100 protein-coding genes, 1 other RNA gene and 1 pseudogene (1 of these 102 cut by a window edge) are annotated in these 112,918 nt (G+C 72.0%); 51 read left to right on the top strand and 51 right to left on the bottom strand.

Features of this window, described 5'->3' with window-relative positions:
* The 4 genes from AB0O28_RS10660 to AB0O28_RS10645 all read right to left on the bottom strand — a co-directional run.
* Positions 1 to 414: the start of an ABC transporter permease gene (locus tag AB0O28_RS10660; RefSeq protein ID WP_363638599.1), read on the bottom strand. It extends 834 nt beyond the left edge of the window; only the first 414 of its 1,248 coding nucleotides appear in the window; its start codon is at positions 412 to 414; its stop codon lies beyond the left edge, outside the window.
* Positions 411 to 1,187, bottom strand: a complete 777-nt coding sequence (locus tag AB0O28_RS10655; RefSeq protein WP_363638597.1) for an ATP-binding cassette domain-containing protein — start codon at positions 1,185 to 1,187, stop codon at positions 411 to 413. The genes AB0O28_RS10660 and AB0O28_RS10655 overlap by 4 nt, the downstream gene beginning before the upstream one ends.
* Positions 1,188 to 1,375: 188 nt before the next feature.
* Entirely contained in the window at positions 1,376 to 2,497 is a 1,122-nt protein-coding gene (locus AB0O28_RS10650) for a sugar ABC transporter substrate-binding protein (RefSeq protein WP_363638595.1), read from the bottom strand.
* 302 nt (positions 2,498 to 2,799) lie between these two features.
* Positions 2,800 to 3,525, bottom strand: a complete 726-nt coding sequence (locus tag AB0O28_RS10645; protein ID WP_363638593.1) for a sulfite exporter TauE/SafE family protein — start codon at positions 3,523 to 3,525, stop codon at positions 2,800 to 2,802.
* Between the two features lie 176 nt (positions 3,526 to 3,701).
* On the opposite strand from AB0O28_RS10645, the gene AB0O28_RS10640 reads away from it, so the two are divergent.
* Both AB0O28_RS10640 and AB0O28_RS10635 read left to right on the top strand, forming a co-directional pair.
* Positions 3,702 to 4,028, top strand: a complete 327-nt coding sequence (locus AB0O28_RS10640; RefSeq protein WP_363638591.1) for a ribbon-helix-helix protein, CopG family — start codon at positions 3,702 to 3,704, stop codon at positions 4,026 to 4,028.
* A complete protein-coding gene (locus tag AB0O28_RS10635; protein WP_363638589.1) occupies positions 4,018 to 4,350 on the top strand; it encodes a type II toxin-antitoxin system PemK/MazF family toxin in 333 nt (110 codons plus the stop codon). Before AB0O28_RS10640 ends, AB0O28_RS10635 begins: the two co-directional genes overlap by 11 nt.
* A gap of 88 nt (positions 4,351 to 4,438) precedes the next feature.
* Here the strand turns inward: AB0O28_RS10635 and AB0O28_RS10630 are convergent, their stop codons facing one another.
* Positions 4,439 to 7,213, bottom strand: coding sequence for an aconitate hydratase (locus tag AB0O28_RS10630; RefSeq protein WP_363638587.1), 2,775 nt, complete (start codon positions 7,211 to 7,213; stop codon positions 4,439 to 4,441).
* A 250-nt stretch (positions 7,214 to 7,463) separates the two neighbouring features.
* On the bottom strand, positions 7,464 to 8,186 hold the full coding sequence (locus AB0O28_RS10625) for a metal-dependent hydrolase (RefSeq protein WP_363638585.1): 723 nt from the start codon (positions 8,184 to 8,186) through the stop codon (positions 7,464 to 7,466).
* A gap of 400 nt (positions 8,187 to 8,586) precedes the next feature.
* On the opposite strand from AB0O28_RS10625, the gene AB0O28_RS10620 reads away from it, so the two are divergent.
* The 8 genes from AB0O28_RS10620 to AB0O28_RS10585 all read left to right on the top strand — a co-directional run bounded on the left by AB0O28_RS10620 (position 8,587) and on the right by AB0O28_RS10585 (position 14,565).
* A complete protein-coding gene (locus tag AB0O28_RS10620; RefSeq protein ID WP_363638583.1) occupies positions 8,587 to 9,375 on the top strand; it encodes a PadR family transcriptional regulator in 789 nt (262 codons plus the stop codon).
* A gap of 2 nt (positions 9,376 to 9,377) precedes the next feature.
* Positions 9,378 to 10,058 carry a DUF1707 domain-containing protein gene (locus tag AB0O28_RS10615; RefSeq protein ID WP_363638581.1) on the top strand — a complete coding sequence of 227 codons (681 nt, stop codon included), beginning with the start codon at positions 9,378 to 9,380 and terminating at the stop codon, positions 10,056 to 10,058.
* A 98-nt stretch (positions 10,059 to 10,156) separates the two neighbouring features.
* Positions 10,157 to 11,266: a ThiF family adenylyltransferase gene (locus AB0O28_RS10610; RefSeq protein WP_363638580.1), complete on the top strand. Its 1,110-nt coding sequence runs from the start codon at positions 10,157 to 10,159 to the stop codon at positions 11,264 to 11,266.
* 82 nt (positions 11,267 to 11,348) lie between these two features.
* Positions 11,349 to 11,474 carry a hypothetical protein gene (locus AB0O28_RS10605; protein ID WP_363638578.1) on the top strand — a complete coding sequence of 42 codons (126 nt, stop codon included), beginning with the start codon at positions 11,349 to 11,351 and terminating at the stop codon, positions 11,472 to 11,474.
* 317 nt (positions 11,475 to 11,791) lie between these two features.
* Positions 11,792 to 13,006, top strand: coding sequence for a hypothetical protein (locus AB0O28_RS10600; RefSeq protein ID WP_363638576.1), 1,215 nt, complete (start codon positions 11,792 to 11,794; stop codon positions 13,004 to 13,006).
* Positions 12,981 to 13,619, top strand: a complete 639-nt coding sequence (locus AB0O28_RS10595) for a DUF6879 family protein (RefSeq protein WP_363638574.1) — start codon at positions 12,981 to 12,983, stop codon at positions 13,617 to 13,619. The genes AB0O28_RS10600 and AB0O28_RS10595 overlap by 26 nt, the downstream gene beginning before the upstream one ends.
* An 80-nt stretch (positions 13,620 to 13,699) precedes the next feature.
* Positions 13,700 to 13,828, top strand: a complete 129-nt coding sequence (locus AB0O28_RS10590) for a hypothetical protein (protein WP_363638572.1) — start codon at positions 13,700 to 13,702, stop codon at positions 13,826 to 13,828.
* 107 nt (positions 13,829 to 13,935) lie between these two features.
* The gene (locus tag AB0O28_RS10585) at positions 13,936 to 14,565 is read left to right on the top strand and encodes a DUF6879 family protein (protein ID WP_363638570.1); all 630 of its coding nucleotides are present in this window, start codon (positions 13,936 to 13,938) and stop codon (positions 14,563 to 14,565) included.
* Positions 14,566 to 14,597: 32 nt separating this feature from the next.
* Here the strand turns inward: AB0O28_RS10585 and AB0O28_RS10580 are convergent, their stop codons facing one another.
* A complete protein-coding gene (locus tag AB0O28_RS10580; RefSeq protein WP_363638568.1) occupies positions 14,598 to 15,041 on the bottom strand; it encodes a MarR family transcriptional regulator in 444 nt (147 codons plus the stop codon).
* Positions 15,042 to 15,150: 109 nt separating this feature from the next.
* Between AB0O28_RS10580 and AB0O28_RS10575 the strand changes: the two genes are divergently transcribed.
* The gene (locus AB0O28_RS10575) at positions 15,151 to 16,071 is read left to right on the top strand and encodes an alpha/beta hydrolase (RefSeq protein ID WP_363638566.1); all 921 of its coding nucleotides are present in this window, start codon (positions 15,151 to 15,153) and stop codon (positions 16,069 to 16,071) included.
* Positions 16,072 to 16,175: 104 nt separating this feature from the next.
* On the opposite strand, the gene mug is transcribed toward AB0O28_RS10575, so the two are convergent.
* From mug to AB0O28_RS10560, 3 genes are read right to left on the bottom strand one after another with little or no spacing between them, the layout of a single operon-like run.
* Positions 16,176 to 16,715 (bottom strand): G/U mismatch-specific DNA glycosylase, encoded by a 540-nt coding sequence (gene mug, locus AB0O28_RS10570; protein WP_363638564.1) that lies wholly within the window; start codon positions 16,713 to 16,715, stop codon positions 16,176 to 16,178.
* A 9-nt stretch (positions 16,716 to 16,724) separates the two neighbouring features.
* Positions 16,725 to 17,231, bottom strand: a complete 507-nt coding sequence (locus AB0O28_RS10565) for a cupin domain-containing protein (protein ID WP_363638562.1) — start codon at positions 17,229 to 17,231, stop codon at positions 16,725 to 16,727.
* A gap of 36 nt (positions 17,232 to 17,267) precedes the next feature.
* Entirely contained in the window at positions 17,268 to 17,639 is a 372-nt protein-coding gene (locus AB0O28_RS10560; RefSeq protein ID WP_363638560.1) for a DUF4267 domain-containing protein, read from the bottom strand.
* Positions 17,640 to 17,727: 88 nt separating this feature from the next.
* Between AB0O28_RS10560 and AB0O28_RS10555 the strand changes: the two genes are divergently transcribed.
* Positions 17,728 to 18,300, top strand: a complete 573-nt coding sequence (locus AB0O28_RS10555) for a TetR/AcrR family transcriptional regulator (protein WP_363638558.1) — start codon at positions 17,728 to 17,730, stop codon at positions 18,298 to 18,300.
* A gap of 106 nt (positions 18,301 to 18,406) precedes the next feature.
* On the opposite strand, the gene AB0O28_RS10550 is transcribed toward AB0O28_RS10555, so the two are convergent.
* Positions 18,407 to 19,015 carry a TetR/AcrR family transcriptional regulator gene (locus tag AB0O28_RS10550; RefSeq protein ID WP_363638556.1) on the bottom strand — a complete coding sequence of 203 codons (609 nt, stop codon included), beginning with the start codon at positions 19,013 to 19,015 and terminating at the stop codon, positions 18,407 to 18,409.
* Positions 19,016 to 19,121: 106 nt separating this feature from the next.
* Here AB0O28_RS10550 and AB0O28_RS10545 point away from each other — a divergent pair, with 106 nt between their 5' ends.
* Positions 19,122 to 20,717 carry an MDR family MFS transporter gene (locus AB0O28_RS10545; RefSeq protein ID WP_363638554.1) on the top strand — a complete coding sequence of 532 codons (1,596 nt, stop codon included), beginning with the start codon at positions 19,122 to 19,124 and terminating at the stop codon, positions 20,715 to 20,717.
* A 103-nt stretch (positions 20,718 to 20,820) separates the two neighbouring features.
* On the opposite strand, the gene AB0O28_RS10540 is transcribed toward AB0O28_RS10545, so the two are convergent.
* Genes AB0O28_RS10540 through AB0O28_RS10530 form a run of 3 tightly spaced genes read right to left on the bottom strand, consistent with a single transcriptional unit; the run spans position 20,821 to position 25,886 of the window.
* Complete coding sequence (locus AB0O28_RS10540; RefSeq protein WP_363638552.1) at positions 20,821 to 23,307, bottom strand: polynucleotide kinase-phosphatase; 2,487 nt, start codon at positions 23,305 to 23,307, stop codon at positions 20,821 to 20,823.
* The gene (locus AB0O28_RS10535; RefSeq protein ID WP_363638549.1) at positions 23,304 to 24,923 is read right to left on the bottom strand and encodes a 3' terminal RNA ribose 2'-O-methyltransferase Hen1; all 1,620 of its coding nucleotides are present in this window, start codon (positions 24,921 to 24,923) and stop codon (positions 23,304 to 23,306) included. The genes AB0O28_RS10540 and AB0O28_RS10535 overlap by 4 nt, the downstream gene beginning before the upstream one ends.
* 45 nt (positions 24,924 to 24,968) lie before the next feature.
* Positions 24,969 to 25,886, bottom strand: coding sequence for an LLM class F420-dependent oxidoreductase (locus AB0O28_RS10530; RefSeq protein ID WP_363638546.1), 918 nt, complete (start codon positions 25,884 to 25,886; stop codon positions 24,969 to 24,971).
* Between the two features lie 92 nt (positions 25,887 to 25,978).
* Between AB0O28_RS10530 and AB0O28_RS10525 the strand changes: the two genes are divergently transcribed.
* On the top strand, positions 25,979 to 27,199 hold the full coding sequence (locus AB0O28_RS10525; protein ID WP_363638544.1) for a hypothetical protein: 1,221 nt from the start codon (positions 25,979 to 25,981) through the stop codon (positions 27,197 to 27,199).
* 294 nt (positions 27,200 to 27,493) lie between these two features.
* Here AB0O28_RS10525 and AB0O28_RS10520 read toward each other — a convergent pair whose 3' ends face one another.
* A complete protein-coding gene (locus AB0O28_RS10520; protein ID WP_363638542.1) occupies positions 27,494 to 28,762 on the bottom strand; it encodes a class I SAM-dependent RNA methyltransferase in 1,269 nt (422 codons plus the stop codon).
* Positions 28,759 to 30,798, bottom strand: coding sequence for an APC family permease (locus AB0O28_RS10515; RefSeq protein WP_363638539.1), 2,040 nt, complete (start codon positions 30,796 to 30,798; stop codon positions 28,759 to 28,761). Before AB0O28_RS10515 ends, AB0O28_RS10520 begins: the two co-directional genes overlap by 4 nt.
* A 106-nt stretch (positions 30,799 to 30,904) precedes the next feature.
* On the opposite strand from AB0O28_RS10515, the gene AB0O28_RS10510 reads away from it, so the two are divergent.
* Together AB0O28_RS10510 and AB0O28_RS10505 are read left to right on the top strand one after the other, a co-directional pair.
* Positions 30,905 to 31,573, top strand: a complete 669-nt coding sequence (locus AB0O28_RS10510) for a TrkA family potassium uptake protein (RefSeq protein ID WP_363638537.1) — start codon at positions 30,905 to 30,907, stop codon at positions 31,571 to 31,573.
* Entirely contained in the window at positions 31,573 to 32,241 is a 669-nt protein-coding gene (locus AB0O28_RS10505) for a TrkA family potassium uptake protein (protein WP_363638535.1), read from the top strand. The genes AB0O28_RS10510 and AB0O28_RS10505 overlap by 1 nt, the downstream gene beginning before the upstream one ends.
* A 65-nt stretch (positions 32,242 to 32,306) precedes the next feature.
* Here AB0O28_RS10505 and AB0O28_RS10500 read toward each other — a convergent pair whose 3' ends face one another.
* The 6 genes from AB0O28_RS10500 to valS all read right to left on the bottom strand — a co-directional run bounded on the left by AB0O28_RS10500 (position 32,307) and on the right by valS (position 38,736).
* Positions 32,307 to 32,987: a DUF3159 domain-containing protein gene (locus AB0O28_RS10500; protein ID WP_363638533.1), complete on the bottom strand. Its 681-nt coding sequence runs from the start codon at positions 32,985 to 32,987 to the stop codon at positions 32,307 to 32,309.
* A gap of 16 nt (positions 32,988 to 33,003) precedes the next feature.
* A complete protein-coding gene (locus AB0O28_RS10495) occupies positions 33,004 to 33,396 on the bottom strand; it encodes an OB-fold nucleic acid binding domain-containing protein (RefSeq protein ID WP_030505482.1) in 393 nt (130 codons plus the stop codon).
* A 177-nt stretch (positions 33,397 to 33,573) separates the two neighbouring features.
* A complete protein-coding gene (locus AB0O28_RS10490) occupies positions 33,574 to 34,248 on the bottom strand; it encodes a DUF3710 domain-containing protein (protein WP_363638530.1) in 675 nt (224 codons plus the stop codon).
* A gap of 48 nt (positions 34,249 to 34,296) precedes the next feature.
* Complete coding sequence (dut, locus tag AB0O28_RS10485) at positions 34,297 to 34,734, bottom strand: dUTP diphosphatase (RefSeq protein WP_363638528.1); 438 nt, start codon at positions 34,732 to 34,734, stop codon at positions 34,297 to 34,299.
* A gap of 11 nt (positions 34,735 to 34,745) precedes the next feature.
* Positions 34,746 to 35,957, bottom strand: a complete 1,212-nt coding sequence (locus AB0O28_RS10480; RefSeq protein WP_363638526.1) for an AI-2E family transporter — start codon at positions 35,955 to 35,957, stop codon at positions 34,746 to 34,748.
* A gap of 244 nt (positions 35,958 to 36,201) precedes the next feature.
* Positions 36,202 to 38,736, bottom strand: a complete 2,535-nt coding sequence (gene valS / locus AB0O28_RS10475; protein ID WP_363638524.1) for a valine--tRNA ligase — start codon at positions 38,734 to 38,736, stop codon at positions 36,202 to 36,204.
* Positions 38,737 to 38,805: 69 nt separating this feature from the next.
* Between valS and AB0O28_RS10470 the strand changes: the two genes are divergently transcribed.
* The gene (locus tag AB0O28_RS10470) at positions 38,806 to 39,123 is read left to right on the top strand and encodes a DUF4235 domain-containing protein (RefSeq protein ID WP_363638522.1); all 318 of its coding nucleotides are present in this window, start codon (positions 38,806 to 38,808) and stop codon (positions 39,121 to 39,123) included.
* On the opposite strand, the gene AB0O28_RS10465 is transcribed toward AB0O28_RS10470, so the two are convergent.
* From AB0O28_RS10465 to AB0O28_RS10445, 5 genes are all read right to left on the bottom strand, one after another.
* A complete protein-coding gene (locus AB0O28_RS10465) occupies positions 39,113 to 40,510 on the bottom strand; it encodes a trehalose-6-phosphate synthase (RefSeq protein WP_363638520.1) in 1,398 nt (465 codons plus the stop codon). The genes AB0O28_RS10470 and AB0O28_RS10465 overlap by 11 nt on opposite strands.
* Positions 40,511 to 40,855: 345 nt before the next feature.
* Positions 40,856 to 41,608, bottom strand: a complete 753-nt coding sequence (locus tag AB0O28_RS10460; RefSeq protein WP_363638518.1) for a hypothetical protein — start codon at positions 41,606 to 41,608, stop codon at positions 40,856 to 40,858.
* Positions 41,609 to 41,627: 19 nt separating this feature from the next.
* Positions 41,628 to 41,927, bottom strand: coding sequence for a DUF4193 domain-containing protein (locus AB0O28_RS10455; protein ID WP_030505490.1), 300 nt, complete (start codon positions 41,925 to 41,927; stop codon positions 41,628 to 41,630).
* Between the two features lie 259 nt (positions 41,928 to 42,186).
* Positions 42,187 to 43,680 carry a HAMP domain-containing sensor histidine kinase gene (locus tag AB0O28_RS10450; RefSeq protein ID WP_363638516.1) on the bottom strand — a complete coding sequence of 498 codons (1,494 nt, stop codon included), beginning with the start codon at positions 43,678 to 43,680 and terminating at the stop codon, positions 42,187 to 42,189.
* Positions 43,681 to 43,731: 51 nt separating this feature from the next.
* Positions 43,732 to 44,385 (bottom strand): response regulator transcription factor, encoded by a 654-nt coding sequence (locus tag AB0O28_RS10445; RefSeq protein WP_363638514.1) that lies wholly within the window; start codon positions 44,383 to 44,385, stop codon positions 43,732 to 43,734.
* A gap of 241 nt (positions 44,386 to 44,626) precedes the next feature.
* Here AB0O28_RS10445 and AB0O28_RS10440 point away from each other — a divergent pair, with 241 nt between their 5' ends.
* Positions 44,627 to 44,791, top strand: a complete 165-nt coding sequence (locus tag AB0O28_RS10440; protein WP_179155445.1) for a hypothetical protein — start codon at positions 44,627 to 44,629, stop codon at positions 44,789 to 44,791.
* 223 nt (positions 44,792 to 45,014) lie between these two features.
* Here the strand turns inward: AB0O28_RS10440 and AB0O28_RS10435 are convergent, their stop codons facing one another.
* Both AB0O28_RS10435 and AB0O28_RS10430 read right to left on the bottom strand, forming a co-directional pair.
* Positions 45,015 to 45,836: an inositol monophosphatase family protein gene (locus tag AB0O28_RS10435; protein ID WP_363638512.1), complete on the bottom strand. Its 822-nt coding sequence runs from the start codon at positions 45,834 to 45,836 to the stop codon at positions 45,015 to 45,017.
* 112 nt (positions 45,837 to 45,948) lie between these two features.
* On the bottom strand, positions 45,949 to 47,895 hold the full coding sequence (locus tag AB0O28_RS10430; RefSeq protein WP_363638510.1) for a S9 family peptidase: 1,947 nt from the start codon (positions 47,893 to 47,895) through the stop codon (positions 45,949 to 45,951).
* 117 nt (positions 47,896 to 48,012) lie between these two features.
* Between AB0O28_RS10430 and AB0O28_RS10425 the strand changes: the two genes are divergently transcribed.
* Both AB0O28_RS10425 and AB0O28_RS10420 read left to right on the top strand, forming a co-directional pair.
* Positions 48,013 to 49,011, top strand: a complete 999-nt coding sequence (locus tag AB0O28_RS10425; protein ID WP_363638508.1) for a ferrochelatase — start codon at positions 48,013 to 48,015, stop codon at positions 49,009 to 49,011.
* Positions 49,012 to 49,065: 54 nt separating this feature from the next.
* Positions 49,066 to 49,542 carry a cupin domain-containing protein gene (locus tag AB0O28_RS10420; protein ID WP_363639150.1) on the top strand — a complete coding sequence of 159 codons (477 nt, stop codon included), beginning with the start codon at positions 49,066 to 49,068 and terminating at the stop codon, positions 49,540 to 49,542.
* On the opposite strand, the gene AB0O28_RS10415 is transcribed toward AB0O28_RS10420, so the two are convergent.
* Positions 49,537 to 50,733 carry a lytic transglycosylase domain-containing protein gene (locus AB0O28_RS10415; RefSeq protein WP_363638506.1) on the bottom strand — a complete coding sequence of 399 codons (1,197 nt, stop codon included), beginning with the start codon at positions 50,731 to 50,733 and terminating at the stop codon, positions 49,537 to 49,539. The genes AB0O28_RS10420 and AB0O28_RS10415 overlap by 6 nt on opposite strands.
* A 204-nt stretch (positions 50,734 to 50,937) precedes the next feature.
* On the opposite strand from AB0O28_RS10415, the gene AB0O28_RS10410 reads away from it, so the two are divergent.
* From AB0O28_RS10410 to AB0O28_RS10385, 6 genes and pseudogenes are all read left to right on the top strand, one after another.
* Positions 50,938 to 52,128, top strand: a complete 1,191-nt coding sequence (locus tag AB0O28_RS10410; RefSeq protein WP_363638504.1) for an MFS transporter — start codon at positions 50,938 to 50,940, stop codon at positions 52,126 to 52,128.
* Between the two features lie 83 nt (positions 52,129 to 52,211).
* A complete protein-coding gene (locus tag AB0O28_RS10405) occupies positions 52,212 to 53,504 on the top strand; it encodes a D-arabinono-1,4-lactone oxidase (RefSeq protein ID WP_363638502.1) in 1,293 nt (430 codons plus the stop codon).
* A 499-nt stretch (positions 53,505 to 54,003) separates the two neighbouring features.
* Positions 54,004 to 56,286 (top strand): septation protein SepH, encoded by a 2,283-nt coding sequence (sepH, locus tag AB0O28_RS10400; protein ID WP_363638500.1) that lies wholly within the window; start codon positions 54,004 to 54,006, stop codon positions 56,284 to 56,286.
* 371 nt (positions 56,287 to 56,657) lie between these two features.
* Positions 56,658 to 57,479, top strand: a complete 822-nt coding sequence (locus AB0O28_RS10395) for an SAM-dependent methyltransferase (protein WP_363638498.1) — start codon at positions 56,658 to 56,660, stop codon at positions 57,477 to 57,479.
* A gap of 145 nt (positions 57,480 to 57,624) precedes the next feature.
* Positions 57,625 to 58,603, top strand: a pseudogene (locus AB0O28_RS10390) (ATP-binding cassette domain-containing protein).
* A 46-nt stretch (positions 58,604 to 58,649) separates the two neighbouring features.
* On the top strand, positions 58,650 to 59,456 hold the full coding sequence (locus AB0O28_RS10385; RefSeq protein WP_363638496.1) for an ABC transporter permease: 807 nt from the start codon (positions 58,650 to 58,652) through the stop codon (positions 59,454 to 59,456).
* Between the two features lie 19 nt (positions 59,457 to 59,475).
* Here the strand turns inward: AB0O28_RS10385 and AB0O28_RS10380 are convergent, their stop codons facing one another.
* Both AB0O28_RS10380 and AB0O28_RS10375 read right to left on the bottom strand, forming a co-directional pair.
* Positions 59,476 to 59,712, bottom strand: coding sequence for a hypothetical protein (locus tag AB0O28_RS10380; RefSeq protein ID WP_363638494.1), 237 nt, complete (start codon positions 59,710 to 59,712; stop codon positions 59,476 to 59,478).
* The gene (locus AB0O28_RS10375; RefSeq protein WP_363638492.1) at positions 59,672 to 61,849 is read right to left on the bottom strand and encodes a BTAD domain-containing putative transcriptional regulator; all 2,178 of its coding nucleotides are present in this window, start codon (positions 61,847 to 61,849) and stop codon (positions 59,672 to 59,674) included. The genes AB0O28_RS10380 and AB0O28_RS10375 overlap by 41 nt, the downstream gene beginning before the upstream one ends.
* Before the next feature lie 177 nt (positions 61,850 to 62,026).
* Between AB0O28_RS10375 and AB0O28_RS10370 the strand changes: the two genes are divergently transcribed.
* From AB0O28_RS10370 to AB0O28_RS10350, 5 genes are all read left to right on the top strand, one after another.
* Positions 62,027 to 62,572: a YbhB/YbcL family Raf kinase inhibitor-like protein gene (locus AB0O28_RS10370; protein ID WP_363638490.1), complete on the top strand. Its 546-nt coding sequence runs from the start codon at positions 62,027 to 62,029 to the stop codon at positions 62,570 to 62,572.
* Between the two features lie 183 nt (positions 62,573 to 62,755).
* On the top strand, positions 62,756 to 64,678 hold the full coding sequence (locus AB0O28_RS10365) for a hypothetical protein (RefSeq protein ID WP_363638488.1): 1,923 nt from the start codon (positions 62,756 to 62,758) through the stop codon (positions 64,676 to 64,678).
* Positions 64,679 to 64,731: 53 nt separating this feature from the next.
* Positions 64,732 to 67,047: a SulP family inorganic anion transporter gene (locus AB0O28_RS10360; RefSeq protein ID WP_363638486.1), complete on the top strand. Its 2,316-nt coding sequence runs from the start codon at positions 64,732 to 64,734 to the stop codon at positions 67,045 to 67,047.
* A 101-nt stretch (positions 67,048 to 67,148) separates the two neighbouring features.
* Positions 67,149 to 68,162: an NAD-dependent epimerase/dehydratase family protein gene (locus tag AB0O28_RS10355; RefSeq protein WP_363638484.1), complete on the top strand. Its 1,014-nt coding sequence runs from the start codon at positions 67,149 to 67,151 to the stop codon at positions 68,160 to 68,162.
* A gap of 166 nt (positions 68,163 to 68,328) precedes the next feature.
* Positions 68,329 to 68,949 carry a type II toxin-antitoxin system PemK/MazF family toxin gene (locus tag AB0O28_RS10350; protein WP_363638482.1) on the top strand — a complete coding sequence of 207 codons (621 nt, stop codon included), beginning with the start codon at positions 68,329 to 68,331 and terminating at the stop codon, positions 68,947 to 68,949.
* A 56-nt stretch (positions 68,950 to 69,005) separates the two neighbouring features.
* On the opposite strand, the gene AB0O28_RS10345 is transcribed toward AB0O28_RS10350, so the two are convergent.
* The gene (locus AB0O28_RS10345) at positions 69,006 to 69,752 is read right to left on the bottom strand and encodes a TetR/AcrR family transcriptional regulator (RefSeq protein ID WP_363638480.1); all 747 of its coding nucleotides are present in this window, start codon (positions 69,750 to 69,752) and stop codon (positions 69,006 to 69,008) included.
* A 117-nt stretch (positions 69,753 to 69,869) separates the two neighbouring features.
* On the opposite strand from AB0O28_RS10345, the gene atpB reads away from it, so the two are divergent.
* Positions 69,870 to 70,658, top strand: a complete 789-nt coding sequence (atpB, locus tag AB0O28_RS10340; protein ID WP_363638478.1) for a F0F1 ATP synthase subunit A — start codon at positions 69,870 to 69,872, stop codon at positions 70,656 to 70,658.
* An 87-nt stretch (positions 70,659 to 70,745) separates the two neighbouring features.
* A complete protein-coding gene (locus AB0O28_RS10335; protein ID WP_363638476.1) occupies positions 70,746 to 71,486 on the top strand; it encodes a hypothetical protein in 741 nt (246 codons plus the stop codon).
* 110 nt (positions 71,487 to 71,596) lie between these two features.
* Here the strand turns inward: AB0O28_RS10335 and AB0O28_RS10330 are convergent, their stop codons facing one another.
* From AB0O28_RS10330 to AB0O28_RS10315, 4 genes are all read right to left on the bottom strand, one after another.
* Positions 71,597 to 72,355: a HAMP domain-containing sensor histidine kinase gene (locus AB0O28_RS10330; protein ID WP_363638474.1), complete on the bottom strand. Its 759-nt coding sequence runs from the start codon at positions 72,353 to 72,355 to the stop codon at positions 71,597 to 71,599.
* A 608-nt stretch (positions 72,356 to 72,963) separates the two neighbouring features.
* Positions 72,964 to 73,686, bottom strand: coding sequence for a VOC family protein (locus tag AB0O28_RS10325; protein WP_363638472.1), 723 nt, complete (start codon positions 73,684 to 73,686; stop codon positions 72,964 to 72,966).
* 262 nt (positions 73,687 to 73,948) lie between these two features.
* Complete coding sequence (locus AB0O28_RS10320) at positions 73,949 to 74,401, bottom strand: PPOX class F420-dependent oxidoreductase (protein ID WP_363638470.1); 453 nt, start codon at positions 74,399 to 74,401, stop codon at positions 73,949 to 73,951.
* Positions 74,398 to 74,991, bottom strand: a complete 594-nt coding sequence (locus AB0O28_RS10315) for a dihydrofolate reductase family protein (RefSeq protein WP_363638468.1) — start codon at positions 74,989 to 74,991, stop codon at positions 74,398 to 74,400. Before AB0O28_RS10315 ends, AB0O28_RS10320 begins: the two co-directional genes overlap by 4 nt.
* A 95-nt stretch (positions 74,992 to 75,086) precedes the next feature.
* On the opposite strand from AB0O28_RS10315, the gene AB0O28_RS10310 reads away from it, so the two are divergent.
* Positions 75,087 to 75,539: a helix-turn-helix domain-containing protein gene (locus tag AB0O28_RS10310; RefSeq protein ID WP_363638466.1), complete on the top strand. Its 453-nt coding sequence runs from the start codon at positions 75,087 to 75,089 to the stop codon at positions 75,537 to 75,539.
* A gap of 184 nt (positions 75,540 to 75,723) precedes the next feature.
* Positions 75,724 to 76,071 (top strand): hypothetical protein, encoded by a 348-nt coding sequence (locus AB0O28_RS10305; RefSeq protein WP_363639173.1) that lies wholly within the window; start codon positions 75,724 to 75,726, stop codon positions 76,069 to 76,071.
* Here AB0O28_RS10305 and AB0O28_RS10300 read toward each other — a convergent pair.
* The 3 genes from AB0O28_RS10300 to rnpB all read right to left on the bottom strand — a co-directional run bounded on the left by AB0O28_RS10300 (position 75,984) and on the right by rnpB (position 76,952).
* Complete coding sequence (locus AB0O28_RS10300) at positions 75,984 to 76,307, bottom strand: GNAT family protein (protein ID WP_363638464.1); 324 nt, start codon at positions 76,305 to 76,307, stop codon at positions 75,984 to 75,986. The two genes, AB0O28_RS10305 and AB0O28_RS10300, sit on opposite strands and share 88 nt — an antisense overlap.
* Positions 76,193 to 76,453, bottom strand: coding sequence for a hypothetical protein (locus AB0O28_RS10295; RefSeq protein ID WP_363639171.1), 261 nt, complete (start codon positions 76,451 to 76,453; stop codon positions 76,193 to 76,195). The genes AB0O28_RS10300 and AB0O28_RS10295 overlap by 115 nt, the downstream gene beginning before the upstream one ends.
* 108 nt (positions 76,454 to 76,561) lie before the next feature.
* An RNA gene (gene rnpB / locus AB0O28_RS10290) (RNase P RNA component class A) lies at positions 76,562 to 76,952 on the bottom strand.
* A gap of 193 nt (positions 76,953 to 77,145) precedes the next feature.
* Here rnpB and AB0O28_RS10285 point away from each other — a divergent pair.
* The 4 genes from AB0O28_RS10285 (at position 77,146) to AB0O28_RS10270 (ending at position 81,270) form a co-directional block, all read left to right on the top strand.
* Complete coding sequence (locus AB0O28_RS10285) at positions 77,146 to 78,066, top strand: ATP-binding cassette domain-containing protein (RefSeq protein ID WP_363638462.1); 921 nt, start codon at positions 77,146 to 77,148, stop codon at positions 78,064 to 78,066.
* Positions 78,063 to 78,836, top strand: a complete 774-nt coding sequence (locus AB0O28_RS10280; RefSeq protein ID WP_363638460.1) for a hypothetical protein — start codon at positions 78,063 to 78,065, stop codon at positions 78,834 to 78,836. Before AB0O28_RS10285 ends, AB0O28_RS10280 begins: the two co-directional genes overlap by 4 nt.
* Positions 78,837 to 78,937: 101 nt before the next feature.
* A complete protein-coding gene (locus AB0O28_RS10275) occupies positions 78,938 to 79,666 on the top strand; it encodes a response regulator transcription factor (protein WP_363638458.1) in 729 nt (242 codons plus the stop codon).
* The gene (locus AB0O28_RS10270; protein ID WP_363638456.1) at positions 79,663 to 81,270 is read left to right on the top strand and encodes a HAMP domain-containing sensor histidine kinase; all 1,608 of its coding nucleotides are present in this window, start codon (positions 79,663 to 79,665) and stop codon (positions 81,268 to 81,270) included. The genes AB0O28_RS10275 and AB0O28_RS10270 overlap by 4 nt, the downstream gene beginning before the upstream one ends.
* Here the strand turns inward: AB0O28_RS10270 and AB0O28_RS10265 are convergent.
* From AB0O28_RS10265 to AB0O28_RS10250, 4 genes are all read right to left on the bottom strand, one after another.
* Positions 81,267 to 82,469, bottom strand: coding sequence for an erythromycin esterase family protein (locus AB0O28_RS10265; protein ID WP_363638454.1), 1,203 nt, complete (start codon positions 82,467 to 82,469; stop codon positions 81,267 to 81,269). The genes AB0O28_RS10270 and AB0O28_RS10265 overlap by 4 nt on opposite strands.
* 144 nt (positions 82,470 to 82,613) lie before the next feature.
* Complete coding sequence (locus tag AB0O28_RS10260; protein ID WP_363638452.1) at positions 82,614 to 83,897, bottom strand: bifunctional RNase H/acid phosphatase; 1,284 nt, start codon at positions 83,895 to 83,897, stop codon at positions 82,614 to 82,616.
* Entirely contained in the window at positions 83,894 to 84,634 is a 741-nt protein-coding gene (locus tag AB0O28_RS10255) for a C4-type zinc ribbon domain-containing protein (RefSeq protein WP_363638450.1), read from the bottom strand. Before AB0O28_RS10255 ends, AB0O28_RS10260 begins: the two co-directional genes overlap by 4 nt.
* A gap of 10 nt (positions 84,635 to 84,644) precedes the next feature.
* Entirely contained in the window at positions 84,645 to 85,496 is an 852-nt protein-coding gene (locus tag AB0O28_RS10250) for a Nif3-like dinuclear metal center hexameric protein (protein ID WP_363638448.1), read from the bottom strand.
* An 85-nt stretch (positions 85,497 to 85,581) separates the two neighbouring features.
* Between AB0O28_RS10250 and AB0O28_RS10245 the strand changes: the two genes are divergently transcribed.
* The 4 genes from AB0O28_RS10245 (at position 85,582) to AB0O28_RS10230 (ending at position 90,136) form a co-directional block, all read left to right on the top strand.
* Complete coding sequence (locus AB0O28_RS10245) at positions 85,582 to 86,640, top strand: membrane dipeptidase (protein WP_363638446.1); 1,059 nt, start codon at positions 85,582 to 85,584, stop codon at positions 86,638 to 86,640.
* A gap of 17 nt (positions 86,641 to 86,657) precedes the next feature.
* Positions 86,658 to 87,842 (top strand): M20/M25/M40 family metallo-hydrolase, encoded by a 1,185-nt coding sequence (locus AB0O28_RS10240; RefSeq protein ID WP_363638444.1) that lies wholly within the window; start codon positions 86,658 to 86,660, stop codon positions 87,840 to 87,842.
* The gene (locus AB0O28_RS10235; RefSeq protein ID WP_363638442.1) at positions 87,839 to 88,678 is read left to right on the top strand and encodes a GNAT family N-acetyltransferase; all 840 of its coding nucleotides are present in this window, start codon (positions 87,839 to 87,841) and stop codon (positions 88,676 to 88,678) included. The genes AB0O28_RS10240 and AB0O28_RS10235 overlap by 4 nt, the downstream gene beginning before the upstream one ends.
* Before the next feature lie 132 nt (positions 88,679 to 88,810).
* A complete protein-coding gene (locus AB0O28_RS10230) occupies positions 88,811 to 90,136 on the top strand; it encodes a HAMP domain-containing sensor histidine kinase (RefSeq protein ID WP_363638440.1) in 1,326 nt (441 codons plus the stop codon).
* A gap of 8 nt (positions 90,137 to 90,144) precedes the next feature.
* On the opposite strand, the gene AB0O28_RS10225 is transcribed toward AB0O28_RS10230, so the two are convergent.
* On the bottom strand, positions 90,145 to 91,800 hold the full coding sequence (locus AB0O28_RS10225; RefSeq protein ID WP_363638438.1) for a 5-guanidino-2-oxopentanoate decarboxylase: 1,656 nt from the start codon (positions 91,798 to 91,800) through the stop codon (positions 90,145 to 90,147).
* Positions 91,801 to 91,905: 105 nt separating this feature from the next.
* The gene (locus tag AB0O28_RS10220; protein WP_363638436.1) at positions 91,906 to 92,925 is read right to left on the bottom strand and encodes a D-isomer specific 2-hydroxyacid dehydrogenase family protein; all 1,020 of its coding nucleotides are present in this window, start codon (positions 92,923 to 92,925) and stop codon (positions 91,906 to 91,908) included.
* Between the two features lie 335 nt (positions 92,926 to 93,260).
* Here AB0O28_RS10220 and AB0O28_RS10215 point away from each other — a divergent pair, with 335 nt between their 5' ends.
* Genes AB0O28_RS10215 through AB0O28_RS10195 form a run of 5 tightly spaced genes read left to right on the top strand, consistent with a single transcriptional unit; the run spans position 93,261 to position 98,901 of the window.
* The gene (locus AB0O28_RS10215) at positions 93,261 to 95,096 is read left to right on the top strand and encodes an SCO2524 family protein (RefSeq protein WP_363638434.1); all 1,836 of its coding nucleotides are present in this window, start codon (positions 93,261 to 93,263) and stop codon (positions 95,094 to 95,096) included.
* A gap of 1 nt (position 95,097) precedes the next feature.
* Positions 95,098 to 96,012 carry an SCO2523 family variant P-loop protein gene (locus AB0O28_RS10210; protein WP_363638432.1) on the top strand — a complete coding sequence of 305 codons (915 nt, stop codon included), beginning with the start codon at positions 95,098 to 95,100 and terminating at the stop codon, positions 96,010 to 96,012.
* Entirely contained in the window at positions 96,009 to 96,965 is a 957-nt protein-coding gene (locus tag AB0O28_RS10205; protein ID WP_363638430.1) for an SCO2522 family protein, read from the top strand. Before AB0O28_RS10210 ends, AB0O28_RS10205 begins: the two co-directional genes overlap by 4 nt.
* A gap of 26 nt (positions 96,966 to 96,991) precedes the next feature.
* Positions 96,992 to 97,918: an SCO2521 family protein gene (locus AB0O28_RS10200; RefSeq protein ID WP_363638428.1), complete on the top strand. Its 927-nt coding sequence runs from the start codon at positions 96,992 to 96,994 to the stop codon at positions 97,916 to 97,918.
* A 2-nt stretch (positions 97,919 to 97,920) separates the two neighbouring features.
* Complete coding sequence (locus AB0O28_RS10195) at positions 97,921 to 98,901, top strand: hypothetical protein (protein WP_363638426.1); 981 nt, start codon at positions 97,921 to 97,923, stop codon at positions 98,899 to 98,901.
* On the opposite strand, the gene AB0O28_RS10190 is transcribed toward AB0O28_RS10195, so the two are convergent.
* Positions 98,864 to 100,078: an FAD-dependent oxidoreductase gene (locus AB0O28_RS10190; RefSeq protein WP_363638424.1), complete on the bottom strand. Its 1,215-nt coding sequence runs from the start codon at positions 100,076 to 100,078 to the stop codon at positions 98,864 to 98,866. The genes AB0O28_RS10195 and AB0O28_RS10190 overlap by 38 nt on opposite strands.
* Before the next feature lie 283 nt (positions 100,079 to 100,361).
* Here AB0O28_RS10190 and AB0O28_RS10185 point away from each other — a divergent pair, with 283 nt between their 5' ends.
* A complete protein-coding gene (locus AB0O28_RS10185) occupies positions 100,362 to 101,153 on the top strand; it encodes an SDR family oxidoreductase (RefSeq protein ID WP_363638422.1) in 792 nt (263 codons plus the stop codon).
* 24 nt (positions 101,154 to 101,177) lie between these two features.
* Here the strand turns inward: AB0O28_RS10185 and AB0O28_RS10180 are convergent, their stop codons facing one another.
* From AB0O28_RS10180 to AB0O28_RS10170, 3 genes are all read right to left on the bottom strand, one after another.
* On the bottom strand, positions 101,178 to 102,743 hold the full coding sequence (locus AB0O28_RS10180; protein WP_363638420.1) for a glycoside hydrolase family 43 protein: 1,566 nt from the start codon (positions 102,741 to 102,743) through the stop codon (positions 101,178 to 101,180).
* 170 nt (positions 102,744 to 102,913) lie between these two features.
* Positions 102,914 to 105,913 (bottom strand): endo-1,4-beta-xylanase, encoded by a 3,000-nt coding sequence (locus tag AB0O28_RS10175; protein WP_363638418.1) that lies wholly within the window; start codon positions 105,911 to 105,913, stop codon positions 102,914 to 102,916.
* Between the two features lie 21 nt (positions 105,914 to 105,934).
* Entirely contained in the window at positions 105,935 to 107,311 is a 1,377-nt protein-coding gene (locus AB0O28_RS10170; RefSeq protein ID WP_363638416.1) for a cellulase family glycosylhydrolase, read from the bottom strand.
* Between the two features lie 248 nt (positions 107,312 to 107,559).
* Between AB0O28_RS10170 and AB0O28_RS10165 the strand changes: the two genes are divergently transcribed.
* Both AB0O28_RS10165 and AB0O28_RS10160 read left to right on the top strand, forming a co-directional pair.
* Positions 107,560 to 108,570, top strand: a complete 1,011-nt coding sequence (locus tag AB0O28_RS10165; protein ID WP_363638414.1) for a LacI family DNA-binding transcriptional regulator — start codon at positions 107,560 to 107,562, stop codon at positions 108,568 to 108,570.
* A 254-nt stretch (positions 108,571 to 108,824) separates the two neighbouring features.
* The gene (locus AB0O28_RS10160) at positions 108,825 to 110,786 is read left to right on the top strand and encodes an alpha/beta fold hydrolase (protein WP_363638412.1); all 1,962 of its coding nucleotides are present in this window, start codon (positions 108,825 to 108,827) and stop codon (positions 110,784 to 110,786) included.
* 199 nt (positions 110,787 to 110,985) lie between these two features.
* Here the strand turns inward: AB0O28_RS10160 and AB0O28_RS10155 are convergent, their stop codons facing one another.
* On the bottom strand, positions 110,986 to 112,212 hold the full coding sequence (locus tag AB0O28_RS10155) for an MFS transporter (protein ID WP_363638410.1): 1,227 nt from the start codon (positions 112,210 to 112,212) through the stop codon (positions 110,986 to 110,988).
* Positions 112,213 to 112,918 lie beyond the last annotated feature (706 nt).

The raw sequence follows: 112,918 nt of genomic DNA, 5'->3' as shown, positions 1-112,918 counted from the left end.
GAGCTTGGCCACCAGCGACCCGAGCACCAGGCCGATGACCGCGCCGGTGACCATCGCGGCCAGGACCGCGAGATACCAGGGCCAGCCCTGCAGGGTCAGCAGTACGGCGAGCACCGCCGCGCAGACGCCGCTCGCGAAACCGGCGGACAGGTCGATCTCGCCGAGGAGCAGCACGAAGATCAGGCCCATGGCGATGACGGCGACCGCCGCGCCCTGGGTGAACAGGTTGGCGAAGTTGACCGCCGACAGGAAGGCCGGGCGCAGGACGGAGAAGACCACGCAGAGGATGACGAGGCCGAAGACCGCGGGAAGCGCCCCCAGCTCACCGCCCTTGACCCGCTCGATGTAGCCCTTGACGTGCCCGCCGAGCGCGGACTCGGCGCTCTCCTGCTTGGGGAGCGTTTCGGTTGTCATGATGCCGCTCCGTTGCCGTTCTTGAGCCCGAGCTCCCCGCTGCGCCCGGAGGTGATGAGTTCCACGATCTGCGCGTGGGTCACTTCGGACGCCTTGACCTCGGCCGCCATCCGGCCCAGGTAGAGCGCCGCGATCCGGTCGGACACGGCGAAGACGTCGTTCATGTTGTGAGAGATGAGCACCACCGCGAGGCCCTTGTCGGCCAGGCGGCGCACCAGCTCCAGCACCTGCGCGGTCTGCGCGACGCCGAGGGCGGCGGTCGGCTCGTCGAGGATGACGACCTTGCTGTTCCACAGCACGGCCTTGGCGATCGCCACGGTCTGGCGCTGACCGCCGGACAGGCTGGAGACGTGCTGGCGCAGCGACTTGACGGTGCGGACCGACAGGCCGGCCAGGGTCTTGGCCGCCATCTCCTCCATCGTGTCCTCGTCGAGGACGAGCCCGCTCTTGCGCTCCCGGCCCAGGAACATGTTCTGCACGATGTCGAGGTTGTCGCAGAGGGCGAGATCCTGGTAAACGATCTCGACGCCCAGCGCCGCCGCGTCCCTGGGCCCGCTCACGTGAACCCGCTCGCCATCGAAGAAGTACTCGCCCGAGTCGATCGGGTGGATGCCGCCGATGCATTTGACCAGCGTCGACTTGCCGGCGCCGTTGTCGCCGACGAGTGCTGTCACCTCACCCGGATAGACCGAGAAGGCGACGTCGTGAAGGACCTGCACGGGGCCGAAGCTCTTGTTGATGCCGCGCAGTTCCAGGATCGGTCCCTGGGACACGATGGGCTACTCCGTAGATCGATGGGGCCGGTACGGCGCCGTTCTCGGGCCGCCTCTCGTCGCTCCGGGCGGTGCGGGGCGCCCTGTGCCGTCTCGGCTCAGGCGCCCCGCACGGTGCTCGTCGCGGCTCAGCACGTCACCCGCTCAGGGGGTCCGCGTCGCCGTACGCACCCGGTGGATGGATGTGCTTAGCTGATGCCGGCCTCGGTGCACTTGTCGGCGAAGTCGCCGGTGCACAGCTCGTCCTTGGTCACGAAGCCGTCGGCCACGACGTCCTTGACGTTGTCGAAGAAGATGGCCTGGGGCTCCAGCAGCACGGAGGGGACGTCACGGTTGCCCTCGGTGTCCTTGACCGTGCCGCTCGCCTGCGGCTGCTCGCCCTTGGCCAGCGAGACGGCGAGCTGCGCGGCGGCGTCGGCCTCCTTCTTGATGGCCTTGTAGACCGTCATGCACTGGTCGCCGGCGAGGATGTTCTGCAGGCCCTGCACGGTGGCGTCCTGGCCGGTGACCGGGACCTTGCCGTTCAGCTTCTGCTTCTTCAGCACCGAGATCGCGGCGTTGCCGAGGCCGTCGTTGGCGGCGAGGACACCGGCGATCTTCGGCTCCTGGGTCAGCATCTGCTCGAAGATCGTGCCGGCCTGGGTGTTGTCCCAGTCCGGAACCGACTGGTCCGGGCCCTTCTTGTAGTCGCCGGAGTCGTACTTCGGCTGCAGCACGCCGTCATAGCCCTGCTTGAACAGCGTCGCGTTGTTGTCGGTCGGCGAGCCGTTCAGCTCGGCGACGATCGGCTTGTCGGCCTTCTTGTCGGTCAGGCACTTGACCAGGCCCTCGCCCTGCAGCTTGCCGACCGCCGTGTTGTCGAACGACACGTAGTAGGAGGCGCTGCCGCCGAGGGTGAGACGGTCGTAGTCGATCGTCGCGACGCCCTGCGACTTGGCCTTGTCCAGAACGGCCTTGCCGGTGCCGCTGTCGAGGTTGACGATCATCAGGACGGTGGCGCCGTTGGTGATCATCTGGTCCGCGATCGTCTGGAACGCGGTCTTGTCGCCCTGGGCGTTCTGGATGTCGTACTGGACACCCGCCGTCTTGAACGCCTCCTCGAGGTACTTGCGGTCGGCGGTCTCCCACCGGGCGGAGGACTTGCTGTCCGGCAGGATGACACCGATCTTGCCGGGCTTGGCGTCGCCGGCGGCGGCCGAGGGGGCGCTGCTGGTCTCCGCCGAGGTGTCACCGCTCTCGCCCCCGCAGGCGGTGAGACCGAGGGTGAGCGCCGCGGCGGCGGCGCCGATGCTGAGGATCCCCTTGCGCATGATGCGTGGGTCCTTTCTTTGGCTGGGGGTCTATGAGGGGGTGCGGCCGAGCCAGTGCCTCTTCCCGCCGTCTGGGCGAATGCTGTCGGTCAAGACACTCTGGCCACCCGGTACGGCAGGGGCCGGGTCACGGCGTTCACCGCTCCAGGGAATGTTGTTTGAGACAACGTAAGCCCAAAGCGCAGGTGGTGAAAGACACAGGACGGTAACGTTTGTTGTCCGCGGTAACAATGAAGAAACGCACGATCAACTTCGGGCGGCGATCCTCCCCCGGCTCGGGCAGCCCGCCGCGCCCCCGGCGGTCAGTGGGCGAGGCTCTGCCCGAGCAGTGCGCAGGCGGAGACGGCGGCCACCGTCAGGACCGCCGTACGGACCCTTCCGCCGTCGAGATAGCGGCGCAGCGGTCCCGATGCCGCGAAGCCGAGCAGGACGAAGGGCACCAGGGCCGCTCCCGCCGCCAGGGCGCGCCCGGGGAGCCTACCGAGGACGGCGAGGATGACGAGCGACTGGGCGGCGCTCACGCAGAAGAACATCGCCAGCGTCGCCCGGATCTGCGGGCCGCGGGCGCTCTGGTAGACCAGGGCGATCGGCGGGCCGCCGATCCCGGTGGCCGTGCCCGTGATCCCCGAGAGGAACCCGGCGGCGGTCAGCGTCGCGCCGTTGCGCGGCACCGACACGGCGCGGGCCGTCAGCACGACCGCGACCAGCACCATCACTCCGACCAGCACGCCGAGGGCCGCCGTGCTCACATAGACGACCACGAGGGCGCCGATCGCACTGCCCGGCAACCGGCCCAGCAGGGCGAACCCGGCCCCCCGCCACTCGGCCCTGCGCCGCTCTCCGGCCAGGGTGAGCAGCGGCATCGTCATGTTGACGACCTGGACCGCGCCGGGCATCACCGTCGGGTCGAGCAGCGTGATCAAGGGTGCGGCCACCAGGCCCAGGCCGAACCCCACGCCGCCCTGCACGATCGCCCCGATGAAGACGGCCACTCCCCCGATGAGCAGCAGCACCAGGTCGTGATCCATGCGCGGACCCTAGCGGTGCTCCCCACCGCCACGGCAACCGGTTATCCGGTCCCGAGAACTCGGACAATCACCGTCAGTAATCGAAAAGTATTGCGAGAGTAATCAGAGCCTTCGTAGACTTCCACGTGGCGACATGGCCATAGCGCCTTTTGTAGACAGGATCGTAGCCTCGCGGTATGGGGAGCGAGCAACGCCACACGACGATCCGGGTCAGCGTCGAGATCAGAGACCTGATAGCGCAACTCTCCGAGCAGGAAGGCACGAGCATGACCGCACTGGTCGAGGACGCCGTGAGAGAGCACAGGAAGAAGCTCCGCTGGCAGCGTGTCGCCGCGCAGATGGAGCGGACACGAAGCGAGGACCCGGAAGGCTGGGCGGAGTACGTCGCGGAGCGCGACCTGTGGCTCGGCCCTCCGTCACACCGCATCGCCCCCGAGTGGGAAGGCCTTTTCGGTCCGCCCGAGGATCTCCCCAACGCACCCGAGGAGAGGAATGAGGGTTAGGCAAGGCGACATCTGGTGGACCGACCTCGGCGACCCGATCGGCCGTGAGCAAGGGTACGGCCGGCCTGCCGTCGTCGTCAGCAACGACATCTGCAACCGGTTCGTACGGGACCCCGTGCTCGCCGTCCCGTTGACGACGCGATTCCGCGGCTGGGACACGCACATCGAGGTCGCGCCCGACGAAACGGGACTGCCGAAGACGAGCTGGGCGATGGTCGAACAGCTGCGCGCGCTCTCACCCGAACGATTCGGCACAAGGATCGGGGTCGTTCCGCCCGGCGTACTGTCGGAGATCGCCGACTGGGTCGCCGACATGCTGTAGAAGGGCGGCGCCCTGGACGAGATCTGAGATCCCGTCCAGGGCGGCGTCAGGTGCGTTGAGAACTCGCCTCAGCTCTCGGCGAGCCCTCTCAGCTCTTGGCCAGCAGGGAGCGCAGGACGTACTGCATGATGCCGCCGTGGCGGTAGTAGTCCGCCTCGCCGGGCGTGTCGATCCGCACCACGGCCTGGAACTCGACGTCTCCGGCCCGCACGGTGACGGTGGCGGGGGTCGAGCCGGTGTTCAGCTCCTCGACGCCGACGATGTCGAAGGTCTCCTCGCCGGTCAGGCCCAGCGAGTCGGCGCTCTCACCCTCGGGGAACTGCAGCGGCAGCACGCCCATGCCGATCAGGTTCGACCGGTGGATGCGCTCGTACGACTCGGCGATGACGGCGCGCACACCGAGCAGCGCGGTGCCCTTGGCCGCCCAGTCACGCGAGGACCCGGAGCCGTACTCCTTGCCGGCCAGGACGACCAGCGGGATGCCGGCGGCCTGGTAGTTCTGCGACGCGTCGTAGATGAACGCCTGCTCCCCGGCCTTGGTGAAGTCGCGGGTGTAGCCGCCCTCCACGCCGTCGAGCAGCAGGTTGCGCAGCCGGATGTTGGCGAACGTGCCGCGGATCATCACCTCGTGGTTGCCGCGGCGGGAGCCGTAGGAGTTGAAGTCCCTGACCTCGACGCCGTGCTCGCGCAGGTAGCGGCCCGCCGGAGTGTCGGCCTTGATCGCGCCCGCGGGCGAGATGTGGTCGGTCGTGACCGAGTCGCCCAGCTTGGCCAGGACCCGGGCGCCGCTGATGTCCGTCACCGGCTCGGGCTTGGCGGGCATGCCATCGAAGTACGGCGCCTTGCGGACGTACGTCGACTCGGAGTCCCACTCGAACGTGTCGCCGGTCGGGATCGGCAGCGACTGCCAGTGCTCGTCACCCTTGAAGACGTCCGCGTAGTCGCGCTGGAACATGTCCTGGCTGATCGACTCCGACACCACCGCCGCGACCTCCTCGGGCGCGGGCCAGATGTCCTTGAGGAAGACCGGCTGACCGTCGTCGCCGACGCCGAGCGGCTCGTTGTTCAGGTCGATGTCCATCGTCCCGGCCAGCGCGTACGCCACCACGAGCGGCGGCGAGGCCAGGTAGTTCATCTTGACGTCGGGGTTGATGCGGCCCTCGAAGTTGCGGTTGCCCGACAGCACGGCGGTGACCGCGAGGTCGCTGTCCTGGACCGCGGCGGAGATCTCCGGCTCCAGCGGGCCGGAGTTGCCGATGCAGGTGGTGCAGCCGTAGCCGACGAGGTTGAAGCCCAGCTTGTCGAGGTACGGCTGGAGGCCGGACCGCTCGAAGTAGCCGGTGACGACCTGGCTGCCCGGGGCGAGCGAGGTCTTCACCCACGGCTTGCGCGACAGCCCCTTGTCCACCGCGTTCTTCGCCAGCAGGGCCGCGCCGAGCATGACGTACGGGTTGGAGGTGTTCGTGCAGGACGTGATCGCGGCGATCGTGACGACACCGTGGTCGATCTCGAACGACGTGCCGTCCGACAGCGTCACGGGCGTGGGCCGGTGCGGCCGCTCACCGTTGCGCCGCACGGCGTGCGGCACGTCGCCCGCCCCGCTGTGGGAGATCGCCGGAGAGTCCGAGGCCGGGAAGGACTCGGCGGACGCCTCGTCGGCCGGGCCCTCGATGCACTCGTCGGTGACGTAGGTGCGGACCGCCGCGCGCCAGGCCGACTTGGCGTCGGCCAGCGGGATGCGGTCCTGCGGGCGCTTGGGCCCGGCGATCGACGGGACGACGGTCGACAGGTCGAGCTCGATGTACTCCGAGAAGACGGGCTCGGGGGCCGAGGGGTCGAGCCACAGGCCCTGCTCCCTGGCGTAGGCCTCGACCAGCGCGACCTGCTCCGGCGAGCGGCCGGTGAGCTTGAGGTAGTCGATCGTCTGGCCGTCGATCGGGAAGATGGCGCAGGTGGAGCCGAACTCGGGGCTCATGTTGCCGATCGTGGCGCGGTTGGCCAGCGGCACGCTGGAGACGCCCTCGCCGTAGAACTCCACGAACTTGCCGACCACGCCGTGCTTGCGCAGCATCTCGGTGATCGTGAGCACGAGGTCGGTCGCGGTGGCGCCGGCCGGCAGCTTGCCGGTCAGCTTGAAGCCGACCACCCGCGGGATCAGCATCGAGATCGGCTGGCCGAGCATCGCGGCCTCGGCCTCGATGCCGCCGACGCCCCAGCCGAGGACGCCGATGCCGTTCTCCATCGTGGTGTGGGAGTCGGTGCCCACGCAGGTGTCCGGGTAGGCCTTGCCGTCGCGGGTCATGACCACGCGGGCCAGGTGCTCGATGTTGACCTGGTGGACGATGCCGGTGCCGGGCGGGACGACCTTGAACTCGTCGAACGCCGTCTGGCCCCAGCGCAGGAACTGGTAGCGCTCGCGGTTGCGCTCGTACTCCCGCTCGACGTTGCGCTGGAAGGAGTCGGGGTGGCCGAAGAAGTCGACGATGACCGAGTGGTCGATGACCATCTCGGCCGGCGCGAGCGGGTTGATCTTCGCCGGGTCGCCGCCCAGGTCGCGTACGGCCTCGCGCATGGTGGCGAGGTCGACGACGCAGGGCACGCCGGTGAAGTCCTGCATGATCACACGGGCGGGGGTGAACTGGATCTCCACGCTCGGCTGGGCGTTCGGGTCCCAGCCCGCGATGGCGCGGATGTGGTCGGCGGTGATGTTCGCGCCGTCCTCGGTGCGGAGCAGGTTTTCCAGCAGGATCTTGAGGCTGTACGGGAGGCGCGCCGACCCCTCGACGGCGTCCAGCCGGTAGATCTCGTATGACGCGTCGCCGACGCGCAGCGTGTCACGGCTGCCGAAGCTGTTCGCGGACACGAAGTTCGCCTCCCCAGGGTTCCGGGCTTGTCTCAGGTTTCGTGTGCATCCTCCCGCACGTCCGGGACACTCCTGACAATTAGGTTGCCCTAACCTGTGCGGGTCGACGGATGTCTCGACGTCAAGATATCCCTCAAGATATCTCGACATCAAGTTACTCATGGGTAGGCCGGCATCATGGTGCCGGCGAACGGCCGGGTTTCCGGCTTCCGCGATGGTTCAGGCGGGCACGCGTGGCACGCGTCACCGCTCAGGCGGGCATCAGCCGCAGGCAGAACAGCGCGATCACCACGATCGACAGGGCCGGGCCGAGGAACTGCTTCTCGAACGCCCTGCCGGTCTTGATGCCGATCTTCCACGGCAGGAGCCAACGTCCCTGGATCGGCCATAAGACGGGGCAGCCGCGCTCGGTCAGGCAGTCGCCGATGACATGCACCAGGCAGCCGACCCCGATGGCCAGCCCCAGCCAGGAGTAGGTGACCCCGAGCGTCATGAAGGTCAGGAACAGCCCCGCCGTGAGTCCCACGTTCACGATGGCGGAGGTGAGCGTCTTGCCGGGCACGCCGATGCCCACGGCGCGGATCGCCAGGCCGATCATCAGCACGACCAGGATGTCGCGGCCGATGGCGTAGCGCTCGCCGAGCAGGTGGGCGCCCACTCCCATCAGGACGCTGAACAGCAGCGAGTGGGTGGCGTGCCGGTGCCCGCCGCTCACGAAGTTCACGCCCTTGCTGAGCAGCCAGGTCACCGGTCCGAACGTCTGCGCGATCGTGGCACTGGGATGGTCGAGATCGGGCAGCATGGCCGCGCCCGCGCACACGACGGCGCCCGCGACGAGCTCGGGCGGGGTCAGGATCGGCCCGGTCATCGTCGCCAGCTCCGGATGCCCCAACACGTCCGGCAGCGCCACCAGGGCCGGCGCGACCGCCAGCCACACCGCCGCCCCGCTGAGGGCGTGCGAGTGCCCCATCATGACAAGATCACGCTTGGAGACTGTACGGCAAAGCACCGACAAATTCCGCGTAGCGCCCACCCGTACGGGCACGTGTCGCGCGCCGCCACTCGCCGCCGGCGTCTCGCACGCGGCACACGGCCGCCGGAACGACGAGGGCCCCGCTCACGAGGGCCGCGACGACGAGGGCCCCGGAACGACAAAGACGGGATCGTCTAGCTCCAAGAGCACCCCCCAGCCCTCTCAGAGCAGAACGATCCCGTCTTCGTGTGAGATAACGCTACGGTCTCGGGGCCTGTTCCCTGTCCTCGAAAAACTTCCGCGTGAGCTACATCACTCTTACTCGGGCGTTGTCGCAAGAACGGTCGCGATATATCGTTGAAGCATCGAGAACAGATCGTGAATCAGAAGGGGGACTGCGATGGGTTCGGCACACACGCTCGGCGGGCCCTGGGCCCGCCCCGGGTTCGGGCACGGATTCGGCCCCGGATCCGACCACGAGTGCGGGCACGAGTTCAGGCACGAGATGCGCCGCCAGATGCGGCGCGCGATGCGCGAGACGCTCATGAAGGGGGCGGCCATGTGGCACCAGGAGCATCACGAGGGCGGCGGCCCTCACGAGCACCGGCACCGGGGCGGCATGCGGGGGCGCGGCCCATGGGGCGGTTTCGGGCCCGGCGGCGGTCCCTTCGGGCCGCCGTGGGCGGGCGGCGGCTTCCCGTTCGGCCCCCGGGGCTTCGGACGGCAGAGGAAGGCCAAGCGCGGTGACGTACGGGCGGCGATCCTCGCCCTGCTCGCCGAGGAGCCGCGCAACGGCTACCAGATCATCCAGGAGATCGCCGAGCGCAGCCAGGGCGGCTGGAAGCCCAGCCCCGGCGCGGTCTACCCGGCGCTGCAGCAGCTCACCGACGAGGGCCTGGTGCGCGCGGAGGAGACCGACGGGCGCAAGACGTTCCAGCTCACCGAGGCCGGGCGCGCCTACGTCACGGAGCACGGGGACGAGGTCCGGGCGCCCTGGGAGGAGATGACGCCGGACGTCGGAGACGACGTCCACGAACTCTTCGATCTGTCCAGGCAGGCGGCGTCCGCACTGTTCCAGATCGCCCATTCGGGCTCCGAGGGGCAGGTCAGGCAGGCCAAGCAGGTCCTGACCGAGACCAGGCGGCGGCTGTACCAGATCCTCGCCGACGGCGACCCGGTGGAGGAGTGACGATGGTCTCCCCTGACCGGCCGGCCGCCGAGGGCGGCGCACCCACCTCCCGCGGCGGCGACGCGCCGGGCGGCGGGCCCGCGGGCCACGCTCCGCCGAGCGGTCCGGCGTACGACGGGGCGCGTATCGGTGCCCTGCGCATCGGGGACAGGGAGCGCGACGAGGTGACGCGGCTGCTGCACGACGCGTTCGCGCAGGGCCGCATCACCCACGAGGAGCTCGACGAGCGCCTCGACGCCACCCTCTCGGCGCGCACGGCCGAGGACCTGCGGCGGGTGACCGCCGACCTGCCCGGCGCACCGGACGGCGTCTCGGACGGCGGCCACCGGGCCGGTGCCCCACGCCCCTGGGGCCCGGGGCGTCCGGGCTTCCCGCCCGCCGGCGTGCCCGGTTTCCCGGGCGCCCCCGCGGGCGCGCGGCCCGGCCCGTACGGTCCCCACCGGGCCGGCGGCCCACCCTGGGCACACGCGAGCTGGGGACACGGCATGGTCCCGCGGCGGCGCGGCCATCGCCCGCATCCGGCGATGTTCCTCATCCCGGTGGCCGCGATCGTCGTCCTGGCGGCCGGGCCGATGTGGCCGCCGTTCCTGGTGCTCAAGTTCCTGATCATCGCCCTGCTGGTGAAGGCGGTGCTCGGTCTGGCCCACCACCGGCGTCATCACCCGCACCCCACCCGGCACTGAGGTCCGGCACCGGCATCCGGGTCTTGCGCGACGGAGTTCCACGTGATGACTTCTCGGTAGGACCGCGTCAACCGTCTGCCGAGGAGGAAGCGGGACACGTGCTGTTGCCACGGGTCAAGCGGAAGCACGAGCCGTACCGCTTCGATGACGGAACGGTGCGCATCGGCGGCGAGATCTACGGGCTGGCCACCGAGATCAGCGATCCGACGGGCGGCGCGTGGGCCGCGCTCACCCTGATGGACGGCACCCGGTCTCCCGACGACGTCGCCGAGGCCGTCTGCCGGCGGCTGCCCGGCGTTTCCGCGCTCCAGGCGTCCCGGATCGTCGCCGCCCTCATCGCGTCGGGACATGTTGAGGACGCCTCGGCTCCCGTTCCCGGGGAGCTCGACGAACGGGAGCGCGAGCGGTACGACAGGAGCCAGGCGTTCTTCCATCAGGTCGACCTCGAGCCGGGACGGCGAGGATGGGACGCGCAGCTGCGCCTTCGGGCCGCCCGGGTCGTGGTGCTGGGCCTCGGCGGCACGGGGAGCCACGCCGCGTGGGCCCTCGCCGCCTCCGGCGTCGGCCGCCTGCACTGCGTGGACGCCGACGTGGTGGAGCTGTCGAACCTGAACCGGCAGGTCCTCTACACGGAGGACGATCTCGGCCGCGCCAAGGTGGACGCGGCCGTCGGCAGGCTGCGCCGGCTGAACTCCGACATCGAGGTCACCGGCGAGCGGCGGAGGATCGGCAGCGAGGCCGACCTGCTGTCCCTCGTGGCGGGCGCCGACGTCCTCGCGCTGTGCGCCGACGAGCCGAGGGAGCCCGGCATCCGGATCTGGGCCAACCGGATCTGCGCGCGGGCCGGCGTGCCGTGGGTCGGCGGCGGCTACAACGGCCCCCTCGTGACCGTGGGCACCTTCGCCCCCGGGCGTGGCGCCTGCTACGAGTGCCTGGCCGCGGGCGAGGCACGCCGCCGCAGGCCAGGCCTTCCGGTGGACCTCGGAGGACCGGGCGTGGTCGCCGCCTCGGCCGGCGTCTCGGGCCAGCTGGTCGCGCACTCGGTGATCTCGCTGGTCACCGGAGTGCCCGAGCCCGCCACCGGCACGGCCGTCGGACTGAACCTCATCGCACCGGACCAGCACATCTGGGTCCGGCATCCGCCTCGCCCCGACTGCCCGGTCTGCGGGGGTCAGCGACAACCAACCGAGTCGCAAAATGGGGCTTGACCGATTATGTCTGACATCCGAACATTTAGATGTTTTCTCTCGCGCGAGGTCCGCACCGATAATCCATGGCGGAAGGTGTTCGATGACCCCTCAAGAGCAGAACCAGGCACAGCCGGACGAATCGGCCGAGCCCGTCGCGGCCGAGATCGCGATCCGCAGACTGGACAAGATCGAGACGACGGCCTTCAGCCAGGGCAACTCGACCTGAGACCGGCCGGTGGTGCCTGACAAACGCTGCCCGTCAGGAGCGGGGATCCAGGTGGACGCATCGCAAGGCGGAGGAGGCCACGGCCGAGCTGTGGGCGACGAAATCGGGCCCTGCGGAAACTCCGAGTTCGCGAGGAATTCCCGCGGGTGGGGCACCTTCCGGAGCCCCGGTGGAAAACCCGCGCCTGCGAGGATTTTCTCCTGTGTGAAGCGCGATGAGGCGCCGTCCGGATCACGCTCGGCAGTGCTCCGTTCACCGGGCACCGGAACCGGGGCGGGCCGGGCGCCCGCCCCGGTGGGCCACGCGGGCCGTTCGTCATGACACCGACCCGGGTCACCCTGCACGATCTCGGCGTACGCCGGGACCGCGAGGAGTGGATCGTCGGGCGGGTGGAGACCGGCGACGTCATCGCCGTGCCCACGCAGGGCATGCGGGTCATCCGCCTGTTCCAGGAGGGGGCGACGGTCCCCGAGGTGGAGCGGCGCCTCGGCGCGGAGACCGGGACCCGGGTGGACGTCGGCGGATTCGTCGACGGCCTGGTCCGTGCGGGATTGGTGGCGGCGGTGGACGGACGCCCCGTCCCCGCGGCCCCTCCCCCGCCGCCCACTCTTCCCCGGCTGCTGCCCCGCCACGTGCGGTGGACGCTCAACCCGTCGCTGCACGCCGCCCTGGCGGCCGTGATCCTGGCCGGGGTGGCGGTGGCACTGCTGCGGCCGGGCGTCGTCCCCGGCTGGCGGGACCTGCTCTGGAGCGACCACGGGACGCTGGTCCTGCTCGCGCAGACGGCGGCCGGATGGCTGCTGATCCTCCTGCACGAGCTGGCCCATCTGTGCACGGCTCGCGCCGCCGGCGTGCCGGGGCGCGTCAGGTTCGGCACCCGTCTGCAGTTCCTCACGGCGCAGACCGAGGTGTCGGGCGTCTGGCTGGCTGAGCGCCGGGTCCGGCTGACGGTCTACCTCTCCGGCATGGCGCTGGACGCCGCCGTGTGCGCGGTCTGCCTCCTGCTCATGGTGCCGGCCGGGCCGCGTCCGGCCCTGTCCGTCGTCGCGATGACGGCGCTGATCATGCTGTCGGCCCAGTTCCTGGTGTTCATGCGCACCGATCTCTACTTCGTGCTGCAGGACGTGACGGGCTGCCGGAACCTGTACGGCGACTCCGCCGCGTACGCGGCGCACGTGTGCCGCCGGGCCCTGCTGCGCCGGTCGGCCGATCCGCTCGCCCGGCTGCCGCGGGCCGAGAGCCGCTGGGTTCGGGCGTACACGGCGATGCTCGTCGCCGGGACCGCGTTGTGCCTCTGGCTCGCCGTCACGGTGACGCTTCCCGCGGCCCTGGGCCTGCTCGCCGGTGCCGTGCGTGCGCTGCTCGACCCGCCCGGATGGGTCGCCGCGGCGGACGGCGTGGTCACGGTGCTGGTCGTCACCGGCTTCCACGTCCTTTGGGCCACAACGTGGTGGCGCAGGCACGGCCCGAAGGCGCGCCGTGCCGCCGGTTCGCTGAGGAGAAACCGTGATCCCGAGTCATGTGTTCGATGACGTCAGGGCCGCCGACGGCGAGTTCCTGGGGTTGGACGCCTATCAAGCCGAGTTCGAGGAGGTCTACCGCGACGCGACGGAGGTGGTGTGGAAGCTGGAGCGCGCCCAGCACTTCCACGAGCCGGCCGTGCCGAGCTGGCGGGCCGCCGACGCGGGCGACTGGGCGCGGGCCGTCGAGCTCGTCGAGGAGATGCGGGCCCCGCTGACCGCGATGTACCGCGAGCGGGCCCCGTTCAGGCGGCTGCGCGTCGTCGAGCTGCCCCTGACCCCGTATCTGCAGTGGGAGGCGCAGATCTTCGCCGTACGGGTCGCGGCGGGCGAGGAGATCAGGGTGCTCGCGGCGTCGGCGGTCGCGCCGCTGGAGACCCGGGCGGCGCTGCCCGAACTGGTCGTCTTCGGCCCGGGCCTGCTGTACGAGGTCCGCTACGACGAGATCGGGGCCGCGTTCGGCGCCCGCCGGATCACCGATCCCGGCGTCGTCTCACCCTGCCTGTCCGCCCTGGTCTCCCTGTACGGCGAGGGCGAGGACCTGCTGCCGTTCTTCGACCGTGAGGTGGCCCCGCTGCCGCCCCCGGCCGGCCTGTCGGAGAAGCCGGCCCGAATTGGGCCTTGACCCGGGATCGGCAGCGGCCAACGATCGACATGTCGCCCTCGGGGGAGTGTTTGCGGCCACGCCGACGAACGGAGGGTGAGATGAAGCCGGCCGAGCCAGAACCCGAGGTGGTGCAGGAGAGCGAAGCAACGGCGGGGACGAGGCAGATCAGGATCAGGTTGCTGGAGGCCGCGGAGACGGCCGTGTGCAGCAACTCGACGGGGAACTGACGCCCCCCAGACGTCCGCGGAAGACCCCACGCGCGCCGCGTCTCCGATTCCGGGCCGGAGCCGGGCGCGCTCCGACCAGCGATTCGGCTTCGGCCGAAGGAGGCTCCATGCCCGGAGAAGCGTTCGAGCACGTCAGACAGGCCGCGGGAGAGGTGCTTGCCGCGGCGGAGTACCGGACCGAGTTCTACGACCACCTGCGCCGGACCGAGGGCGTGGTGTGGAAGCTGGAACGCGCCCAGCACTTCCACGAGCCGGGCACCCCGAGCTGGACCGCGATGATGAGCGGAGACTGGGACCGGTCGCTCGCGCTGATGGAGGAGATGCGCTTCGCCGACGATCTGCCGCCCCGGGCGGAACTGCGCCGGCTGCGGATCGTCGAGATGCCGCCGACGCCGTACCTGCAGTGGGAGATCGTCCTGCTCGCGGCGCGCACCCGGGCGGGTGAGCGGGCGCGGGCACTGCACGCCCGGTCCGTACGGCACCTGGAGAGCCGCGCGCCGCTGCCCGAGCTGCTGATCCTCAGCCACGAGCTGATGTACGAGGTCCTCTACGACGAGATCGGCGCCCATGTGGGCGCGCGGCGGATCACCGACACCCGGATCGCCGAAGGCTGCGCCCGTGCCGTCGCCGGGCTGTACGCCCGCGCCGAGGACATGGTGGCCTTCCACGACCGCGAGGTGGCGCATCTGCCGCCGCCGGCCGCCGGGCGGATCCTCTCCCGCCCCGGCCACTCCTGAATCACGCCCGCGCCCGGCCGTCGGGACGGGGCTCAGGTCCCGTCCCGACGGTGCTCCTCCAGCGCCGCGCGCAGGGTGGCGAGCGTCGCGGCGGTCCGGGCGAGATCGGCGGCCGGGACGACGGCCACGCGGGCGGCCAGCTCGTCCTCGAGGGCCGGGCGGGCCGCGGCCAGGAGCCGGGACCCCTCCGGCGTGAGGCTGAGGACGGAGGACCGCCGGTCCTCGGGATGCGCCGCGCGCACGCACAGGCCCGCGCTCTCGAGCCGGTCGACGGCCTTGCTCACGGCTCCGACGGTGATCCCCACCTCGCGCACGATGTCGAGCACCCGGCACCCGGGGCGGCCGTCGATGATCTGCAGGAACTCGAACTGACCCAGGCCGATCCCGTGCTCGGCACGCAGCCGGTCGCTCACCGTGTTGTACAGCCGGGTCTCGACGCGGACGAGATCGGTGAACAGCCGAGTGATGTCCGTCACATTCGTCGCCGAGGTTGATTCCTGGGAATCATCTTCCGCGGAACCGGGTTGGGGACCACATGTGCATTCCACGGAATGCATTCTTTCACCCCGACACCTGGAGGTCCGGATGACCCGCCTGCAGCGCGAGGCCGTCGACGCCCTGCACCGCAACGCCCCCGTCCACCCGAACCCGACGCTGGCGGAGCAGCGCGCCGGATTCGCCGGAGCCCTCTCCCGGCCCCTGCCCGACGACGTCGCGGTACGCGAGACCGTGCTCGCCGGCCGTCCCGCGCTCGACCTGAGCCCCGCCACCGTCACCGGCCGTGGGCGGTTGCTCTACCTCCACGGCGGCGGCTACGTCCTGGGATCGCCCGGCACGCACACGGGAGTCACCGCCCAGCTGGCGCACCGCGCCCGGCTGCGGGCGACGTCCGTGGACTACCGGCTGGCCCCCGAGCATCTCTTCCCCGCGGCGGTGGACGACGGCCTCGCCGCCTACCGGGCGCTGCTCGACGAGGGAGTACGGCCGGAGGAACTCGTGCTCGCCGGAGACTCCGCCGGTGGCGGACTGGCCGTCGCGACCCTGATCGCGGCCCGCGACGCCGGCCTCCCGCAGCCGGCGGGCGCCGTCGTGTTCTCCCCGTGGGTCGACCTGACACTCGGCGGGCAGAGCATGCGCACGAAGAAGGACGCCGACCCGATCTTCATCCCCGAGGCGCTCCAGGCCTTCGCCACCCGCTACCTGGCCGGTCAGGACCCCACCCATCCGCTGGCGAGCCCCGTGTTCGCTGATCTGCGGGGCCTGCCCCCGCTCCTGGTGCAGGCCGGGTCGAACGAACTCCTGCTGGACGACGCCGTCCGGCTCGCCGGACGCGCGGCCGCGGACGAGGTGGAGGTCACGCTGCGGGTCTGGCCGCAGGTGCCGCACGTCTTCCAGAACCACTTCGGCCACCTCGACGAGGCCGACGAGGCACTCGACGAGGCCGCCCGCTTCCTGTCGAGCCGGGTGCGGGCCGGTCACGAGGCACAGGCGGATCCCGGCGCCTGAGCCTGGAGGACCCCGGAGCGGGCTCCCCGGCCGCCGCGGCCCTTCCGCCGTCACGCGTGCGGCGGAAGGGCGGGCCGTCCCCGGCCGCCGCGGCCGTCGCGCGGTCAGGGACGCGGCGGACGCAGGCGGGCCATCTCGGCCGCGATGGCGTCCAGCCTCCAGTGGGCGTTCAGCCCGCTGGGGTTGGGCAGCACCCACAGCGCGGCCCCGCCGATCGTCTCCTCCTGCGGGCCGATCCGGGCCGCGGGCCGCGCGAAGGCGACGCGGTAGGCCGACACCCCGGCGACCGCCAGGACGCGGGGGCGGACCTCCTCCACCAGCCGCGCGAGCCTCGCGCCGCCCTCGCGGAGCTCCTCCTGGGTCAGCTCGTCGGCCCGGGCGGTCGCCCGGGCCACGATGTTGGTGATGCCCAGCCCGTACGACGGGAGCAGACGCTGGTCGGACGGCGCGAGCCTGCGCGGCACGAGGCCGGACAGATGCAACGCCGGCCAGAACCGGTTGCCCGGCCGGGCGAAGTGGTGACCGGTCGCGGCCGAGTAGAGACTGGGGTTGATCCCGCAGAACAGCACGTCGAGCCCGGGGCCGAGCACGTCCTCGATCGTCGCGTTCCTGGCCGCCTCGAGGTCGGCCTTGGTGGGGGCCATGCCGTGATGCTAGACGGCCCGCCCGCTCCTGGTCGCAGTCCAGACGGCGCTGGTGCGCAGGTGGTTGTCGTAGAGCTCCTGGACCTCGAGGAGGGACTGCGGGGGTTGCTTGCCGTAGGCGATGCGCTCCAGGTGCCGGAAGTATTCGAAGCGCTCCACGCCCGGCGTGATGACAATGAGGATGTCGGCGTCGTGGCCGGGGGCTGCGGCGAACGCGTGGGCGAGGCCCGGCGGGACGATGACGAGGTCGCCGCGTTCCGCGGTGACGACCTCGTCCCCGGTGAGCAGCTGGGCGCGGCCGTCGAGCAGGTAGAACAGCTCGGCGGAACCGGTGTGGTGATGGGGGGCGGCGCCGTCCGCCCCGTCGTTGAGGGTGATGCGCTGGGCGGACAGGGCGCCGCCCGTGGCGCTGCTGTCGGCCAGCAGCCGCATGGTGACGGGTGCCTGGCCGATGACCTCGGCGTCGGCGGAGCGGACGATCACGGATTCGGCGAAGTCGGGGACGACCAGCGACATGTCGGGTCCTTCGGTGCACGTAGTCGGGGTACGGGGTCAGACGGCGAAGAGCAGGGCGGCGCTGATCAAAATGATCACAGCGGTCGCGAAGTGGATGCCGAACGCGACCGCCCGGGTGCCGCCGTTGCGCAGCACGATCAGAGTGTCGCCCAGGGGCAGCAGGGCGACGATCAGCATGTACCAGGCCTCGGCGCGGGCGCCGGCGAAGACCAGCAGGGCCAGGCCCAGCAGACCGTAGGTCCCGTCACGCAGGCCCTTGATCGTCAGGTAGGCGGCGTCGCCGTCCTTCTTCGCCGGGACGCCGTAGCCGGCGGCCGCGGCGTGCGGCACGAGCAGGAAGCGGGCTCCGATGAACAGGACGAACAGGTTGAGGACGATGGCGAGGCCGTACGCGATGGGGGTGAGCATGTCTCTCTCCGAGATCTAGCAGCGCTAGTAACAAGAACGAAGCTAGCAGAGCATTGCCATCAACGCTAGCGCTGCTAGAGTTCGAAGCATGTCGATCCAGTCACGCAGGGAGCGCGAGCGCGCCGAGCGGGAAAAGCTGATAATCACGGCCGCCCGCGAACTGGCCGAGGCCGAGGGCTGGGAGGCGGTCACGACCCGGCGGCTGGCCGAGCGGGTCGAGTACAGCCAGCCGGTGCTCTACAGCCACTTCAAGGGCAAGGACGCGATCATGGCGGCCGTCGCCGTGGAGGGCTGCGCCGACCTGGCCCGGGAGCTGCGCACGGCCAGGACCGCGGCGCCGGACGCCCGCCGCGCCATCGCCGGCGTCGGTGCGGCCTACGTGGCCTTCGCCGACCGGCACCCGGCCCTCTACGACGTGATCTTCAGCCTGGCCGTCCCGCTGCCGTTCGCCACCCCCGAGGCCCCGCCCGCCCTGCAGGCGGCCTTCGGCGAGCTGGCCGAGGCCGTCCGCCCCCACGCGGGCGGCGACGACCTGGGCGCACTGACCGAGACCTTCTGGGCCGCCCTGCACGGCCTGGTGACCCTCATGCGCGGCGGCCGGCTCCCGCGCGAGCACCACGAGCTCAGGCTCGGGCTGCTCCTGGCCCGCTTCACGGGCTGAGCCCCGCCTCCGAGCCCCGCCTCCGAGCCCCGCCTCCGAAGCCTGCCGCCGAGGCTGGGAGGCGCGAACCGGGTGCCCAGACGGGGCCGGCGGAAGGGCCGGAGACTCAGCCGAAGGGCCGTTCCATCTGGTCGAGAGCCTGCTCGATGATCTGCGAGAGCGGGCGGGCCTCCTGCTCCTCGATCCAGACGTGGGTGGCGATGCGCAACGCCACCAGGAAGGCCGCGGCCATGATCCGCGACTTCAGGTCGGCCGCGGGATCTCCCGCTCCGTCGCGTTCTCCGTCGCGTTCGGAGATCGCCTGGACCAGCTCACGTTCCAGCCTGGCGTGGTTGGCGAGCTGCCGGGCGAGCAGGGAGGGATGGCGCTTGGTGAGCGAGGTGCGCACCGCCCACTCGCGGTCGAGCTCGCCCATGTCCTCCAGCGTGTCGCGCACGGCTCCGCGCAGCGCCTGCCGGCCCGACTCCCCCGCCGGCCGTTCGCGGACCGCCCGGACCAGCGACCGCACGCGCTCCTCCTCGCCGTACAGGAGGGCGTCCTCCTTGCTGGCGAAGTAGTTGGAGAAGGTCCGGCGCGAGATGTTGGCGGCCTCCACGATGTCGTCGACGGTGACGTGATCGAGACCGCGCTCCACCGCGAGCCGCAGCGTGGCCTTGTGGATGGCCTGCCGCGTCTCGGCCTTCTTACGCTCGCGCAACCCCGCCGTCGGTTCCATGGTGGACTCAGCTTAGCCGCTGAATTATTGCCCATTGAGCAAAGTTGCCCATCGGGCATGTATCGTTGAGAGGTAATCCCCTCCCAACTCGCATTGGAGGCTGCGCGTGAGCGCACCCACGCTGCCGGAGACGGGGGCCAAGAGCCACCGGCAGATACTCGAAGCGCTGAGCGGCCTGCTCCTCGTCCTGTTCCTCGCGATGATCAGCAGCACGATCGTGTCGGTGGCGCTGCCGCAGATCATCGGCGCGTTGAACGGCACCCAGTCGCAGTACACCTGGGTGGTCACCGCGGCTCTGCTCACCACGACGGCTTCGACGCCCATCTGGGGCAAGCTGGCCGACCTGTTCAGCAAGAAGCTGCTGCTCGAGATCGCCATCGGCATCTTCCTCGTCGCCTCGCTGGCCTGCGGCTTCGCCCAGAACACCCCGATGCTGATCGCCTTCCGCGCGGTGCAGGGCCTGGGCATGGGCGCCCTGCAGATCCTGGTGCAGGTGGTCATCGCCGCCATGATCAGCCCGAAGGAGCGGGGCAAGTACAACGGCTACCTGGGCGCGGTCATGGCCGTGGCCACGGTCGGCGGGCCGCTGCTGGGCGGCCTGATCACCGACACGTCCTGGCTGGGCTGGCGGTGGTGCTTCTTCCTGCCGATCCCGTTCACCGCACTCGCGTTGATCATCCTGCACCGCACGCTCGACATCGCCTCGGTCCGCCGGCCGGGCACCTCGGTCGACTACCCCGGCGCGCTCCTCATCGCCGCCGGCGTGAGCGTCCTGCTCGTCTGGATCACCTTCGTCCGCAACTCCTTCGACTGGATCTCCTGGCAGACCTTCGCCATGGTCGGCGCCTCGGTCGTGCTGCTGGGCATCGCCGTCTGGGTGGAGTCCGTGGTCCGCGAGCCGGTCGTCCCGCTGCACGTCATCCGGCGGCGCGTTCCCGCCCTCGCCATCCTGGCCAGCCTGGCCGTGGGCATGGCCATGTTCGGCGGCGCGGTCTTCCTCGGCCAGTACTTCCAGATCGGCCGCGGCTACAGCCCCACCGAGGCCGGCCTGCTCACCATCCCGATGATGCTCGGCGTCCTGGTCTCGTCCACGGTCTCGGGGCGGATGGTGTCCCGCAGCGGGCGGGTCAAGCCGTACATCCTCGTCGGCTCGATCGTGCTCACGCTCGGGTTCCTCGTCCTGTCCACCATGGACCACGACACCTCGCTGGTCCTCGTCGGCGGCGGCATGCTCGTGGTCGGCGCCGGCGTCGGCATGTCCATGCAGAACCTCGTGCTGGCCGTGCAGAACACCGTCCCGCTGCGCGAGCTGGGCGCGGCCAGCGGCGCGATCACCTTCTTCCGCTCGCTGGGCGGCACGATCGGCGTCTCGGTCCTGGGCGCGGTGCTGGCCAGCCAGGTCACCGAGAACATCACCGCGGGCATGGCCAAGGCCGGCATCCGGGTGCCCGCGTCCCAGAGCGACGGCGGCAGCCTCAACATGGGAGCGCTGCCCGAGCCGATCCGCACCATCGTGCGCGCCGCCTACGGCGACGCCACCGGCCACATCTTCCTCATCTCGGCCTGCATCGCGGTCGTCGGCATCCTCGCCGTGCTGTTCCTCCCGCAGGTGCGGCTGCGCGACAGCGTGGACCTGCCCGAGCCGGCTACTGGGCCGGCCGCCGCCGAAGCCGGCGCGCCCACGGCCGCCGAGTCCCGCTGAGCCGCGTCTTCAGGCACGACCCCGGGCCCCCGGGTACGGCCCCCGCCTCACCGGCGGGCGGCCGTACCGGGGGCCGTACGGTCGAAGGACACGGGCCGTCCCGTCACAGGCGGGGGTCGACCGGCTCGGACTCCAGCGCGAGGACGGCGAAGACCGCCTCGTGGATCCGCCACAGCGGCTCGCCCTCCGCCAGGCGCGCGAGCGCCTCCAGGCCGAGCGCGTGCTCCCGCAGCGCGAGCGAGCGCTTCCTTCCGGTGAACCTGCGCCGCAGCACGTCGAGCGACTCGGTGTAGTCGGGGCCGTAGATGATCCGCAGATACTCCCTGCCGCGCACCTTCACACCCGGTTGCACCCGGCCTTCGGACTGGGCGGCCGGTTTGACCACCATGCCCTCGCCCCCCGCCTCGGTCAGCGCCGTCCACCACGCGACCGCCGCCTCCCGCTCCTGCGGCGAGCCGAGGGAGACGAAGACATGGCGAGTCGGCGTGACGAGCGGCGAGTCCAACAGTGCGAGCGTCTTCAGGTGCCACTCGTGCGGCTCCTCCACCGCCGTCGCCCTGCCCTCGCAGGCGAGGATCTGGAACGGCGCGAGCCGTACGCCGTCGAGACCCGAGATCGGCCAGCAGTATCGGGCATAGGCGTCGCGGAAGAGGGCAGCGTTGCGGGCACGGCGGCGGGTGCGGTCGAGCAGAGGGCCTACGTCCAGGCCACGTCCCGCCGCCATCTCCAGCGCCGCGACCGCCTCGGGAAGCGCCGCCCCGGCGGCCGCCCCCACCGAGGCGTACTGGTCGCGGATCAGCCCCTCGGCCTTGGCCGACCACGGCAGCAGCTCGCAGTCGAGCACCAGCCAGTCGGTCTCCAGCGTCTCCCACAGCGGCGCGGCGGCCTCGCGCAGCCGGTCCACCAGCTCCGGCAGGCGCTCGTCGAAGAAGGGCCGCCCGGTGCGGGTGTAGACGCTGCCCGTCGTGCCGTCGTTCATCCCGAAACGGCGCGCCGCCGCCTCCGGCGTCCGCGCCAGCACGGCGATCGCCCGCGAGCCCATGTGCTTCTCCTCGCACACCACCCGCGTCACCCCCGCGCGGGCGAACTCGTCGAACGCCTCGGCCGGGTGCTCCAGGTAGCCGTCGAGCGCGGAGGTCTCCGGCGGCGCCATCGTCGGCGGAAGGTAGACCAGCCAGCGGGGGTCCACGGCGAACCGGCTCATGATCTCCAGTGCGGCGCGGGAGTTCTCCTCCGCGATTTTGATCCGGCCGCCGAACCGGGTCTCCACGAAGCGGGTGCCGTCCACGTCGCCGATGTCCAGCACGCCCGGGTCGCGCTCCACCCGGGTGGCGGCCAGCGGCCGCACCGGCTCGTACCAGACCTGCTCGGCCGGGACCGAGACGAGCTCGCGCTCGGGGTAGCGCAGGGCGGTCAGCCGCCCGCCGAAGACCACGCCGGTGTCGAGGCAGATCGTGTTGTTGACCCATTCCGGCTCCGGCGTCGGGGTGTGGCCGTAGACGACCATGGCGCGCCCCCGGTAGTCGTTCGCCCAGGGGTAGCGCACCGGCAGGCCGTACTCGTCGGTCTCCCCGGTCGTGTCGCCGTACAGGGCGAACGCCCGCACCCGCCCGGAGGCCCGCCCGTGGTAGGCCTCCTTGAGGCCGGCGTGCGCGACCACCAGCCGGCCCCCGTCGAGGCGGTAGTGGCTGATGAGCCCGTCCATGAACGTCCTGGCGGCCGCGCGGAACTCCTCCGGCTCGGCGGCGAGCTGCTCCAGCGACCGCTCAAGGCCGTGGGCGACCCGCACCTTGCGGCCGTCGAGGGCCCGCACCAGCTTCTGCTCGTGGTTTCCTGCCACGCACAGCGCGGTCCCCGCCTCGACCATGCTCATGACCAGCCGCAGCACGCCCGGCGTGTCCGGGCCGCGGTCGACGAGGTCGCCGACGAAGACCGCCGTACGCCCCTCGGGGTGGACGGCGCCGTCCGGCCCGACCTCCCAGCCGAGCTTCACCAGCAGGGACTCCAGCTCGGCCCGGCAACCGTGCACGTCGCCGATGATGTCGAAAGGACCGTTGAGGTGGGTCCTGTCGGTCCACGCCTTCTCGTACGTGATGACCACGTCGTCGATCTCGTCGCCGCGCAGGACGTGGACCCGGCGGAAGCCGTCCTTGGCGATCTTGGCGAGCGACCGGCGCAGCTCCTTGCGCTGCCGGGTGATCACGTGGGCGCCGAAGGCCCGGTCGGGGCGCTCCGCGTTCCGGGCGCGTGCCACCTCCTCGGGCACGTCCAGCACGATCGCGTCGGCGAGCACGTCGTGCGCCCTGGCCAGCTCGATGAGCTTCTTGCGGGCCTCCCACTGCACGTTGGTCGCGTCGACGACGGTGAGCAGGCCCCGCCGCAGGCGGATGCCCACGATGTGGTGGAGCAGGTCGAACGCCTCAGGCGTCGCCGTCTGGTCGTTCTCGTCGTCGGCCACCAGGCCCCGGCAGAAGTCGGACGAGACGACCTGCGTGGGCGCGAAATGCCGGGCCGCGAACGTCGACTTGCCGCTCCCGGAGATGCCCACGAGCACCACCAGCGACAGCTCCGGCACGCTGATCTCGGTCACGGCCGCTCCTCCTTCCTGCTGAAGACCGCCATCTGGGTGGGCGGGCCCGTCTCGGGGTCGTCCACGCCCACCGGCCGCAGATCGGCCGCGTAGCCGTACGTCTCGCAGACGCCCGCCACCCACCGGGCGAACTCCGCCCTGCTCCACTCGAACCGGTGGTCGGGGTGGCGGCGCGCCCCCGCGGCGAGCTCGTACCTGACGTTGTGCTCCACGTTGGGCGTGGTCACGATCACGTGTGCGGGCCGCGCCGCGCCGAAGACCACGCGTTCGAGCGCGGGCAGCCGCGGCGGGTCCACGTGCTCGACGACCTCCATCAGCACCGCGGCGTCGTGCCCGGCCAGGCGGGCGTCGGTGTAGGTCAGCGAGCCCTGGAACAGCTCCAGCCTGGCCCGCTTGGCGTCCGGCATCCGCTCGGCGCGCAGACGGCGCTTGGCCAGCGCAAGTGCGCGGGCCGACACGTCCATGCCGGTCACCTTGGCGAAGACCGGCCTGTCCAGCAACGCCCCCAGCAGTTGCCCTGACCCGCAGCCGAGGTCGAGCACGGTGCGGGCGCCGATCTCCTCCAGCACCGCCACGACGGCCTCCCGGCGCAGCGTGTTCAACGGCACCCGCGTCTCGCCCGCCCCGTCACCGGCCTCCGCGCCCACCGTCCCGGCCGGCTCGGGGACGCGCCCGTCGTCGGGACGCGGGGCGGCGTCCACCGGCTCGGCGGGACCGGAGACACCGCGCGTGCGCGCGGACTCGGTGGCGCCGGGCTCGGTGTGCTCGGTGGGCTCGGCGGGCTCGGCGGGCTCGGCTGCCGCGGCCGGCTCGGCGAAGTCGGGGGCCTCGGCGCCCGGCTCCTCATCGACCGGCGGGTCCAGGCTCTCCTCCACGTCGTCGCCGAGCTCGGCGAGACGGGCGAAGGCGGTGCGGGTGAGCGCCCACCGCCGGCCGAGGTAGCGGCGGGTGATCAGCCCCTTGTCCGGATGACCGGCCAGCCATCCCTCCCCCGCGCGGACGAGCTTGTCGACCTCGTCGCCCGCCAGCCAGTAGTGCTTGGCGTCGTCCAGCACGGGGAGCAGGACGTACAGATGGTTGAGCGCGTCGGCGAGGCGCACGGTCCCCCGCAGCGCGAGCCGTACGTAGCGGGACTCCCCCCACTCCGGAAAGACGGGGTCGAGCGGCACGGCCGCGGCGTCGACCTCCCAGCCCAGCGGCCCGAACAGCCGGTGCGCGAGATCGGCGCCGCCCCGGCACGGCAGCGCGGGCAGGCCGATCTCCAGCGGGATCGGCCCGTCCGCGAGGTCCTGGCGGGAGGCGCAGCGCCCGGTCCGCGCCGTACGGAAAACGTCCGCGAGCGCCGACGCCAGCAGTGAGGACGCGGCGTACGGCCGGTCGTTGACGTACTGCCCCAGGGAGAAGTCGGGCGAGGAGGAGCCCCGGGAACGGGCCAGCCGCACGGGGTCGACCTCGAGCAGCAGCGCCGCGGTGCACCGGTCCTCGTCCGCCTCCGGATAGAAGACCCGCGCGATGCCGAACGACTTCTCGAACTCCTGCACCCGGTCGGGATGCTTGTGCAGGAGGAAGCCGAGGTCCGTGGCGGGCCGCAGGGTCGTCGAGATCGTGAGGAGCACCCGGCACAGTGTGCCGGATGCCCCCTTCGACCGGCTATGGCATTATCAGACGTGCGGCAGCACCTCGGAAGCGATCAGCTCCAGGTGCTCCAGGTCGTGCAGGTCGAGGACCTGCAGGTAGAGCCGCTCGGCGCCCATCTCCGTGAATCGGCCGATCTTGTCAACGATCTCCTGCGGGGTGCCCGCCAGCCCGTTGACGCGCAGCTCGTCGACCTTGCGGCCGATGTTGGCGGCCCGCCGGGCGATCTCCGCCTCGTCCCGCCCGGCGCAGACGACCTGCGCCGCCGACAGCAGGACGGTCTCCCGTCCCGCGGCGTCGCACGCCCGCCTGACCCTGTCGAAGGCCGCGGCGGTGTCCTCGGGGAGATGGAACGGCACGTTGTACTCGTCGGCGAACCGCGCGACCAGCCGCGGCGTCCGCTTGGCGCCCCCGCCGCCGATGATGACTGGCGGCCGGGGCCGCTGCGCCGGCTTCGGCAGCGCCGGGGAGCCGGCCAGCCGATAGTGCGCGCCCTCGAACGAGAACGGCTTGTCCGCCGCCCACAGCCCGGTCACGATCTCGAGCTGCTCCTCCAGGCGCTCGAACCGCTCGCCAAGCGAGGGGAACGGGATCCCGTACGCCGTGTGCTCCTCCTCGAACCAGCCGGTGCCGAGACCCAGCTCCACACGGCCGCCGCTCATCTGGTCGACCTGGGCGACGCTGATCGCCAGCGGGCCGGGCAAGCGGAACGTCGCGGCGCTCACCAGCGTGCCCAGCCGGATGGTCGAGGTCTCCCGGGCGAGACCGGCCAGAGTGATCCACGCGTCGGTCGGGCCCGGAGCGGGGTCACCGTCACCCATGCGCAGATAGTGGTCAGACCGGAAGAACGCGTCGAACCCGAGCCGCTCGGCGGCCTGCGCCACCTTGAGCTGATCGTCGTAACTCGCTCCCTGCTGGGGTTCAGTGAAGATCCTCAATTTCATCCATCCATTATCCCCTCCCCCGGCTGCCCGGCTTGCTAGAGTGCGAGCCGCCTGTGCGCAACGTGGTCACATCGCAACTCAGGGTGGTGAGCGTGGACTCGGCACGTCATTCCCGCGAAGCGGGCCGCCTCCCGCGTTCCCTCGTCCTCCTGGCGTCGGCCGCGCTCGTCGCCGGTACCGGCGCGGCGTTGTGGGCGCTGCCCGCCGCCCCGCCCGAGGGCTGGCACGTCGCTCCCGGCGCCACGCCCGCCGGTCACCGGACCCCGGCCTCCGCGACGCCGGAGACGCTGGTCGCCGCACGTCAGACGGTCGCCGCCCCGGCCCCGCCCGCCGCTCCCTCCGCCGACGCGCCCGCGGCCGGTTACCGGGGCTTCCTCGACGCCGCCGGCGAGCCGCGTCCCGAACTGACGGCCGCGGGCGTGCGCTCGTTCGCGATCGGTCACGTCGTCGCCGGGCCGGACGGCTGCACTCCCCACTGGGCGGGGGTGCGTCCCCACGGCGGCGACGCGGTCGCCGCGCGAATCGGGCGGCTGCGGGCCGACGGCGGCGAGGTGTGGCCGGCGTTCGGCGGGCCCTACGGGCGGGAGCTGTCGGCCACCTGCGAGAACCCCGCCCGGCTGCTCGCGGCCTACCGGCGGGTCGTCGCCGTGATGGACCCTCCCGGCGTCGACATCGAGCCCGCGGAGCCCGCGGCGGGCCAAACCGGAGAGACCGGCCAAGCGGGAGAAACAGGCCAGGCGGGGGAAACCGGGCAGGCCGAAGGGACAGATCCGGCCGGAGAGACGGCCGCCCGCCGCCGCGCCGCCGTACTCGCCCGCCTGCAACGCGAGGCGTGGACCCGGGCGGGATCGACCGGCGGGGCCGGTGCACTGCGCGTGACGTTCACGCTTCCCGCCTCCCGGGACGGCCTGAGGCCCGCCGGCCGGGAGGCGTTGCGGATCACCCGGGAGGCGGGTGTGGAGATCGAGTCGGTCGGCCTGCTCGTGCCGATGGGGTCCGCCCCCTCCGCGCTGCACGACCTGGCCGTAGCGGCCCGGGCGGCGCGCCCGCAGATCGCGGTGGCGTTGGGTGTCTCGCCGGACGCGGTGTGGCGGCGGATGGGGCTGGCGCCCGTCCTCACGGGCTCCCGTGACCTGGGGCCGGGCGAGGCGGCACGGCTGGCGGCCTTCCGGGCCCGCAACGGCCTGGCCTGGCTGTCCGTGCGGGGTGCCCGTCCCTCCGAGCAGGTGCTGCGGATCCTCACGGGGGCGGCGTCACCGGCCGCACCGGCCACGCGGTCGCGACTCATGCCGGGCGGCCACCCCGTCCCCTGACCGCCGCCCGCCGCCTTCCCCGTCCCAACGAAGCGCTGCTCGGCTCCCACCCCGCCGGCACCGCGTTCGCCGGGCAGCGCCGCGCACAGGCCCGCGGGCTCGGGCGACTCGTCGAGCGCGCCCGGAGCTCGGGCGGTGTCCGTCCCGAGCTGTCGGCCGAGGACGTGAGGATCGGCCTGATGGCCATCGCCTCCCTGCACGCCGGTTCCCGTGAACGCGGCCGTGGCGGTCCGGAGGCCGGCGGACCTCCTGGTCGCGGGGATGTCCCATCCCCACCCGTGAGGCGGGCCGGGCTCAGTCCCTGACGAGCAGCGCCACGCACTCCACGTGGTGGGTCATCGGATACTGGTCGAAGGCCCGCAGGTCCTCCAGCCGGTAGCCGTGCCGGCCGAACCATGCGACGTCCCTGGCCAGGGTGGCCGGGTCGCACGAGACGTACACCACGCGCGAGGCCTCCAGACCGGCGACGCGCTCGACCACCGGACGGCCGAGGCCCGCACGGGGCGGGTCGGCCACCACCAGGTCGGCCCGTTCGATCCGCAGCCGGTCGAGCGCCTCCTCGACCCTGCCCCGCTCGATCCGCGCCTGCGGCAGGTCGCGCAGGTTGAACCGGGCGTCCTGCGCGGCCTGCGGTTCGGATTCGATGCCGAGCACGGCGCCCTCCGGGCCGACGGCCTCGGCGAGCCCGGCGGCGAAAAGGCCCGCGCCGCAGTACAGGTCGAGCGCCCACTCCCCCGGCTCGGGGCGGCCGAAGTCGAGCACCGCGCCGAGCAGCGTGTCCGCCGCCCCCGGATGGACCTGCCAGAACCCGCTCGCGGTGACGCGGAAGTCCCGCTCGCCCACCCGCTCGGTCAGCGAGGCCCGGCCGTGCAGCGCACGCGTGCCCCGTCTGCCCTGGTCGAGCAGGATCGCGGCGTCCACGTCCGGGATGGCCGCGCGGCGGTTCGGGAGCGGTTCGACGATCACGGCGCGGTCGCCGCCGGAGGCCGCCACCACCTCGACCGCGGCGGCCCCAGGCCAGGCGAGGCGTTCCGCGCCGATCTCCTCCACGGCGGGGTGCGCGATGAGGCACTCGGTGACGTGCTCGATCTCGTGCGACCGGTGCCTGCGCAGCCCGGCCGTGCCGTCCCGGTCCACGGCGAAGCGCACACGGGTACGCCACCCGAGGCCGTCCTCCGCCCCCGGCACCTCCTCGACCACGACCTTGAGATCGAGGCCCGCCAGGCGGCGGAACTGTTCGGCGACCACATCGGCCTTGAGCCGGCGCTGCGCCTCGAGCGAGGCGTGCTGCCAGTCGCAGCCGCCGCAGTGGCCGGGCCGGGCGAACGGGCAGGGCGGCGTGACGCGGTCGGGTGAGGGCTCGAGGATCTCGACCGCGTCGGCCCGCAGGAACCGCGTGGTCTCCTCGGTGACCTCGGCCACGACCCGCTCGCCGGGCAGGGTGTGCCGGACGAACACCACCCGGCCCTCGTGCCTGGCCACGCACCAGCCGCCGTTGGCGACGGCGTCCACCGTCAGTTCGAGCCGTTCGCCACCCATAGCGGCCTCTTTCGTTTCGGTCATGTCTTGACCTGTGTGTCCTTCGGGGGCTGGTAGGAGCGGCGGGAGGCGCCGGGAGCGGACGGCTCCCTGCGGCCCCTGAGCCGGTCGGAGGAGGCGAGCTGGAAGGGCACGCTCGTGACCATGACCCCGGGCTTGAACAGCAGCCGTCCCTTGAGCCGCAACGCGCTCTGGTTGTGCAGGAGGTGCTCCCACCACCGGCCGACCACGTACTCCGGGATGTAGACGGTCACGACGTCGCGCGGCGAGCGCCGCCGCAGCGACTTGACGTAGTCGAGAATCGGGCCCGTGATCTCCCGGTAAGGCGAGTCGAGGATCTTCAGCGGCACCTCGATGTCACGCCGGTCCCACTCCTCTCTGAGCCTGTTCGCCTCGTCGGCGTCCACGCTGACGGTCACGGCCTCCAGGCTCGACGGGCGGGTCGCCCTGGCGTACGCGAGCGCACGGAGCGTGGGCTTGTGGATCTTCGAGACGAGCACGATCGCGTGGTTGCGCGCGGGCAGCAGCGACTCGTCGACCTCGTGCCCCTCGGGCGCGGCGAGCTCCTCGGCGACCCGGTCGTAGTGCCGCCTGATGCCCTTCATCATCAGGAAGAGCACCGGCATCGCGATGCAGACGATGTACGCGCCGTGCATGAACTTGGTCGCCAGGACGACGACGAGCACGAGCCCCGTCATCACCGCGCCGAAGCCGTTGATCAGCCGCGAGCGCATCATGTGGAAGCGCGCCCTCGCGTCGGTCTCGGTCCTCAGGTGACGGGTCCAGTGCCGGACCATGCCGATCTGGCTGAGGGTGAACGAGACGAACACCCCGACGATGTAGAGGTTGAGCAGCTTGCTCACGTCCGCGTCGAACGCCCAGATCAGCAGGCAGGCCCCGGCCGCGAGAATGATGATGCCGTTGCTGAAGGCGAGGCGGTCACCCCGGGTGTGCAACTGGCGCGGCAGGTAGCGGTCCTGGGCGAGGATCGACCCGAGCACCGGGAAGCCGTTGAACGCGGTGTTGGCCGCCAGGAACAGGATGAGGGCGGTCACCGCGGCGATCACGACGAACAGGAACGAGCCGTGCCCGAAGACGGCCGAGGCCACCTGCGCGATGATCGGCTGCTGGTAGTAGCCGGGCCCGGCGGGGTGCCCGTCGATGATGACGTGCGTGGCCATGAACGCCGGGTCGGTCAGCTTCACGCCTGCCTTGAGGCCGAGGAAGATGATCCCGCTGAACATCGTGACCGCGATGAGGCCCATCATCAGCAGCGTCGTCGCGGCGTTCTTGCTCTTGGGCTTGCGGAAGGCCGGCACGCCGTTGCTGATCGCCTCGACACCGGTGAGCGCCGCACAGCCGGAGGAGAAGGCGCGCAGCACCAGGAACGCCATCGCGAATCCGGCGAGGTTGGCCTGCTCCCCGATGATCCGGTAGTCGGCGGTGGGCGCGCGCAGGTCGTTGCCGAGCACGACCAGCCGGAACAGGCCCCACACGACCATGCCGATGACCGCGATCATGAAGGCGTAGGTGGGAACGGCGAACGCGACACCCGATTCCCTCAGGCCGCGCAAATTCATGATCGTCAAGAGCGCGACGATGGCTATCGCCACCAGGGGGCGGTGTTCGGCGACGAAGGGAATAGTCGCGCCCACGTAGTCGGCGCCGTTGGCGACCGACACCGCCACGGTCAGCACGTAGTCGACGAGAAGGGCGCTCGCGACGGTCAGGCCCGCCGTCGGTCCCAGGTTCGTCGTGGCCACCTCGTAGTCGCCGCCGCCGCTGGGATAGGCGTGCACGTTCTGCCGGTAGGAGGCGACCACTGTGAGCATGACGAGGACGACGCCCGCCGCGACCCACGGGCTGACGCTGTAGAGGCCGACCCCGCCGATCGACAGGATGACCAGGATCTCCTGCGGCGCGTAGGCCACCGAGGACAGCGCGTCACTGGCGAATACCGGCAGTGCCACACGCTTGGGCAGCAGCTGATGGTGGAGCGCGGTGCTTCGCAGAGCCCGCCCCACGAGGAGCCGCTTGACAAGATCTGGCACCTTGGACACGTCTGTTGAGCCTAGCCCCCCGGCGCCGTGCCCGGGTCATGCGGTCTGCCATCAGGGCGACATACTGTCTGCAATAGGAGACCGCCACAACCCACGGCGGGGGAGCATGCATATTGTGATCATGGGATGCGGCCGGGTCGGCTCGACCCTGGCGCACATCCTTGAGGACAACGGCCACTCGGTCGCCGTGATCGACCGCGACCCGCAGGCCTTCCGGCGGCTGCGGGCCGGCTTCCGGGGCCGCAGGGTCACGGGGATCGGCTTCGACCGCGACGTCCTCGAAGAGGCCGGCATCGCCTCGGCCGCCGCCTTCGTCGCCGTGAGCAGCGGAGACAACTCCAACATCATCTCCGCGCGCGTCGCGCGCGAGATGTTCGGCGTGGACAACGTGGTCGCCCGCATCTACGACCCCCGCAGGGCCGAGGTCTACCAGCGGCTCGGCATCCCCACCGTGGCGACGGTCCGCTGGACCGCCGACCAGATCCTGCGCCGGGTGCTGCCCGAGGGCGCCGAACCCCTCTGGCGGGACCCGACCGGTACGGTCGTCCTCTCCGAGACGGCCTTCCACCAGGGCTGGATCGGCACCCGGGCCAGGGCGATCGAGGCGGTCACCGGCGCGCGCGTGGCGTTCGTCAACCGCATGGGCGAGGCGCTCGTGCCGAAGGACACGACCGTGATCCAGGAGGGCGACCTGCTCCACCTGGTGGCCGCCGAGAACGACATGGACCGCATCAACAAGGTGCTGTCCGCCCCGCCGTCCGATGAGGAGCACTGATGCGCGTCACCATCGCCGGCGCCGGAGCCGTCGGCCGCTCCATCGCGGCGGAGCTCCTGGAGAACGGCCACGAGGTCCTGCTCATCGACATCGACCCGAGCGCCATCAAGATCGACAGCGTGCCGCGGGCCGAGTGGCTGCTGGCCGACGCCTGCGAGATCTCCTCGCTGGACGAGGCCGGGCTGAACGGCTGCCAGGTCGTGATCGCCGCCTCCGGCGACGACAAGGTCAACCTCGTGGTCTCACTCCTCGCCAAGACGGAGTACGGCGTGCCGCGGGTGGTCGCCCGCGTCAACCACCCCAAGAACGAGTGGCTGTTCAACGAGTCGTGGGGCGTGGACGTCGCCGTCTCCACCCCGCGTCTGCTGTCGGCCCTGGTCGAGGAGGCGGTCAGCGTCGGCGACCTGGTGCGCCTGATGACCTTCCGGCAGGGCCAGGCCAACCTGGTGGAGCTCACGCTGGCCGAGGACGCCCCGGTGGTGGGCCAGCGGGCGGGCTCGGTGCCGTGGCCGGTGGACTCCGCCCTCGTGGCGATCCTGCGCGAGGGCCGGGTGCTGGTGCCCTCGGCCGACGACCCGCTGGAGGCCGGCGACGAGTTGCTGTTCGTGGCCAGCCAGGAGGTCGAGCACGAGCTCACCGAACTGCTGTCGGCCCACGGGCGCCCCTGACCCGTACACGACTCAGGCCCCGGGCACGACGTGTCCGGGGCCTTCGCGTCGGACCAGACGGACGGCTACGCAGTCGGCTGGGCGGGCTGCTGGAGATCGGGCTCGATCGGGGTGCGGCCCCGGGCGAGCACCCACACCATCGCGGCCAGCGCCGCGACCTGCAGCGGCCAGCCCAGGGCGATCTTGGCCACGCCGAGGGCGGTCACCTGGTCCGCCCAGTAGAGCGGCAACTGGACCACCACCCGCAGCAGGCAGGGCAGCATGAGCAGCCACGTCAGCCGCGAGCACAACCGGACCAGCGCGGGGTCGTTGTGCCAGGCCGTCGGGTCGCCGGTCACCGAGCCGATCAGGAAACCCACGACCGGCCAGCGGACCACGATCGACAGCAGCATGCCGGCGGCGTAGCCCCCGTTGTAGAGGATTCCCGGCAGGAACACGTCCTTGGCGTCGCCGGTGCGGGTCGCGAAGAACGCGCCGATGCCGATGCCGACGAGGCTGTTGAGCACGAACTGCGGCGTCGTGCGCTGCGCGAGCCGCAGCAGTAGCAGCACGACCGCCGAGGCGATGCCGACGATCAGCGAGGCCTTCAGCTCGTTGGTGCCCACCCAGGTGCCGGTGAAGGCGATCGTGGGCACGGCCGCCTCGACGATCCCGCGCCTGCCGCCCAGCGCCTTGCTCATCTGGGCACGGACGGCCGCCTCAACCGTGGCGTGCGCCGCAGGGGCCGTCATGTCCGCTGTGCTCATACGGTCTCCTGAGAGATCAAGGGCCACCGGCCGGGCGTAGCTCGTAGCGGGGATTGAACATGACCTTGCGGCCGTCCTGGACGCTGACCAGACCTTCGGCCCGCACCACCCGGCCCGGCTCGATGCCGGCGATCTTCCGGCGACCGAGCCAGACCAGGTCGATCACGTCCGACCCGTCGTACAACTCGGCCTCGAGGGCGGGCGCGCCGCCGCGCGGACGGAGGGTCACGGTGCGCAGCGTGCCCGCCACACATGTCCGCTGACGCTCACCGCATCGCGCGATGGGAGTGGCCCCCTGCTGCTCCAGGTCCTCCTGGAGCTCGGCGGCCTCCAGCTCGGCCTGGCTGGTGGTCAGCCGTCGGAAGAAGCCCCGCAGTCCGCCGCGTCTGGCAGGCTCCGGCGTGCCCATTGGTCACTCACCCAGCTTCCTCACTCGCCGTCCCCTTCGGGGGGATACGTCGTCCTCGCTCCAGCCTAGGCCCGTCGTTTCCCACCGCAGCATACGTGAGCCGTCCATGGGTCAGAAGGACGGTCAGGGCAGGGCTTTTCCCCCTATCAGGTCAACCGGTACCACCAGGGGACGGGATCAGCGGATCTCCTGGATTTCGGGACCGCGCTCGAAGGGCCGGAACTCCTCCCGCCGGGCCCCCTGCTCCTCCACGGCCTGCCGCGCCTCGGCGGGCAGGCGGAGCGGGATCGCCTCTCTGGGTGGCATCGGCTCGTCACCGCGCACGACCACGATGTCGCGCACGACGTCCTCCAGGATCCGCGCCGCCTCCGGGTCGGCCGCCGCCGGACCGCTGATGACGCCCTGCAGGAACCAGCGGGGGCCGTCCACGCCGAGGAAGCGCACCGGCTGCGGCTCCGTCTGCCCCTGCGCGGGCGCCCGTCCGGCGAGCTCGGGGCCGAAGGGCCCTTCCCGCTCCTCGACGGAGCCGCCGGCGGCGGCCACGTCACGGGCGAGCTCGGCCCGCACCTCGTCCCAGGTCCCGCCGCGCTTGGGCGCGGCGAGCGCCTGCACCTGCAGCAGGCTCCCCTCCAGCAGGACGAGCGCCCCGGTGATCTGGTCGCCGTCCACTCTGAGCTGGATCTCGAACCCGGGACCGACGGGCAGGCGCAGGCCCCCCAGGTCCACCCGCTCGGCCTCGGGATAGTCGTCGTCGGAATCCCAGGGGCCCGTCGCCCGCGTCGGGGCGGGACTCTCCTCCCGCACGACGGCTGGTGCGGTCTCCTCCTCCGCGCGTCGCCGGCGTCGCAACACTTGTCTCACTCTCCTCGCATCGTGGCCCGTCTCACGGGCCCCGCGGTGTCAGCTCCCCGTCGAGCCGAACCCGTTCGTGCCCCGTAGGGAGCCGGGCAACCGGTCGACCTCGTAGAACGCGGCCCTTTCCACTCGCTGGACCACGAGCTGGGCGATGCGGTCGCCGCGCCGGAGCCGTACCGCGTCCTTGGCGTCGGTGTTGATCATCGTCACCCGGATCTCGCCCCGGTAGCCTGCGTCGATCGTGCCCGGCGCGTTGACCAGCGTGACGCCGTACCGGGCCGCCAGGCCCGAACGCGGATGGACGAAGGCGGCGTACCCGTCCGGCAGCGCGATGGCGACACCAGTCCGCACGACCGCCCGCTCGCCGGGCAGCAACTCGACGTCCTCCGCCGCGTACAGGTCGGCTCCGGCGTCACCCGGATGCGCGTACGACGGGAGCGGAAGGCCGGGGTCGAGCCGGTGGATCAGGATCTCGACGCTCATGAGGCATGACCCTACCCGTTGTGCTGGGGGGACACCGCCTCTCCCGCCTCGGAGGACGGGTGTGCCGCGTCCGGCTCCTGCCCGCGCTCCCCCGGAGAGGCGGGCTGGGGCGCGTGAGAGGACGCGGGCTCCGCGCCGGGCTCCGACTGCGGGGGCACGTTCCCGGCTCCATGCTCCGCGACATCGGGCGGGCCGATTTCGGCCGGCGGCTCGATTGCGGGCTGGCCGCGGCGCAGCGCGGGCAGCGCGCGGTAGATGACCGCCGTGAGCGGCACCGCCACCACGGCGCCTGCGATGCCGCCGAGCACGCCGCCGACCGCGAGGACGAGGATGATCGCCAGAGGGTGGAACTCCAGGGCCCGGCCCACGATGAGCGGCTGGAGCACGTGGTTTTCCAGCTGCTGCTCGACCACGAGGATGCCCACGAAGATCAGCGCGTACACCCAGCCCTGGGAGCCGAAGGTGACCAGCGTCGCGACGCCGCCCGCGAACAGGATGCCGACGATCGGGATGAAGCTGGCCAGGAAGACCAGCACCGCGAGGGGCGCCCACAGCGGCACCCGCATCCCGGCGAGCACCACTCCGATCACGAGCCCGTGGATGGCCGCGACGGCGACCGTGCCGTGCACGTAGTGGGAGATCGTCGCCCATGCGGCCCGGCCCGCCAGGTCCACGCGCGGCGCGGCGCCGCCGAACGCCCGCAGGAACCAGGCCCAGATCCGCTCGCCGTCCTTCAGCAGGAAGAAGGTCACGAAGAGGATCAGCACGATGGAGGTGAGCACCTCGACGACCGCGGTGGCGCCGCTCAGCACCGTGCTGGTGATCTGGCTGCGATATTGAGTGATCTGGCTGCTGAGCTGGTCCACGAAGTCGGCGATCTGCGCCTCCTTCAGGTGGAGGGGGCCGTGCAGCAGCCAGTTCTGGACGTTGCGCACGGTGACCTGGATCTGCACGACCAGCTTGGGGAACTCCTCGTTCGCCCGCACGCCGATCAGGAACCCGATGCCGATGATCAGCGCGAGACCGAGCAGCATCGTGATCCACGTCGCGTAGATCGGCCTCAGTCCGGCAGTGCGCAGCCTCCGGGTCAGCGGGTACAGCAGGGCCGCGAGCAGCAGCGCGACCACCACCGGCATGACGACGAAGCTGATCCTGCCGATGATCTGCCACAGGAAGTAGACCATCGCGCCGAGCAGCAGCAGCCGCCAGCTCCACGCGGCCATCGTGGCCAGCGTCGGCGGGACCCTCTGCGTGGTACTGCGGTTAGACGGGATCACGGATCCAGCCTGGCATGTCGGCGGACGGGACGCGCAGTCGTTTTACCCGCGTATGGCGGTCGTTTCGCCGTGACCTCGCCGCAGGCCCCGGCTCGCGGGCCGCCGCCGCACCGAAACGTCCGGGAACGTCCTGGAACGTCCCAAACATCGCCGGCCGCCGCCGTCCACACGGCGGCGGCCGGCGGTGGCCTCACACGGTCAGGGTGGCGACCGCGTCGAGCGGGGCGTCACCGGGTTCGAGGACGAACTCCTCGACGTTGCCGGCCGCGCACAGGTCGTCCTGGGCCAGCCGAACCAGGTCCGCCTGGTCCCCCGACACGGTCAGCCGGGAGACCTCGGCCCGCATCGACAGCCGTGCCTCGGACTTGGCCCTCCGCACCCGGCGGAGCACCTCCGCCGCGGCGTCGAGCACCGCGGGATCGCCGAGCCGCGCCTCGGGCAGGTCTCCGGCGGACGGCCAGGCGGCGCGGTGCACCGAGCCCTCCCGCCACCACGACCAGACCTCCTCGGTCACGAACGGCAGGAACGGCGCGAACAGCCGCAGCAGCACATCCAGCGCCCGTCGCAGGGCGGCGACGGCGGAAGGGTCCCCGGCGTACGCGCGGGCCTTGACCAACTCCAGGTAGTCGTCGCAGAACGACCAGAAGAACCGTTCCGTCCGCTCCAGGGCCCGGGTGTAGTCGTACGACTCGAACGCCTCGGTCGCCTCGGCCACGACCGCACGCAACGCGGCCAGCATGGACAGGTCGACCGGCTCGGTGACCTCGCCGCCGCTCCCGGACCCGAAGCCGAGCACGAACTTCGACGCGTTGAGGATCTTAATGGCCAGCCGGCGGCCGATCTTGATCTGTCCGGTGTCGAACGCCGTGTCGGTGCCGGGACGCCCGTTCGCCGCCCAGTAGCGGACCGCGTCGGAACCGTACTCCTCCAGCAGGCCCATGGGCGTGACCACGTTGCCCTTGGACTTGGACATCTTCTTTCGGTCGGGATCGAGGATCCACCCGGAGATCGCCGCGTGCCGCCAGGGCAGCGTCCCGTGCTCCAGGTGCGACCGCACGACGGTGGAGAACAGCCAGGTACGGATGATCTCGTGGGCCTGGGGCCGCAGGTCCATCGGGAAGACGCGGCGGAACAGATCGCCGTCGCGCTCCCACCCGGCGGCGATCTGCGGGGTCAGCGAGGACGTCGCCCAGGTGTCCATGACGTCGGGGTCGGCGGAGAAGCCGAGCGGCTTGCCGCGCTGGTCCTCGGTGTAGCCGGGCGGCACGTCGCTGGACGGGTCGACCGGCAACGCCGACTCGGGCGGGACGATCGGCGCGTCGTAGACCGGCTCGCCCTCGGCGTCGAGCGGGTACCAGACCGGGATAGGCACGCCGAAGAACCGCTGGCGGGAGATCAGCCAGTCGCCCGCGAGGCCCTCCACCCAGTTGTCGTACCTGACCCGCATGTGCGGCGGGTGCCACTCCAGCTCCCGGCCGCGCTCCAGCAGCTCGGCGCGCAGCCGCGCGTCCCTGCCGCCGTTGCGGATGTACCACTGCCGGGTGGTGACGATCTCGAGCGGCCGGTCGCCCTTCTCGTAGAACTTGACCGGCCGCTGGATCTTGCGCGGCTCGCCGTCCAGGTGGCCGGACTCGCGCAGCATCTCCACGATGCGCTCGCGCGCGCTGTGCACCGTCTTTCCGGCCAGCGCGGCGTACGGCTCGGCCGGCACGCCCTGCGGCGGCTCGGGGAGCAGACGGCCGTCCCAGCCGATCACCGGCCGGGTGGGCAGGTCCAGCTCGCGCCACCAGGTGACGTCGGTGACGTCGCCGAACGTGCAGATCATCGCGATGCCCGAGCCCTTGTCGGGCTCGGCGAGGTGATGGGCGACGACCGGCACCTCGACCCCGAAGACCGGGGTGCGGACGGTGGTGCCGAACAACGGCCGGTAGCGCTCGTCGTCGGGATGGGCGACCAGCGCCACGCAGGCCGGGATCAGCTCGGGCCGGGTCGTCTCGATCCACACCATGCCCTCGGCGCCGTCGCCGTCAGGACGCTCGAACCCGATGCGGTGGAAGGCGCCGGGCCACTCCCGGTCCTCCAGCTCGGCCTGGGCCACGGCGGTGCGGAACGTCACGTCCCACAGGGTCGGGGCCTCGGCGACGTACGCCTCGCCGCGGGCGAGGTTGCGCAGGAACGCGCGCTGCGAGGCGGCCCGGGCTCCCGCGTCGATGGTCGCGTAGGTCATCGACCAGTCCACCGACAGGCCGAGACGGCGCCACAGCTCCTCGAACGCCTTCTCGTCCTCGGCGGTCAGCCGCTCGCACAACTCGATGAAGTTGCGACGCGAGATCGGCACCTGCCGCTTGGCGTCCGGCTTCTCCGGCGGGGTGAAGCCAGGGTCGTACGGCATGGACGGATCGCAGCGCACGCCGAAGTGGTTCTGCACGCGGCGCTCGGTGGGCAGGCCGTTATCGTCCCACCCCATCGGGTAGAAGACCTCGCGCCCCCGCATCCGCTGGTAGCGGGCGATCGTGTCCGTGTGCGTGTAGGAGAAGACGTGCCCCACATGGAGGGACCCGGACACGGTGGGCGGCGGGGTGTCGATGGAGTAGACCTCGTCCCTGCCCCGGGACCGGTCGAACCGGTAGGTGCCCTCGGCCTCCCAGCGCTCTACCCATACCGCTTCCAAGCCGTCGAGTGTTGGTTTCTCGGGCATGGCTGCGGGGAGTCGCTGTTCGGTCATGCCACCACATGGTATGGCGTGGACCGCCACCCCGTGCGGAGACACTAAGGTCGTTATCGAGGAGGAATCATGGCGGACACGGTTCGGGAGGCCAAGCGCGAACTCGGCGCGATGGACAAACCCGATATGCAGTGGCGTATCGTCGGCGGCCTGCTCGGCTTGGCGGTGGGCTTCTGCTCACGCAAGGTGCTGTCGTTCGCGTGGGAGAAGGCCACCGGCAAGAAGCCGCCGGCGAGCGCCGACTCCCCCGACATCGGGCTCGGCGAGGCGATCGCGTACGCCGTGGTGATGGGCCTGGGCATGGAGATAACGCGCATCGTCGTCACGCGGTCGGCGGCGAAGAAGTGGCGTTCCTGGAAGGACGCCGCCCGGGACCTCACTCCGTAGGAGCGACCGGCTCCCCGGATTCCAGAGCCGTGAGGAAGTCGCTGGCCCACCTGTCCACGTTGTAGGTGGCGACCCTGCGCCTGAGCGAGCGCATCCGGCGCCCGAGCTCGTGCGGGGTCGCCCGCATCGCCGCCAGCATGGTCCGCTTCATGCCGTCGATGTCGTACGGGTTGACCATGTAGGCCTGGCGCATCTCGTCGGCCGCCCCGGCGAACTCGCTCAGCACGAGCGCCCCGCGCAGATCGTGGCGGCAGGCGACGTACTCCTTGGCGACGAGGTTCATGCCGTCGCGCAGCGGCGTGACGACCATGACGTCGGCCGCCAGGTAGAGCGCCGCCAGCTCCTCCTTGTTGTACGACTGGTGCAGGTAGGAGATCGGGTGGCGGCCGAGCATGCCGTGCTCGCCGTTGATGCGGCCCACCCTCAGCTCGATGTCGTTGCGCAGCCGGATGTACTCGGCGACGCGCTCGCGGGTGGGCGTGGCGACCTGGACGAAGACCGCCTCGCCCGGCTTGATCGCGCCGTCGTCGAGCAGCTCGCCGAACGCCTTGAGCCGCTGGCCGATGCCCTTGGTGTAGTCGAGCCGGTCGACGCCGAGCAGCATGTGCTCGGGGTCGCCCAGCTCGGCGCGGATCTCCTTGGCCCGCTGCTGGATGCCCGGCTCGCGGACGAGCTGGTCCAGCTCGCCGAAGTCGACCGAGATCGGGAACGACTCGGCGCGCACCGTCCGGTCTTCGAGCTGGATCGCGTTGCGGAGGTACTGCACGCCGAGCAGCCTGCGGCACAGCCGCAGGAAGTTGGCCGCGCCGCCCGGCCGCTGGAAGCCCACGAGGTCGGCCCCGAGCAGGCCCTCCAGGATCTCGTTGCGCCAGGGCAGCTGGTAGAACAGCTCGCCCGGCGGGAACGGGATGTGCAGGAAGAACCCGATCTTCAGGTCGGGCCGCAGCTTGCGCAGCATCGCGGGCACGAGCTGGAGCTGGTAGTCCTGCACCCATACGACCGCGCCGGGCGCCGCCGCGTCCGCGGCCGCGCGGGCGAACCGGTCGTTGACCGCGCGGTAGGCGTCCCAGAGCACGCGCGAGTAGACGGGTGTGGCGACCACGTCGTGATAGAGCGGCCACAGGGTGGCGTTGGAGAAGCCCTCGTAGTACAGCTCGACCTCGAGCTGGGACAGCGGGATGGGGATGAGGTGCATGCCGTCGTGGTCGAAGGGCTTCAGCTCCTCGCCCGCCGCCCCCGTCCAGCCGAGCCAGGCCCCGTCACGACGTTGCATGACGGGCGCGATGGCGGTGACGAGCCCGCCCGGGCTGCGCCGCCACTCGTTCTCGCCCACGCGATCGACCGGTAGCCGGTTCGCGACGATCAGAAATGAGCTGGTGCCACGCATGCATCTCCTCCAGGTGGTCGCCTGTGACCACCATACGGAAAGTCACCAGTGACCCCCATACCCGTAAGGACGTGCACAATTCCCACCGGTTGTTGTGAGAATGATCTCATGCAGCTCATGCGGGGTCGGCAAGAGGTTTAGACCAATCAGTGACACTTCCCTACCGGGATGATGGGGGCGGACCGAGAGTGCCGATTGGGACGGGCACCTGGGCGGATACGTGTTCCCGGGGGACGCGGGGCCACACGCGCGAGGGGGAGGGAACGGCGCGGCGGAGGCCGGCCCGGAGAGGATCAGCCGGAGAGGATCGGTCCGGCGGCGGCGCGTCGGCCGGGTGGCAGGGCGTCAGCCGGGTGGCAGGGCGCGCTGGCGGCGCAGGTCCGCCCGCACGGAGCTCGCGAGCTTCTTGGTGGCGGCCCGGTTCAGCGCGCCGCCGGCCACGGCGCCGGTGAGGAAGGGGCCGAGCGTGGTGAGGTGACGGCCGAGCGTGCGCATCAGGCGGTTGCGCAGCGCGGTCTTGGCGGCGGTCCCGAGCGCGATCGTGGCCGAGCCGGGGGCGAGGGGGTTGACGCCCCGCTGCTTCGACCAGGCGAGCGCGAACGCCGCCGCCCTCTGGGTGCCGTTGCCGGGGACCTCCACGCCGTACACCTCGTGCAGTTCGGCGAGAAGCTTCACTTCGATTGCCGCGACGACCAGCGTCTCGGCCACGATCTGAGCGGGCGCGGACAGCAGGAGCGGCGGAGCGGCGAACTCGGCCGCGGCGAGCGCCCCGCCGACCGCGCCGACCGCCATCGTCGCCTTCGCGGCGGTGCGGACGAGATCGTCGGCGAGCTGCTCGCCGGTGAGCCCGTAGTGGTGTTCCCGCAGCGTCTCGTAGTCCCGTACCGGTAACCGCGGGGCGATGTTCATGAAGACGTCGGCCATCCATCGGCCCCGCCCGGTTCCCCGTTCTCGCGCCTTCCTGGCGGACTGCACCAAGGCCCCGCTGAGGCGGCCGAGCAGCCGACGCCGCTCGGCCCCGTCCGTCTCCTCAGAGGCGACGAGTTTGCCGACCAGGTCGGCGACCTCGTTGTTTGATCCATCCGCTGATGAAGTCACGGACCCTCCCAAGGGTCTCCTAGGCGGCACACTCTCGGCAGACCTGCTGGCCGTTCTTCTCGGAGGCCAGCTGGCTGCGGTGGTGCACCAGGAAGCACCGCGAACAGGTGAATTCATCGGCCTGCCGAGGAATCACCCGCAGCGAGAGCTCCTCGTTCGACAGGTCCGCCCCCGGCAGCTCCAGCGACTCGGCCAGATCGGTCTCGTCGATGTCGATGCTGCCCGACGACTTGTCGCTCCTACGCGCCTGGAGTTCCTGGAGGCTGTCCTCGTTGAGGTCGTCGTCGGTCTTACGCGGGCTGTCGTAGTCGGTAGCCATCTGCTACTCCATCCCCCTCATCTATCTGCCTGCGCCTGTGTCGCGCGTGGATAACGCTCGGAAGGCCGGTGTTGTGCCCGCGGGGGCCAGTAAATTGTGCAATCGGTACCCGCTTGAACGAACACTGAACCTTCCGACACGCGAGGGGCATCCCTCCGAGGGCTGCGGTTAGCCAAATATGGCGAAAACCACAGTATCGGCGGTATCCCCACCGCGTTTCGACGGCACATCCAACCACATGTGCGGCGCACACGCTCCATCAGCGCGCCGACTGCGGCGTCCCCGGAGACGCCCCGGTTCCGGAGAGACGCACCGTCACCACGAGCCCGCCCCCGTCGCGGGGGACGGCGGCGACCGTTCCGCCGTGCGCGCGGACGATCGCGCGCACGATTGACAGGCCGAGACCCGCGCCCTTGGCGGACTGGACCCGGTCGGCGTTCAGTCGCCGGAACGGCTCGAACAGGCTCTCCACCTCGTACGCGGGAACGTGCGGTCCCGTGTTCGCGACCTGAACAACCGCACCCCCGTCGACAATTCCCGTACGGATCCAAACCTTCCCGGACTCGCCGATATTGTGCTTGATCCCGTTCTCGACGAGGTTGGAGACACAGCGTTCTATGAGAACGGGGTCGCCCGTCGTGGCCGCCGGATGAAGATCGTGCTCCACCGTGACCCCCTCCTCCCCGGCGAAGGGGGCCAGTTGCTCCACCGCCGTCCTGGCGACCTCCTGAACGTCCACCGGCTTGCGCACCGACAGCTCGCGCTCGCTGCGGGCGAGCAGCAGCAGGCCCTCGATCAGCCGCTCGTTGCGCGCGGTGGTGCCGAGGAGCGTACGCCCGAGCACCTTGAGGTCGTCCGACGCCTCGGGGTCGGACAGGGCGACCTCCAGCACCGTGCGGTTGATCGCCAGCGGCGTCCGCAGTTCGTGCGAGGCGTTGTCCACGAACCTCCGTTGCGCGTCGAAGGCGGTGTTGAGCCGGGTGAGCATCGCGTCGAAGGTGTCTGCCAGCTCCTTCAGCTCGTCGTCGGGGCCCTGCAGGTCGATGCGCTCATGGGCGAGCGAGGTCTCCGACAGCTTCCGCGCGGTCGCCGTCATCTTCATGACGGGCCGCAGCGCCCGGTCCGCCACGACGTACCCGAGCATCAGGGCGAGGATCCCCACGCCCGCCAGCGCCAGCAGCGACCGCTTCAGCAATTCGGCCCGCGCCACCCCGGTGACCTCCGCCTGCGCGGCGGCGAACGAGTGGTTGGCCTCGTCGATCCACTCCTGCGGCACGCTCCCGCGCGGGAAGATGATCTGCGGCACGCTCTGCCAGCCGACGTCGATCGCCTGGCCGATCAGCACGTACATGACCATCACGAGCAGCGCGCCGGCGACGAAGACCAGCGCGGCGTACGTGAGGGTCAGGCGCCAGCGGATGCTGACGCGGTTCTGCAGCGACTTCATCTCGCCGAACAGGTTGCCCCGCTGTACCGGGTGGGCGACCAGGGGTGGCGGGCCGTCCCAGGCGGGCGGGCCGCTGGGCGGCGGCGGGACCTGACTGCGATAGGGACCTGTCCCCATCGGGTGCGACATCCTGAGGGCGGCACCCGCCGCGGACCGGTCGCCGGCCGGGGCCGCCGCCGCGTCCGTGGGCGTCGTGTCCTCCCGGGACGTCGTGGCGTCCGGGGGCGTCGTGGCCGCACCCGATCCGCCGGGCGGCGGAAGGATCCGGGGCGTCCCCCTCTCGGAGGTGTCACGCGGTTCTGTCACAGGGCCCCCTCCCCCGGGACGCGGCGGCGAAGACCGCGGCCGCGCGGGTCGTCACAGCCGGTACCCGACACCGGGCACGGTCTCGATGACCGGCGGATCGCCCAGCTTCTTGCGCAGCGTCATCATGGTCACCCTGACGACGTTGGTGAACGGGTCGATGTTCTCGTCCCACGCCTTGTCGAGCAGGTCCTCCTGGCTGACGACGGCGCCCTCGGCCCGCATCAGCTCCTCCAGCACCGCGAACTCCTTCTTGGTGAGGTGGATCTCGGCCCCGTCCCTCGTCACCTGGCGCCTGCCCGGGTCGAGCCGGATGCCGGCGCGCTCCAGCACCGGCGGCAGCGCCGGCGCGGACCTGCGGCCGAGCGCACGCACCCGGGCCACGAGCTCCATGAACACGAACGGCTTGGCGAGGTAGTCGTCGGCGCCGAGCTCCAGCCCCTCGACCTTCGCGTCCACGTCGCCCGCGGCCGTCAGCATGATGATCCGCGAGGCCGAACGCTGGGCGACCAGCCGGCGGGCGACCTCGTCACCGTGCACCCTGGGCAGGTCGCGGTCGAGCACGATGACGTCATAGTCGATGTAGCCGGTCTTCTCCAGAGCGGCGGCGCCGTCGTAGGCGACGTCCACGGCCATCGCCTCCCGGCGGAGGCCGGTGGCGATCGCGTCCGCGAGCACCCGCTCGTCCTCCACCACAAGCACGCGCATCAAGTCCTCCTAGCTGGTAAGACGCCCTCATTGTGGTCATATTCGACGTAAGCCGCCGGTAAGGGGTTCCGGCACTCTACGTGACGTAGAGCACAAAAATTCACAGGTTTACGGTCGCTCCGGACATGGGTAAGGCCTCGGACACCCTCCATTGTCGTGTGCCGGGGAAGGGTGCGTCTCTCCGCAGGGATCCGCGCCGGAGCCCCCGTGACACGTTTCGCCCCCTGAGAAAGAAGGTGAGATGGGCGAGTTCACGACCACGATCGAAACCAGGCTCGACCAGGCCTACAAGGGTCTTGAAGAGGCCACTACGAGCGGGGACGACTTCCTCGCCGACACCCTCACCGCCGAGATCGAGGACCTGCACCGCCTCGCCGAGGATCACGGCATCTCCATCCAGCGCTGACCGCTACCGACACTGACGAGGGGGCCCGCCGATCGGCGGGCCCCCTCGCCTGTCTGTGCATCCGGCGAAGCCGGCGCGAACTCCACGGAAATTCACGGCGACTACGACGTGCGGGTGATCGACCGCCCTGTGTCGAGCTCGCCTCGTCCACGCCGAGCTTGAGCGGCCGGGCGATCGCCTCGGCGTTCGTCTCCAAGCCCGGGCCGTCGTGGTCTGCTCCTCGCTAGTCGCGCTCGGGGTCGAGGGGGACGAGCAGGTCGTGCAGTTCCTCGAAGAGTCCCGGGGCCGCGCACACGGTCATGTCGGGACCGACCGGCTTGCCGTTCAGGCCGCCGATCCGGGCCCCGGCCTCCACGGCGATCAGGCCCGCCGCCGCGTGGTCCCAGTAGTTGGTGCCGCGCTCGTAGTAGGCGTCGACGCGGCCCGTCGCGACCGAGCAGAGATCGACCGCGCAGGAGCCGCCGCGCCGGATGTCCCTGACCTGGGGCACCACCTGGGCCAGCACCTCGGCCTGCACCCGGCGGCGCCCGGCCGCGTAGCCGAACCCGGTGGCGACGAGGGCCTTGGCCAGCGGGACGCCGGTGTTGCAGCGCAGCCGCTCGCCCCTCAGCCAGGCGCCCCCGCCTTTCGACGCCGTGAACAGCTCGCCGCGCGGCACGTTGTGCACCGCTCCCGCGACGATCTCTCCGTCCACTTCGACGCCGATGCTGACCGCCCAGTCCGGCAGGCCGTACAGGAAGTTGACCGTGCCGTCGATGGGGTCGACGACCCACCGGACGCCGCCCTCGCCGGGGGTGTCGCCGCCCTCCTCGCCGAGGATCGCGTCGTGCGGCCTGGCCTCGGCGATCCTGCCGCGGATCAGCTCCTCCGCCGCCCGGTCGAGCGCGGTGACGACGTCGGTGGGGCTCGACTTGGTGGCGAGCACCTCGGGCCGCGCCGGCCGCTTGGCGAGGAGCATCTGCCCGGCCTCCTCCGCTATGCCGGTCGCCAGCTCCAGCAGCTCCTCCACCCGCGCGCGGTCATGCCGGTACTCTCGCTCGTCCATCCTGGCCTGCCCCCTCCTCGTACGTGCTCACACCGAAGCGGCCGACGCCCGGCTCGGGCGTCGGCCGCATGAGGGACATCCTCCCAAATCAGGATGTACCGCCATTCAACGGTCAGCTCAGGGACGGCGGCCGGGTCCACTCCTCGTCCAGGACGTGCTGGGACAGGAAGGCCAGAACGGTCTCGTACCAGGCGATCGCGTTGCCGGGCTTGAGCACCCAGTGGTTCTCGTCGGGGAAGTAGAGGAACTTCGACTCGACCCCCGAACGCTGGAGGTCCCACCACAGCCGCAGGCCCTCGCCGATCGGCACGCGGTAGTCCTTGTCGCCGTGGATCACCAGGATCGGCGTCCTGATCTCCCCGAGCGACCGGTGGGGCGACAGCCGGGCGTACCGGGCGGACCCGAGGACGCCGAACTCCCGCTGCCAGTAGTTCGCCCCGTCGGTGGTGCCCACGAACTGCTCCAGGTTCCACAGCGAGGCGTGCGTCACGATGGCGCGGAACCGGTCGGTGTGCCCGGCGACCCAGTTGGCCATGTAGCCGCCGAACGAGCCGCCCATCGCCGCCGTGCGCTGCTCGTCGATCTCCGGCCGCTTGAGGCACTCGTCCGTGATCGCCATGAGGTCGGCATGGGTCACCGGCCCCCAGTCGCCCCAGCCGCGCTGGAGCATGTCCTGGCCGTACCCGGTGGACAGGCAGGGGTCTGGCAGCAGCACGGCATAGCCGTGCCCGGCCATGAGCCAGGGGTTCCAGCGCCAGCTCCAGTCGTTCCAGCTCCCCAACGGGCCGCCGTGGATCCACAGCAGGAACGGCGCCGGGTCCTCGGCGGTCGCGTCCGCGGGGACGACCAGCCAGCCCCGGATCTCGGTCCCATCCTCGGCCGTCGCGACCACCTCGGTGAGCGTGCCGGGCAGGTCGAGCGGCGGCGTGGGCGAGGGCAGCGTGGTCACCGAGCCGTCGGCGGCGATCCGCACCGGCCGCGGCGGCGAGTCGACCGCGCCGCGCAGGGCGTAGACCGCGCCGTCCGGCGCCGGGCACAGCTCGGCGTAGGCGCCGTCGTCCGAGGTCACCCGGGTGACCTCACCGTCGAGGGGGACGCGGAAGACCGGCCTGCGGCCCCGCTGGTCGGCGGCGAAGAAGATCTCTCGCGAGGAGGGCGCCCACGCGACCGACGCGGGGAAGATCTCCCCGGCGACGGCCCGTCCCTCGCCGGTGGCCAGGTCGATCACCCACAGGTCGAGCGCGATCGGCATCTCCTCGGTGCCGTGCCGTTCCCGCAGGCAGGCGACGTACCGCCCGTCGGGCGACACCGTGACCGGCCCGGCGAAGTCGTGCCCGTCGGACGTCGCGAGCGTGCGCCGCGACCCGTCCGCCACGTCGATCGTGACCAGGTCCCAGCGGATGTCGCCGTTCGGGAGCGGCACCCGCCAGGTCGAGACCACGGTCCGCCCGTCCGGGGTGAGGTCGAACGACAAGTGCTCGTCCAGCGCGCCGCCGGGCTCCGGAGTGAGGTCCCGCACGTCCTCCAGTCCCTCGCGCACGGCGCGGCCCGCGAAGAACCGGTTCTGCGCCGGGCCGAGGTCGTGGTCCCAGTAGCGCACCGGGTAGCCCTCGTGCAGGATCGCGCTCACCCCGGCCTCCTCACGGGCCTTGCGGCGCTCCTCCTCGGTGCCGGCGTCGCCGGGCAGCACCTGCGAGGTGTGGACGACCGCGTCGCCCGCCGCCCGCACCGCGCCGATCCCGCCGGGGCGGGTGGCGAGGCGCACCGGCTCGCCGCGCTCGGGCAGCAGCCACAGGGCGGCGCTGTCGCCGCCGCTCTCCTTCGCCGTCTCGTCGGGCCGCCGTGAGACGAAGAACAGGGTCCCGTCGGGGGCGAACTCGGCCCCCGCCTCTCCCTTCGCCGACCGGGTCAGCCGGCGGGGCTCGCCTCCGGGGTCCTGGGGGATCTCCCACAGCGCGGTGCCGTACGACTTGCCGTCGGGGTTGAGCGACTGGACCACGGACACGAGCCGGGTCCCGTCGGGCGACAGCCGCAGGGCGTTCACGCGCGGCAGGGCCATGTATTCGCGGATATCCGGAAATTGGCTCACCGCTCGAACCTACTCGCAGACACGCTGCCCGCCCAAGCGATACAGGCGCGGGCGGAACCGTCGTACCGTCCGCGTAAGGTGTGGCGCATGGGGAGCACCAACGGATACGACGCCCTGCTGGTCGTCTCCTTCGGAGGGCCGGAGAAACCCGAGGACGTCATGCCGTTCCTGGAGAACGTCGTGCGCGGCCGGGGCGTGCCGCGCGAGCGGCTGCTGGAGGTCGAGGCGCACTACCAGGGGTTCGGCGGGATCAGCCCGATCAACCAGCAGTGCCGTGACCTGATCGCCGCGCTCGACGTGGACCTGCCGGTCTACTGGGGCAACCGCAACTGGCACCCGTTCCTCGAGGACACGGTGCTGCGGATGAAGGAGGACGGCGTCCGCAAGGCGGCGGCCTTCGTCACGGCGGCCTACAGCTCCTACTCCAGCTGCCGGCAGTACCTGGACGACATCGCCCGTGCCCGCGCCGCCGTCCCCGGCGCCCCGGAGATCGTCAAGCTCCGCCACTACTACGACCACCCCGGCTTCATCGCGGCGATGGCCGACCACACCCGCGAGGCCCTCGACCGGCTGCCCGCCGACGCCCGCGAGCAGGCCCGCCTCGTGTTCACCGCGCACAGCATCCCCGTCTCCATGGCCCGCACGGCCGGGCCCACGGGGGGCGCGTACGAGGCTCAGCTCAGGCGAACCGCCGAGCTGGTGACCGATCAGGCCGGTCAGGCACGGCCGGGCGAGGGGCGGGCCTGGGATCTGGTCTGGCAGAGCCGCAGCGGCCCGCCGCAGGTGCCCTGGCTGGAGCCCGACGTGTGCGACCACCTGGAGGCGCTGCACGCCGAGGGCGTTCGGTCGGCCGTCCTGGTGCCCATCGGGTTCGTCTCCGATCACATGGAGGTCGTCTACGACCTCGACGTCGAGGCGGCGGCCACGGCCGACAAGCTCGGCATGGCCGTCACCAGGGCCTCGACCGCGGGCACCCATCCCCGGTTCGTGTCGATGGTGTCCGAGCTGCTCGCCGAACCCGAGCCCGCCTCCTGCCCCGCCGCCTGCTGCCCGGCGCCCGTACGGCCCGCCCGCCCGCAGGCCTGATCCCGGGAACGCGCGTCGGGTCGAGGAGCGGCACGGGATTCGTGAGGACCGCGGATTCCTCTGGGCGCGGCGACCGGCCCGGGCCGAGGCGCGTGGGCACCCGGCACCAGGACGCGAATCAGGCGCTACGCCGGTCGCCGCGCGCGCCGTCCGCGGCACCGGTGCGGCTCGCCGCCGGCGACATCGCCTGACGAGCCCGGTCAGGACGCGGTCCTCGACCGGCTGCTCGACCTGGTGCTCGTGCCGGCGTTGCGGGCGTGGTGCGCCAGGCCGGTGGCGCCCCACCCGCGCGGGACATGCCGGCCTCGGCGGCCGGCGCCGCGACCGTCCACCGGCGTGCGGGGTTTTCGTGCAGGAGGCGTAGCGGGGCCCCGACGGCGGGATCGCCGAGCGCCCGATACCAGGAGGCCGCCTTCGCCTTCAGCGTGGTGTTCAAGCGCGCCCGCGGCGTCAGCCCTTCGGCCTGGCGCGGGCAGTGGCGGTAAGAATCGGGGCGCTGAGCGGGCGCGCCGCCGGCGCCCGGGGTCATGAGGCGTACGCGCGGGCGTAGGCGTCGGCGAGGGACAGGACCTTGTTCACGTAGTCCCAGGAGTGGTTGTAGAACCAGACGGCCTTCCTGAGCTTCTCGCCGCCGGCGCCGGCTCCGTTGGCGCACAGGTATTTGGCGGCCGAGGGCACCGCGTCATAGGGGCTCCAGATGTCCGCCTCGCCGTCGCCGTCGCCGTCCACGCCGTACGCCTTCCAGGTGGCGGGCATGAACTGCATCGGCCCGAGCGCCCCCGCGGACGAGGGGCCGTTGTTGCGGCCGTGGCTGCTCTCGACCTGGCCGATGGCGGCGAGGACGGTCCACGAGAGGCCGGGGCAGACGGTGGCCGCCCGCTGGTAGAGGTCCAGGTAGCTGCCGGGCCGTCCCACCAGCGCCTGTCCCGGGGTGGCCGTCGCCCGCGGCCGGACCGCGGCCTGCCCGACCCTGGCGACCTGCGCGCCCTTGCCGAGCAGGCGCTTGACCGCCGTGTCGCTCACCTCGCCCGGATCGCCGTGGACCAGCACCACGACGCCGCCGGGGAAGCCGAGCCTGCGCCCCAGGTCCTGGCTGACCAGGCCGTCCACGCCGGGCAGCCCGAGCGAGACCGAGGCCGCGACGCGCAGCTTGGGGCCGCGGTCGATCTGGTATTCCGCCCCGAGCACCATGCCGAGCCGCTTGATCGTGGCCGCGTCGGCGACCAGCTCGCCCCGCGCGAGCGCGCTCCACACCTCGGGGTGGTCGGCCACCCGCTTGGGCGTCCACGACCGGAACGTGGCCGGGTCGACCGCGAGCAGCCGCAGGGCCGTGCCCGACACGTGGACCGCGCCGCCGTCGGCGAGCGCCACCTTCTGCACATGCCGCAGCTTGGCGATCTTCAGCAGGGTGCGCTCCGGCACCCGCTTCGGGGAGATCGCCAGCAGGTGCGGCGGCGTGACCTGCACGCCGGGCCCGCCGACGACGGGTGCGCTCGACGGCAGCGTGCGGTCGGGCACGAGGCCGCCCGGCGTCGCCCGCGCCGCCGGAGAGGGGTCCGCCCGCGTCCCGTCGGTCTCCGCCGGTGTCGCGTCCCGTCCGGGCCGGCCGCCGCCGGCCGCCAGCGCGCCCCTTTCCGGGTAGGTGACCAGGAAAGCGGTGCCCGCGGCGATGACGGTCAGGATCACGACCGCGAGGCCGGTCACGATCGGGCGGAGCCGCACGGAGACGGTACGAGTGGGCGATCTCACCTCAGACCTCGCACCCCCGACGCGGAAAAAATCACTTGCCTCATGATATGCGGGTAGGCGATAACCGAACCGGAGACAACCGCCGTCCGCGTGTCCCGGGGTCGCCCCGGGGCCGCCGCCGCTGTCGAACGGCCGGCCCGGACGCACACGCACCACCGTGCGGAAGGGAAACACACCATGGTCGGGCCGTATCGCGGGCTTTTCGGCACGCCCGGAGTCAAGGGCTTCGTCATCGCGGGGTTCATCGGGCGGGCGCCCATGTCGATGCTCGGCATCGGCGTCATCCTGCTGATCTCCGCCGTCACCGGGTCGTACGCGACCGCCGGGGCGGTCTCGGCGGCCGTCTCGCTCGCGTTCGCCGTCGCCGCGCCTCTGTCGGGGCGGCTGGTGGACCGGTTCGGCCAGGCGAGGGTCCTCGTCCCGTTCGTCCTCCTGCACGCCGTCTCGATCACCGCCCTGATGCTGTGCGCGCACGCCGGGGCCCCGCGATGGACGCTGTACGCCACGGGCGTGGCGTCCGGGGCGACCGGCCTGTCGCTGGGCTCGATGGTCCGGGCCCGCTGGTCGCACGTGCTCAAGGACCCCACCCGGCTGCACACCGCGTTCTCGTTCGAGTCGGTGGCCGACGAGGTGATCTTCGTCGGCGGGCCGGCCTTCGTGACCGCGCTCACCACGGGCGTGAACGTCTACGCCGGGCTGATCGCCACCATCGTCCTCGCCGTGTCGGGCACCCTCGCCTTCGCCTGCTTCCGCGGCACGGAACCGCCGGCCGTACGCCACCGCGCCGCGGGCCGGTCCCCGATCGCGATCCCCGGCGTCGCGATGCTGTCGGCCGTCTTCCTCGCCATGGGGGCGGTGTTCGGCTCGATCGACATCATCACGGTCGCCTTCGCCGACGAGCGCGGCAGCAAGGCGGCGTCCGGCTTCCTGCTCGCCTCGATCGCGGCCGGCAGCATGGTCTCCGGCCTCTGGTTCGGCTCCCGCCAGTGGAAGATCAGCCTGCGCAGCCGGTTCGTCCGCGGCCTGTCGCTGTTCGCGGCAGGGCTCACGCCCGTGCTGCTGATGAACGACATCCGGGCGATGGTCCCGGCGCTCTTCCTCGCCGGTCTGTCGATCTCCCCCACGCTGATCACCGGGTTCTCCCTCGTCGAGCGGATGGTCCCGGCCGAGCAGCTCACCGAGGGCATGGCGTGGATCTCCACCGCACTCGGCCTCGGGGTGGCCGCAGGCGCGTGGGCGGGCGGGCGGCTGACCGATCTGTTCGGCGCGTCCAACGCGTACGGTTTCTCCTACGCCTGCGCGCTACTCGCGGTGGTGGCGGGCCTCGGCGGCTCCGCGCTGGTCCGCAGGCGTCAGTACACCGGCTGAGGCGGCCGGCCCCGTAGGCAGCCGGGCTATTCATGAGTAGTGTTCATGTTCACTCCGGGGCAGGTGCCGGGGCGAGGAGGAGCATGGACGCCTTCGTCAACTGGGCGCGCAACCAGTCGGTCACCCCCGCGGAGGTCCGCACCCCCGCGTCCGCGGCCGAGGTCGCCGGCGCCGTACGGGACGCCGCGAAGACGGGACGGCGGGTCCGCATGACCGGCACCGGGCACTCGTTCACGGGGGTCGCGCTCACCGACGGCGTCCTGCTGCGGCCCGGCGCGCTGGCCGGCGTGCTCGACGTGGGCGAGGGCTGGGTCAAGGTCGCCGCGGGCACCCCGCTCCACGCGCTGAACGAGGAACTCCACCGGCGCGGCCTGGCGCTGGCCAACATGGGCGACATCACGGCGCAGACCGCCGCGGGAGCGATCCAGACCGGGACCCACGGCACCGGCAGGCACGTCGGCGGCCTCGCCGACCAGGTCGTCGAGCTGGAGATGGTCCTCGCCGACGGCTCCGTGACGACCGTTCGCGAGGGCGACCTGTTCGACGCGGCCCGGGTGGGCCTCGGCGCGCTGGGCGTCCTGACCGCGGTCACCTTCCGGGTCGAGCCCGCGTTCCTGCTGCGGGCCCGCCGCGAGCCGATGGCGTTCAGCGAGATCCTCGAGACGCTCGACGACCTGACCGAGTCCGACGACCATCTCGACTTCTTCTGGCTCCCGCACACCGACACCTGCCTGGTCAAGCGCAACAACCGGGACCCGGGACCGGCCCGCCCGCCCGCGGCGTTCAAGCGGTGGCTCGACAACGTCTTCCTGGAGAACACGCTGTTCGGCGCGGCCTGCGCCCTCGGGGCGCGCTTCCCGTCCGCGGTCCCCGCGATCAACGGGATCTCCGCGCGCGCGCTCGGCGCGTCGGAGTGCGTCGACACCTCCTACCGGGTGTTCACCTCGGTGCGCGAGGTCCGCTTCCTGGAGATGGAGTACGCCGTTCCGCGCCACCACCTCGCCCAGGCGCTGCGGGAGACGCGGGACCTCGTGGAGCGGTCGGGCTGGCCCGTCACCTTCCCGGTCGAGGTGCGCGTCACGCCGCCCTCGGACGCCTGGCTGTCCACGGCGTACGGCAGGCCCTCGGCGTACGTCGCCTGCCATGTCTACCGCCAGGCGCCCAACCCGGCGTACTTCGAGGGCGTGGAAGAGATCATGGTCAGGCTGGGTGGCCGGCCCCATTGGGGCAAACTGCACACCCGCGACGCGGACTACCTGCGTACCGTCTATCCGAGGTTCGGCGACTTCCTCGCCCTGCGCCGCGAGATGGACCCGGACGGGTTGTTCGCCAACGATTACCTCGACCGGGTGCTCGGCGCGTCGCGGGAGAGCTGACCCCATCGCCGCGTAAAGTCCCTCTCCACGGTCCGGCGTCTTCCGCGTGTCGCGTTGCCCGCGCCTCCCCCGGGGAAGGCACATTGCGGAGCACGGGCACACCAGAGCCCGGCGCGCCATTCGAACCCGAGGGAGAAGCAGGGATGAGACCCTCCCGCAGGTCCGGCCGCACGGCGTACGGCACGGTCACGGCGCCGTGCGCCGCATCCGCGCCGCGTGGACGGGCGGTGGGCGCGCACCACCTGAGGAGACACGACCCTCGCTCTCGCCTTCCGGGCCGGATCGGCGGCGTGGCCGCCGCCCCCGGCCTGCCGCTCCCGTACGACCGACAGGTTGCGGAAAGGTGAACGCGAAAAATGTGACCGGCGTCACAACACCTGCCTCGCCCCCTGGCGAGGCGATGTTCGGACATGCCGGGTACGGTGCTGGAAGGCAACCGGTTCACGCGAGAGACTCGAGGGTCCGGGGGAAGACAGAGCACGACGACGAAGGGACTCGCATGCAGGAGCTCCGTCTCGTCGCGGTGAGTGAGGACGGAACGTACCTCGTCCTGGCGACGGCCGGGCGGGGCACGCGCTTCACGCTGCCCGTCGACGACCGGCTCCGCGCTGCGGTCCGCGGCAACTTCTCCCGTCTCGGCCAGTACGAGATCGAAGTGGAGAGCCCGTTGCGTCCCAAGGAGATCCAGGCGCGCATCCGTGCCGGCGAGACGGCGGAGGAGATCGCCGCCACCGCCGGCATCCCGGTGGAGAGGGTCCGCTGGTTCGAGGGACCGGTTCTCCAGGAGCGCGAATACATGGCCCAGCAGGCCCAGCGGGTCTCGGTCCGGATGCCGGGCGAGACGACCCCCGGGCCCACCCTCGGCGAGCTGGTCGCCGAGCGGCTGACCCGGCGCGGCGTGCCCGCCGACGAGATCGACTGGGACTCCGCCAAGCGCGACGACAACCTGTGGCGGGTGCGGCTCGGCTTCGTCTGGAACGGTCACACCCGTCACGCCGAGTGGCTCTTCGACCCGCGCCGCCGCCACATCACCCCGAACGACGACGAGGCCATGCGCCTGTCGGCCGCCGAGTACGTCGAGCCGGACGCGGAGAGCGCCACCGTGCGGCCCTTCGTGCCCCGCCTCGCGTCCAAGCTCGCCCCGGTTCCGCCGCTGCCCGAGGAGACCTCTCCGGGCCGCGGCGAGCAGGGTTTCGGCGTGCCCGCCGTACGCTCCGAGCCCGCGCGGCCGGAACCGCTGCGGGCCGAGCCCGCCGCGCTGGCCGAGCACGTGCCGCCGCCGCGGCTGAGCCCGCCGCTCCGCGCGGAGTCCGGGAGGCCCGAGCCCGGCGGCCGTCCCGAGCCGTACGCGGACGAGCCGTCGGCGTACCGGCCGGAACTGACCCCGGTGCCCTTCCGGCTGCCGCAGTCGCTCATCGCCACCCCCGATCCCGCGCCTGCGCCGACCGGCCCCGAGACCGGAGTGGACAACCCGGCGCAGAGCGCCGGGGACTCCGCCGCGCCGCCGGCCGAGGTCGCCCGGATCGTTCCGGACGTGCGGGACGTATCGGATGTATCGGACCGGGAGACCGCCGGAGGCGGTGCGGGCCGCGAGAACGACCAGAACGCGACGCGGCAGCCCGACGCGGCGGGACAGCAGGACACCGTGGGCCGGCAGGACGTCGTGCAGGGTGAGTCGCGGACTTTCGCGGAGGCCACGCCCGCGCCCGTGGCGGGTGCCGACGCGCCGAGCCCGTCCGCCGGCGCGGCGGGTCCGGCCGGAGCCTCCGTCGAGCCGGGCACACCCCGGCCCACCACCGTGAACACCGATGAGGCGGCCGCCGCGGACGCGGCACCGGGCGCCACCCCCGCGACGCCACCCGGCGACGCGGCGGGCACGCAGGAGGCCGCGCGCCCCGCCACGCCGGATCCGGTGACCGCCGAGGACTCCACGACGACCGCCGATGCCGCGGCGGCCCCGAACGCCGCGGACACCGCGACCCCGCCCACCGCGGCGACAGGCCCCGCGACAGCCGACGTCCGAGCGACCGGTCCGGGGGCGACGGACGTCGCGACCGCCGGCACGGACGTCCCCGGCGCGCCCGGAGAGGCCGAGCACCCGGCCGTCGACGCCGGCAAGGCCACAGGCGAGGCCACGGACACGCCCGTGCACAAGGGCACGGACGAGGGCACGGACGAGGCCGGAGACAGTGCCGCGGACAGGGCCGAGGACGCGACGCCACCGGCGGTCGCCGTCCCGGAGTCCGCTCCGCCTCCGGCGCCCGCTCCGCCCTCGGAGTCCGCGGCAGAGTCCGCGGCAGAGTCCGCGGCGGAGGAATCGGCGGCCCCGCCTGCGGCCGTCACCGCACCGGCGAGCGAGCCCGCGCAGAGCGAGCCCGCGGAGCCGCCTGCGGTCTCCTCCGCTCCGGTCACACCCGCGGCTCCGGCGGCCCCGGCCGCGCAGGCTCCCGCGCAACCCGCCGCCGAGGCCCCGGCCGCTCAGCAGGCCCCGGCGGCCCCGGCCGCGCAGGCTCCCGCGCAACCCGCCGCCGAGGCCCCGGCGGCTCAGGCTCCCGCCGCCGCCCCGGCGTCGCGGGCGGGAGATGCCGGGAAGCGCGCGGGCGACGGATCCAAGGACGGCGCGAAGGAGGCGCAGAAGGAGGGTCCGAAGGACACCAAGCCCGAGACCCCCGCCCCGCCGGTGCCGAAGCCGGCTCCGCCGCGTCCCCGCAAGTCGCGCGGACGCCGGGCCTCGGTGCCGACCTGGGACGAGATCATGTTCGGCGCCCGCAAGCAGGACTGACCCCGCGTGACGTCGCGCCCGCGAATTCTGCGGGCGACGCCGGCCGCGGCATCGGCTGTCTGACCACCCGGCGAGGAAAGGCCGGCGGTGAGTACGCGAACTCGCCGCCGGCCTTCGCTCTGTCCGGACGCCGGCGGCTGAAACGGCGGCCGCCGAAGGCGCCTCACCCGTCGCGACCGGACCAACGGCGTACGCGCGGGCGGGGCGAGGAGGGCGGCGAGCGTCGCGACGGTGACGCTCACGGGCTCCCGGTCGCCGTACGCCATAAGGCCACAGTTGTCAGGTTGCTCCCTCCTATGGCGGATGAGGCGCGCCCGCACCTTCTATGATCGTCAATGCTGGTGGATCACTGATCGCGCGAAGGGCGACGAATGACGGAGACGGGGCGCGTTCCGGCAGGTGTGAATCCAAAAATTCCGAGCGTGGCGCGCATCTACGACTACTTCCTCGGCGGCAAGGACAACTTCGCCTCCGACCGTGAGTCGGCCGAGCAGGTCATCCGCCTCGGCCGCGAGCAGGGGTACGACATCCCCGCGCTGGCCCGCGCCAACCGCGCCTTCCTGGTGCGGGTGGTCAGGGAACTGGCCGAAGCGGGCGTTCGCCAGTTCCTCGACATCGGGACCGGCCTGCCCACCCAGCAGAACGTGCACCAGGTCGCCGCGACGTTCGGTCCCGGTTCCCACACCGTCTACGTGGACAACGATCCGACGGTTCTCGTGCACGCACGCGCCCTCCTCGCCGACACGCCCAACACCATCGTGGTGGAGGGGGATCTGCACCGGCCCGGCGAGATCCTCGCCGACGAGCGGATCCGCGCGCACCTGGACTTCAGCCGGCCGGTGGCGATCCTCGCGCTGGCGGTCCTGCACTTCTTCACCGACGACGCGGAGGTGAGCCGGATCGTCTCGAGTCTGCGGGACGGGCTGCCCTCCGGTGGCTACCTCGCCATCTCCCACACCTATGTCCGGCGTTCCGACCAAGCCAAGGTGGAGCAGGCGCAGTCGGTCTACGGCAAGACCCCCGCCGGGGGCTTCGTGCACCGTGAACCCGAGGAGCTCGCCGCCCTGCTGGACGGCATGGAGGTGCTTGAGCCCGGCGTCGTGCCCGTCGAGCTCTGGCGTCCCCGCCACGACCAGTACCCGGGCGACCCCGGCAACAGCGGCTACATCGGAGTCCTGGCCCGCAGGCCCTGAGGCTCCGGCGCCCTCTTCTCCTTCTCAGCACGCCGTCAGCGGTATGTCAGCGGCCGGCGGCCGCCCTCAGCGCCTCCTCAGGGCCCTGTCAGCGCCGTCCGGCAGCGTGGAGCCGTACGACTCGACGGACGACTGAGGAGAGGCCGTGAGATACGCCATCCAGGCCGAGGGCCTGGCGAAACGGTACGGAGAGACGAGGGCGCTGGACGGGGTGGACCTGGAGGTGCCGCAGGGCCGTCTCCTGGGCGTACTCGGCCCCAACGGGGCCGGGAAGACCACGGCGGTGCGGATCCTGGCGACGCTCGTGCGGCCGGACGGGGGCGGGGCGCGCGTGGCCGGGTTCGACGTGGTCCGGCAGGCGCACCAGGTGCGCTCGCTGATCGGGCTGACCGGGCAGTATGCCGCACGCCGCCGTCGACGAGACCCTGACCGGGGTCGAGAACCTTGTGATGATCGGGCGCCTGCTGGGCCTGACGAGGGCCGACGCCCGGCGCCGGGCCGACGCCCTGCTCGACCGCTTCGCGCTCACAGGCGCGGGCGGGCGGGCGGCCAAAACCTACTCGGGCGGCATGCGCCGCCGGCTCGACCTCGCCGCCGGCCTCGTCGGCCGCCCGCAAGTGCTCTTCCTGGACGAGCCGACGACCGGACTGGACCCGCGCCACCGCACCGAGCTGTGGGGCGTCGTCCGCGGTCTGCGGGACGAGGGTGTGACGGTCCTGCTCACCACGCAGTACCTGGAGGAGGCCGACCAGCTCGCGGACGACATCGTGGTGGTCGATCACGGGAAGGTGATCGCGAGCGGCACGCCGGACGGCCTGAAGGCGGCGACGGGCGGCCAGGTCCTGGAGGTGCGGCCCCTCGATGCCGCCCACCTCGATCTCGTCCGCCGCGTGGTGGCCGACGTGCTCGACGCCTCGCCGGAGGTCTCCCAGGGCCAGGTCGCCGCCCCGGTGCACGACCCCGCGGCCGTCCCCGTGATCGTACGGCGCCTCGACGACCTCGACGTGGTCGCGGCGGAGCTGTCGCTGCGCCGGGCCAGCCTCGACGAGGTGTTCCTCGCCCTGACCGGCCACCGCACCCAGGCCGAGGAGCAGGACGAAGAGCAGGACGAGGCCGCGGCATGAGGCCGCGACGGGAGTCACAGGACGCGCGAAGCCACGAGGAGAGACCATGACCACGATCACCCGGACCGCGCCCGCGGCGGCCCCCCGTCCGAATGCGGTGGCCGCTCTGCGTCACACGATGACGCTCGCCTGGCGCAGCCTGGTGCAGATCAAGCACAACCCGATGGAGCTGATCGACCTCAGCGTGCAGCCGATCATGTTCCTGCTGCTGTTCACCTACGTGTTCGGCGGCGCGATCGCGGGCTCCACGGGTGACTACCTGCAGTTCGCGCTGCCCGGCTTGGTCGCGCAGAACATGCTGTTCGCGAGCATGACCACGGCCGTCGGGCTGAACGTCGACATCACCAAGGGCGTGTTCGACCGGCTGCGCAGCCTGCCGATCTCCCGCTCCGCCCCGCTGGCCGGGCGCATCGTCGCCGACACGCTGAAGCAGGTGTGGGCGTTCGCCCTGTTCCTCGGGCTCGGCCTGGTGCTCGGCTTCCGGGTGCACACGGGCGTCGCCGGAGTGCTCGGCGCGCTCGCGCTGCTGCTGGCGTTCGCGCTCGCGATGTCGTGGACGGCGGTGCTCGTGGGGGTGACGGCGGCGAGCATGGAGAAGGTCCAGATCCTGATGTTCTCGCTGATGATGCCGATCACCTTCACCAGCAACGCCTTCGTCGCCACCGACACCATGCCGGCGTGGCTGCAGAAGTGGGTGGAGATCAATCCGGTCGGCCATCTGGCGGACGCCGTCCGCGGCCTGCTCGGGGGCGGGCCGGTGGCGTCGGACGCCACGATCTCACTGCTGTGGGCCGCGGGCATCGCCGTCGTCTTCGCCCCGCTCGCCGTACGCGCCTTCCGCACCCGCGCCTGAGGCCCGCACACCTGATCTCTCACGTCCTGCCGAACGTGAGCGCCAGCACGGCGTCCCGGCTCATGCCGCGCCCGCGCTCGCGGCACCGGGAGAACTCCCCGGGCCCGAGCGCGGCCCGCGCCGCGGCGGCCACCCGCCGATGGTCGAAGCTCAGGTCGTGGGCGAAGCCGCGGATGGCCTCCGCCCCGCCGAGGATGGCGGCGGCCCGCGCGTGGTCACCGTCGCGGGCGGCGAGCGCCGCGTGCCCGACGAGCACGTGCCCGATGACCGGGGCGTCGCTGGACTCCACGGCGACGGTCAGCGCCTTGTCGCTGGGCGCCCTCAAGCCGCTGGCCGGACAGCCACCAGTACCATCCGAGTCCGCCGACCAGGCGCAGCGCGAGGTCCGCCTCTGCCTCCTCGCAGGCCCATCGGAGGGCCGCCGACAGGTTGTCGTGTTCGGCCGACAGCCGGGCCAGCCACTCGAGCTGTTCCGCCCGGCGCAGGTGCGGCTCGGCGGCCTCGGCGAAGCGGGCGAAGAACTCGGCGTGGGCGAGCCGCACGGGCCGCTCGTCGCCCGACTCGGCCAGACGTTCCGCGGCGTACGCCTTGATCGTCTCCAGCATGCGGTAACGCCCGCCGTCGAACGCGACCAACGACTTGTCGACCAGCCTGCCGAGCACGTCGATGTCGCCCTCGCAGACCTGCTCGGCCGCCTCCAGCGTGGCCCCGCCCGCGAACACCGCCAGCCGCGCCGCGAGCGCGCGCTCGCCGGCGTCGAGCAGGTCCCAGCTCCACTCCACGACGGCGCGGAGCGGGTGGCGGGGCATCGCCGTACGGCTCCCGCCGGTGAGCAGCCGGAACCGGTCACCGAGCCGGTCGGCGATCTGCCCTGCCGACAGCGTGCGGAACCTGGCGGCGGCCAGTTCGATGGCGAGCGGCATGCCGTCGAGTTCGCGGCAGATGCGCTGAACGGCGTCGCGCTCGCCGTCGTCCACCACGTAGCCGGGCCGTACGGCGGCCGCCCGCTCGGCGAACAGCCGCACGGCGTGACCGGCGCCGAGCGGGCCGACGGGCCACAGCCTCTCGCCGGTGATGCCGAGCGGCTCACGGCTGGTGGCGAGGATTCGCACGCCGGGGAATTCGGCGAGGAGCCGGTCGGCGAGCGCGGCGGCCGGCTCGACCACGTGTTCACAGTTGTCCAGCACGATCAGCGTGTCGCGCGCCGCCAGAGCGGAGACGAGACGGGTCGCCGGGTCGGACTCCCCGCCCTGCCCGGACGGCATGGCGGGCGCGGACGACATGACGGGCACTGGGCGCACGGGCACCAGGCCGGTGTCGCGCAGGCCGAGCGCGGTCAGGACGGCCTGCGGCACCTCCGCCGCGTCCCCGACCGGCGCGAGCTCGACCAGCCAGACGCCGTCGGGCACGCCGGCGGCGAGCGCCTCGGCCGACTCCACCGCGAGCCTCGTCTTGCCCGCCCCGCCCGGGCCGAGCAGCGTGACCAGGCGGTCGGCGGCGAGGAGCGCGCCGATCCGGCCGACGTCGTCGTCGCGGCCGACGAAGCTGGTCAGCCGGGCCCGCAGATTGCCCTGTCGCGGCGGGCGCGGCGGCCGCGGGTCGCCGGTGCGCAACGTGCCGGCCGGCACCGGGGACGGGCCGCAACCGGACTCTCCCCTCAGCATCGCGAGGTGGAGCCCGGCCAGCGCGGGTGAGGGGTCGGCCCCGAGCCGCTCGGCGAAGACCGACCGGGCCACCTCGTAGGCGGCCAGGGCTTCGACCCGGCGGCCCGCCCCGTAAAGGGCGCGCATGAGCTGCCCGTGCGGCCGTTCCCGCAGCGGGTCGGCGGTGACGAGCAGCCGCAGCTCCGGGACCAGGTCGGCGTGCCTGCCCAGGGCGAGCTCCGCTTCGATCCTGTCCTCCGTGGCCGCGGTCCTGAGCTCCTCCAGGCGGGCCACCTCGGCCTCGGCGTTCGGCAGGTCGGTCAGCGGAGCGCCGCGCCACAGGCCGAGCGCCTCCCGCAGCAGGTGGGCGGCGCGGCCCGGGTCGCCCTCGGCGAGCGCGCCCGCACCTTCCCGGGCGAGGCGGGCGAACAGGTGCAGGTCCACCTGATCGGGTGAGACGTCCAGGCGATAGCCGGAGGACCCGCCGGCCACCAGGCCGCGGCCGACCGTGGCCCGCAACCGGGACACCAGCGCCTGCAGGGCGTTCCCCACGCCGGGGGGCGGACGGTCGTCCCACACCCCCGCCACGAGCGCCTCGGTGGACACCGTGCGACCGGCGTCGAGCAGCAGGAGCGTCAGCAGGGCGCGCAGCCGCCGCCCGCCGACCTCGACCGGCCGCCCGTCGCGTCGTACGTCGAGGGGACCCAGAACGGCGAAGCCGATGCCCGCTCCCGGCGTGTCCCCCTGCATGTCTCGATTGTGGCGGATCAGGGCGCTCACGGCTGACACCCCTCCATGCCGGTTCCGGCCACGTACGGATCGATTCGGGAGAACCCAGAGGTCAACGGCCCGCACGGGTCCGGTCATCGGTACGGATCACCGCGATCCGGTCGGGGCACCTGTCCAATCCGCGTAGCATCATCGGGCATGGGGTCGCCGAGAAAATCAGCGGTCACGCGAGCCGCCGTCACGGTGACGGCGTTCACGCTGGCCGCGTCGGGCTGCGGAATCCTGGGCGGGGGATCGCCGAGGAACCTCGACGTCATCAGTGTGTCGAGCCCGCAGTTCCGCGACGGCGCCCCCCTGCCGGACGACTACACCTGCAAGGGAGGGCAGGGCAACCCGCCCCTCCGCTGGTCGGGCACGTCGGGCGCCAAGTCGGTGGCCCTCGTGGTCGACGACAACAGCCCCCACAGCGGCCCGGAGGTGCACTGGGTGGTGTTCGACATCGACCCTGCGACGACCGAGCTGGGCATCAACGACGTCCCCCGGGGCGCCCGGCAGGGCAGGACGTCGAGCGGGAAGGTGGGCTATGCGCCCCCGTGCCAGGCCGACGGCAGCTACCGTTTCACTGTCTACGCGCTGAACACGAAGCTCGACCTGAAGCAGGGCGCCGATCTCGCGGAGACCCTGGGGGGCATCGCGAGTCACACCATCGCCCGTGGGCGCCTCACGGCGAACACGATCGAGTGACATGCTGAGCACCGGAGGTAGTCGTGCTACACCAATCTTCGCCTAGGGTGTGACAACGGTCATTGTGGTCGAGCAGAATCGGATCCAATTGCTGAGCGCGGGTGAACAAGGGGGGCAGGTCGCGTCGATGGCCGCGCGACCTCACCGGCGCCGCAGAAAGGCCATGGCCTTGAGGGTGGTGCTATGACTGCGGTCATTGTGGGTCTTGTCGCCGTCGTGCTTCTCGTGCTGCTGGTCGTGGCGCTGGGCATGCGGTCGATGAACCGCAGGGAGAGCGCTCTCTCCGCCGAGCGCATCAAGGCGATGGCCGAAAACAAGGGCCCGAAGCCCCGGCGGCCCGCCGAGGAGACGTTCTTCGAGAGCTTCCCCAAGGGATTCGACGCCTTCGAGGAGCCCGAGAAGCAGCGACCGGCGCCCCGCCCTGCGCCCCGCCCCGGTGGGCGGCAGGCGGCGCGGCCCGCGCAGCGCGGCGGCAAACAGCCCGCCGCCGCCCGGGGCAAGCGCGGCGTGGACGAGTGGGGCGAGGCCGACGACTACGACGATGACTACTGGTCACGCGTACGCGCGGACGACGGCGGCTTCGGGGGGACGATCGCCGCGAGGATGGCCACCCCCCGGCCGGTGGACGAGACCGCGGACGCGGCGAGCGCCGCGGCCCAGGCGGCCTCCCCCGACGCCGCGACCGTGCAGGTCCCGTTGCCCTCCCGCTCCACCCGCGGCAGGCGTGCCGGCGCCGATGAGCCCGTGCTTCCCGACGCCCCCGTCTCCGCCTCGGCTGTCGCCGACCAGAAGACCGTCACGTTCTCCGCGCCGACGCCCGACGTGCTCGGCGCCCCGCCCTCGCCGGCCGGGTCCCCCTCGACCGGTCCCTTCGACGCGAACCGCGCGACCGGTCCCTTCGACTCCCCCGCGATGGGGGGCGTCCCCGCGTCCGCGGTGAGTGATCCCTTCACCGCCGCCGGGCCCCAGACGAACACCCCGAGCGCGGCCGCCCGGCCGGCCAGGCCGAGCAGGTCCGGCCGGTCGTCTCGGGCCGCCGCCCGCCGCGCCGCTGCCGCCGCCGAGGCCGGTCAGGCCGGTCAGGCCGGCGGCTCCTACGACAGCCCGCGTGGCACGGGCGCGATCCCGTCGGCCGCGGGCACCGGCTCGTACGGCACGCAGCCCGCCGCCGACCCTCTGGGGATCACGGCGGCAACCGGCCCGTTCGGCGCCTCCGCGTACGACACCCCCGCGGGCACCGGGCCGTTCGCCTCCCAGGGCGCCGGTTCCCACGAGGGCCACCCGACCGGCGGCTACGACACGGCACCGTCCTCCGCCATCCCCGCCACCGGGTCCTTCACCGCCGGCTCGTACGACCCCGCCCGCACCAGCGGCGCGTTCGAGGCCGCCTCACCCGCCGCGGCGCCCACCCCCTCACCGGCCGACGCGCTCGCCGACGCCGCTCCCCGCTCGGGTGGCGGCTCCTTCGACGCGTGGGCGGGCTACGAAACGCCCCGTTCCGACGCCTACGATCCGTCCGGCGCCGCGACGGGCCCGTTCCGCGCGGCCGGCCCCTCCTCGTCGTACGCGCCCGGCTCCGCAGCCGCCGGCGCGGCGGTGACCGGTCCTGACGCGAGCGGCGCCACCGACCCCGGCTGGCCGGTCGCGGGCAGCTACCCGCCCCGCGACGTGCTCGACGACCCGGAGCCGCCGCGCGGCGCGTCCTCCTGGCCGAACGCGGAGACCTACCAGACGCCGGGATACGAGGGCTACTCCTCCGGCTACCCGGCCGCCCCGGTGCCGTCGCCCGCCGCGCCCTCCACCCCGTCGTACGAGGTGAGCGCGGGCTGGGCGACGATCGACGCCTCCGACACCGTGAACGGCCCCGCCCCGGCGGCCGCCTCGCCGTACGAGTCGGCGGGCTACGACGCGCCCTCGGGGCAGAGCCGATACGGCTACGACCAGCAGCAGGGACCCGGCGGCGTCCCGTCGTCGCAGCCCGAGCAGAACACCGGCGGAAGCTGGCCCTCCTACGACGAGCTGTACGGCGACACCCCCACCTCGGCGAGCGGGCGGCGGGGCAGCCACCACAACCCGGAGAGCGACTATCCCGACTACTATCGGTGATTTTCCCGTTGCCTTCCTGGTGACGGCCTCTACGGCTGACATATCGTCGGCCCATGACGATTCGTGACGGGGCGACCTCGCTACGTAACCTGAAGTCCGTACTTCAGCACGATGTGCCCGCATCGCTGGTGGTCTTCCTGGTGGCGGTGCCTCTGTCGCTCGGCATCGCGGTCGCGTCCGGCGCGCCGGTGGCCGCCGGACTCGTCGCCGCGGTGGTCGGTGGCGTGGTGGCCGGCGCCCTCGGCGGGTCCGTCGTCCAGGTGAGCGGCCCCGCCGCCGGGCTTTCCCTGGTCGTCGCCGAGCTCGTCCACGTGTACGGCTGGCGCGCCACGTGCGCCATCACCGTCATGGCCGGCCTCCTTCAGCTGGTTCTCGGCGGGCTGAAGGTGGCGCGGGCGGCGCTCGGGGTCTCCCCCGCCGTCGTCCACGGCATGCTCGCCGGGGTGGGCGTGGTGATCGCGCTGTCCCAGCTGCACATCGTGCTCGGCGGGTCGCCGCAGCGCTCCGCGCTGGAGAACGTCCTCCAGCTCCCCGCCCAGATCCTCGACAACCACACGCACGCCGTCATGATCGGTGTGCTGACCATCGGGGTTCTGCTCGTGTGGGGCCGCCTCCCCCGGCTGCGCGCCGTTCCCGCCCCGCTCGCCGCGCTGATGATCGCCACGCTGACGGCCGCGGTGGCGGGCTGGGACCTGACGAGGGTGGACCTGAAAGGCGGCTTCTCCTCGGTGGAGGGGCCGTTGATGCCGCGGGGCGACTGGCACGCGATCGCCGGCGCCGTCCTGCTCGTCGCTCTTCTCGCCGGGGTGGAGTCGCTGCTGACCTGCGTGGCGTCCAACCGCCTGCACGACGGCCCCCGTGCCGACCTCGACCGCGAGCTGACCGCGCAGGGGGTGGCGAACGTGGTGTCCGGCGCGCTCGGCGGCCTCCCCGTGGCGGGTGTCGTCGTCCGTACGACCACCAACGCGCGGGCCGGCGCGCGCAGCCGCTGGTCCGCGGTCCTGCACGGGGTGTGGGTGCTGCTGTTCACCGCGGCCTTCGCCTGGATGATCGCGCTGATCCCCCTGGAGGCGCTCGCGGCGCTGCTGCTGTTCATCGGCGTGCAGATGGTCAACCTCGGTCATGTGCGCAACCTGCGCAACCACCGGGAGATGCCGGTCTACTTCGTGACGATGGGCGGGGTCGTGTTCATCGGCCTGGCCGAGGGCGTGGCGCTCGGCCTCGCGCTGGCCGCCCTGCTCGCCCTGCGCCGCCTGGCCTGGGTCTCGGTCGACGTACGGCAGGCCGGTGAGCGGCGCTGGCGGGTCGTCGTCACCGGATCGCTGACGTTCCTCGGCGTGCCGCGGCTGACCGAGGCGCTGCGCGCCGTTCCCGCGGGCTCGGCCGTGGAGCTCGACCTGCACCTGGACTTCATGGACAACGCCGCCTTCGAGGCGCTGCACGCCTGGCGGCTGGAGCACGAGCGCACCGGCGGCGTCATCGACGTGGACGAGCCGCACGGCGAGTGGTACTCCGCCGCGATCAGCGGCGCCCGCCTGTTCCCCGCCAGGATCCCGCCCCGGCACGACCGCTGGTGGCTGCCGTGGGCCTACCGGCGCCACCCCCGTCCCATGGACGCCGGCGCAGGCGACGCCGGTTCCCAGGTCGCGATCGGCGCGGCCGGCGACGGGGACCACGACGGGGAGCACGGCGGGGAGCACGGCGGGGAGCACGGCGGCGTCCCCGTCGTCCGCGAACCGCAGGGCGTGCCCGACCTCCTGGAGGGGATGCGGGAGTTCCAGCGCCGGACCGCGCCGATGGTCCGCCCGCTGCTCCACCGCATGGCCCGCAAGCAGTCGCCGTCGCATCTGTTCATCACCTGCGCCGACTCCCGCATCGTGCCGAACATCATTACCGCGAGCGGTCCCGGTGACCTGTTCACGCTGCGCAACATCGGCAATCTCGTGCCGCGCGCGGGGGCCGTTCCCATGGACGACTCGGTCGCGGCCACGATCGAGTACGCCGTGCAGGTGCTGGACGTACGCACGATCACGGTCTGCGGGCACTCCGGCTGCGGCGCGATGGCCGCCCTGCTGGGCGGGGTGCCCGACCTGCCCGCGCTGCGCGACTGGCTGCGGCACGGACGGCAGAGCCTGGCCAGGTTCGTGGCCGCCGAGCCGGGTGACGACGACGCCGGGCCGCTCGACCGGCTCTGCCGGGTCAACGTGATCCAGCAGCTCGACAACCTGCGGAGCCACGTGTTCGTGGACTCCCTCGTACGGGCGGGGAAGCTGGAGCTCACCGGCCTGTACTTCGACATCGGGGCGGCGCGGGTGCACGTGCTGGAGCAGGAGCGCTTCACCCCCGTCCCCGAGCTGCGCACCGGCTGAGCCCGCTCCGGCCGCCGGTCCGCCTTCCGCTGTGAGCGGATCATGTCCGCCCACTGTGAAACGAGGCAGACGCACGGCGCGGGCGGGCCAAAGATGACCGTATGAAAATTCTGGTCATCGGCGGTTCGGTGTTCCTCGGACGCGCCGTCGTGGAGGAGGCGCTGCGGCGCGGTCACGAGGTCACGACGTTCAACCGGGGCAGGAGCGGGACGGACCTGCCCGGAGTGGAGGCGGTGCGCGGCGACCGCGAGGTCACCGACGATCTGCGGCGCCTCGCCGGCGGCAGGCAGTGGGACGCGGTGATCGACGTGTGCGGGTTCGTCCCCCGCGTCGTCCTGGAGGCGGTACGCACGCTGTCGGGGCACGCTCCGCACTACACGTTCATCTCCAGCATCTCCGCCTACCCGGACTGGCCCGACAAGTCGGAGGTGAACGAGACCTTCCCCACGCATGAGTGCCCGCCGGACGCGGACGCCGAGTTCGGCGACTACGGCGTGCTGAAGGCGGGCTGCGAGCGGGCGGTCGAGCAGCACTTCGACGGCGGCGCCCTGGTCATCCAGCCCGGTCTGATCCTCGGCCCGCACGAGAACGTGGGCCGGCTGCCCTGGTGGCTCACCCGCATCTCCGAGGGCGGCCGGGTGCTCGCCCCCGGCGACCCGTCGCTGCCGATGCAGCTCATCGACGCCCGCGACATCGCGGCGTTCACCCTCGACCAGGCGGCCAAGGGCACGACCGGCCACTACATGACCGGCGGGGTGCCGGGCAACACCACCTACGGCGGCTGGCTGAACGACTGCGTGGAGGTCACCGGTTCGGACGCGGAGCTGGTGTGGGCCGACGACGAGTTCCTCGTCGACCAGGGCGTGCAGCCGTGGACCGAGCTTCCGCTGTGGTATCCGGAGGCGGACCGCCTGGGCGTGTGGACGCACTCCTCGGCCAAGGCCGTCGCCGCGGGTCTCACCTGCAGGCCGGTGCGGGAAACCGTCAGGGACACCTGGGAGTGGCTGAAGGGCATCCCCGAAGAGCAGCGCACGTTCGGCAGCGTCCGGCTGAGCCACGGCATCGACCCGGACAAGGAGGCGCGCATCCTCGCCACCTGGGACGCCCGGTCCTGACCGCGACCGGCCTGTCCTGAGCGGCGCGGGGCGGGAGGCCACGGAGGTGGAGCATGGCCTCGCCGCTGCGGCGTCCACGCGGAGTGGGGCGAATCGCGCGGGCCGGGCGGAGACGGCGCGGACTTCGTTGCCCGGGCCGTCCGCGCGGAGCCGTAGGCTGTCGGTCATGATCTGGGTGGTTCTGATCGTGGCTGTGCTGGTCGTGTTCGCGGGGCTCGGCGTGACCGGGCGCCTGCCGGGGACCTCACGCGGGCGGTCCGCGCGGCGCCCCTCGGGGAGCGGCCGCCCGGCCGGCCGAGGCGGCGGGACGGCGCGGCCCGCGAGCCGGCCTCGTCAGGACACCGGACGGGACCGCGGCACGACACGGGGCCCCGGCGGCGGACGTCCTCCCGGGGCGGGGACCCGCGCCCCGGGCCGCTCGGCGTCGGGCGGCTCGTCGGGCGTGCGCGGCACGGCGACCCAGGCCGGTCCGCGGCCCGGTGAGATCTGGTGGGCCGACGTGCCCTACGAGGACGGGCCCGGCCACAAAGTGCGCCCCTGCGTGGTGCTGAGGACGTACCGGGGCGGCGCCGAGGTCCTGAAGATCACGAGCCAGGATCGCAGCGACCGCTCCGACCACGTGGAGATCCCCACCCGCACCTGGGACCCCGACGCCGACCACAACAGCTTCCTCGATCTCACCGGGCCCGTCCGCGTGCCCGTCGCGGATTTCCAGGACAAAGCGGGCACGCTCGACGCGCGCGTCTGGCGGCAGGTCTGCCGTCTCCACGAGATATCGCCGAACTGACCAGAGGCCGGCCCCCCCGGCACCAGCCCCGAGACCGGCCCCCACGGCCGCCGGCGTCATCCCGTGGATTCGGGCCCCTCCGCAGCGGCCGGCGGCAGGGCGGCGGCGATGCCGTCCAGCAGCCGGTCCAGGCCGTAGGCGAAGCGGTCGTCGGCCGCGGTGTACTGTCGGCCGCCCTCCTTCGTCATCCGCTCCAGCATGGGATAGTTCCCCGTCGCGATGAGCGACTGGATGTAGGACAGGTGCTGCGCCAGCCGCTGCGCCAGCGTGAGCCCCGACCGCCGAAGCGCCTCGGCCTCGGCCAGTTCGCTCTGGATGTAGCCGTTCACGTACGCGAAGACCGCGCCGACGAGGGTCAGCATCTCGTCGACGCTCAGGCCGCGACCGTCGAGCATGCCGAGGGCGGTCTCCGTCAGACGCGCGCTGTTCGGGCCGGCCTGCGGGCGGCCGGCCGCAAGGGGCGCGAGCCACGGGTGGCGCAGCATGGTGCGCCGGGCCTGCCAGGCGAGCAGGCGGAGACCTTCGGCCCAGTCGTCCGGCGGCGGCCGGTCCTCCGGCAGGTACTCCCCCGCCACGGTGTCGACCATGAGGTCGAACACCTCGTCCTTGCCCGTCACGTAGCGGTACAGGGACATCGTGCCCGCCCCGAGCTCGGCGGCGAGCCGCCGCATGGAGATCGCCTCCAGCCCTTCGGCGTCGGCGATCCTGATCGCGGCCTGCGCGAGGGCGGCGCGGCTGAAGCTCGGCCGCGGCCCCCGAGCGGGGCGCTCGGGTCGCATCCACAGGTTCTCGTGGCCCGTCATCGTTGGTTGTCCCCGGTCGTCGCGCTATTGCGTACACGGTACCCGGTATGTAGGCTCGCATCGAGAAAGTGAGTACGACGTACCCAGTTTCTGGACGGCCGGACGAAGGGATTCCCCATGCCCATAAGCCTCGCCGGGGACGACTTCACGGCCCCCGGTCTCGAACTGTTCGACTTCCCGCCGCTGTGGCCGGGTGCGCCAGACTGGCTCACCAAGCCCGTGGTGCTGGCCGCGGTCGGCGTGATCCTGCTGTGCGCGCTCGCGTGGGGGGCGTGCGCGCGCCCGTCGCTGGTCCCGCGCGGCCTGCAGCACCTCGGCGAGTACGGATACCTGTTCGTGCGCGACCAGGTGGCCCGGCCGCTCATCGGTGCGGACGCCGAGAGGTGGATGCCCTTCCTGCTCAGCCTCTTCTCGGTGATCCTGCTGTGGAACCTGTTCGGCGTGATCCCGGGAGTGCAGTTCCCGGTGAACTCCCACATCGCCTTCCCTGTCGTCTTCGCGCTGGTCGTGTACGCGATCAAGCTCTATCTCGGCTTCCGGCACCACGGGGTTGGCGGATATCTCAAGAGCCTGATGTTCCCGCCCGGCCTGCCGAAGCCGCTCGCGCTGGTCCTGTACGCGCCGCTCGAACTGCTCTACACGTTCGTCACCGCGCCGTTCACCCACGCCGTACGGCTGTTCGCGAACATGTTCGCGGGGCACCTGCTGCTGGCGTTCTTCAGCGCGGTCGGATTCTGGTTCCTCGTCGAGCACCCCACGGTGCCCGGGCTCCCGGTGGGCCTGCTCGGCGTGGCCATGACCGTCGTGATGACCGGGCTGGAGATCTTCATCCAGTTCCTGCAGGCGTTCCTGTTCACCATGCTGGCGGCCATGTACATCGGCAACGCCCTGAACCCGGACCACTGAGCGGGCGAGGTGGATGAGGGCCCCACGGTGCCGGGCGCGCCGCCCGCCCCGCGTGTGGGCGATCGAAGGCCAGTAGGGTTGCGGCCCATGACCAGCGACATACGCGGGCGCGGGCGGGCGGCCGTCACCGCCGGATCCGAAGCGCAGGCGGCTCTCGACTACTACCTGATCCTTCCGGCGGCGGGCCCGGACGGAGCCCCGGCCGAGGGAATCGTCGTCGAGGAGTTCGCGCTCACCGGCGACTTCAGGACCGTCGGCCTGGACACCACCGGATGGACCGCGGCCGACGGCGCCTGGTGGAGTTCGGCGGCCTTCGGACGTGCGATGCGCGAGGATCCCGGCCTGCGCGCCCGGGCCCGCGCCGTGAGCCGCCTCGATGCCGAGGCCGCCTACCGCGGTCTCGGCGGGGGCGAGCTGCCCGGCGAGACGCGGCTGCGGGCTCTTTTCCACGACCACCAGCCACTGCCGGACTCGCCTCCCCTGCGCCTCAGCCCGCCCCGAGTCCCCGACGGGTTCCACGACACGCGGGTCTACCGCCTCCTGTTCGCCGGTGAGCCGAATCTTCCCCGCCTCGCGGACGTGGTGACGCTCGCCGGGGAGGCGGGCGACCCGCGGACCCGGGTCATCGGCACGGGCGAACTGCGCACGGACCCGGACGCCTTCACCTGGGAGGTACGCCGGATCGGGCCCGGTGTCGCCTGCTGCCTCGACCTCACGGCCCATCTGGGGACCGCGTCCGGCCAGGCCCTCGGGCCGCTGCTGCGGCGGTTGACGACGGCGATGCGTCACGCCGGACCGGTCCCCGTGACCGTCGAGCGATTCTCCTGACGGCTCCGGGTCTTCGCGTGCGCGCGACTCAGCGGCGCGTGGCCTCCAGGGCAGGCCCCTGACCGCCTGGCGCACCCCCGGGGAGGCGGCCCGCCCGCGAGGACGATCGGTCAGGCCAGTGGAAGCCGGACGACGAAGGCCGCACCACCGGCCGACGACCGCTCCACGTGCACCTCGCCCTCGTGGCCGTACGCGATGTTCCGCACGATGGCCAGGCCGAGGCCGGTCCCGCCGCGATCGCGGGAGCGGGCGGCGTCGAGGCGGGTGAATCGATCGAAGATCCGTTCCCGATCCTCCTCCCCGATTCCGTCGCCGTCGTCGGCCACCACGAGCTCCGCCACGTCGGCCGTACGCCGGACCTGGACGAACACGACCGTCTTGGCGTGCCGCTGCGCGTTGTCGAGCAGTTCGGACAGCATTCGCCTGAGCCGCGCGTCCAGACCGCGCACCAGAACCCCGGGAACGACCTGCACCTTCACGTCGAGCCTGTCGGAACGCCGGGCCAGTTCGCTCTGCACGAGATCCCCCAGGTCCAGCAGGGACGGTTCGGCCGGCTGCGCGGCGGCCTGAAGCTGAGCCAGCAGGTAGAGGTCGTCGACCAGCGTCTGCAGCCGTTCCACATCGTTGAGCGCCCGTTCGAGCAGGTCGTCCACGTCGATCTCGCTGGGATGCAGCCGGGCCTCCTCCAGCTGTGCCCGCAGTCCCGCGATCGGGGTGCGCAGTTCGTGCGACGCGTCGGCCTCGAAACGCCGCTGCCAGTCGATGGCCCGATACAACTTGCCGCACATGCTGTCGATGCCGTGCTTGATGCTGCGCTCCAGCTCATCGAGTTCGCCAAGACATTCACGGAGGTGGCGGAGCGATGTCACGTCTCCGAGATTCCCTGACCCATCCGCGACGATTCCCATGAACCGCTAAAATCAGCACATACGCCTTTGTTCTCCGGGTTTCTTGCCCCTCATCCCTGCCCAAGGTCCGTGAAAAAAATGCCGGACGACGTCGCCGGCGAGGCCCCCTAACTACTGCCCCCGCCTCCAGGCCAGGGGTGACCGAGATCCCCATGCGGCCGGCCCGAACGTCCCGCGTGGATAGTCCATCGCAGATCGAGCTATGGCGGGAACGCTAATTCGAACCTGTTTTGAACCAGAATTGACCAGTCAGGGCCGGTGACCAAGGATCGTCGTTGGTTTGGCACTTCGCCAGCGCCAAACTCGGCGCTCGCCGTACGCGCTGGTGAAGCTGGTCGTTATGACCCTCTTATTGGGTGCCGCGATTTTCCTGGCGCCGGCGCTGATGCGGCATTCAGCGTGGGGCGAGGGGTCCATGTTCTTCCCGGGCCGGCCGTACACGGTGTCACCGTCGAGAGGCTGGTTCTCGCACTCAGCCTTGCAATCCGGCGACGTTTATACCCATTTCCCCGTGCCGAAGGGACTTGCGGCCGGCGGAAGCAACGGTCCGGCCCTGGCGCGCGTTCGCGCTACCGCGGTGTCAGCACACAGAACTCGTGGCCGTCGGGATCGGCCATGACCACCCAGCCGACCTCACCCCGACCGATGTCGATGCGCTTCGCCCCAAGGGAGACGAGACGCTCGACCTCCGCTCGCTGATCACCGCCGGCAGGCGGAGCGATGTCGAGATGCAGCCGGTTCTTCCCGGCCTTCGGCATCAGCGGCGGACCGCCCCAGGTGATCTTCGGACCACCGTGCGGCGAGCGGATCGCGGTCTCCTGGTCCTGGTCCCAGACCAGCGGCCAGCCGAGCGCTTCGCTCCAGAAGTACCCGACCGCCTGTGAACCGTCGCAGGAAAGCGCACCGATGAATCCGCAGTCGGCGAGGAATTTGTTGTCCGGCCCGATTACGCAGAACTCGTTGCCTTCGGGGTCCGCGAGCACGACATGATCGTCTTCCGGGCTCTGACCGATGTCGATGTGCCGGGCGCCGAGTTCGAGCGCTCTCGCCACCGTCTGCTGCTGGTCCTCAAGGGATCTGCTCGTGAGATCGAAGTGCATCGGGTTCTGCCCGGCCTTCTGCTCCTGACTAGGAAGGAATCGGATCCGGAACCCGGTGTCGTCGCTCGGCAGCAGCGCGATGCCGCCGTGGAGGTCGTCGGCCGTCTCCCAGCCCAGGATGCCGGCCCAGAAGCGCGCGAGACGGAGCGGGTCGTGCGCGTCGAAGCAGAGAGCGACGAGGTGGCAGGTCATTCCGCTCCGCACCTCCGATCAGGATTCGATGCCATGACAGGGGCATCCCGCGGCACCCTCTGGAGACCCAACGCTAGGCACTCCGGGCCCGCCAGGCGAATCAATTTCGGCAGGGCGCTCCCCCCTGCGGACACGTCATCGATGGCGATCCTTGGGCGCACGACACCGAACCTCATTCAGGTGCCGCCGCTGTATCCACACGGCCTATCCTGTCGAGATCGACGACGACGTGATCGATCTGCACGCCGATTGCGGCCGCCGCTCAAGCGAGGCCTACCGTCTGCCGCTCGGGCTCGATGACCGCGACGACGCGCTCCTCGTCTCGCGAGTATCGCCGGCCGATGTACTTGGTCGACAGCCGGTCGACGATCGCCCAGGCGGCGTCGCCTTCGAGCCACTCGACGACGCGTCCGCGGATGATGATCGGCTGGAACGGGTTGTCGGGCGCGGTCAGGGAGAGCGCGACCCGCGGGTCGCGGCGCAGGTTGCGGGCCTTTCGCGACTCCGGGCCGGTGAGGAACACGATGTGGTCGCCGTAGGTCCCGATCCAGACTGGGACGGTGTGGGGGGCGCCATCGGGCAGGACGCTGGCGAGGTGGGCGAGCGAGGCACCGTCGAGCACGCGGCGCACAGTGGGGTCGAGCGTCATGGTCATCTCCTGGGGTGGGTTGTCGGCGGTTTTCCTGTGGTGATCGTCGGAGAGCGACGACGTCATCGTTCGACCTCGTAGTGGAGGTGGGTGACGCCGGGTGCCGGGATGGCCTCGACGAGGCGGAGGCGCACATGCTCGGGGAGCGACTGGAAGAAGGGCCGGCCGCGGCCGAGCAGGATCGGCACCTGGTGGAGGATCACCTCGTCCACGAGACCCGCCTTCAGCGCCTCGGTCACGACGCCGCCGCCCATGAGGCCGACGTCCTTACCGCCGGCCGCCTCGCGGGCCGCCGCGATCGCGTCCTGGACTCCGGTGGTGACGAGAGTCTGCCGCTCGCTCATCTCCGGCGGCGGCCGGTGGCTGAGAACGAACAGCGAGGCCGCCGGGTGGGGGCTGCCACCACCGAAGCCGTCGGAGTCCTCATAGGTGTTGCGTCCCGCCACGACGGCGCCCACGCGTCCGGCGAGGGCGTCGAAGGCCCGGGCGCTCGGCTCGCTCAGCAGGAACCCGTCGAACACCCGGCTGGGCGTGTCACCGCCGAAGTACCAGTCGAACAGCATCGTCCCGTCGCCGAGCCCGCGCCCGGCACCGGGATCGCGACCGGTGATGTATCCGTCGACCGACACGGCGTGGGCGCTGAAGACCTTGCTCATCTCGATGGGTCCTTCTCGGTGAGTTCCTTCAAGAGACTCCACGAGTCTAACAGCCTCAAGTTCCCTAAAGGAACCCAAATTGCTAGACTGGTTTCATGCAGCGCACGAACTTCGGTGAGATGGCGTGCTCGATCGCGCGCACGCTCGACGTCATCGGGGAGCCCTGGTCGCCGCTGATCCTGCGTGACGTGTGGGTAGGGCTCACCCGGTTCGAACAGATCCAGGCCGACCTCGGGATTTCACGTAAGGTGCTGACCGAGCGGCTGAACCACCTCGTCGACCAGGGCGTGCTGGAACGCCGCCCCTACGACCAGCGGCCACGGCACGAGTACCACCTGACGCAGAAGGGCACCGAGCTGGTCGATCTGCTCATGGTCATGGCCGGCTGGGGCGACAAGTGGCTCGCGGGCGAGGCCGGGCCGCCGGTGCTCTACCGCCACCACGCGTGCGGTGAGGTCAGCGGCGTCGACCTGCGCTGCGCCCACTGCGGCGAGCCGATGCACGCAAGCGATGTCGACCTGCTGCCCGGCCCCGGCGCAGCCGCGTGACGGTGAGCGGCGACAGCGCCCCGGATCGCGGGTGCCGGGCGTCACATCATCGAGATCTGATCCGTCCTGCCGGCTGACCCACGACGGCTGCTCCTTACATCGCCGTACGTTCGGAATCGCGAACCCGATCCAGCAGGCGAGCGCGACGCCGGCCACACCCACGGCGAAACCGCTGGGTATAACCGTGACCTTCGCCTACCCAGCCATGCCGTCACAGTTCATGGACCCACCGCCCGCGGGGTTGCGCCCCTTTCATGGCCTTCGGTCCTACGCAGCGGATCACGTTGCGGAGCTGATCGACGAGTTCCGGGCGGAGCACGAAGACCGCGGCCTGCGGTGCTGGTCGTTGGAGCTGATCGCTGAAGCTCGGTCTCCGAAAGCGCTTCCGTTGCTGGCTGAGGTGGCCGAGTGGGGCGTTGTCACGCAGTTGGTCACGCAGCAGGTTCAAGGCTGCTGGCGAGTCATGACGACGAAGCTGCGGCCGTCTGTTGTGGCGTTGAAGGTTCTATTGGGCACGAAGCCGAGTCCCTGAACGACCCGCTGGGCACGGATGTTGAAGCTGGCGACAGTCACCCGAAAGGCTGTGGGCCGGAAACGTGCAGCGCCGTACTCCAGGCCGGTGGCGATTGCTTGCTTACCGAGACCACGGCCCGTCAATTCGGGACGTAGACCTCCACCTGTGTCAAGCGCCGATTCGTCGTACTCGCCGCCTGGTACGCGGCCGTCAGGGCCGAACACGCGATAGCCGATGAGTTCCCCCTTATCCACGAGGGCGACATATCCGTTTCGCGAATCCGTAAAAACCCGGCATCTGCGCCAACGAGGTCGTAGCAGTCATACGGCGCGGGATAACGCCATGTGACGATGTCCGCCGCGTACTCGTCGGTCATATTGACGATCTCCACGACGCCCATGGGAGCAAGTTAGGCGCTGTTCAGTCAACAGGCGCGTGCTCGATGTGCCCCCGTTGTGCCCCGAGCAGGAGAGATCCGGAAGTCGGCCCAGCTCGGAGGGGTGGAAGGTGGACGAGCCGGCCTGTAGGCCGGGTTCTGTGATCAGCCACGAGGGCTGACCGGCGGCCATCCATCTAGGACCGCCGTTGCCGGCGGCCTCAAGCGGTCTACCCGCGCGGCTCGGGCGGGCAGCCCTCGAACGTCGCGCGCGGGACGTTCCGGAGAACGTCCCTTCTTGACCTTGCTCCGGGTGGGGTTTACCGAGCCGCCCACGTCACCGTGGGCGCTGGTGGTCTCTTACACCACCGTTTCACCCTTACCCCCGCGAAGGGGGCGGTCTGTTTTCTGTGGCACTGTCCCGCGGGTCACCCCGGGTCGGCGTTACCGACCACCCTGCCCTGTGGAGCCCGGACCTTCCTCGGCAGGGCCGAAGCCCTGACGCGGCCGCCCGGCCGGCTCGTCCACCGTGGAGGTAAGCCTAGCGGCTCCCGGCTCATTCCCCTCCCCGGCCGGCGGTCATGTGAAGACTCTCCGAGTTTTCCCGGGCGAAGGAAACGTGAGACGACACCGGCGCAGGTCGCGGGCCGGACTCTCACAGGAACCGCACAGATCCTCGCAGAGATCGCGCAGATCGGTGGGCGAGCCTGCGTCCCATGATTGAGTTGCGGCAACTGACCAAGAAGTACGGCGAGGTCGCCGTCGTGGACGGTCTCACCTTCGACGTACGGCCGGGGGTCGTCACCGGCTTCCTCGGGCCGAACGGCGCCGGCAAGTCGAGCACGATGCGGATGATCCTCGGGCTCGACCGGCCGACGAGCGGAAGCGCGACGATCGGCGGGCGGCGCCACGCCGACCTGCCCGTGCCCCTGCGGGAGGTGGGGGCGCTGCTCGACGCGCACGCCGTGCACCCCCGCAGGACCGCGGCCGACCACCTGCTCTGCCTGGCCTACGCCAACGGCATCGGACGACGCCGAGCCGAGGAGGTGCTCGGGCTCGTGGGCCTGGCCGACGTGGCGGGCCGGCGTCCCGGCGGGTTCTCCCTGGGGATGAAGCAGCGGCTCGGCATCGCGGCGGCGCTGCTCGGCGATCCCCCGGTGGTGCTGCTCGACGAACCCGTCAACGGGCTGGACCCCGAGGGCATCCGCTGGATCCGCACGCTGACGCGAAGCCTGGCCGCCGAGGGCAGGACCGTCCTGCTGTCCAGCCACCTGATGAGCGAGATGGCCCTCACCGCCGACCACCTCGTCGTCATCGGCCGCGGACGGCTGATCGCCGACACCGGGCTGGAGGCGTTCGTCCGGTCGGCCGCGCGGCAGGAGGTGCTCGTGCGCACCCCCGACGCGCGGCGGCTCGCCTCCCTGCTCCGGGAGTCCGGCGCCGCCGTACGGCCCGGCGCCAAGGGCGCCCTGATGGTCACCGGGATGTCCGGCGCCGAGGTCGGGGATCTCGCCGGCGCGCACGCGATCGTCCTGCACGAACTCACGCCGTGGCAGGCCAGCCTGGAGGAGGCCTACCTGGAGCTGACCGGCGACAGCGTCGAGTTCGCCGCGAATCTCGCGGGGGCCGTCTCATGACCGCGTACGGCGTGCTGCGCTCGGAGTGGGTCAAGTTCCGCAGCATCCGCGCGATGCTCGGCTGCCTGGCCGGCGCCGTGGTCGCGGCCGGATCGTACGGCTACCTGTTCGGCATGACCGCCGCGCGCGAGTACCTCGGCGGCTCGGCCGCGGACCGCGCGGCCTTCGACCCGACGGAGCCGGCCTTCCGCGCTCTGGTGCTGGTGGCGGTGCTCGTCAGCGCGGTCGGCGTACTGGCCGTGACCTCGGAATACGCCTCCGGTACGATGCCGGTCAGCGTCACCGCAGTGCCCGGACGAGGGCTCCTCGTCGGCGGCAAGGGCGCCGTCGTCGCGCTGACCACGCTCCTCATCGGGCCGCCGCTGGCGCTGCTGTCGTTCACGCTCAGCCAGGCGGCGCTGGCGGCGCAGGGCGCGCCGAGCGTGGGACCGGGCTATCCCGGCGTGCCCGGGGCGCTGCTGGGCGCGGGCCTGTTCACCGGCCTGGTCGGGCTGTACGGCATGGCGTTCGGGTTCCTGTTGCGCAGATCGGCGGGGGCCATCTCGCTCGGGACGTTCCTGCTGATCCTGCCCGGCATGGCGAGTCTGTTCCCGAAGCCGGTGGCCAGGTGGATCATGACCTGGTGGCCGAGCGCGGCGGGTTCCCGGATCTTCGCGGTCCATCCCGGCACCGACTTGCTCGCACCGCTCGCGGGCGCCGGTGTGCTCGCCGCCGCCGTGGCCGTCCTGCTCTGCGCCGCCGTCGCCGTCTTCCGGCGGCGGGACGTGTGACCGCGAGGCGCCCGGACCACGGCGCACCAGGACGCCGCCGGGCATCACGGCGGCGCGCCCGGCCTGTACGGCGGGCTTAGCATCGCGTACCTATTCTTCCGATGCGAAGGGAGGCCGGAGTGGACGGGCGGCACCTGCTGGTGGTCGACGACGAACCCGTGGTGCGGGAACTGCTGGCGGCCACCCTGCGCTTCGCGGGATACGAGGTGACCTCGGCCGCGACGGGGTCGCAGGCCCTGGAGAGCGCGCGGAGCACGCCGCCCGACCTCGTGCTCCTCGACGTCATGCTGCCCGACATGGATGGTTTCGAGGTCATCCGGCGTCTCCGGGAACTCCCCCGGCCACTGTTCGGCGATCGTCCCAGCCAGGTGCCGGTGCTGTTTCTGACCGCGCGCGACGCCACCCACGACAAGATCAACGGTCTGCGTCTGGGCGGCGACGACTACGTGACCAAGCCGTTCGACCTCGAGGAGCTGCTCGCCCGGATCGAGGCCGTGCTCAGGCGGGCCGGGGCCGCCCCCGAGGACCGCATGCTGCGGGTGGCCGATCTCGAACTCGACCCGGAAGGCCATCAGGTGATCCGGGCGGGCGTCCCCGTGCGGCTGTCGCCGACCGAGTTCCGGCTGCTCCACTATCTGATGCTCAACGCCGGGAGGGTCGTGTCCAAGGCGCAGATCCTGGAGCACGTCTGGCGGTACGACTTCGCCGGAGACTCCAGCATCGTGGACACGTATGTGAGCTATGTGCGCCGAAAGATCGACAAGCCCGGTCCCAAGCTGATCCACACGATGCACGGTGTGGGTTACGTCCTGCGCGGGCCGCGCCCGTGACCGGGACGCCGCCCGGGTCACCGGCGCGGGCGAAGGGCCTGTCACTGCGTGGGCGGCTTCTGCTGACCACCATGGCCCTGCTCGCGTTGGGCCTGACCGTCAGCGGCGCGGTCGCGGTCGCCACGCTGCGGGCCCATCTCATCGAACGCGTGGACCGGCAGCTCACGCCGATGGCGGCGGTGCTGTCGCGGATCCCCGCCCCGCTGGTCGCCGTGACGTCCGAACGCCAGAACCCGCAACCGCAGGGCCCGCAGCCGGTGGGTACGGTGCCCGGGATGGACCTGATCGACCAGGTGTACGTCGCCTACCTGCGCGCTGACGGCGCCGTCGAGCAGGAGGGCGGCCCGTGGCTGCGGGAGGGGCCGCGGGACCGGGGCCCGGCGCTCCCCCGGCTCGACAGGGCGGCGGTCGGGCGGCTGGGCGGGCGGCCGTTCGACGCGACCGGCCCCGAGGGCGGCAAGTGGCGGGCCGTCGCCGTCCTCCTGCCCGCCCCCACGACCGCATCCGCGGCCACATCCGCGACGGTGCCCGGCAGCGTCGTCGTGGCGGCGTCGCTCCGCGGGGTCAGGTCCACCGTCGGCCGCCTGACGATGGTCTGCGCGGCGACCGCGGCGGCGCTGATGACGTCGCTCGCCGTCATCGGCTGGTTCGCCGTACGACGGGGGCTCCGGCCGCTGCGGACGATCGAGCAGACCGCGGCGGCCATCGCCGGGGGCGACCTGTCCCGGCGCGTCCCCGCCCTGGCCGCGCCCCAGACCGAGGTCGGCCGGCTGGCCGTCGCCCTGAACGTCATGCTCGGCCAGCTGGAGACGGCCTTCGCCGAGCGGGAGCGGGCGCAGGCCCGGATGCGCCGCTTCGTCGCGGACGTCAGCCACGAGCTGCGCACCCCGCTCTTCGGCGTCAAGGGGTTCGCGGAGCTGCACCGGATGGGCGGGCTGCCCGACGCCGACCTCGCCCTCGACCGTGTCGAGAGCGAGGCGGGACGCCTGATCCGGCTCGTGGAGGACCTGCTCCTGCTGGCCCGCCTGGACGAAGGCGAGGACGCCCTGCCCATGGACCTCGCCCCCATGGACCTGCGGACGCTCGCCGCCGACGCCCTCAACGACCTGCGCGCGCTGGATCCCCGGCGGGAGGTCACGCTGACCGGGCCGGACGGCGGACCGCCACGTGAGGCGCCGGTCCACGGTGACGAGGCGCGGCTGCGGCAGGTGGTCTCCAACCTCGTGGGCAACGCCATCGCCCACACTCCGCCGGGAACGCCGGTGCGGATCGGCGTCGGCACGGCCGGCGGGGACGGCGTCCTCGTGATCGCCGACGAGGGGCCGGGCATGTCCGAGGAGGAGGCGGCCCGGGTGTTCGACCGCTTCTACCGGGTGGACGGCTCGCGCAGCCGCACCGGCACCCACACCGGTGCCGGAGGCGCCGGGCTGGGGCTGGCCATCGTCCGGTCGATCGTCACCGCGCACGGGGGGCGGGTGGACCTGCGGACGCGGCCCGGCGCCGGAGCGGCCTTCCGTGTCGCCCTGCCCAGCGTCGTCCTGTCCAGGGCCGCCGCTGATCCCGCCGCAGGCCCGATCGGCCCCGGTTCTGGGGGCACGACCTAGCTGCGCGTGACGTCCTTGACGAACACGATCCCGTCGTACGCGGCAAGGTGGGCCGGGTCCAGCGCGGCGTAGCCGAACCACGGGGACACGCGGGGGGCGGGCCGCGCGTCGCCGAGGGCGGCGCCCAGACGGCGGGCGTCGACGACGTAGCGGTCCTCGGGGAGCGCGTACAGGATCCCTTCGAGCGTGTCCGGGGGCGGGGTGTCCACCCCCTGGTGCCGGATGGTGCCGAGGGCCGTGGCCAGGAAGGCGTATCCCTCGCCGAGATGGGCGTGCACGATCGCGCCGGAGCTCCACCACTCGAACGGCAGGTCACCCAGCCGCATCGTGCTCTTGTCCCGCTGGAAATGCGCGTTGTGGGCGTGGACCAGCGCTCGGCCCCGCTCGGCGACGGCGAGGATGTTGGCGGCGATCATCGAACTCCGCAGGCCCAGCAGCCGCGGCATGCGGCCCGGCGACGTGTCGGCCATCCAGTGGTGGTAGCGCAGCAGGCCGGTGGCGGCGCGTCCGTACAGGTGCGCCCGGTCCCACTCGTCCCGGGAGGACGCCGCGATCAGGTGCGGCGTCTCCGCCTCGAGCAGCGCCACGAGATCGTCGGCGAGCAACCGCAGCTCCCTGGCCTCGGCCGACCGCCCCACGGACTGGGACGGGTCCATCATCGTGGCGGGATTGGCCCACCGGTCGTCGGCGCCGAGCAGGCGGTCGAGCGTTTCCACGTCACAGGGGAGCAGGTCCGCGTCCACCCGAGCCGCGAGGTAGCCGTGGAGAGCGGTGAGGGCCTGCCGGGGGCTCGCGGCGTGGCTGATCTCCAGCGGGCCGTCGAGACCGGCGAAGCGCAGCCGCTCGGACGCGGGCCGGCCCTCGTTGTACGCGCGCATCCAGCGGACGAGCTCGCGGTTGGCCGCGGACGCGCCCCAGCCGTGGCTGAAGCCGCGCTCCATGACCTCGTCGAGGGTGCCCGTGCCCCAGGTGACGTAGTCGTCCACGACCAGGCCCATCAGGCAGTCGCTCTCGATCCCGATCGTCCGGTAGCCCTCCCCCTCGACGAGCTGTCGGAAGAGCTCGTTGCGCACGTCGAGCAGAAGGTCTTCGCCATGGGTGGGCTCGCCGAGGGCGAGCAGCCGCGGCCGGGCCGGGAGGAGCCTCATGACCGAGGCGGCCTCGACGGCGTGGACGGCGTCCTTGATGTCGGTAGCCATATCATCAACGGTATCGTTGAACCTTCGGTGGAGACTTTCGTGCGAAAGCCCTAGGAAGATGGCCCCCAAACCCTCAAACGTCGAGTTCAGGCCGGTGGTTGTGGCGAGGCCCCGCCGGAGCGATTCGGCTCCTGCGAAGGGGCGTCAGGAGAGGTGGGCCGTGTCGTTGAGAGCCCGTACGACGGCGGGCCCGTCGGCGTAGTAGTCGATCGCCGACAGGCAGGCCAGATCGAGGTGCATCCGGTAGAGCGCCTCCGGCGGCGCGCCCAGCGCGAAGCGGACGAGCATCTTGATCGGGGTCACGTGGGAGACCACGACGACGGCGCGGCCCTCGTGGGCCTTCACGATGCGCTCCCTCGCCTGCTCGACCCGCCGGGCCGTCGCCGCGAAGCTCTCCCCGCCGGGCGGCGCGATGTCCGGGTCGGCCAGCCAGGCCGCGAGTTCGCGGGGCCAGCGCTGCTGGATCTCGGCGAACGTGTGGCCCTCCCACTCGCCGAAGTCGGTCTCGCGGAGATCGTCGTCGACCAGTACGGCGAGGCCCGTCCGGGCGGCCACGGCCTGCGCGGTCTGCCGGGCACGGGTGAGCGGGGAGGTGACGATCACCTCGACCTCGTACGGCTGCCGCGACAGGCGCAGGGCCGCGGCCTCGGCCTGCGCGAGCCCGGTGGGGGTGAGCGACGGGTCGCCCAGCCCGGAGAACCGCTTGTCCACCGACAGCGGCGTCTGCCCGTGGCGGAGCAGGAGCAGGGACGTGGCGACGCGCGAAGGCCGGGGCATCCATCCGTGCCGGCGCCGGTCGTGGGAGGCGCCGGCGGCCGCGTCGACCGCACCGGGCGCCCCGGTCGCGCCGGCGGCCTCCGCGCCCGCGGCCGGAGCCTGAGCGCCGTCGGGGAGGTCGAACAGCGAGGGCGCGTCGGTGTTGGGCGGCTCGGCGCCGGGCTCGACGGCCGGAGCCGCCTTCGGCGCGGAGGAGATCTCACTCGCCTGCCAGGTCTCCCCCCGCGCCGCGGCGTCCATCGCCTCGTTGGCGAGCCGGTCGGCGTGGCTGTTGCGCTCGCGCGGAATCCACGTCCAGGTGACGCGGAAGCGCCGGGCCAGGCCGGCCGCCTCCAGGGCGAGCGGCCGCAGGCCCTCGTGCTTGACCTTCCACCGGCCGGCCATCTGCTCGATGACCAGCTTGGAGTCCATCCGCACCTCGACCTGACCGCCCTCGGCGCCGAGCGCGAGCAGCGCCCGGAGCCCGGCGATCAGGCCGCGGTATTCGGCCACGTTGTTGGTCGCGGTGCCGATCGACTCGGCCGCCTCGGCGAGCACCCGCCCGCCGTCGTCCTTGACCACCGCGCCGTACCCGGCCGGGCCGGGGTTGCCCCGCGACCCGCCGTCGGCCTCGACGACGAACCCCCCGGTAGCGCCCACGGTGACCGTCACAAACCCGACTCGGCCGTACGCACCAGGATCCGGCGGCACTCCTCGCAGCGGACCACCTCGTCGTGCGCGGCGGCCCGGATGCGGTTGAGGTCGGCGATCGACAGGCTCGTGCGGCAGCCGAGGCACCGGCCGCCGTGCAGCATGGCGGCGCCGACGCCGCTCTGCTCGCGCATCTTCTCGTACAGCCCGAGCAGATCGGCCGGAATGTCGGCGGTGATCGCGGTCCGCCCGCCCACCAGCTCTCCGATCTCCTTGTCGATCTCGGCGAACGCCGCGTCGCGACGGTCCTCGGCGGCGCGCAGCGTGCCGGTCACCTCGTCGCGCTCCGACTTGACGGCGGTCACCCTCGCGTCGGCCGCCTCCCGGCGCTCCATGATCTCCAGCACGACCTCCTCAAGGTCCGACTGCCTGCGCCGCAGCGAGACGATCTCGGACTGGAGGCTCGCCAGGTCCTTCGGGGAGGAGACCTGCCCGGAGTCGAGGCGCTTTTGGTCCCGGTCGACCCGGACGCGTACGGCGTCCACGTCCGACTCGGCCTTGGCCTGGTCACGGGCGAGGTCGCCGGCCTCGGTCTCGGCGGCGATGATCTGCGTGGAGACCTTCGCCAGCCTCTTGGACAGCTCGTCGATCTCGGCGAGCTCCGGCAAACTGCGGCGGCGGTGCCGCAACCGGTCGAGACTGGTGTCGAGCTCAGCGAGATCGAGCAGACGCTTCTGTGCTTCCGGTGCGGCCTTCATCCCAAATCCCTCAAGATGCTCGGGGGTCCAAGTCTGTGGTCGTCGCCGTCCAGGCGTCGGTGACGGCGGCCGAGACGCGCGCCTCAACAGTAATGCCCCCGGCCGCCAACGCTGACGTCAGACGCCGGGCGGCGTCCGCGAGCCACGGCCACTCGGTGGCCCAGTGGGAGGCGTCGATCAGCGCCGGCCCGTCGGCCTCCAGGTGCTCGCTGGCCGGGTGGTGCCGCAGATCGGCCGTCAGGAAGACGTCCACCCCCGCCGCCCGGGCCGCGCCCAGCAGGGAGTCCCCCGCGCCGCCGCAGACGGCGACGGTCCGCACCTCCCGATCGAGGTCGCCCGCGACCCGCGGCGGCCCCGCCGTCCGGGGCAGGCCGGAGGCGGCCAGCGCGGCGAACTCCCGCAGCGGCATCGGCGCGGGCAGGTCGCCGACGCGGCCGAGCCCGCGACGCGGGTCGTCGGCGGAGGACTGCAGTGGCCGCAGGTCCCCGGTCAGGCCGACGGCCCGCGCGAGCGCGTCGGAGACCCCGGGATCGGCGACGTCGGCGTTGGTGTGCGCGGCGTACAGCGCGGCGCCGCCGCGGATGAGCCGGTGCACGACCCGGCCCTTGAAGGTGGTGGCGGCGACGCTCGTGGTGCCGCGCAGGTAGAGCGGGTGGTGGGTGACCACGAGGTCGGCCCCCCAGTCGAGGGCCTCGTCCACGACCACGGCGACCGGGTCGACCGCGAACAGGATCCTCCGTACGGCCTGCTCCGGGTCGCCGCAGACGAGGCCCACCGCGTCCCAGGACTCGGCCCACGAGGGGTCGTACAACGCCTCCAGGCGTCCGACCACCTCGGCGAGGGTGCAGGAGATCGATTCCACCCGCGCACACTACAGCCTGCTGGCGGAACGTTCCGGGAAGAGTAACGTCCCATTTGACGCCCCGCCGCCAGGAAGGATCCCCAGCGTGCCCGTTGATCAGCAGAGCCTGCACGTCAGGTCCGTGGTCGCCGACACTCACAACGACCTGCTCATGGCCGTCTCCGCCCGGCCCCCCGCGGTGTGGGCCTCGTTCTTCCGCGAGCGGTGGCTTCCCCAGCTCGTCGAGGGCGGGGTCGACGTGCAGGTGCTGCCCGTGTTCGTGGACGGCCAGTTCCGCCCGGAGGGCGCGCTGCGCCAGACCCTGCGGATGATCGAGTGCGCCCACGTGCTGGCCGAGGGCAACCCCGACGCGGTGGCGCTGTGTCACGACGGGCAGCAGATCGACGAGGCCCTCGCCCTCGGCAGGATCGCCCTGGTGCTGGCCCTGGAGAGCATGCCGGGGATCGACGAGAGCGTCGAGCTGATCCCGACCCTGCATCGCCTCGGGGTCCGCGTCGCCTCGATCGCCCACTGGGGCCGTACGGCTCTCGCCGACGGCAGCGGCCAGGACGGCACCGGTTCCAGGCTCACCAGCCACGGCGTCGAGGCGCTGCGCGAGATGGAGCGGCTCGGCATGCTCTTCGACATCTCCCATCTGGGCGCCACGGGCGTCGCGCACGTGCTGGAGATCGCGACCCGGCCCGTCATCGCGACCCACTCCTCCGCGCGCGCCCTGCGCGACCATCACAGGAACCTCACCGACGAGCAGCTCAGGGGCGTCGCCGCGGGCGGCGGCGTCGTCTGCGTGAACTTCCTCGCCGCCTTCCTCACCGAGGACGCCCGCTCGGCCACGGTCGACCATCTCGTGGACCACATCGAGCACATCGCCGGCGTCGCCGGCGTCGACCACGTGGGTCTCGGCCCCGACTTCGTGCGCGAGGTGTTCGCGGACCTCACTCCGCCGTGCTGCGAGGGCTTCAGCTACTCCGGGATCGACGCCAACGCGGCCATTCCCGGGCTGGAGGGCCCGCGTGGCCTTCCGCTGGTCACCGACGCGCTCCTCAAGCGGGGGTTCGCCGACGAGGAGATCCAGAAGATCCTGGGCGCCAACGTGATGCGCCTGTTCCGCGCCGAGCTGGGCCGTACGGCGCGGGAACGGCAGTAACGGTGGACCCGGAGGCCATGCTGGCCGATCTCGAGGAGCTGGTGCTCTGCGAGTCGTACTCCACCGACCACGAGGCGGTGGCGCGCAGCGCCCGCGTCGTGGGAGCGCTGGGCCGTAGGCTGCTGGGCGCCGAGCCGGAGACCGTGGTGATCGACGGGGTCACCCACCTGCGCTGGTCGTTCGGCGCGCCGCGGGTCCTGCTGCTGGGCCACCACGACACCGTCTGGCCGGTCGGCACCCTGCGCGAGCATCCCTGGTCGGTGCGGGACGGGGTGGCGCGGGGCCCTGGGGTGTTCGACATGAAGGCCGGTCTCGTGCAGCTCTTCCACGCGGTCGCCTCGCTGCCGTCCCCCGAGGGCCTGACCGTGCTCGTCGTCGGGGACGAGGAGCTCGGCTCGCCGACCTCCCGCCCGCTGATCGAGTCGATCGCGTCGCGGTGCGAGGCCGCGTTCGTGCTGGAGGCGAGCGCGGACGACGGCGCGCTGAAGACGGCTCGCAAGGGCATCTCGCGGTACGAGCTGATCGTGCACGGACGGGCCGCCCACGCCGGACTCGAACCCGAGCTGGGGGTCAACGCCGGCGTCGAGCTGGCCCATCAGGTGCTGGCCGTCGCGGGCATCGCGGCCCAGGTCGAGTCGTCGTCCAGGACGGGGGCGACGTCGGTGACGCCCACCATGCTGACCGCGGGGACGAGCACCAACACGGTCCCGGCCCGGGGCCGGGTGGCCGTCGACGTCCGCGTGCCGGACCGGGCGGCGCAGCGGCGGGTGGACGAGCTGATGCGCGCGCTGACGCCGCGCACCCCCGGGGCGCGGCTGGAGCTGCGGGGCGGGCCAAACCGCCCGCCCCTCGACCCCGCCGCCTCCGCCGGGCTCTTCGAGGTCGCCGTACGGCTCGCGCGCGAGCTGGGCATGGCGCCGCTGCGCGGGGCGGCGGTCGGCGGCGGCTCTGACGGCAACTTCACCGCCGGGGTCGGCTGCCCGACGCTCGACGGCCTGGGCGCGGTGGGGGGCGGCGCGCACGCCGCCGGGGAGCACGTCCTGGTCGCCGAGATGCCGGTCCGCGCCCGCCTGGTCGCGGCGCTGGCCGCGTACGTGCTGTCGGGAGGGCCGATCGACACGACCGACCCGGCAGACCCGGCCGACGCGGCGCAGGACGCGATGACGCGCGGCACGAGGCAGACCGCCGGGGAGAGCGCGTGAACCCGGCAGACCGCCTCGCCGCCCGGAAGCAGGCGGCCGCGGCCGCCGCGCTGCGCGGCCTTCGCGTCGCCGAACTGGACACCATCGCCGACTTCGAACGGGTGGTCCGGCTGTTCCACGGCATCTGGCGACCGGAGCCGTGGAACCCGCCGATCACCGCCGAGCTGATGCGGGCGCTGACCCACGCGGGCGGGTACGTCGCCGGGGCGTTCGACGGCCCGGAGCTCGTCGGCGCCTGCGTCGCCTTCCTCGCCGCGCCCGCGGGCCGGGCGCTGCACTCCCATGTGACCGGCGCCGTGCGGCCCGGCGCCGGATTCGCGCTCAAGCTGCACCAGCGGGCCTGGGCCCTGGAGCGGGGGCTGAGCCGGATCACCTGGACCTTCGATCCCCTGGTGCGCCGCAACGCCCACTTCAACCTGGCCAAGCTGGCCGCCCTGCCGGAGGAGTACCTGCCCGACTTCTACGGCCCGATGGGCGACGCGGTCAACGCGGGCGACGAGTCCGACCGCGTTCTCGCGGTGTGGCGGCTGGACGACCCGCGGGTGGCGCGGGCGTGCGACGGCCTGCCGTACCGGCCCGCCGGGGCGGACGGCGCGGTGGCCGCCCTCGCCGACCGGGACGGCCGGCCGGTGGCCCTGCGCGCCGGCGCAGCGGCCGTGCTCGTCGCCGTGCCGGCGGACGTGGAGACCCTGCGCCGCGCCGCCCCGGAGACGGCCAGGGCCTGGCGGCACGCCGTACGCGACGTGCTGGGCGGGCTGATGGCGCAGGGCCGCCTCGTGACGGGCTTCGCCGGCGGCTGCTACGTCGTGGAGCGGCCCTCCCCCGCCGCGGAATGAGCACCGCCGATGGCGCGCCCGTCCGTCGCTGAGTACGCGGCCGGAATGGGTAGGGACCGGACGTGGCCATGAGGCCTTATTGATCATCTGATTACCGGGGGGAATCAGATGAGCGGGTGGCGGGGATCCTCGGTGCGGATCCGCTTGACGGTGCTGGCGAGCGCGGTGATGGCGCTCCTGTGCACCGTCGCCGTGCTGCTGGTCCTCGGCGTCCTGCACGGCACCGCCGAACGGTACAAGACCGACGAGATCACCACCACCGCCGTACGCCTCGCCTATCAGGCCAAGCGGGATCGGCTGCCCCCGGTGCTCCTGGGACAGGACCTGGCCGGCGTGCAGGTGATCGACCACTACGGCCGGATCGTCTCCGTCAGCGACGGCCTCGCGGGCCGCCCGCGCATGGCCGCGTTCCGGCCGGAGCTCACCAGCCCGGAGACGAGCAAGAAGCTCTGCGACTCCCCGGCGTTTCCGGGCCGGTGCATAACCGTCGTCGCCTTCCGCTTCCACAACACCGGTGGCCTGTGGACGATCTACGCCGCCGACGACACCGTGCCGTTCTACGTCAGCGGCCCGCTGCTGGCGGCGCTCCTCGGTGGTTCGCTCCTGCTGGTCGGGCTCACCGCGCTCGGCACCTACCAGACCGTGCGCAGGGCGCTCGGCCCGGTCGAGGCGATCACGAGCAAGCTGGCCAGGATCACCGCGACCGACCTGAGCCAGCGCGTGCCGGTGCCGAAGCACCACGACGAGATACGGCGGCTCGCCGAGACCGCCAACCAGACCCTGGACCGGGCGGAGACCGCCGTGGAGCGGCAGCGGCGCTTCGCCTCCGACGCCTCCCACGACCTGCGCAGCCCCCTGACGGCGATGCGGACCGAGATCGAGGAGGCGTTGCTGCACAGCGAGGACGCCGACTGGCCGGCCACCGCGCGCGCCCTGCTGGGCAGCTGCGACCGCCTGCAGGCGCTCGTGACCGATCTGCTCCAGCTCGCCCGGCTCGACGCCGGCGCGCCGCCCCGCCGCGAGCCGGCCGACCTCGCCGGCCTCGCCGCCCGCGAGCTCGACCGCAGGCCGCGCAAAGTGGATCTGGTGCGGCACCTGACGCCCGGTGTGGTCGTCGTCGTCAACCGCGTGGCCCTGGCCCGCCTGCTCAACAACCTCCTCGACAACGGCGAGCGGCACGCGGTCTCCGCACTCACGGTGACCGTGCGCCGCGAGGACGGCAAGGGCGTGCTGGAGGTGCTCGACGACGGCGCCGGGATCCCGCCCGACAAGCGGGAGGTCGTCTTCCAGCGCTTCACCAGGCTCGACGCCGCCCGGTCGAAGGACGCCGGGGGCACCGGGCTCGGCCTGTCCATCGCCCGCCAGATCGCCCAGGCGCACGGAGGGACGCTCACCATCGAGGACAGCGAGCGGGGCGCCCGCTTCGTGCTGCGGCTCCCGCTCGCCCCGGCCCGCTGACCACCGTGTCATTCCCCCTCCGGCACGGCGATCACGGTGGGCACCGGGGCGCGCAGAGCCTCGGCGACCGCCTCCTCCAGCTCCCCCGGCGTCTTGACGGCGCGGCCCCGCGCGCCGTACGCGGCGGCGAGGGCGGGGAAGTCGGGCGCGTGCAGGTCCACGGCGACCGGCCGCATGCCCCGCTTCCTCATCTCCTCGCGGATCTCCCCGAAGCCGCCGTTGACGGACACGACGACCGGCAGGCCCAGCTCCAGCTGCACCGCGGTCGCCAGCTCCGGCAGGCTGAACTGGAACGCCCCGTCGCCCGCCAGCGCCACCACGGGAAGGTCGGGCCGCCCGAGCTTGGCGCCGATGGCGGCCGGCAGCGCGAAGCCCAGCGTGCCGAACCCGGTGGGGAACAGGAAGCGCCCCGGCGGGTCCATCGGCATGCCGACGAGCGCCCCGTGGTAGACGAACATCGAGTTGTCGCCCACCACGACGGTCTCCGGCGGCAGGGCCCGGCGCAGCGCCGCGAGCTGGCCGGACCACCTGCGGGTGAGCTCCTCGAGCTCCGTCCTGTGCCCCGTCCCGGGATCCCGCTCCCGGCGCGGCCGCGGCACGGCCCCCTGGCGGTCGAGCCGTTCGGCCAGCCCGCGCACGGCGAGCTCCGCGTCCGCGACGATCGCCACGTCGGCCACGTGGTCGCCGTGCATCTGCCCCGGGTCGATGTCGATCCGCACGAGGCGGCCGGACAGGGCGAAGGCGTCGTCCCACAGGTCGGCCGGGCCCAGCTCGGTGCCGACGGCCAGCACGACGTCGCACGCGGCGAGCCACCGGCGGACGGCCGCCAGGTGCAGCGTGGTGCCGAGCACCAGCGGATGGCTCTCCGGCACCGCGCCCTTGCCGTTGACCGTGGTCACGACCCGCGCGCCGAGCCGTTCCGCCAGGCGCATCGCCAGACGCCCCACCGGCGGCGCCTCGCCGCCGGGGCTCCGCAGGCCCGGGCGCTGGGCGCCGCCGCCGAGCACGAAACCCGGGTGGCGTGCCGCCCGCAGCAGCCCGGCCGCCGCGTCGAGGGCCCGCGGATCGGGCTCGCGGCGCGTGATCCGGTACGGCGGGACGATCTTGACCTGCCCCTCCAGATCGAGCAGGTCGAAGGGGATCTCGATGTGGACCGGGCGGGGGCGTCCCTCGGCGAAGCGCCCGAAGGCGCGGGCGACGGCGGCGGGGATCTCCCGCACGGTCGTCACGCGGTGGCTCCAGGCGCACAGTGAGTCGATCGCCCGCGACTGGTCCCTGCTCTCGTGCAGGTAGCCGCGGCCGTCGCGAGGATGGCCGGTCGGCACGCCAGGGGAGACGAGCAGGATCGGAGAGGAGTCGGAGTACGCCTGTCCGAGGGCCGTGGCCGCGTTGACCACGCCGGGGCCCGTGGTGGTGACGACGACGCCCGGCCTGCCGGTCACCCTGGCGTACCCGTCGGCGGCGTATCCCGCGCCCTGCTCGTGCCGGGGCGTCACGCACCGCACGCCCGCCCGGTCGAGCTCCTCGTAGATCGCGAGGTTGTGGGTGCCCGGAATGCCGAAGATCGTGTCGACGCCGTGCAGCCGCAGCGCCTCGACCAGGGCGCGCGCCCCCGTGGGCGTCGTGATCGTCCCCGCCGGGGGGATCGGGTCATGGCCGTCCACGTATCACTTCCCGGAGAGCGGAGGGGTTTCTCTTGGGTTTCCCTGAATGGTTTCCCCTTTTCGCGCGTCGCGCTACCGTTCCGCGTGCCGGATTTTCTTATCCTGTCATCGGAAACGCGGCCGGGGACGCGATCCCACCTCGTGTTCGTCCGATCCGTACGTCAGCACATTGCCGATGGACTTCACGGCCTGGCGCACCATCCGGTGCATCGCCTCGGTGGTATGGGAGGCGATGTGCCCGGTGATCAGAAGGCGCTCGGGGAAATCCCTCCGCAATTCGATGGCCTCCTCGCATTCGGGGTCGTAGAAGCCGTCGAAGACCGCCATCCCGACGCGGCCCTTCTCCAGACCGGCGTACAGGGCACCCGGGCTGACGATGGCCGGGCGGGCGGTGTTGACGAGGATCGCGCCCTCCGGCATCCGGCCGATCACCGTCGAGTCGACCATCGACCTGGTCTCGCCGGTCTCCGGCACCATGACCACGAGGATGTCGCTGCACGCGGCCAGGTCGAGCAGGGGCAGGTAGGAGATGCCGAGGTCGCGCTCCGCGTCGGGCCTGCGGGTGCGGCTGTAGTAGGACACGCGGACGCCGAAGCCCCGGCGCAGGATCTCCGCGATCCGCCGGCCGTTCGCGCCCATCCCGATGATGCCGACGCTGCGGGCGGCGAGCTCGTGCGGGAGTTCTTCCGAGCCGTGCCAGCCGGGGACCCGGTCGCCCAGGTGCCGGGGAATGCCCAGGTTGGCGTTGACGATCTGCGCGACCGTGAACGTCGCGACCGCGTCGGTCGCCGCCCCCGGCGTGTTCGTGACGGCGATGCCCAGGCGGTCGGCGGCCGCCACGTCGACGAAGTTCTCGTAGCCCACGCCGAGGAAGGCCACCACTCGCAGCGTCTCCCGCGCCTCCTCGAGCGCCGACGCCGTCGCCCGCTCCTCACCGCCGTGCAGGTAGGCGACCGCGCCCCGCAGCTCGCGGATCAGCTTGTCCTCGTCCAGCATCGACGGAGGCCGTCGTACCGTGAGCCCCTGCCGGGCGAGCGGCTCCAGCAGCGCCGTGTCGATGCCCGCCCCCGTGACCAGGACAGTCCCGCCTTTGCAGGCCCCTCCGGCCGCCGGCCGCGGCTGCACGGGACGACAGTCCGTTATATCCCTTGGAGCCACGGTTTGGGACATTTCAAATATCTCTCAGACTTAGGACATATATGTCTGTTTTTCTCTGGGGTATCTCTCCAATCACAAGAACCAGACGGTGCAGAAAAACCACGGATGGCCTAGGCGACGGAGCAGGAATCCAATGGTATAAGGGTTGTGGTGCTTACGTCTCCATCCGACGTGAAAAGGAAACCCCTGGGGAGGGTCTGGGGACCCCGGCCTCGGCCCCGCCCGGCCACACGAACGTCCATTTCTCCGCGCGGCAGTACGGAGAGGGCGGGCAAAGACGGCGCAGCGCAGAGAGGGGCCAGATGAAACTTCAGCCGCGACAGCAGCTCCTGGAGTTGTGGGACGCAGCCGCGCGCGCCTCCTACCGGGAGGGCGTCTGGACCTGGGGCGGCCGGGACGGATCCAACTCCATCTCCGACGCCGAGCAGCTCCTGTGCTTCATGTATCCGGCCTCCGAGCTGCCGGGCTTCCGCCTCGACACGCCGAACGAGACGGCCGACGACGTGCTGGCCGCGCTGTCCGTCCTCGGCGACTCGGTGGAGATCCCCAAGCTGCTGCTCAAGGTCATCGGGCAGTACCTGCGCACGTACACCGCCGACGACGGCCGCCCGGTGTTCTCCGGAGGCAGCTACTTCCGGCCCCTGGACGACGAGGCGAAGGTCACCCCCGAGCAGCTCCAGCTCGACGTGGTCGACTCCTTCTCGATGTCGGTCACGCTCGCGCTCGGCACACTCGGCTTCCTGAAGGTCTTCCGGCAGAGCGTGCGGCGCCAGTCCATCCGCAGCGAGATCCGCGAACTGGAGGACCTGGCCAGCAAACGGCTGTCGGCCGCGATGGCGGGCCTGCTGCGCAGCTTCACCGTCAACGCGTTCGACCCCGGCTCCACGCCGGGCCGCGCGCTGCTGCGCACCGTGAACCAGACCGGCGCGCCCACCCGCCGCGTGCTCGACGACCTGCGGCGCGAGCTGCGGCCGGTACGGGCCGGCCTGCGCGACCTGACGATCGGCTCGGGCAGCCAGGTCGACCTGGACAACGAGAACCTGCTGTTCGAGTGCGGCTGGACGTGGGGCATCGTGAAGGACGCCCCCGACATCGTCACCCCGCTCGACATCGGGCCCCAGCCCAAGGGCGTGGCCGCCGACACGCCGTTCCTGTACTTCACCGTCAACGCCCTCGTCGGCATCGCCGACCTGTTCACCTCACGCACCCGCGTCCTGAGCCTGCTCAACGACGACCAGATCACCCTCGCCCAGGCCATCCAGCGCCGCTGGGACCTCACCCAGTCCTACTGGCGCACCATCGCGACGTACGGACGGGGCACCTGGCCGCTGGAGGACATCCCCTGGAGGACGGTCGACGAGAAGGAGTCGGACTACTACAGCCTCGGCGTCACCGCCATGGTGGTGCAGAGCCTCGTCAACAACCGGGCGGCCGACGTGGACCTCGGCCGGGTCGCCGCCGTGCTCGAGGAGCTGGCCATCCGCGCCAGGATCATCCGCAGGGCGGTGCCGGGCGACCCGCCCGTGCTCATGCACTCCCCCGGAGTTCCGATCAACCTGCACGGCAGCGACACGCTCGGCCCCCACCTGGTCTGGGTCGTCTCCGACTTCGCCATCACGCTGCTCAAACGGACCATCTGGGCCGCGTCCATCGCGCAGAACACGCGGATGCGCGAGCGGCTGGTCGCCCTCGCCGACCAGATCTGGCGGCACATCCTGCTGCGCCGCCACGCGGACGGCCCGGCCGCCGGCCTGTGGGACCAGCCCGGCAACGTCTTCACCGACATCCAGGTGCGCGACGAGGAACCGTCCTGGTATTTCAGCGAGCGGGTCGTCGAGTTCCTCGTCTCCGCCGCGACGTCCAGCGGGGAGCCGCCGCTGCGAAGCCCCCAGCTCGTCGAGCTGGCCCACCAGATGCTCGGGGAGGCCGAGCACCTGCTGGACCAGGAGCTGGTCACCCGGCCGCTGGTGGCCGGGCAGACGATCCAGCCGAAGCTCCGCACGATCCAGGCCTCGCTGCAGCGGGCCAGGGCCATCGTCAGCGACCGCCCCGCGACCGCTCAGGCGCTGATCAACAACGCGCTGCTCGACCTCGAACGGCTGGCCGCCGCCCGCGACAGCGCGTCGGAGGCGATCTGAGTTGCTCGTCTTCGCGATCTCGGACAAAGGGGGGACCGGGCGCTCGGTCACCGGCACCAACATCGTCTACCGGCACGCCCTGCAGGGCAACGACGTCTGCTACCTGGACTTCGACTTCGGCTCGCCGACCGCGGGGGCCATCTTCAGCGTCAGCGCGGTGGCCCGCGGCACCCGGGAGAACGGCCTGCACCACTACCTGCGGGGCGAGTGCCCGCAGCCGCGGCGGGTTGACGTGTGGACCGAGTCCGACCGCGAGGGGCTGCGCACCCGCCCGCCGGGCGCGGGGCGGCTCGTGCTGCTTCCGGGCAGCGAGGGCGGCGGCGAGCTGTCGGCCCTCACCGACGAGGTCGTCGGCCGCTGCGTCCAGCTGCTCGGACGGCTGGACGAGGAGTTCGACCTGTGCGTGGTCGACGTCAGCGCCGGCCGGTCGTTCACCGCGGAGCTGGTCCTGGCGGCGACGGTGCGGATGCCCGCGATCCCGTTCCGCTGGCTGGTCTTCCACCGCTGGACGCGCCAGCACATCATCGCGGCCGACGGGCTCGTCACCGGCGCCGACGGGCTGCTCGACGTCGGCACCAGGTTCGGCCACGACCCGGAGGACCTGCGCGACCGCATCCGTTTCGTGCGCACGGCCGTGCTCGAACCGGACGCGTCGGAGCTCGTCGGGCTGCGCGACGAGCAGCGGGCCTGGCTGAGCGCGTGCGACAGCGAGCTGCGCGAGCTGGCCGGCCGCCACGGCGTCGGCCGTACGGCCATGCTCGGCAAGATCCCGCTGGACCCGGTCCTCCAGTGGCGCGAGCAGCTCATCACCGACGAGGACGTGCTCGCCAGCAAGATCGCCAACGCGGAGACCGCCGCCGCGTTCGACGAGCTCGCCAAGAAGATCGTCGACGACAGCGCCTGGGAGGGCTTGTGACGCGGGTGCGCGCGACGTTCGGCGAGGTGGCGGCCGAGCGCAGGATCGCCTCCGTCCCCCTCTCCCACGTGTCCGTCGAGCTCGGGCACCTCTACATGGAGGACTTCGAGGCGGGCCCGGCCCGGCTGCGCGAGCAGTTCCGCAGGGTCGCGCCGTGGCTCGCCACGGTCCGCTCCTTATGGCGTGAGCGGGTGCCCGGGGGGCGGGCCCGGGTGAGCACCTGCTTTCTCGTGGACGACTACTTCAGCCGCTTCAGCACTCCGGCCGAGCTGGTGCCGATGGTCCTCGACGCGGCGGCCGAGCACGACCTGACCATCGACTACCTGGCCCGCGAGTCCGCCTGTGCGCAATCACGTGGCGTCGAGCTGGCCCGGCTGGTGGAGGACCGGATCGTCGACGACCCGCCGCCGGAGACCGACGGCTCGCGCCCGCCGGTGAAGGAGACGGGCTGGCTGTGCAACGGCTCCCGCTCGCCCCGCACGGCGCCGCTGCAGGCGATGGGCAAGACCCGGCCGTGGGAGCCGCCCGCGCAGAACGCCAAGCGGGGCCACTCGATCTTCGTGGACGTCGAGCTGTGGGACGAGAAGGAAGCGCGGCGCACCTGGTCGTGCCCCTTCCTCGCGGCCGTCTGGCAGCTCCTGCGGCTGGGGCTGCTGCGCAGCGACGGCCGGGTGCCGCTTCCGCCGGTGGCCCTGGACGGCGGCTGGCCCCGCGACTGGGACGGGCTGCCCGCGGTCGTCCGGCTCAACCCCCAGGCCGCCCCGTTCAGCGCGTACACCACACTTTCCGTCCTCTCCCCCCGGTTCCTGCCCGTCGAGCTGGCCGTACGGACGATCCTGAGCCAGGTCGCGGTGGACGACGAGGTCCTGCGGCAGGTCGCCACCCGGAGCGAGAGCGAGGGCATCCGGCTCGAAGAGGAGCTCGTCGACCGCATCTCCTACGTCTTCGTCTGAGGGGTTTCGAATATGAGGGCGGCCCGATGCTGGTGATCGGGGAGGTCCACACCGGGCTGCTGCAGGACTCCGGGGAGATCTCCGAGTCGACGTGCCGCCGGGTGCTCGGGCTCATGGCCGGGGAGACCGTGCGCGTCTCCCGCCGTCCCATCCTCCACGCGCTGTCGCCGGAGCGGCTGACCGGGGTGGACTGCGCGCTGCCCACCGCGTCCCGTTCCCGCATCAGGGGTGTCGGCACCGTCGTGTCCCGCTGCGCGGTGACCGGGGGCCGGGTGGCTCAGGGATCGTCGTACGTCCGGGTGGTGCGCTCGGAGGCCGACCGCAGGCTGCCCTGGTCGCACTACCTGGCCCGGCCGGGGGTCGTGGAGGTCCTGGGAAAGGCGAAGGCGGCCGATCTCGCCGAAGGGTTCACCGGCGACCCCGCGCCCGGCTGCCTCGATCTGGGGGCCGTCAGCGGGCGCTTCCTCGACCTCGTGCAGGCCTCCCCGCTGCTCGACCGGCGGGCCCCCTTCAAGATCCCGCGTACGACCCTGCGGTGGGTGGCCGAGACCGGCGAGCCGTCGATCCGCTTCACCCTGCACACCGAGCAGGAGCGGACGCTGCGCCTGACGCACCCCGGCCCGTTCACCCCCGCCGTGGTCGACCTGTGCGAGGACCTGGCGACGCACGACTGGCTGCTGACGTCGCTGCTGGTCATCGTCGAGCGGGCGCGGATCGGGGCGACGCCGGAGGCCCAGGGGGTGGCCCGCCTGGCGCCCGCCATCGACCACCTGCTGCACCTGTGGATGCCCGCCGCCCGGGTCGAGGAGTGGCTGACGCCGTTCTGGGACAGCCTGGAGCGGCGGCCGGGGTTCACCCGGCAGTGGCACTCCCTGGTCGACCGGGTCCGCGACCAGATCGCGATGAACACCCTGGCCCTGCTCAGCGCGACCGCCGAAGCCGGACGGAGATGACCGTGACCGGAGCAGCACCCGAGCCCTCCCCGTCGCTCGTCCCGAGGATCGTGCGCAAGGTCCTCGTGACGGTGCTCGTGGGCGGAGTGAGCTACCTCGTGAGCAACGCGCTCATCCACGGACCGAACGAGGACCTGTGGAGCCTGCTGCTCGCGACGTTCATCAGCGGCATCGTCTTCGTCGTGCAGTTCCTCACGGACGTGGACGACCAGCTCGAGACCGTGCTGCAGGAGCAGCGCAGGCAGCACACGAAGACCCACGACCTGGTGGCCGACAGCTTCGCCAAGATCAACGAGGCGAGCAAACTGTTCGGCGTCGTGGAGATGTCCGCGCTGGAGACCAGGGGCGTGGCCGAGCTGGTGCAGAACGCCGCCAAGATCCGCGACGACATGCCCGATCTCGTCAAGAGCCTGGTGCACCACGAGGTCACCCGGATGGCGAAGTTCCTCGGCGAGCTGTCCGACGGCAGGTACGCGCTGTACGAGGGCGAGGACCGCGACTGGCTGCTCGCGCTCGCGCGCAACACCCGGGTCAGCCTCGACGCGATCAGCCTGACCAGCGTGGACGCCCGCGACACGGAGTTCGGCGCCGGCTTCTGGCACACCGATCTCGGGCAGCGCTACGTCAAGCTCCAGCGCGACCTCGTCCAGCGTGGGGCGCGGGTGCGCCGGGTGTTCGTGGTGGATCGCTCCGAGCGGCTCGACTCCGAGGCGTTCCGCCGGGTGTGGAAGTGGCAGACCACGGTCGGGATCGAGGTGCGCACGCTCCTGCTCGCCGACGCACCGCCCCTGCTGCGCGGCTCGCTGTCCGACTTCATCCTGTTCGACGGGGTCGTCTACTACGAGTCCAACCCGGCCCCGCAGGTCGGCGACGGCATCGCCCCGGTGATCCACAGCACGATCCTCGTACGGGATCAGGAGAGGGTGCGGGAGCGGGTCGAGCGGTTCACCGAACTGTGGGAGGCGGCGACACCGGCGGCGTAGCCGGGAGCGGCGCGGGCGGGAAGGGGCGGTCGGGCCGGCAGACCGCGAGCAATTCCTTGTCCCTGGCGCCGGCGGTCCCGCCGACCAGGGCCGCCACCAGCTCCGCCGTGACGGGGGCGAGCGTGATACCGAGGCCGCTGTGCCCGGTGGCCGCCACGACCCTGCCGTGGTCGTCCACCGGGCCGAGGATCGGCATGTGGTCGGCGCTGCCCGGCCGCAGTCCGGCCCAGCGGCGGCCGATCGGCCAGGTGGCCGCCCTGGGCATGAGCGCGGCGACCCCCCGCCGGATCTCCTCGATCGCCGCGGCGGTCACGGTCACGTCCCCCACGTTCTCCTCGTAGGTGACGCCGACGGCCACCCTGCCGTCGTGCCGCGGGACGAGATAGGGGAAGTACTCCCGGCCGTCCTGCCTGATCTCCGCGAAGATGTGGTGGCGCAGCGGGTAGGTGCCGGCCCCGGGCGGACGCACGTCGAACGCCACGCCCTTGATCGGGAACAGGTGCGCGTGGTGGCGGGGCAGGAAGACCCCGCTGAGGTGGCCGGCCGCGACGACGGCCTTGTCCGCGGACACCCTGCGGCCGTCGTGGAGGTCCACCTCGACCCCGCCGGCCCCGGTCCGCAGACCGGTGGCGCGCACCGCGCTCAGCACCCGGATCGGGGTACGCCCGGACAGCACGGCTCCCGTCAGGGCGGCCATGAGCACCCGCGGGTCGAGCGCGAGCTCCTCGGGCAGCAGGAACCCGCCGACGACGCGCTCGCTCAGCAGCGGTTCGAGACTTCTCGCGTCCGCCGCCGTCAGCCGCTCGACGGCGAACGGCGAGTTCTTCCACTGCGGCAGCACCTTGGTCTCCAGGCGCTCCATCTCGGCCTCGTCCAGCGCGACCTGGATGTCGCCTCCGTCCAGCACCGGGACCTCGACGCCGGAGGCGTCGCGGATCTCCTGCAGCCAGTCCGGGTAGATGTCGCGGCTGCGCTTGATGACGCTGCTGAGCGGGCCGAGGCAGGAGGGCTCCGTCTGGGTCAGGATGCCGCCCATGGCGCCGTCGGAGGCGCCGAGCCCGAGACGCTGCCCGGCGTCCACGAGCACCACGCTCGTGCCCCGCGCGGCCAGCCGGTGCGCGATCGCGCAGCCGATCACGCCACCACCGATGATCACGACGTCGCAGGTCTCAGGCACACGGGCTCCAATTCGCCGTCCCCTCGCTTCGACAGTAGGCGAGGGAGGGCCGTTCAAGAAGGCCACAGACGGGTGACCTCGCCGAACTGTATCGCGCGGCAATCTTGCGAGCCGGGAATTCCGCCGAGTCGCGCCGCGCCCGCTCGCGAGCTATTGAATGATCCGTACAATTGTGGCGACGGTCGCGCGGATCGCGACTCGATGGCCGGAACGAGAGAGCTTTGCGCCGATCCGGGCATGATGAACCCGGTCAGCCGCCCAAGGCCGAACCGAGGAGCAGCGCGTGAGGAAAACCGCCGTCGTCACGGGCGGGGCGTCGGGGATCGGGCGGGCCGTCGCCGCCGCGCTCGTACGGCGCGGCGTCCACGTCACGATCGCCGACGTCCGCTGGGCCGAGGACGCCGCCGAGGAGCTCGGCTGCGCGGGCGTCGTGTGCGACGTGTCCGACGCGGAGGCCGTACGGGAGCTGATCACCGGGGTGGCCGCCGAGCACGGCCGGCTCGACTTCCTGTTCAACAACGCCGGCATCGCGGTGGGCGGCCGGGCCGAGGAGTTCACGCTCGACCACTGGAACCGGACGATCGACGTGAACCTGCGCGGGGTGGTCCACGGGGTGCACGCGGCGTATCCGCTCATGATCGAGCAGGGCTATGGGCACATCGTCAACACCGCGTCGCTGGCCGGGCTGACCCCCGCGCCCATGATGCTGCCGTACACGGCGACCAAGCACGCCGTCGTCGGGCTGTCGCTCGCGCTGCGCGCCGAGGCGGCGGTGCACGGCGTGCGGGTCAGCGCCGTGTGTCCCGGGTTCACCGACACCCCGCTGCTGGACAACGCCAATCCCGGGCTGCCGCAGACCGAGATCGGCCTGCGCGCCCGCACGACGGCCGTGCGGGCCCAGGGCCGCCTGTATCCCGTGGAGTCGCTCGCCCGCGACGTGCTGCGCGGCGTGGCCAGGAACCAGGCGCTCATCGTCGCGCCCGCGTCCGCCCGCGCCACCTGGCGGGCCGTACGGCTGTCGCCCGCCCTGGCGGTGCGGGCGGCCGGCTCCGCCTTCCGCCGCATCATGCGCTGACTCCCCGCCGGAGTCCCCACCCGGTCACGGGCCGAGCGGCAGGTACTCGAACCAGTCGAACGCGGCGACGTTGGAGCTCGGGCGGCCGTTGGAGCTGGCGTACATGCCGACGTAGGCGCCGGTGAAGCCGCCGGCCACGGCGGTGCTGAGGATCCTGCCGTCCACCGGGTCGCCGAGATCGGCCCACTCCCCCGGCGTCACGGCGTACCTGGCCTGGTAGGCCTGCCCGCGCGCCTCAACCCCGAGGTACAACCGCCTGTGGCCCGGCACCCGTACGGAGGCGAGCAGGTCGTCCCAGCCCGCCCTCCTGCGGACGAGTTCGAGACCGCGCGCGGTCCGCACGAGCAGCACGTGGTGGTCGTCGTTCTGCACCAGCGCGAGCCCGGCGCACTCGCCGGCCGCGGGGGTGAAGTCGAGCGCGGCGTGGACGGCGAAGTCCATGTGCTGCTGCCTGCGGGCGACCAGGCTCGGGTTGACCCGCTGGGCCAGCGTCTCCGGCCGCAGCCGCAGCCGCAGCCGGCTGTCGCCCAGACTCCAGTACGGCGTGCGCGGGGTGCGCAGGTGGTTCCAGACGGGCGAGAGCCGGTCGGTGTCGAAGTGGTCGCAGGCGGGGACGGCGGGCCAGCGATGCTCGGGCAGCGCCGGCCCCTGTGCCACGGGCGCGACCTGCGCGGCGACCGGCCAGCCGTCCTCCCAGGTGACCCGGGTGAGGAAGGTCTCCCTGCCCAGGTTGTCGCCTCTCAGGTTGCCGGTGCCCGAGTCGCCGGGGGCGCCGTACGGCCGGGTGGCGAGCAGCACCGTCCACCACTCGCCGTCCTGGGTCTCCACCAGGTCGGCGTGGCCCGTGCAGGCGATGGGATGGCCGTGACCGAGATGCCGGTGGGTGAGGATCGGGTTGCGCGGGTTCGGCTCGTAGGGCCCGGTGACGTGATCGGCCCGGGCGACCACGACCGCGTGGTCGTACAACGTGCCGCCCTCCGAGGTCAGCAGGTAGTACCTGCCGCCGATCTTGTACAGGTGCGGGCCCTCCGACCACACGGCGCCCCGCTGGGCGGCCTCCCAGACGACCCGCTCCTCGCCACGCTGCTCCAGCGTGACCGGGTCGAGCTCCACGAGGTAGATCTCGTTGTCGCCGGGGTAGCGGCCCGGGTCCTTCTCCCTGGTGCCGGTGAGCCAGACCCGGCCGTCGTCGAACAGCAGCGAGGGGTCGATGCCGCGGGTGCCGGGCAGCCATATGGGCTCGCTCCAGGGGCCCGCGGGGTCGGTCGCGGTGACGATGAAGTTGCCCCGCCCGTCCACCAGCGTGGTGACGACGTAGAAGACGCCGTCGTGGTGGCGGATGGTGGCGGCGTAGACACCGCCCGACGGCCGCATGCCGTCCAGGTCGAGCTGGGACGGGCGGTCGAGCACGTGCCCGAGCTGCCGCCAGTTGACCAGATCCCGGCTGTGGAAGACGGGCACCCCGGGGAACCACTCGAAGCTGGAGGTCACCAGGTAGTAGTCCTCGCCCACCCGGCACACCGATGGATCGGGGTGGAATCCGGGGATGACCGGATTGCGGTACTCCCACCCGTCGATTCCGTCGATCATTCGTTTCCTTCCCAAACGTGACGGGCCCGGTTCCCCCGAGGGAACCGGGCCGACCGGCACGGACGCGGCGCCGGCGCCTTCCGGCGCGGGGCCTCCCTGCGCCAGGCCCTGAACCGGGGCCCGCGCCGGGTCCGGTGCCGGAGCTCAGCGGCGGGGCTCAGCGGCGGGGCTCAGCGGCGGAGCTGGAGCACGCCCCAGTGGCTGGTGTCCCGATATCCCTGCCCGGTGGCGTCGCTCCAGGTCACCGCGCTCGTCCGGGCGGCGCCCGTGGCGTCGTCGACCTGGACGTCGAAGCCGAGCAGCGTGCCGTCCGCCGGCGTGATCGTGGGCAGCTTCACGGCCGCCTCGATCACATAGCCGCCGGAGACGGTCTTGGCGGCGGCCTTCAGGTTGCCCTCGATGCCGGCGGGGTCGAGCGGACCCCCGACGCTGGTCCTGCCGGAGAAGCTGATCCGGTATTGACCGTCGTCGTCGCCGTATCCCCTGGTCTTGCCGTTGCCGGGGTCCACGAAGAACTCGACGGAGTCCTGCTCCCACGGGTTGGCCGGCTGCTCGCTGAGCGTGGGGTCGGCGACCTTCGCCAGCAGGTACAGCGTCCCGCCGCTCCACAGGGCCCGGACCCGGGCGGTCGCCCCGGACGTGCCCTGGAGCCACGTCGCGGTGCGGATCTCCGGCGCCGCCGCCCAGGCCGGGTCGACGATCCCGTCGACCACCGGTTCCCGGCGGGGCGCGGTGGTCAGCTTCACCGCCGGGACGGCCGTCACCCTGCCGGTCCACGAGGTCTGCGACCCGTCGGAGGCGTCCCTGACCACCACGCCGACGTCGGTGCCGAGGGGAAGCCGCGTCTCCACCAGGTAGCCGCCGGCCGTCTTCTTCACGGCCGCGTCCACGCCGCGCGGATGACCGCCGTCCCGCCCGATCGCGTACGGCGTGCCGCCCACCGTGAACGTCACCCGGTCGCCCCGGTCGTCGCTGGGGTCGCGCACCTCGGCCAGCAGGTACAGCCACTTGGCCGACGAGCGGGCCTGGAACCCGGCCGACACCTGGCCCACGCGGGCGATGGGGACGTCGGGCAGCAGATCCCATTCGAGATCGCGCTTCCCGTCCACCTTCGGCGTCGCGGCGGGAGCCTCCAGCCCGCGCACCAGCGGCGGCAGCTTCGCCGGGTCCGCGATCCCCCAGTACGCCGGCTTGGCCTGGAGCTCGTCGTCGAACGGCAGCGGCGCGTTCAGCCGGGTGATCGGGAAGGTCGACAGCCACGTGTCGTCGTCGGCCAGGCCCCACACGGTGACCGAGCTGAGCTGCGCCCTGTGCCTGCGGAAGACGTCGAACAGCTCCTTGTAGCGGTAGCCCTGCTCGGCGAGCACCTCGGCCGGAACCTCGTCGTAGGTGGAGACGAAGTCGGGATAGACGCTCACGTCCAGCTCGGTGACCTGCTGGTCCAGCTTGAGCGTGGCGAATCTCTCGATGGTGGCCTCGACCTCGGAGGCGGGCGGCTGCTCGATGTTGAGGTGGAGCTGGTGGCCGACGCCGTCGATCGGCACGCCCTCGGCCTTCAGCTTCTTCACCAGGTCGTACAACGCCTGCCGCTTGCGCGGGAACTCGGTGTTGTAGTCGTTGATGAACAGCTTGGCGGCCGGGTCGGTCTCGTGCGCGACGCGGAAGGCCGTGCGGATGAAGTCGAGGCCGGTGATCTGGAACCACTTCGACCGGCGCAGGCCGTCGGGCTGGTTCTCGTCGATCACCTCGTTGACCACGTCCCACACCGCGATCTTGCCCTTGTAGCGGCCGACCAGGGTCTTGACGTGGTTTTCCAGCCGCTTCAGCAGCAGCGCCTTGTCCTGCGCGGAGGAGGTGAGGTCGCGGTCGCCGTCCTTGAACACCCAGTCAGGCGTCTGGCTGTGCCAGGCGAGGGTGTGCCCGCGGAACGTGAGGCCGTGCTGGACGGCGTAGTTCACCAGGTAGTCGCCCTCGGCGAAGCCGAACTCGCCCTCGCGCGGCTCGGTCGCGTCCCACTTGAGGTCGTTGCCCGGCGTGATCCCGCCGAAGTGCTTGAGCAGCAGGTCGCCGTGCTCGCCGAGCGTCTGCGCGCGGGAGATCGCCGCCCCCAGGGTGAACGGCACCTCGTCCTTCAGCGAGGGGATGCCGGTCTGGATCGGCTTGGGCTCGACGTACGTCAGCGTGAAGTCGTCCAGATAGAAGGGGAACGTGCCGTCGCCGGACTCCACGTAGACGCTGAGGAAGTCCACGTCGTGGGCGAGCGTGTAGGTGCCGGTGAGCCGCACCCACTGTCCCGCCGGGACCGCCTTCGGCGCGGCCACCCGCTCGTAGCTGGGCGTGCCGTTCGTCCTGCGCTCGATCGACAGGCCGAGGTCGCCCGCGGTCGTGTCCGGCCCGAGCCGCACCCAGGCCGACAGGGTGTACTTCGACCCCTTCGCCATCTTGCCCAGCACGCTGATCGCCGGGCCGTCCCAGGTGGCCGACCGGTTCGTCACCGCGAGGCTGCGGGTGCCGCCGTGCGCGGCCTCCGTGCTCGGCGTCAGGGACGCCGAGGCGCGCGGCGACCAGCCCTGCGCCGTGCCGGTCTCGAAGTCGGTGCTGAGCCCCGAGCGCGAGGGGTCGGTGTCGGAGGTGATGACGATGTCGTCGATGTAGTACTTCCCGGTGGCCTCGGAGCTCTCGGCGTAGAGCTGCAGGCCGGTGGAGTCGGCGCCGAAGGAGTAGGTGCCCGACAGCTCGGCCCAGCCGGCGTCGGTCACGGTGGCGGCGGCCACCCGCTCGTAGGTGGTGTCGCCGCCGTCGGGGGTGCGCTGCATCGTCAGGGCGATCGTGCTCGACGGCTCCCCGCTCACCATCCGCGCGTACGCGGTCACCTGGTAGGTGACGCCCTTCTCGAAGGGCGGGCTGATGGACGCCCCGTGCCAGGTGGCGGTGCGGCCGGAGGTGAGCAGCGAGCGCGACCCCGAGTGCGCGGCGTCCGAGGTCGCGCCGACCTCGACCCCGTCGCCTCTGGGCCCCCATCCCTGGGCGGTGCCGTCTTCGAAGTCGTACTTCGCGACCTGCACGGCCGCGGCGCCGGCGGGAGCCGCACCCGCCACGACCGCCGGCAGTCCCATGAACGCACACAGCACGGCCACGGTTGCGGCCGCACGGGATCGGAGGCTGCGCATCGGGGGTCTCCTCGTGCCGCGCTAGTGCGCGGCCAGGTTGTCGGTGAGAAGCCGGATCAGTGGTTCACGCCGGATGCAGTCGCTCAGGGCGAAGGAGTCGGCGAGCGCGAGCAGCTCGCCGTCGTCCAGCCCGCGGAACAGATCGGCGTACTCGGGAAGCAGAGCCTGGGCGATGAGGATGTGCCGGATGAGGTCGTCGGTCTGGTAGCGGGCGCCCCACGGGTAAGGATCCCAGGACGGGAACTCGGTGTCGATCAGCCGGTGCAGCGGTGCCAGCTCGCCCGCCGTCTCCTCCATGGTCGAGCCCCACCGGTCGGCGCCGAGGCGCTTCTTCTTCTCGATGAACGGCCCGAACCGCTCCATGTACGACCCGCCGGCGCAGACCAGGCCCTGCAGCCCGACGTCCTTGTACGTCCAGAGCGACCAGCCGGCCTCGTGGGCGTCGAAGATCTCCAGCTGGTCGCGCAGGATCTGGTAGCGCTGCTCGTCCACGGAGGGGTCGCCGGCGTAGACGGGCCCGAACTCGCCGACCCAGATCGGCGTGCCGGTCTCGCGCTGGAACGCGGTGCGGCGGTCGAAGGCGCGCTCCAGCTCGTCGCGGTCGCACCACTCGCCGCGCGTGTATCCCGGGTACGGCCCTCCGTGGGCGAAGCCGGCCAGCGCGTAGTCGTGGCAGACGAACACGGTGTTCTCGTAGACCTCGCGGAAGACCGAGAAGTCGGTCGAGTAGGTGTTTCCGTCGAGGAACAGGACGTGGGCGGGGTCGACCGCGCGCAATGCCTTGACCAGGCGGTCGTAGAACGGCCCGACCACCTGGCCGCTGGAGTCGCCCGGCTCGTTGACCGGGTTGTAGCCCGCCACCCACGGGTTGTCCTTGTAGCGGTCGGCCATCGCCTCCCACAGGTGAACCGCCCGGTCCTGGAAGTGCCGGTGCTGCCAGAAGGAGGCGACGTGGGTGGGATTGTCGGAGTGCCAGTGCTGGTTCTGGGCCCCCGGCAGCGCGTGCAGGTCGATGACGCTGTAGATGCCGCGCTCGCCGAGCATCCCGATCACCCGGTCGAGGTGGCGGAAGCCGCGCTCGATGATCTCCATGGGGCGGTCGTCCGCCTCGAAGTGGTGGTAGTTCACCGGGATCCGTACGCAGTTGACGCCCATGTCCCGCAGCAGGTCGGCGTCGGCCTCGGCGAAGAACGAGTTCAGGAAGCGGTCGAAGAACAGCTCGTAGCGGTCCTCTCCGAGCACCTCCCGCACCGCGGCGCGCATGGAGGACTCGTTGGCGGGGTAACCGGTGATGAAGTTCTCCATGTTGAGCCAGCCGCCGAGGCCGACGCCCCGGAGCCGGACCGTGCCGCCCGTCTCGTCCACCAGCCGGGATCCGGACACGCGCAGCAGCGTCATCGATTCTCCTCAATCCTCGAAACCCGCGGCGTGACCGGAGGGCGACGACTCCCGCCTCCTCCTCCGCTACCCGCTGCCGGTAGTCATGCTGAAAGTTTCGGCTACTATCCGAATGTTTCGTGGTCGGGAGAATAAGTAAAGCTAAGGTCAAGCGTCAAGGGCGCTCCCGGCTTGATCACCGCGGTCCCGCGTCTCATCAGGCAGGAACCGGTTCGGGTACGCCGAAACTTTCGGCTACGATCTGTTTCATGCCAGTGAAGAGGCGGGTGACCATCGCCCAGATAGCGGAGGAGGCCGGAGTCTCCGTTCCGACCGTGTCCAAGGTGATCAACGGCCGTCCCGAGGTGGCGCCGGAGACCCGTCAGCGGGTGGAGCGCCTCCTGCAGAAGCACGGGTACCAGCGCCGGACGGGTCAGGGCGACGGCCCGGTCGGTTTACTGGACCTGGTGTTCGCCGAGATCGAGAGCCCGTGGGCCATGGAGCTGGTGCGCGGGGCCGAGCAGGCCGCGCACGAGGCCGCCGCGAGCGTGGTGATCTCCGTCCTGCACACCCACGCGGGCCCCGGCCGTGACTGGCTGGAGCGCATCGCGGCGCGGCGCACCGACGGCGTGATCATCGTCAGCTCCCGGCTGTCGGTACGGCAGCAGGGCCAGCTCAGCGCCCGCTCGATCCCGTTCGTCGTCGTCGACCCCGAGGGCGAGCCGCCGCCGGGGGTGGCCTCGGTCGGCGCGACCAACTGGCACGGCGGCCTGGCGGCCACGCGCCACCTCCTCGACCTCGGCCACGCCCGGATCGGCATGATCGGCGGCCCGCCGGACATGCTGTGCAGCCGGGCCAGGATCGACGGCTACCGGGCCGCGCTGGAGACCGCCGGGGTGTCCATCGACCCCGAGCTCATCCGATACGGCGACTTCCTGGTCAACTCGGGTCACGACGCCGGTCACGCGCTGCTCTCGCTGGACAACCCCCCGACCGCCATCTTCGCCGGCAGCGACATGCAGGCGTTCGGCGTGTTCGAGGCGGCCCGGCAGCGGGGCCTGCGGGTGCCCGAGGACCTCAGCGTGGTCGGCTTCGACGACCTGCCGCTGTCCCGGTCCGCGTGGCCGCCGCTGACCACCGTGCGCCAGCCCCTGGAGGAGATGGCCGCGCTGGCCGCGCGGATGGTGCTGGCGATAGGCCGGGGCGAGAACACCGAGGCCCGCCGCGTCGAGCTGTCCACCGACCTGGTGATCCGGGAGAGCACCGCCCGGCCCCGCTGACCCCTTCGGTCGTGCCCGCGCCCGAGCTCATGATCGTCCAAAATGGGGGCGGTTGGACGAATGGGGGCGGGATGGCCGACGGACACGCTAAGGTTTCTGCGGATATCGCCGGGTTCGCGGGACGGGGCTGACGGTTGCGGAGTTGGGGTGGAGCAGCCGTCACGGCATTCGCCGCGGCGCTCGTGCTCCTGGGAGGTTCCGGGTCGGCGGCCCTCGCGGCGCCGGTCCGCGAAGAGGCCGGGACGGTCCGGCCCGTGGCGTACGAATCGGCGGTTCACGCGTCGGCGGTTCACGCGTCGGCGGCGAGCGAGAGACCGGGCACGCGCGGCCAGTTGTCCGCACGGGCGTCGGCGACGCCGTCCGTCGAGGAGCACCCCTGCCCGGTCGCCGTGCCGTCCGGCACGACCTGCGGCTATCTCCTCGTCCCCGAGCGGCGTGACGTTCCCAACAGCAGGACCGTCAAGGTCGGCTACGCGGTGCACCGCGCATCCGGAAACGCCTCGGGCGATGACACGGAACAGGCCGGCGGGCAGGCGACCGACCCGGTCGTCTACATGAGCGGCGGCCCGGCGTCGGCCTCGCTGCAGCTCACCGGATTCCTCACGCAGATGTTCCCCGGCCGCGACGTGGTCGTCCTCGAACAGCGGGGCGGGCGCTACTCCGAGCCCAGGCTGAGCTGCCCCGAGATCGTCCGCGGCGTCGTGGACACCCTGCGCACGCCCGGGCCCGCGACGGCCGAGACCGCCACGGTCACCAGGCAGGCGCTCGCCTGCCAGTCGCGCCTGGAGGCAGCGCACGTCGACCTGCGCGGCTACCGGACCGCCGAGATCGCGGCCGACGTCGTGGATCTGCGGATGGCGCTCGGCTACCCGCGCTGGTACCTGTTCGGCGTCAGCTACTCCACCCGGCCGATGCTGCTGGCGGCGGCGCGCGACCCGGAGGGCACCCGGGGGGTCGTGCTGGACTCCCTGCTTCCCCCGCGCGCCCGTTGGTATGACGAGGCGTCCGCGGCGCTCTCGTCGACGATGACCAAGCTGGGGATCGGCGCTCGATTCGACGCCATGGTGGCCGCGCTCAACGCCCACCCCGTGGCGTACGACACCCGGGACCCGCTCACCCGCGAGCGGATGACCGTGCGGCTCAACGGGGACGACGTGGCGACGATCCTCGGTGAGGCGCTGCACGAGACCGACGTGATCCCGATCATGCCGGCCCTCGTGGACGGGCTGGCCTCCGGGCGCACCGAACTGCTGCAGCCCCTGGTCGACGCGGCCGGCGACGGGCTGACCTCGCACGAGTGGGGCCTGTACTACGCCGTCCAGTGCCAGGACCAGGTGCCGTACAACTCCTTCCCCGGCTCGCGGGGGCCCCGGCTGTTCACCGGCATCGTCGACGAGGCGGTCTGCGACGCCTGGGGCCTGCCGGCGGCGCGGGCGGAAGCCGACCTGCTCAGCGCCGCCACCTCGGCGAACGCGGCCGGAACCGCCGGCGGCACCGCGGACACCGCAGGCACGGCCGACGCGGGCGCGTCCGGCGGCCTCGACGGCGCGGGCGCTTCCGGCGGCGCGGTGGCGGGCCGGGAGGTCCCGCCGATCCTCGTCCTGGGCGGGGGATACGACCCCACCACCCCGCCGGAGGCCGCACATCAGGCGGTGTCGCCGGTGCCGGGCGCACGGTTCGCCGAGTTCGCCGGAGTCGGGCACGCCGTCTTCCTGTCGAGCGCCTGCGGTCGCCGGACGATCGCCGCGTTCCTCGACGACCCGTCCGCGACCGGGCGCGTGTGCGCCGCCGGCGCCGCGCCGCACCGGATCGTGCGGCCGGGCGACCTCGCGCTCACCTCTTCGGTCTACCGGCTGTCCCGGTCGCCGATCCCGCTGGCGGTTCCCGCGGCCTTCCTGCTCGTGTCGGTCGTCCAGCTCCTCGCGGGGCTGGTCTCCCTGGTGCGCAGGCGCGGCGGCGGGCTGAGCGCGCTCGCGGGCCTGGCCGGCGTCGTACTGTGCGGGCTTGCGGCGCTCAGCCTGTCGGCCGTCGAGGACTGGACCGTGCTGGCGATCGGAGTGCCGCACGCCCTGGCGTGGTACGGCCTGCTCGCCCTCGTCTCCACCGGTTTGTCGATCGTGGAGGCGTTCCGGCTGAACGCCGCCGCCGCGCGGATCATCCCCGCCCTGACCGGGCTGGCGCTCATCGCCTGGCTGTACGGCTGGCTGCTGGCCTGATCGAGCGAGAGGCAACAGGAAAGTTTCCTATTGGAAAGCGTTGACGAGGCAGCTCAAAGAGGCCTACCTTCCGATCAACCACCGCCACGCGCGGATGTCCGACGGCGACCCGCCAGGACGTACGGCGTGGCCTCCGGGCCGCGCCGGACCGGTGACACCGGTGCGGCCCGGGGCCGATGCCCTGCGCACCTGCCCGCGCTCACCTGCCCGCGCCCCGGGCGCGGCGGGCGACGTTCCGGGTGACCGGCAGCAGCCCCCCGACCGCGGCCAGCATGCCGACGACGATGAGCGGCACGACGGCCGCGAAATCGGACGCACCCGCGACGAGACCGAACAGCGGGGGGCCGAGAAGCGCGCCCACGCTGCCCATCTGGGCCACCATGCCGTTGCCCACATCGGCGTGGTCGAGGCGCTCCAGCACGAGGGGAAGAGCGGCGAAGACGAAGGCGCCCAGCAGCCCGTTCTCCAAGGAGACGACGCCCGCGCCGGCCGCCGCGGCGGCCAGGGAACCGTCGGAGCCGTAAGCGAGCCAGGCCCCCGGCACGACCAGCAACCCCGACGCGGCGAGCACGGCGAGCGGCACACCCCGCCGCAGCAGGACTCCCACCGACACTCCACCGAGGACGCCGACGAACGAGATCGCCGAGGTCAGAGCCCCGGCGACGCCGGCGGAGCTGCCGTGCCTGTCGATCAGCAGCGTGGGCAGCAGCACGACCACCGGCATCGTCACCAGCACCATCAGGCAGAAGGACGCGGTGAGCAGAGCCGGCCACGCCAACGCCCGCGCGCCGGGCACCGGCCCGGCGACCGCGGCGGTGGCGGGCGTCCGCGGCAGCCGCACCCGGACGGCCACCGCTGTCAGCAGCGTCAGCCCCGCGATCAGCAACACCCAGCCGCGCCAGCCGAGGGCCGCGCCGGCGGCGCCGCCTGCGAGAGTGCTCACACCGATGCCGACCGGGACGAACGTCGCCCAAATGGACAGAGCGACCCCCCGGTCGCGCTCCTCCGCGAGATGGAGAATCAGCGCAGGACAGGCGATGGAGACCACGAGATAGCCGGCGCCTTCGGCGAAGCGGGCGGCCAGCAACCAGGCGAAGCTCCCCGCGGCCGCGCTCAGCGCGCTCGCCACCACCATCAGCGCCAGGGCGGCGATCAGCGATCTGCCCGCGCCGAACCGGCGGACCAGATATCCGGCGGGCAGCCCGGCCACGGCTCCCACCCCGACCACCGCCGAGATCACCCAGCCCAGTTGCGACAACGACAGTCCGAGCTGATCGGCCACCGCCGGACCGACCGAGGAGAACTTGCCGTAGCTCATCGCCGCCACGACCCCGGCCACATAGACGACGATGATCGTCAACCACTGCGAGCGCCGGATCGGCGTCTCACCCCGCTCGGACTCACCTACGGTCGGCTGGGGGGTCATCAGCTCTCCTTCACCGAGTGGTCGCAACGGATACACCGCTCCGAGTGCCGGATTCGAACCATCCACACTCAATCAGGAGAAGGCGTACGCCGCCCGGCACATCACCGGAACCGATCACCACGGCACGCTTCGCAGCCGCCACCTGTAACTCCAACAATTCGAGCCGTGCGGTTGTTGGGAGCAACAAGGCCATGAAAAAATTCGTACAAGCGTTCGGGATGATTGGGGGTTAGATGGATTTGTTCGAATGTGATCCTGTCCATCCCCGTCGCCTGAATGACGTCGACGGCGATTGGTGGGCTCGGCTGACCACCCATTCGCCCTTGTGGGCGTCCAAAGGTCCCCGCACCTGCGGCTGTGGGACGAGGAACGAAGGGGTCTCGGATCGCAGTGGCAGTGGCCCCGCCGGCAACGACGGGGAGGCCTGCGGTGCTGGTGCTGCCACCGATGACGCCGCGGCCGGTAGCACCGCTGGCGCCGGTGCCGCTGGTAACGGCGGTGCCGGCGGTGGCGGAGGTTGCGCTACAGGCGGCGCCGATGGTCACAGTGCAAACGGTGCGGATGGTGGTGGTGGTCGGGTCCGGTCGTCGGGGGTCCGGTCGTCGGGGGTCCGGTCGTCGTGGGTGTTGGTGGCCTCGTTGCGGGAGTCGGCGCAGGCGTTGGCGCTGGCGCCGGTTCCCGACGATGCCGGTGTCTGCCTGGCCGA

Source organism: Microbispora sp. NPDC088329 (assembly GCF_040685655.1).
Lineage (GTDB): Bacteria > Actinomycetota > Actinomycetes > Streptosporangiales > Streptosporangiaceae > Microbispora.
Note: the sequence above shows the minus strand (reverse complement) of the source record. Positions and strands in the feature narration are given on the sequence as shown.

What these genes read in the sequence shown, in the direction of transcription:
- AB0O28_RS10315 (WP_363638468.1), bottom strand. Translation starts at nt 74,991, where the DNA reads ATGAGCAAGGTCTTCAGCGCCCACGCCGTGTCGGTCGACGGATACATC.
- AB0O28_RS10405 (WP_363638502.1), top strand. Translation starts at nt 52,212, where the DNA reads ATGGACGCCTTCGTCAACTGGGCGCGCAACCAGTCGGTCACCCCCGCG.
- AB0O28_RS10280 (WP_363638460.1), top strand. Translation starts at nt 78,063, where the DNA reads ATGACCGCGTACGGCGTGCTGCGCTCGGAGTGGGTCAAGTTCCGCAGC.
- AB0O28_RS10255 (WP_363638450.1), bottom strand. Translation starts at nt 84,634, where the DNA reads ATGAAGGCCGCACCGGAAGCACAGAAGCGTCTGCTCGATCTCGCTGAG.
- AB0O28_RS10165 (WP_363638414.1), top strand. Translation starts at nt 107,560, where the DNA reads ATGCCAGTGAAGAGGCGGGTGACCATCGCCCAGATAGCGGAGGAGGCC.
- AB0O28_RS10370 (WP_363638490.1), top strand. Translation starts at nt 62,027, where the DNA reads ATGGGGTCGCCGAGAAAATCAGCGGTCACGCGAGCCGCCGTCACGGTG.
- AB0O28_RS10585 (WP_363638570.1), top strand. Translation starts at nt 13,936, where the DNA reads ATGCCCGGAGAAGCGTTCGAGCACGTCAGACAGGCCGCGGGAGAGGTG.
- AB0O28_RS10275 (WP_363638458.1), top strand. Translation starts at nt 78,938, where the DNA reads ATGCGAAGGGAGGCCGGAGTGGACGGGCGGCACCTGCTGGTGGTCGAC.
- AB0O28_RS10385 (WP_363638496.1), top strand. Translation starts at nt 58,650, where the DNA reads ATGACCACGATCACCCGGACCGCGCCCGCGGCGGCCCCCCGTCCGAAT.
- AB0O28_RS10530 (WP_363638546.1), bottom strand. Translation starts at nt 25,886, where the DNA reads ATGAAATTGAGGATCTTCACTGAACCCCAGCAGGGAGCGAGTTACGAC.
- AB0O28_RS10425 (WP_363638508.1), top strand. Translation starts at nt 48,013, where the DNA reads ATGGGGAGCACCAACGGATACGACGCCCTGCTGGTCGTCTCCTTCGGA.
- AB0O28_RS10310 (WP_363638466.1), top strand. Translation starts at nt 75,087, where the DNA reads ATGCAGCGCACGAACTTCGGTGAGATGGCGTGCTCGATCGCGCGCACG.
- AB0O28_RS10565 (WP_363638562.1), bottom strand. Translation starts at nt 17,231, where the DNA reads ATGTCGCTGGTCGTCCCCGACTTCGCCGAATCCGTGATCGTCCGCTCC.
- AB0O28_RS10550 (WP_363638556.1), bottom strand. Translation starts at nt 19,015, where the DNA reads ATGGAACCGACGGCGGGGTTGCGCGAGCGTAAGAAGGCCGAGACGCGG.
- AB0O28_RS10560 (WP_363638560.1), bottom strand. Translation starts at nt 17,639, where the DNA reads ATGCTCACCCCCATCGCGTACGGCCTCGCCATCGTCCTCAACCTGTTC.
- AB0O28_RS10520 (WP_363638542.1), bottom strand. Translation starts at nt 28,762, where the DNA reads ATGACCGAAACGAAAGAGGCCGCTATGGGTGGCGAACGGCTCGAACTG.
- AB0O28_RS10480 (WP_363638526.1), bottom strand. Translation starts at nt 35,957, where the DNA reads ATGGCCGCGTGGAGCTGGCGGCTGCTGCTGCTCGGCGCGATGGTCTAC.
- AB0O28_RS10605 (WP_363638578.1), top strand. Translation starts at nt 11,349, where the DNA reads ATGACCCCTCAAGAGCAGAACCAGGCACAGCCGGACGAATCGGCCGAG.
- AB0O28_RS10615 (WP_363638581.1), top strand. Translation starts at nt 9,378, where the DNA reads ATGGTCTCCCCTGACCGGCCGGCCGCCGAGGGCGGCGCACCCACCTCC.
- AB0O28_RS10600 (WP_363638576.1), top strand. Translation starts at nt 11,792, where the DNA reads ATGACACCGACCCGGGTCACCCTGCACGATCTCGGCGTACGCCGGGAC.
- AB0O28_RS10335 (WP_363638476.1), top strand. Translation starts at nt 70,746, where the DNA reads ATGACCAGCGACATACGCGGGCGCGGGCGGGCGGCCGTCACCGCCGGA.
- AB0O28_RS10295 (WP_363639171.1), bottom strand. Translation starts at nt 76,453, where the DNA reads ATGGGCGTCGTGGAGATCGTCAATATGACCGACGAGTACGCGGCGGAC.
- AB0O28_RS10620 (WP_363638583.1), top strand. Translation starts at nt 8,587, where the DNA reads ATGGGTTCGGCACACACGCTCGGCGGGCCCTGGGCCCGCCCCGGGTTC.
- AB0O28_RS10410 (WP_363638504.1), top strand. Translation starts at nt 50,938, where the DNA reads ATGGTCGGGCCGTATCGCGGGCTTTTCGGCACGCCCGGAGTCAAGGGC.
- AB0O28_RS10575 (WP_363638566.1), top strand. Translation starts at nt 15,151, where the DNA reads ATGACCCGCCTGCAGCGCGAGGCCGTCGACGCCCTGCACCGCAACGCC.
- AB0O28_RS10510 (WP_363638537.1), top strand. Translation starts at nt 30,905, where the DNA reads ATGCATATTGTGATCATGGGATGCGGCCGGGTCGGCTCGACCCTGGCG.
- AB0O28_RS10375 (WP_363638492.1), bottom strand. Translation starts at nt 61,849, where the DNA reads ATGCAGGGGGACACGCCGGGAGCGGGCATCGGCTTCGCCGTTCTGGGT.
- AB0O28_RS10505 (WP_363638535.1), top strand. Translation starts at nt 31,573, where the DNA reads ATGCGCGTCACCATCGCCGGCGCCGGAGCCGTCGGCCGCTCCATCGCG.
- AB0O28_RS10215 (WP_363638434.1), top strand. Translation starts at nt 93,261, where the DNA reads ATGAAACTTCAGCCGCGACAGCAGCTCCTGGAGTTGTGGGACGCAGCC.
- AB0O28_RS10590 (WP_363638572.1), top strand. Translation starts at nt 13,700, where the DNA reads ATGAAGCCGGCCGAGCCAGAACCCGAGGTGGTGCAGGAGAGCGAAGCA.
- valS (WP_363638524.1), bottom strand. Translation starts at nt 38,736, where the DNA reads ATGACCGAACAGCGACTCCCCGCAGCCATGCCCGAGAAACCAACACTC.
- AB0O28_RS10495 (WP_030505482.1), bottom strand. Translation starts at nt 33,396, where the DNA reads ATGGGCACGCCGGAGCCTGCCAGACGCGGCGGACTGCGGGGCTTCTTC.
- AB0O28_RS10240 (WP_363638444.1), top strand. Translation starts at nt 86,658, where the DNA reads ATGCTGGCCGATCTCGAGGAGCTGGTGCTCTGCGAGTCGTACTCCACC.
- AB0O28_RS10320 (WP_363638470.1), bottom strand. Translation starts at nt 74,401, where the DNA reads ATGACGTCGTCGCTCTCCGACGATCACCACAGGAAAACCGCCGACAAC.
- AB0O28_RS10465 (WP_363638520.1), bottom strand. Translation starts at nt 40,510, where the DNA reads ATGCGTGGCACCAGCTCATTTCTGATCGTCGCGAACCGGCTACCGGTC.
- AB0O28_RS10325 (WP_363638472.1), bottom strand. Translation starts at nt 73,686, where the DNA reads ATGACCTGCCACCTCGTCGCTCTCTGCTTCGACGCGCACGACCCGCTC.
- AB0O28_RS10555 (WP_363638558.1), top strand. Translation starts at nt 17,728, where the DNA reads ATGTCGATCCAGTCACGCAGGGAGCGCGAGCGCGCCGAGCGGGAAAAG.
- AB0O28_RS10200 (WP_363638428.1), top strand. Translation starts at nt 96,992, where the DNA reads ATGCTGGTGATCGGGGAGGTCCACACCGGGCTGCTGCAGGACTCCGGG.
- mug (WP_363638564.1), bottom strand. Translation starts at nt 16,715, where the DNA reads ATGGCCCCCACCAAGGCCGACCTCGAGGCGGCCAGGAACGCGACGATC.
- AB0O28_RS10285 (WP_363638462.1), top strand. Translation starts at nt 77,146, where the DNA reads ATGATTGAGTTGCGGCAACTGACCAAGAAGTACGGCGAGGTCGCCGTC.
- AB0O28_RS10435 (WP_363638512.1), bottom strand. Translation starts at nt 45,836, where the DNA reads ATGGACGAGCGAGAGTACCGGCATGACCGCGCGCGGGTGGAGGAGCTG.
- AB0O28_RS10640 (WP_363638591.1), top strand. Translation starts at nt 3,702, where the DNA reads ATGGGGAGCGAGCAACGCCACACGACGATCCGGGTCAGCGTCGAGATC.
- AB0O28_RS10265 (WP_363638454.1), bottom strand. Translation starts at nt 82,469, where the DNA reads ATGGCTACCGACATCAAGGACGCCGTCCACGCCGTCGAGGCCGCCTCG.
- AB0O28_RS10365 (WP_363638488.1), top strand. Translation starts at nt 62,756, where the DNA reads ATGACTGCGGTCATTGTGGGTCTTGTCGCCGTCGTGCTTCTCGTGCTG.
- dut (WP_363638528.1), bottom strand. Translation starts at nt 34,734, where the DNA reads ATGAGCGTCGAGATCCTGATCCACCGGCTCGACCCCGGCCTTCCGCTC.
- AB0O28_RS10455 (WP_030505490.1), bottom strand. Translation starts at nt 41,927, where the DNA reads ATGGCTACCGACTACGACAGCCCGCGTAAGACCGACGACGACCTCAAC.
- AB0O28_RS10180 (WP_363638420.1), bottom strand. Translation starts at nt 102,743, where the DNA reads ATGATCGACGGAATCGACGGGTGGGAGTACCGCAATCCGGTCATCCCC.
- AB0O28_RS10645 (WP_363638593.1), bottom strand. Translation starts at nt 3,525, where the DNA reads ATGGATCACGACCTGGTGCTGCTGCTCATCGGGGGAGTGGCCGTCTTC.
- AB0O28_RS10500 (WP_363638533.1), bottom strand. Translation starts at nt 32,987, where the DNA reads ATGAGCACAGCGGACATGACGGCCCCTGCGGCGCACGCCACGGTTGAG.
- AB0O28_RS10360 (WP_363638486.1), top strand. Translation starts at nt 64,732, where the DNA reads ATGACGATTCGTGACGGGGCGACCTCGCTACGTAACCTGAAGTCCGTA.
- AB0O28_RS10445 (WP_363638514.1), bottom strand. Translation starts at nt 44,385, where the DNA reads ATGCGCGTGCTTGTGGTGGAGGACGAGCGGGTGCTCGCGGACGCGATC.
- AB0O28_RS10625 (WP_363638585.1), bottom strand. Translation starts at nt 8,186, where the DNA reads ATGATGGGGCACTCGCACGCCCTCAGCGGGGCGGCGGTGTGGCTGGCG.
- AB0O28_RS10350 (WP_363638482.1), top strand. Translation starts at nt 68,329, where the DNA reads ATGATCTGGGTGGTTCTGATCGTGGCTGTGCTGGTCGTGTTCGCGGGG.
- AB0O28_RS10430 (WP_363638510.1), bottom strand. Translation starts at nt 47,895, where the DNA reads ATGGCCCTGCCGCGCGTGAACGCCCTGCGGCTGTCGCCCGACGGGACC.
- AB0O28_RS10355 (WP_363638484.1), top strand. Translation starts at nt 67,149, where the DNA reads ATGAAAATTCTGGTCATCGGCGGTTCGGTGTTCCTCGGACGCGCCGTC.
- AB0O28_RS10170 (WP_363638416.1), bottom strand. Translation starts at nt 107,311, where the DNA reads ATGACGCTGCTGCGCGTGTCCGGATCCCGGCTGGTGGACGAGACGGGC.
- AB0O28_RS10470 (WP_363638522.1), top strand. Translation starts at nt 38,806, where the DNA reads ATGGCGGACACGGTTCGGGAGGCCAAGCGCGAACTCGGCGCGATGGAC.
- sepH (WP_363638500.1), top strand. Translation starts at nt 54,004, where the DNA reads ATGCAGGAGCTCCGTCTCGTCGCGGTGAGTGAGGACGGAACGTACCTC.
- AB0O28_RS10635 (WP_363638589.1), top strand. Translation starts at nt 4,018, where the DNA reads ATGAGGGTTAGGCAAGGCGACATCTGGTGGACCGACCTCGGCGACCCG.
- AB0O28_RS10155 (WP_363638410.1), bottom strand. Translation starts at nt 112,212, where the DNA reads ATGACCCCCCAGCCGACCGTAGGTGAGTCCGAGCGGGGTGAGACGCCG.
- AB0O28_RS10345 (WP_363638480.1), bottom strand. Translation starts at nt 69,752, where the DNA reads ATGACGGGCCACGAGAACCTGTGGATGCGACCCGAGCGCCCCGCTCGG.
- AB0O28_RS10440 (WP_179155445.1), top strand. Translation starts at nt 44,627, where the DNA reads ATGGGCGAGTTCACGACCACGATCGAAACCAGGCTCGACCAGGCCTAC.
- AB0O28_RS10175 (WP_363638418.1), bottom strand. Translation starts at nt 105,913, where the DNA reads ATGCGCAGCCTCCGATCCCGTGCGGCCGCAACCGTGGCCGTGCTGTGT.
- atpB (WP_363638478.1), top strand. Translation starts at nt 69,870, where the DNA reads ATGCCCATAAGCCTCGCCGGGGACGACTTCACGGCCCCCGGTCTCGAA.
- AB0O28_RS10650 (WP_363638595.1), bottom strand. Translation starts at nt 2,497, where the DNA reads ATGCGCAAGGGGATCCTCAGCATCGGCGCCGCCGCCGCGGCGCTCACC.
- AB0O28_RS10395 (WP_363638498.1), top strand. Translation starts at nt 56,658, where the DNA reads ATGACGGAGACGGGGCGCGTTCCGGCAGGTGTGAATCCAAAAATTCCG.